General features: G+C 52.6%; 93 protein-coding genes, 3 tRNA genes and 2 pseudogenes (2 of these 98 only partly in view). 66 read left to right on the forward strand and 32 right to left on the reverse strand.

The genetic code is table 11. The features are described from left to right. Positions 1 to 3,431, reverse strand: partial view of a glycoside hydrolase family 2 TIM barrel-domain containing protein gene (locus P3B99_007785; GenBank protein ID WYJ07101.1) — the 5' portion only. 385 nt of this gene lie to the left of the window's left edge; the window shows 3,431 of its 3,816 coding nt (coding positions 1-3,431); the start codon lies at positions 3,429 to 3,431; the stop codon falls past the left edge of the window. 218 nt (positions 3,432 to 3,649) lie between these two features. Here P3B99_007785 and P3B99_007790 point away from each other — a divergent pair. Beyond that, a tRNA-Thr gene (locus tag P3B99_007790) sits at positions 3,650 to 3,722 on the forward strand. 107 nt (positions 3,723 to 3,829) lie between these two features. Here the strand turns inward: P3B99_007790 and P3B99_007795 are convergent. Beyond that, a complete protein-coding gene (locus P3B99_007795) occupies positions 3,830 to 5,137 on the reverse strand; it encodes a HipA domain-containing protein (GenBank protein ID WYJ07102.1) in 1,308 nt (435 codons plus the stop codon). Between the two features lie 195 nt (positions 5,138 to 5,332). On the opposite strand from P3B99_007795, the gene P3B99_007800 reads away from it, so the two are divergent. After that, on the forward strand, positions 5,333 to 7,504 hold the full coding sequence (locus P3B99_007800; GenBank protein WYJ07103.1) for a GH92 family glycosyl hydrolase: 2,172 nt from the start codon (positions 5,333 to 5,335) through the stop codon (positions 7,502 to 7,504). A 288-nt stretch (positions 7,505 to 7,792) separates the two neighbouring features. On the opposite strand, the gene P3B99_007805 is transcribed toward P3B99_007800, so the two are convergent. Then, positions 7,793 to 9,313 (reverse strand): glycosyl hydrolase family 28 protein, encoded by a 1,521-nt coding sequence (locus P3B99_007805; GenBank protein WYJ07104.1) that lies wholly within the window; start codon positions 9,311 to 9,313, stop codon positions 7,793 to 7,795. A gap of 226 nt (positions 9,314 to 9,539) precedes the next feature. Between P3B99_007805 and P3B99_007810 the strand changes: the two genes are divergently transcribed. The 3 genes from P3B99_007810 to P3B99_007820 all read left to right on the forward strand — a co-directional run bounded on the left by P3B99_007810 (position 9,540) and on the right by P3B99_007820 (position 14,011). Then, on the forward strand, positions 9,540 to 11,072 hold the full coding sequence (locus tag P3B99_007810; protein WYJ07105.1) for a beta-galactosidase: 1,533 nt from the start codon (positions 9,540 to 9,542) through the stop codon (positions 11,070 to 11,072). Between the two features lie 71 nt (positions 11,073 to 11,143). Further along, the gene (locus P3B99_007815) at positions 11,144 to 12,049 is read left to right on the forward strand and encodes a helix-turn-helix transcriptional regulator (protein WYJ07106.1); all 906 of its coding nucleotides are present in this window, start codon (positions 11,144 to 11,146) and stop codon (positions 12,047 to 12,049) included. A 222-nt stretch (positions 12,050 to 12,271) separates the two neighbouring features. Then, positions 12,272 to 14,011 (forward strand): alpha-L-fucosidase, encoded by a 1,740-nt coding sequence (locus P3B99_007820; GenBank protein ID WYJ07107.1) that lies wholly within the window; start codon positions 12,272 to 12,274, stop codon positions 14,009 to 14,011. 203 nt (positions 14,012 to 14,214) lie between these two features. Here the strand turns inward: P3B99_007820 and aspS are convergent, their stop codons facing one another. After that, a complete protein-coding gene (gene aspS, locus P3B99_007825) occupies positions 14,215 to 16,002 on the reverse strand; it encodes an aspartate--tRNA ligase (protein WYJ07108.1) in 1,788 nt (595 codons plus the stop codon). A 129-nt stretch (positions 16,003 to 16,131) separates the two neighbouring features. On the opposite strand from aspS, the gene P3B99_007830 reads away from it, so the two are divergent. After that, on the forward strand, positions 16,132 to 17,424 hold the full coding sequence (locus P3B99_007830) for a sialidase family protein (GenBank protein ID WYJ07109.1): 1,293 nt from the start codon (positions 16,132 to 16,134) through the stop codon (positions 17,422 to 17,424). A 115-nt stretch (positions 17,425 to 17,539) separates the two neighbouring features. Here P3B99_007830 and tadA read toward each other — a convergent pair whose 3' ends face one another. Then, a complete protein-coding gene (gene tadA, locus P3B99_007835) occupies positions 17,540 to 18,082 on the reverse strand; it encodes a tRNA adenosine(34) deaminase TadA (protein WYJ07110.1) in 543 nt (180 codons plus the stop codon). 78 nt (positions 18,083 to 18,160) lie between these two features. Between tadA and infA the strand changes: the two genes are divergently transcribed. From infA to dnaJ, 9 genes are all read left to right on the forward strand, one after another. After that, complete coding sequence (gene infA, locus P3B99_007840; protein WYJ07111.1) at positions 18,161 to 18,424, forward strand: translation initiation factor IF-1; 264 nt, start codon at positions 18,161 to 18,163, stop codon at positions 18,422 to 18,424. 18 nt (positions 18,425 to 18,442) lie between these two features. Beyond that, positions 18,443 to 19,432 (forward strand): iron ABC transporter permease, encoded by a 990-nt coding sequence (locus tag P3B99_007845; GenBank protein ID WYJ07112.1) that lies wholly within the window; start codon positions 18,443 to 18,445, stop codon positions 19,430 to 19,432. Further along, positions 19,419 to 20,183 carry an ATP-binding cassette domain-containing protein gene (locus P3B99_007850; protein ID WYJ07113.1) on the forward strand — a complete coding sequence of 255 codons (765 nt, stop codon included), beginning with the start codon at positions 19,419 to 19,421 and terminating at the stop codon, positions 20,181 to 20,183. The genes P3B99_007845 and P3B99_007850 overlap by 14 nt, the downstream gene beginning before the upstream one ends. 35 nt (positions 20,184 to 20,218) lie before the next feature. Beyond that, positions 20,219 to 20,722 (forward strand): flavin reductase, encoded by a 504-nt coding sequence (locus P3B99_007855; protein WYJ07114.1) that lies wholly within the window; start codon positions 20,219 to 20,221, stop codon positions 20,720 to 20,722. Positions 20,723 to 21,578: 856 nt separating this feature from the next. Then, positions 21,579 to 22,436: a RodZ domain-containing protein gene (locus P3B99_007860; GenBank protein WYJ07115.1), complete on the forward strand. Its 858-nt coding sequence runs from the start codon at positions 21,579 to 21,581 to the stop codon at positions 22,434 to 22,436. 86 nt (positions 22,437 to 22,522) lie between these two features. Beyond that, positions 22,523 to 22,822, forward strand: a complete 300-nt coding sequence (locus P3B99_007865; GenBank protein WYJ07116.1) for a Dabb family protein — start codon at positions 22,523 to 22,525, stop codon at positions 22,820 to 22,822. Next, the gene (locus P3B99_007870; protein ID WYJ07117.1) at positions 22,815 to 24,191 is read left to right on the forward strand and encodes a polynucleotide adenylyltransferase; all 1,377 of its coding nucleotides are present in this window, start codon (positions 22,815 to 22,817) and stop codon (positions 24,189 to 24,191) included. Before P3B99_007865 ends, P3B99_007870 begins: the two co-directional genes overlap by 8 nt. A gap of 60 nt (positions 24,192 to 24,251) precedes the next feature. After that, complete coding sequence (locus P3B99_007875; protein WYJ07118.1) at positions 24,252 to 24,836, forward strand: nucleotide exchange factor GrpE; 585 nt, start codon at positions 24,252 to 24,254, stop codon at positions 24,834 to 24,836. A gap of 6 nt (positions 24,837 to 24,842) precedes the next feature. Further along, complete coding sequence (gene dnaJ, locus P3B99_007880) at positions 24,843 to 25,997, forward strand: molecular chaperone DnaJ (GenBank protein ID WYJ07119.1); 1,155 nt, start codon at positions 24,843 to 24,845, stop codon at positions 25,995 to 25,997. A gap of 300 nt (positions 25,998 to 26,297) precedes the next feature. On the opposite strand, the gene P3B99_007885 is transcribed toward dnaJ, so the two are convergent. Both P3B99_007885 and P3B99_007890 read right to left on the reverse strand, forming a co-directional pair. Further along, entirely contained in the window at positions 26,298 to 27,863 is a 1,566-nt protein-coding gene (locus P3B99_007885) for a hypothetical protein (protein ID WYJ07120.1), read from the reverse strand. A 114-nt stretch (positions 27,864 to 27,977) separates the two neighbouring features. Further along, positions 27,978 to 28,139 carry a hypothetical protein gene (locus P3B99_007890; GenBank protein WYJ07121.1) on the reverse strand — a complete coding sequence of 54 codons (162 nt, stop codon included), beginning with the start codon at positions 28,137 to 28,139 and terminating at the stop codon, positions 27,978 to 27,980. 15 nt (positions 28,140 to 28,154) lie between these two features. Between P3B99_007890 and P3B99_007895 the strand changes: the two genes are divergently transcribed. From P3B99_007895 to P3B99_007980, 18 genes are all read left to right on the forward strand, one after another. Continuing rightward, the gene (locus P3B99_007895; GenBank protein WYJ07122.1) at positions 28,155 to 28,619 is read left to right on the forward strand and encodes a 3-hydroxyacyl-ACP dehydratase; all 465 of its coding nucleotides are present in this window, start codon (positions 28,155 to 28,157) and stop codon (positions 28,617 to 28,619) included. A 6-nt stretch (positions 28,620 to 28,625) separates the two neighbouring features. Next, positions 28,626 to 29,891, forward strand: coding sequence for a beta-ketoacyl-[acyl-carrier-protein] synthase family protein (locus P3B99_007900; GenBank protein WYJ07123.1), 1,266 nt, complete (start codon positions 28,626 to 28,628; stop codon positions 29,889 to 29,891). Beyond that, positions 29,891 to 31,165 carry a glycosyltransferase N-terminal domain-containing protein gene (locus tag P3B99_007905; protein WYJ07124.1) on the forward strand — a complete coding sequence of 425 codons (1,275 nt, stop codon included), beginning with the start codon at positions 29,891 to 29,893 and terminating at the stop codon, positions 31,163 to 31,165. The genes P3B99_007900 and P3B99_007905 overlap by 1 nt, the downstream gene beginning before the upstream one ends. Before the next feature lie 106 nt (positions 31,166 to 31,271). Then, the gene (locus P3B99_007910) at positions 31,272 to 32,258 is read left to right on the forward strand and encodes a diaminopimelate dehydrogenase (protein WYJ07125.1); all 987 of its coding nucleotides are present in this window, start codon (positions 31,272 to 31,274) and stop codon (positions 32,256 to 32,258) included. A gap of 194 nt (positions 32,259 to 32,452) precedes the next feature. Next, on the forward strand, positions 32,453 to 33,700 hold the full coding sequence (locus P3B99_007915; GenBank protein WYJ07126.1) for a DUF6786 family protein: 1,248 nt from the start codon (positions 32,453 to 32,455) through the stop codon (positions 33,698 to 33,700). A 31-nt stretch (positions 33,701 to 33,731) separates the two neighbouring features. Next, positions 33,732 to 34,799 carry a M42 family metallopeptidase gene (locus P3B99_007920; GenBank protein ID WYJ07127.1) on the forward strand — a complete coding sequence of 356 codons (1,068 nt, stop codon included), beginning with the start codon at positions 33,732 to 33,734 and terminating at the stop codon, positions 34,797 to 34,799. Between the two features lies 1 nt (position 34,800). After that, on the forward strand, positions 34,801 to 35,580 hold the full coding sequence (locus tag P3B99_007925) for a uroporphyrinogen-III synthase (GenBank protein WYJ07128.1): 780 nt from the start codon (positions 34,801 to 34,803) through the stop codon (positions 35,578 to 35,580). Further along, complete coding sequence (locus P3B99_007930) at positions 35,577 to 36,119, forward strand: DUF2147 domain-containing protein (protein ID WYJ07129.1); 543 nt, start codon at positions 35,577 to 35,579, stop codon at positions 36,117 to 36,119. Before P3B99_007925 ends, P3B99_007930 begins: the two co-directional genes overlap by 4 nt. A 252-nt stretch (positions 36,120 to 36,371) precedes the next feature. Then, positions 36,372 to 37,661 (forward strand): glucose-1-phosphate adenylyltransferase, encoded by a 1,290-nt coding sequence (locus tag P3B99_007935; GenBank protein ID WYJ07130.1) that lies wholly within the window; start codon positions 36,372 to 36,374, stop codon positions 37,659 to 37,661. Positions 37,662 to 38,452: 791 nt separating this feature from the next. Further along, positions 38,453 to 39,631 carry a tyrosine--tRNA ligase gene (tyrS, locus tag P3B99_007940; GenBank protein ID WYJ07131.1) on the forward strand — a complete coding sequence of 393 codons (1,179 nt, stop codon included), beginning with the start codon at positions 38,453 to 38,455 and terminating at the stop codon, positions 39,629 to 39,631. Between the two features lie 52 nt (positions 39,632 to 39,683). Further along, positions 39,684 to 41,054, forward strand: coding sequence for an MATE family efflux transporter (locus P3B99_007945; protein WYJ07132.1), 1,371 nt, complete (start codon positions 39,684 to 39,686; stop codon positions 41,052 to 41,054). A 33-nt stretch (positions 41,055 to 41,087) separates the two neighbouring features. After that, entirely contained in the window at positions 41,088 to 42,290 is a 1,203-nt protein-coding gene (locus P3B99_007950; protein WYJ07133.1) for a biopolymer transporter Tol, read from the forward strand. Positions 42,291 to 42,300: 10 nt separating this feature from the next. After that, the gene (gene thrH, locus P3B99_007955) at positions 42,301 to 42,906 is read left to right on the forward strand and encodes a bifunctional phosphoserine phosphatase/homoserine phosphotransferase ThrH (protein WYJ07134.1); all 606 of its coding nucleotides are present in this window, start codon (positions 42,301 to 42,303) and stop codon (positions 42,904 to 42,906) included. A 33-nt stretch (positions 42,907 to 42,939) separates the two neighbouring features. After that, positions 42,940 to 44,142, forward strand: a complete 1,203-nt coding sequence (locus tag P3B99_007960) for an AIR synthase-related protein (GenBank protein WYJ07135.1) — start codon at positions 42,940 to 42,942, stop codon at positions 44,140 to 44,142. A gap of 14 nt (positions 44,143 to 44,156) precedes the next feature. Continuing rightward, positions 44,157 to 45,260 (forward strand): redox-regulated ATPase YchF, encoded by a 1,104-nt coding sequence (gene ychF, locus P3B99_007965; protein WYJ07136.1) that lies wholly within the window; start codon positions 44,157 to 44,159, stop codon positions 45,258 to 45,260. Between the two features lie 3 nt (positions 45,261 to 45,263). Then, positions 45,264 to 45,926, forward strand: coding sequence for a hypothetical protein (locus P3B99_007970; protein WYJ07137.1), 663 nt, complete (start codon positions 45,264 to 45,266; stop codon positions 45,924 to 45,926). Continuing rightward, positions 45,913 to 46,968: a hypothetical protein gene (locus P3B99_007975; protein WYJ07138.1), complete on the forward strand. Its 1,056-nt coding sequence runs from the start codon at positions 45,913 to 45,915 to the stop codon at positions 46,966 to 46,968. Before P3B99_007970 ends, P3B99_007975 begins: the two co-directional genes overlap by 14 nt. Before the next feature lie 38 nt (positions 46,969 to 47,006). Beyond that, positions 47,007 to 47,083: transfer RNA gene (locus tag P3B99_007980), tRNA-Pro, on the forward strand. A 156-nt stretch (positions 47,084 to 47,239) separates the two neighbouring features. Here the strand turns inward: P3B99_007980 and hemA are convergent. Both hemA and P3B99_007990 read right to left on the reverse strand, forming a co-directional pair. Then, positions 47,240 to 48,256 (reverse strand): glutamyl-tRNA reductase, encoded by a 1,017-nt coding sequence (gene hemA, locus P3B99_007985; GenBank protein ID WYJ07139.1) that lies wholly within the window; start codon positions 48,254 to 48,256, stop codon positions 47,240 to 47,242. A 6-nt stretch (positions 48,257 to 48,262) separates the two neighbouring features. Further along, on the reverse strand, positions 48,263 to 49,222 hold the full coding sequence (locus tag P3B99_007990) for a polyprenyl synthetase family protein (protein WYJ07140.1): 960 nt from the start codon (positions 49,220 to 49,222) through the stop codon (positions 48,263 to 48,265). Between the two features lie 144 nt (positions 49,223 to 49,366). On the opposite strand from P3B99_007990, the gene purH reads away from it, so the two are divergent. Next, positions 49,367 to 50,896 carry a bifunctional phosphoribosylaminoimidazolecarboxamide formyltransferase/IMP cyclohydrolase gene (gene purH / locus P3B99_007995; GenBank protein WYJ07141.1) on the forward strand — a complete coding sequence of 510 codons (1,530 nt, stop codon included), beginning with the start codon at positions 49,367 to 49,369 and terminating at the stop codon, positions 50,894 to 50,896. A 6-nt stretch (positions 50,897 to 50,902) separates the two neighbouring features. Then, entirely contained in the window at positions 50,903 to 51,727 is an 825-nt protein-coding gene (locus P3B99_008000; protein WYJ07142.1) for a LysM peptidoglycan-binding domain-containing protein, read from the forward strand. Between the two features lie 518 nt (positions 51,728 to 52,245). Here the strand turns inward: P3B99_008000 and P3B99_008005 are convergent. Further along, entirely contained in the window at positions 52,246 to 53,355 is a 1,110-nt protein-coding gene (locus tag P3B99_008005; protein WYJ07143.1) for a LacI family DNA-binding transcriptional regulator, read from the reverse strand. A gap of 167 nt (positions 53,356 to 53,522) precedes the next feature. On the opposite strand from P3B99_008005, the gene P3B99_008010 reads away from it, so the two are divergent. The 4 genes from P3B99_008010 to P3B99_008025 all read left to right on the forward strand — a co-directional run bounded on the left by P3B99_008010 (position 53,523) and on the right by P3B99_008025 (position 58,389). Beyond that, positions 53,523 to 55,583 (forward strand): hypothetical protein, encoded by a 2,061-nt coding sequence (locus P3B99_008010; protein ID WYJ07144.1) that lies wholly within the window; start codon positions 53,523 to 53,525, stop codon positions 55,581 to 55,583. Between the two features lie 53 nt (positions 55,584 to 55,636). Continuing rightward, a complete protein-coding gene (locus tag P3B99_008015) occupies positions 55,637 to 56,857 on the forward strand; it encodes a hypothetical protein (GenBank protein WYJ07145.1) in 1,221 nt (406 codons plus the stop codon). Beyond that, positions 56,848 to 57,171: a PEP-CTERM sorting domain-containing protein gene (locus tag P3B99_008020; GenBank protein ID WYJ07146.1), complete on the forward strand. Its 324-nt coding sequence runs from the start codon at positions 56,848 to 56,850 to the stop codon at positions 57,169 to 57,171. Before P3B99_008015 ends, P3B99_008020 begins: the two co-directional genes overlap by 10 nt. A 69-nt stretch (positions 57,172 to 57,240) precedes the next feature. Next, positions 57,241 to 58,389 (forward strand): SGNH/GDSL hydrolase family protein, encoded by a 1,149-nt coding sequence (locus tag P3B99_008025; GenBank protein ID WYJ07147.1) that lies wholly within the window; start codon positions 57,241 to 57,243, stop codon positions 58,387 to 58,389. 131 nt (positions 58,390 to 58,520) lie between these two features. Here the strand turns inward: P3B99_008025 and P3B99_008030 are convergent, their stop codons facing one another. From P3B99_008030 to P3B99_008040, 3 genes are all read right to left on the reverse strand, one after another. Then, a complete protein-coding gene (locus tag P3B99_008030) occupies positions 58,521 to 58,853 on the reverse strand; it encodes a hypothetical protein (protein WYJ07148.1) in 333 nt (110 codons plus the stop codon). 621 nt (positions 58,854 to 59,474) lie between these two features. Next, positions 59,475 to 61,145 carry an ATP-dependent helicase gene (locus tag P3B99_008035; GenBank protein WYJ07149.1) on the reverse strand — a complete coding sequence of 557 codons (1,671 nt, stop codon included), beginning with the start codon at positions 61,143 to 61,145 and terminating at the stop codon, positions 59,475 to 59,477. Further along, positions 61,127 to 63,172, reverse strand: a complete 2,046-nt coding sequence (locus tag P3B99_008040) for an AAA family ATPase (protein ID WYJ07150.1) — start codon at positions 63,170 to 63,172, stop codon at positions 61,127 to 61,129. Before P3B99_008040 ends, P3B99_008035 begins: the two co-directional genes overlap by 19 nt. A 405-nt stretch (positions 63,173 to 63,577) precedes the next feature. Between P3B99_008040 and P3B99_008045 the strand changes: the two genes are divergently transcribed. Both P3B99_008045 and P3B99_008050 read left to right on the forward strand, forming a co-directional pair. Then, positions 63,578 to 64,852, forward strand: coding sequence for a DUF4143 domain-containing protein (locus P3B99_008045; GenBank protein WYJ07151.1), 1,275 nt, complete (start codon positions 63,578 to 63,580; stop codon positions 64,850 to 64,852). Between the two features lie 88 nt (positions 64,853 to 64,940). Continuing rightward, positions 64,941 to 65,351, forward strand: coding sequence for a very short patch repair endonuclease (locus P3B99_008050; GenBank protein WYJ07152.1), 411 nt, complete (start codon positions 64,941 to 64,943; stop codon positions 65,349 to 65,351). A 69-nt stretch (positions 65,352 to 65,420) separates the two neighbouring features. Here the strand turns inward: P3B99_008050 and P3B99_008055 are convergent. Next, positions 65,421 to 65,648 (reverse strand): annotated as a pseudogene (locus tag P3B99_008055) (DNA cytosine methyltransferase). Between the two features lie 292 nt (positions 65,649 to 65,940). Between P3B99_008055 and P3B99_008060 the strand changes: the two are divergent. Next, complete coding sequence (locus P3B99_008060; protein ID WYJ07153.1) at positions 65,941 to 66,663, forward strand: type IV toxin-antitoxin system AbiEi family antitoxin domain-containing protein; 723 nt, start codon at positions 65,941 to 65,943, stop codon at positions 66,661 to 66,663. Further along, positions 66,660 to 67,732: pseudogene (locus tag P3B99_008065) on the forward strand (nucleotidyl transferase AbiEii/AbiGii toxin family protein). Before P3B99_008060 ends, P3B99_008065 begins: the two are co-directional and overlap by 4 nt. A 1,578-nt stretch (positions 67,733 to 69,310) precedes the next feature. Here P3B99_008065 and P3B99_008070 read toward each other — a convergent pair. From P3B99_008070 to P3B99_008105, 8 genes are all read right to left on the reverse strand, one after another. Beyond that, positions 69,311 to 70,678, reverse strand: coding sequence for an O-antigen ligase family protein (locus P3B99_008070; GenBank protein WYJ07154.1), 1,368 nt, complete (start codon positions 70,676 to 70,678; stop codon positions 69,311 to 69,313). 7 nt (positions 70,679 to 70,685) lie between these two features. Next, on the reverse strand, positions 70,686 to 71,246 hold the full coding sequence (locus P3B99_008075) for a DUF1573 domain-containing protein (protein WYJ07155.1): 561 nt from the start codon (positions 71,244 to 71,246) through the stop codon (positions 70,686 to 70,688). Between the two features lie 83 nt (positions 71,247 to 71,329). Further along, positions 71,330 to 72,346: a DUF1573 domain-containing protein gene (locus tag P3B99_008080; protein ID WYJ07156.1), complete on the reverse strand. Its 1,017-nt coding sequence runs from the start codon at positions 72,344 to 72,346 to the stop codon at positions 71,330 to 71,332. Between the two features lies 1 nt (position 72,347). Beyond that, entirely contained in the window at positions 72,348 to 72,959 is a 612-nt protein-coding gene (locus P3B99_008085) for a cysteine peptidase family C39 domain-containing protein (protein WYJ07157.1), read from the reverse strand. Beyond that, on the reverse strand, positions 72,956 to 73,885 hold the full coding sequence (locus P3B99_008090) for a hypothetical protein (protein WYJ07158.1): 930 nt from the start codon (positions 73,883 to 73,885) through the stop codon (positions 72,956 to 72,958). Before P3B99_008090 ends, P3B99_008085 begins: the two co-directional genes overlap by 4 nt. 87 nt (positions 73,886 to 73,972) lie before the next feature. After that, positions 73,973 to 74,437 carry a hypothetical protein gene (locus P3B99_008095; protein WYJ07159.1) on the reverse strand — a complete coding sequence of 155 codons (465 nt, stop codon included), beginning with the start codon at positions 74,435 to 74,437 and terminating at the stop codon, positions 73,973 to 73,975. 10 nt (positions 74,438 to 74,447) lie between these two features. After that, entirely contained in the window at positions 74,448 to 75,806 is a 1,359-nt protein-coding gene (locus P3B99_008100; GenBank protein WYJ07160.1) for a hypothetical protein, read from the reverse strand. Next, positions 75,803 to 76,213 (reverse strand): rhodanese-like domain-containing protein, encoded by a 411-nt coding sequence (locus tag P3B99_008105; protein WYJ07161.1) that lies wholly within the window; start codon positions 76,211 to 76,213, stop codon positions 75,803 to 75,805. Before P3B99_008105 ends, P3B99_008100 begins: the two co-directional genes overlap by 4 nt. A 93-nt stretch (positions 76,214 to 76,306) precedes the next feature. On the opposite strand from P3B99_008105, the gene P3B99_008110 reads away from it, so the two are divergent. The 10 genes from P3B99_008110 to P3B99_008155 all read left to right on the forward strand — a co-directional run bounded on the left by P3B99_008110 (position 76,307) and on the right by P3B99_008155 (position 83,078). Then, entirely contained in the window at positions 76,307 to 77,125 is an 819-nt protein-coding gene (locus P3B99_008110) for a hypothetical protein (GenBank protein WYJ07162.1), read from the forward strand. Beyond that, on the forward strand, positions 77,101 to 78,174 hold the full coding sequence (locus P3B99_008115) for a hypothetical protein (GenBank protein WYJ07163.1): 1,074 nt from the start codon (positions 77,101 to 77,103) through the stop codon (positions 78,172 to 78,174). The genes P3B99_008110 and P3B99_008115 overlap by 25 nt, the downstream gene beginning before the upstream one ends. Positions 78,175 to 78,179: 5 nt before the next feature. Continuing rightward, entirely contained in the window at positions 78,180 to 78,590 is a 411-nt protein-coding gene (locus P3B99_008120) for a rhodanese-like domain-containing protein (GenBank protein ID WYJ07164.1), read from the forward strand. After that, positions 78,569 to 78,997 (forward strand): MauE/DoxX family redox-associated membrane protein, encoded by a 429-nt coding sequence (locus P3B99_008125; protein WYJ07165.1) that lies wholly within the window; start codon positions 78,569 to 78,571, stop codon positions 78,995 to 78,997. The genes P3B99_008120 and P3B99_008125 overlap by 22 nt, the downstream gene beginning before the upstream one ends. A gap of 9 nt (positions 78,998 to 79,006) precedes the next feature. Continuing rightward, positions 79,007 to 79,390, forward strand: a complete 384-nt coding sequence (locus tag P3B99_008130) for a hypothetical protein (protein WYJ07166.1) — start codon at positions 79,007 to 79,009, stop codon at positions 79,388 to 79,390. 2 nt (positions 79,391 to 79,392) lie between these two features. Continuing rightward, positions 79,393 to 81,309, forward strand: coding sequence for a hypothetical protein (locus tag P3B99_008135; GenBank protein ID WYJ07167.1), 1,917 nt, complete (start codon positions 79,393 to 79,395; stop codon positions 81,307 to 81,309). A 143-nt stretch (positions 81,310 to 81,452) separates the two neighbouring features. Next, the gene (locus P3B99_008140; protein WYJ07168.1) at positions 81,453 to 82,181 is read left to right on the forward strand and encodes a hypothetical protein; all 729 of its coding nucleotides are present in this window, start codon (positions 81,453 to 81,455) and stop codon (positions 82,179 to 82,181) included. Then, entirely contained in the window at positions 82,182 to 82,628 is a 447-nt protein-coding gene (locus P3B99_008145; protein ID WYJ07169.1) for a hypothetical protein, read from the forward strand. Continuing rightward, on the forward strand, positions 82,625 to 82,819 hold the full coding sequence (locus P3B99_008150; protein ID WYJ07170.1) for a hypothetical protein: 195 nt from the start codon (positions 82,625 to 82,627) through the stop codon (positions 82,817 to 82,819). Before P3B99_008145 ends, P3B99_008150 begins: the two co-directional genes overlap by 4 nt. Then, on the forward strand, positions 82,791 to 83,078 hold the full coding sequence (locus tag P3B99_008155; GenBank protein ID WYJ07171.1) for a hypothetical protein: 288 nt from the start codon (positions 82,791 to 82,793) through the stop codon (positions 83,076 to 83,078). Before P3B99_008150 ends, P3B99_008155 begins: the two co-directional genes overlap by 29 nt. 297 nt (positions 83,079 to 83,375) lie before the next feature. Here P3B99_008155 and P3B99_008160 read toward each other — a convergent pair. Next, positions 83,376 to 83,452: transfer RNA gene (locus P3B99_008160), tRNA-His, on the reverse strand. A gap of 172 nt (positions 83,453 to 83,624) precedes the next feature. On the opposite strand from P3B99_008160, the gene P3B99_008165 reads away from it, so the two are divergent. Both P3B99_008165 and P3B99_008170 read left to right on the forward strand, forming a co-directional pair. Beyond that, positions 83,625 to 86,990, forward strand: a complete 3,366-nt coding sequence (locus P3B99_008165; GenBank protein WYJ07172.1) for a beta-galactosidase — start codon at positions 83,625 to 83,627, stop codon at positions 86,988 to 86,990. A gap of 3 nt (positions 86,991 to 86,993) precedes the next feature. Then, on the forward strand, positions 86,994 to 90,350 hold the full coding sequence (locus P3B99_008170; GenBank protein WYJ07173.1) for a beta-galactosidase: 3,357 nt from the start codon (positions 86,994 to 86,996) through the stop codon (positions 90,348 to 90,350). 67 nt (positions 90,351 to 90,417) lie between these two features. Here P3B99_008170 and P3B99_008175 read toward each other — a convergent pair whose 3' ends face one another. From P3B99_008175 to P3B99_008200, 6 genes are all read right to left on the reverse strand, one after another. After that, entirely contained in the window at positions 90,418 to 92,250 is a 1,833-nt protein-coding gene (locus P3B99_008175) for a sugar-binding protein (protein ID WYJ07174.1), read from the reverse strand. Positions 92,251 to 92,518: 268 nt separating this feature from the next. Then, complete coding sequence (locus P3B99_008180) at positions 92,519 to 93,346, reverse strand: endonuclease/exonuclease/phosphatase family protein (protein ID WYJ07175.1); 828 nt, start codon at positions 93,344 to 93,346, stop codon at positions 92,519 to 92,521. A 485-nt stretch (positions 93,347 to 93,831) separates the two neighbouring features. Further along, complete coding sequence (gene rho, locus P3B99_008185; protein ID WYJ07176.1) at positions 93,832 to 96,552, reverse strand: transcription termination factor Rho; 2,721 nt, start codon at positions 96,550 to 96,552, stop codon at positions 93,832 to 93,834. Further along, on the reverse strand, positions 96,552 to 97,145 hold the full coding sequence (gene coaE / locus P3B99_008190; GenBank protein ID WYJ07177.1) for a dephospho-CoA kinase: 594 nt from the start codon (positions 97,143 to 97,145) through the stop codon (positions 96,552 to 96,554). The genes rho and coaE overlap by 1 nt, the downstream gene beginning before the upstream one ends. A gap of 144 nt (positions 97,146 to 97,289) precedes the next feature. Next, complete coding sequence (locus P3B99_008195) at positions 97,290 to 97,886, reverse strand: peptide deformylase (GenBank protein ID WYJ07178.1); 597 nt, start codon at positions 97,884 to 97,886, stop codon at positions 97,290 to 97,292. 2 nt (positions 97,887 to 97,888) lie between these two features. Beyond that, on the reverse strand, positions 97,889 to 98,350 hold the full coding sequence (locus P3B99_008200; protein ID WYJ07179.1) for a hypothetical protein: 462 nt from the start codon (positions 98,348 to 98,350) through the stop codon (positions 97,889 to 97,891). A gap of 200 nt (positions 98,351 to 98,550) precedes the next feature. Here P3B99_008200 and P3B99_008205 point away from each other — a divergent pair, with 200 nt between their 5' ends. From P3B99_008205 to P3B99_008215, 3 genes are all read left to right on the forward strand, one after another. Next, positions 98,551 to 100,206, forward strand: coding sequence for a putative transporter (locus tag P3B99_008205; protein ID WYJ07180.1), 1,656 nt, complete (start codon positions 98,551 to 98,553; stop codon positions 100,204 to 100,206). Between the two features lie 688 nt (positions 100,207 to 100,894). After that, positions 100,895 to 102,304, forward strand: a complete 1,410-nt coding sequence (locus tag P3B99_008210) for a hypothetical protein (GenBank protein ID WYJ07181.1) — start codon at positions 100,895 to 100,897, stop codon at positions 102,302 to 102,304. A gap of 6 nt (positions 102,305 to 102,310) precedes the next feature. After that, a complete protein-coding gene (locus P3B99_008215) occupies positions 102,311 to 103,237 on the forward strand; it encodes a tetratricopeptide repeat protein (protein WYJ07182.1) in 927 nt (308 codons plus the stop codon). Positions 103,238 to 103,529: 292 nt separating this feature from the next. Here the strand turns inward: P3B99_008215 and P3B99_008220 are convergent, their stop codons facing one another. Genes P3B99_008220 through P3B99_008230 form a run of 3 tightly spaced genes read right to left on the reverse strand, consistent with a single transcriptional unit; the run spans position 103,530 to position 106,354 of the window. After that, positions 103,530 to 104,942 carry an NAD(P)(+) transhydrogenase (Re/Si-specific) subunit beta gene (locus P3B99_008220; GenBank protein ID WYJ07183.1) on the reverse strand — a complete coding sequence of 471 codons (1,413 nt, stop codon included), beginning with the start codon at positions 104,940 to 104,942 and terminating at the stop codon, positions 103,530 to 103,532. Position 104,943: 1 nt separating this feature from the next. After that, positions 104,944 to 105,228, reverse strand: coding sequence for an NAD(P) transhydrogenase subunit alpha (locus tag P3B99_008225; protein ID WYJ07184.1), 285 nt, complete (start codon positions 105,226 to 105,228; stop codon positions 104,944 to 104,946). A 10-nt stretch (positions 105,229 to 105,238) separates the two neighbouring features. Next, entirely contained in the window at positions 105,239 to 106,354 is a 1,116-nt protein-coding gene (locus P3B99_008230; GenBank protein ID WYJ07185.1) for an NAD(P) transhydrogenase subunit alpha, read from the reverse strand. Between the two features lie 483 nt (positions 106,355 to 106,837). On the opposite strand from P3B99_008230, the gene P3B99_008235 reads away from it, so the two are divergent. The 8 genes from P3B99_008235 to P3B99_008270 all read left to right on the forward strand — a co-directional run. Further along, on the forward strand, positions 106,838 to 107,086 hold the full coding sequence (locus P3B99_008235) for a hypothetical protein (protein WYJ07186.1): 249 nt from the start codon (positions 106,838 to 106,840) through the stop codon (positions 107,084 to 107,086). A gap of 91 nt (positions 107,087 to 107,177) precedes the next feature. Further along, entirely contained in the window at positions 107,178 to 108,509 is a 1,332-nt protein-coding gene (locus P3B99_008240; GenBank protein ID WYJ07187.1) for a hypothetical protein, read from the forward strand. Between the two features lie 18 nt (positions 108,510 to 108,527). Then, positions 108,528 to 109,889 (forward strand): hypothetical protein, encoded by a 1,362-nt coding sequence (locus P3B99_008245; GenBank protein ID WYJ07188.1) that lies wholly within the window; start codon positions 108,528 to 108,530, stop codon positions 109,887 to 109,889. A 115-nt stretch (positions 109,890 to 110,004) separates the two neighbouring features. Then, positions 110,005 to 111,990: an FAD-dependent oxidoreductase gene (locus P3B99_008250; protein WYJ07189.1), complete on the forward strand. Its 1,986-nt coding sequence runs from the start codon at positions 110,005 to 110,007 to the stop codon at positions 111,988 to 111,990. 72 nt (positions 111,991 to 112,062) lie between these two features. Further along, positions 112,063 to 112,983 (forward strand): endonuclease/exonuclease/phosphatase family protein, encoded by a 921-nt coding sequence (locus tag P3B99_008255; protein WYJ07190.1) that lies wholly within the window; start codon positions 112,063 to 112,065, stop codon positions 112,981 to 112,983. Positions 112,984 to 113,061: 78 nt separating this feature from the next. Beyond that, positions 113,062 to 114,114, forward strand: coding sequence for a bifunctional UDP-4-keto-pentose/UDP-xylose synthase (locus P3B99_008260; GenBank protein ID WYJ07191.1), 1,053 nt, complete (start codon positions 113,062 to 113,064; stop codon positions 114,112 to 114,114). Between the two features lie 3 nt (positions 114,115 to 114,117). Further along, complete coding sequence (locus tag P3B99_008265; protein ID WYJ07192.1) at positions 114,118 to 115,005, forward strand: polysaccharide deacetylase family protein; 888 nt, start codon at positions 114,118 to 114,120, stop codon at positions 115,003 to 115,005. 81 nt (positions 115,006 to 115,086) lie between these two features. Next, a protein-coding gene (locus tag P3B99_008270) for a hypothetical protein (GenBank protein WYJ07193.1) crosses the window boundary here: on the forward strand, positions 115,087 to 115,343 show its 5' portion. It continues 4 nt past the right edge of the window; the window shows 257 of its 261 coding nt (coding positions 1-257); its start codon is at positions 115,087 to 115,089; its stop codon lies beyond the right edge, outside the window.

Consider the following 115,343-nt stretch of genomic DNA (forward strand, 5'->3'; position numbering starts at 1 on the left):
TCGCAGTAGTTTTCGATTGGTCCGAGCCCGTACCATTTGCGCTTGCCGAATTTTCCGTTGACGGCAAACTGCATGCCAACGCGCAGCAGGTCGGGCTGTTTTTCGGCGACTTTCACCGCGCCGCGGATTTCGATTTGTCCGTTGGGCGAAATTTTGTACGAAATTTCCGCCGTCGAGCCGCCCGCGGGCAGTTCGTAGCGGGCGTCGATTACCGCCGCGCCGCCGTCTATGCGCGCCGCAAAATGCGCAAGCTTTGCGCGTTCGGCGGCGGTGCGCCAGAGCGAGAATCTCTTGTTGAACCACGCGCCCCTGTCGTTGTTTGTGAGCGGACGCCAGAAATTCAGGCGCATTTGGTCTTCGACAAGCATTTTGCCCTCGAAAACGTAGTCGCAGAGCCAGCCCGTCTTTTTGTCGAACTTGACGGAGAAGTTGTCGCCGTCGATTGATATTGCGTTTTCTCCGTTGTCGAGCCGCACGAACTTGCCTACGGGGAGCTTTTCGGGCTCGAATTTTCCGCCGAGGTCGAACTGTTCCCACGCGGTTTCGTCGCCTTCCTTGAAGCCGAGAACGTCGTCGTTTGCGGTGTACGAGACTCTGAGCGCGTATTCGCCCGCTTCTTCGAAGTCGTCGGGGGCAAGCTCAATCACGGCTTTCGACGAGCGTTGCGGGCGCGTTTCGGGAATGTCGAAGCTTCCGCGGTCGACCCTCTTGCCGTTGCGCGTGAGTGCCCACTTTCCCTTTGCATACGAGAGGTCTTTGAAGAAGTTGTCGTTGAAGATTTCGATTTCCGCGCTCTTGCCGTCGAACTTCGCGAGCTTTGTGAGTATGTTCTGTTGAAGTTTTTTAACCTCCGCGAGCTGCGGGCTGGGCGTGTTGTCGGGCAGGGCGAGACCGTTGCAGTTGAACGAGTAGTCGGTGGGCCTGTCGCCGAAGTCGCCGCCGTATGCGAAGAACGTTTTGTCCGACGCCGTTTGGGTGAAGTCGGCAAAATTGATGTCGCAGACCGCCCTGCCTTTGCCGAAGAAGTCGGCGCTTAGAACGGAGTCGACAACGCGCATGCGTTCGACAGCGCCGTCGAAGAGCGAGTGGTCCTGCTTTTCCTTGGGGGCAATCATGAGCGGCTGGCGGTCGAAAGTTTCGAACTTGCCGATTTCCCTCGACGCAACTTTTATGTTGTTTATATATACCGCCATTTCGCCGTTGCCGGCTGTCGCCGCGATTTCGACGGGCAGCTTGATTTCCGCGCCGCGCTTGGTTTCGAGCACGTCCCAAGCCTTGCCGTTCCACACCGCGAACGAAACCACTTTGCGGCTTTCTACGAATTTAAGCGAGAACGCCGCGGGCTGCTCAACTATCGTTTCCGTCGGGAAACGCTGCGCGGGAACGCGCTTCGAAACACGCTTGTCTTCGTACGCCACGCGCGGCTCGAAGCCCTTTTCGGAGAGTTTTACCGCGACCGTGAACGCCTCCGCGCCGTTCGCGAAAAGTCCGGGGGTTGCCACCGCCGACGCCCTGTACATGGGGCGGTTGAACATTGGGTTGTCGAACACGGCGATTGAGCGCGCGGGGTTTGCGGCGTCGGAGACCGAAATTACGGGCAGCGATTTGCGGGTAATACCCTGGTCTTTCCAGTCCCAAATGAAGCCGCCCTGGAAGCGGGGTTCTTTTCGGAGCAGGTCCCAATAGCGGTGGAGCGAGCCGCCGCTGTTGCCCATTGCGTGCGCGTATTCGCACAAAATAACGGGGTGCTGTTTCGAAGGCTCGATGTTGTCTTCCGAGCGCAGGAATTTTTCTATGTTCTCGGGAGTGCTGTACATCTTTGCGAAGAGGTCCACGTATTCGAGTTTCCCGTCGCGGTCGAAGTTTATCGGGCGCGAGTTGTCGCGCTGGCGAACCCACTTGGCTGCGTTTTCAAAGCTTGCGCCGCTGCGCGATTCATTGCCGAGCGACCAGAACACAATCGACGCATGGTTTTTGTCGCGCTCGACCATGTTCATGACGCGGTCGAGAATCGCCGCTCCCCAGCCGAGGGCGGGGTTGTTGAGCGGATTGTAGCGTATGTCGTTAGAATCCTTCGGGTTTAGCAGCGCAAGCTTGTCGAGCTGGTGCGCCTCGTTGTTTGCCTCGTCCATGACGTACATGCCGAGTTCGTCGCAGATGTCGTAAAATTCGGGCGCGTTGGGGTAGTGGCATGTGCGGACGGAGTTGATGTTGAATTTCTTCATCGTCTCGATGTCTTTGCGCATGACCTCCGGCGTGATTGCCTGCGCGGTGTCGGGCGAGTGTTCGTGGCGGTTTGCTCCCTTGAACAGCACGGGCTGTCCGTTCACGAGTATCTGCCCGCCCTTGCGCTCGACTCTCTTGAAGCCGACTTTGAACGCCGTGTAGCTTTTTTTGTCGAAGCCGTAGTCGGTCTCGATAAGCAGCGTGTAGAGCGTGGGGGTTTCCGCGCTCCACGCCGAAACGTCGCGCACGTTCGGGAACTTCCATTTGCAGACCGCCGACCCGCCCGCGCCGAGCGAAACTTCCGATTCCGCCGTCGAAATCGTTTTGCCTTTGGGCGAGAGCAGCTTGCCCGAAATCTTCATCGACTGCGCCGTTTTCGCCGAGTTTTTCACGAGAATTTCGGAAGTCAGCGTGCCGTCGCGGTAGTCGTCGGTAAGCCCCGCGCGGTTGAAGACGTCGGCAATGCGCATTTGCGGGCGAGTGAAAAGCGACACGTTGCGGAATATGCCCGAAAGCCGCCAGAAGTCCTGGTCTTCGAGGTACGAGCCGTCGGAGTACTGGTAGACTTCGAGCGCGACGCTGTTGCGCCCCGCCTTGACGAAATCTGTGATGTCGAACGTCGCGGGCGTGCGGCTGTCCTGCGAATAGCCTACCTTTTTGCCGTTGACCCAAATGTAGAACGCGCTGCTTACGCCGTCGAATTTAATGTAGACGCGCTGCGCCGCCCATTCGACGGGCACTTCGAAGAAACGCTTGTACGAGCCCACGGGGTTGCGCGCGTCTTCGGGGTAGTTCGAGTAGGCCTTGTCGGGTGTGTCCATGACGCGCGGAGGGTTCATCTTGAACGGGTAAATCACGTTCGTGTAGAGCGGCGAGCCGAAGCCGTGCATCTGCCAGTTTGCGGGCACGGGAATGTCGGCCCAGTTCGAGACGTCGTAGCCGTCCTCGAAAAAGTCGAGCGGGCGGTCTTTGGGGTTGCCGACATAGTGGAACTTCCACGTTCCGTTGAGCGAAATTTCCGAATCGGGAGCGCGTTTTTTGAGCGCGTCCGATTCGTCGGAATAGAACGACATCGTAGCCGACGCCGGCTCTTTGTTTATACGGAAGACGGCTTCGTTCTGCCAGTCATCGCGGACTTCCTTTGCGACCGACACGGCGTGCGCGGCTAAAACCGCGCACATTGTTCTGAATAATATCCCTTTCATAATTGCCCGAATAATGCCCTATGGAATCGGTCAATTCAAGCTTTAAAAGGCTTCCGCCAATTCTGCGATGAGCGCCAACATGAAAAACGCGGCAACAGGAGCGATGAACGTTGCGTGAGTATTGGAAAAATCGGCAAGGTTTTATGCCCGCAAAAAAATTGAAAAAATAAATTGACTTGAACGAAAAATCGGGCAAATTAAAAAGCTTTGTAAAACACGCCGAAATAGCTCAGTTGGTAGAGCAACGCTTTCGTAAAGCGTGGGTCGTCGGTTCAAGTCCGACTTTCGGCTCTGTTTTAAGACCAAGTCCGCCTTTTTACAGGGTGTTTCTGGCGTTTTTAGCGTTTGAGCCTTTTGGCTCGTTTCCCAAGCCTGCAAGTTTTAGTTTGCGGGCTTTTTTATTGCAACAAGTCCGCGTTGCCCTCGGCGATTCGCTTGAAATTTTTGCCGACATTTCCGCTTTCCGCAAGAGTCTGCCAAAAATCCCCCGCCATCTCGCGCGATTCCGCAGTCGGCGGAATTGACGGCAGAGGCTCGTTGCGCAGAGTGCCGTCGCTTAGCGGCGCGTAATACATCGGCAACATGTCGTAGGCGGGCGCGAGTTTAAACGGCAGGTCGCGCCCGACGAAAAAGCTGATGTTTCCGAAGTGCATATCAGTATTGCCGATTGCAAGCCCGAAATTGTAGAGCCGCTCGACGGTTTCGATGTCGCCTTTTGCGAAGTATTCCGCCGCGTTGCGCATTGCTTCCGCCCACGGGCCGCCGCCCGCGCCGATAAACGCGGCGTCGATTCCCGCAAGAGAGCTTGTTCCGCGCCTTCCGTACCGTCCGGCTCTGTCGATTCGCGAATATTCCAAAAACACGCGTTTTTTTGCCGTCAGCAGTTCGGCGTCGGCGGCAGGGAATCCATATTTTTTCAGGATTTTCAGGGCGGTGTACTCGGCTGTCAGCAAGTCGGCCCAGCGTCGGTTAATGTCGTTGTCGGTTTTTCCCGAAAATTTCACGATTGCGTTTCGGAAGCTTCCGTCTTCGCCTTTTACCGTAGCGCAAAATTTCGGCTGTTCGCCCGCGGCGGACGAGCGCGGAACGCCGTTCGAAACCGCTTGTTCCGCAAGTTCGGGATAGCGTTCTTTTCGGCTCGATTCGTCGATGAAAGGCTTTCCGCCCGCCAAAAAAGCCGATTTTGCAGTTTCGCCTACAATTAAAGAACCCGCCAAGTCGCTCCCGAATCGGACGGCGTATTCCAGAATGTCGGAATCGCTCCAAGAGTTTAGCTCTTTCGAAATTCCGAAGCTTTTGTTCAGGTTGTAGACTATGTTTCTGCCGATAAAGCCCTGCGGGCGGTGTTCGTGCAAAAACCACGGCAAAGAGGGGAACAGTTTGCTTTTAAATTCTTTGCCGAAAAGCGCGGGGTAAGCGCCGTCGAGGTAGTAGCCTGCGTTGGTCGAGGCAAGCTTGCCGACGGTTTCGACGTTTGCCGACTCGTCTACGCGGTACAGATTCCAGCTCGCGCCCAATTCGCCGACTGGGCGGGGGAGGGCGTACGTTCGTCCGACCGAATTCCCCATGGCGACGCAGCCGATTTTGCCGAGAAGCTTTATTGCCGTGGGTTTTGAAACGCCGAATGCATTGGCAATGTCGGCGGAGGAAACCGTTCCGTTTGCAAGAATCGTATTTTTTAAAGCCTGTTCGCTTGGTTGTTTCATTTACGCTTTTATATATCGAATATTTATGTGTATAAATAAAATGAAAAAATAAAGTCAATTAAATTTTACGCTTTTGTTTACGATTTTGCGGCGGTTTTTGTTTTTCTTGCCGAATTTTTCTTGACGCTGTGGACGGGGAAGCTTATTGATTCAATTTATTAACTTAATCGTTTAACCAATATAATGGGAGTGCAAATGAAATTAGGGCTTATTTTGGGGGCGGTTTCGCTTTTTGCCGCATCGCTTTTCGGCGCGGAAGACTGTGCGAAATTTGTGGACGTTAAAATCGGCACGGCGGGCACGGGGCACACTTACCCCGGGGTTGTCGCGCCGTTCGGCATGGTTCAGCCAAGCCCCGAAACGGGCTATTCCACATGGCGCTATTGTTCGGGCTACCACAATGACGACAAGCGCATTCTCTCTTTCGGTCAGACCCACCTTTCGGGCACGGGCTGCCCCGACAGCGGCGATGCGGCGTTCATTCCATTCACGGGCAACCCCGTCAAAACGGACTATTCGAGCGCGTTCAAAAAGGAGAACGAAATTGCGGAGGTCGGCAAATATTCCATTGTTTTGGACGACGCGAAAGCGAAAGTCGAAATCACTGCAAGCGACAGGGTTGCCCTCTACCGCATAAAGTTTTTCGCCGACGGCGGCGGGCTGTTTTTCGACTTCCAGACTGGCATGGTCGGCAGGCTGCCCAACCGCGTTCTCGAAAGCGACGTCAGGCTTGTGGACGACTATACTATCGCGGGCACGCAGAAAGTCCGCTCGTTCACGCGCCGCGACATCAGCTTTGTCGTCAAGTTCGACAAGCCCGTGAAAAAGCTTATAGAAATCGACCGCCCCAAGAACCACAAAGCCCCGCGCTGGGCTTTGGACTTCGGCTTGACGGCTGGCGAAACGCTCTCGGTGAAATGCGCGGTTTCGACGGTCTCGACCGACGGCGCGCTCGCGAACCTGAACACCCTGCCGAATTGGGACTTCGACGCCGTCGCCGCCAAGACCCGCGCCGACTGGAACGCTCTGCTTTCGAAGTTCGACGTTTCCGCAACGCCCGAACAAAAGAAAATATTTTATACCGCAGTCTACCACTCGTTCATTTCGCCCAACAACATCGCCGACATCGACGGACGCTACCGCGGCGCGGACGGGAAAGTCGCAACGGCGTCGAATGCGTCGAAACATTATTACACCAATCTTTCGCTGTGGGACACATACCGCGCGGTGATTCCGCTTGCGGCAATCGTACGCCCGCAGATTCTGCCCGAATTTGTGAACTCCATGCTCGACCACTTCGACGCGGCGGGCGTGCTTCCCACAAACACCTATTGGGGCAAGGAAACATGGTGCATGATAGGCAACCACGCGATTTCGGTAATCGCAGGCTGCATTCAGCGCGGGCAGGGCGGCTTCGACAAACGCCGCGCCCTCAACGCGATGATTGTTTCGTCCGAAAAAGACCACCGAAAGAGCGACTTCTCGATACTCGACAAATTCGGCTACTATCCGTTCGACTTGTGCAATCCCGAATCGGTTTCAAAGACGCTCGAAAACTGTCAGGGCGACTACGCGCTGTCGAAGGCCGCCGAAATTATGGGCGAAACCGCCGTCGCCGAAAAGTTCGCCCGCCGCGCACAAAACTATAAAAACCTCTTCGACAAGAGCACGAATTTCATGCGCGGCAAAGACTCGAAAGGCAAATGGCGCGAGCCGTTCAACCCCTTCGAATTTTCGCACGCCGAAAGCTTCGGGGGCGACTATACCGAAGGCAACGCGTGGCAGTATACTTTCCACGTCCAGCACGACCCATACGGACTCATCGCGCTCTTCGGCTCGCCAGAAAAGTTTGTCGCCGCCGCCGATTCCATGTTTGCCGCCGCCGACACCCGCAAAGAGGGTACTTATAAAAAGAGCGCGGACATCAGCGGCATGATTGGGCAGTACGTGCACGGCAACGAGCCAAGCCACCACATTCCGTACCTCTTCGCGCTCGCCGACCGCCCCGACAGAACGGCGGAAATCGTGCGCGAAATCTGCTCTACGCTCTATACCACCGCTCCCGACGGACTCTGCGGCAACGACGACTGCGGACAAATGAGCGCGTGGTATATCTTCTCGTCAATGGGCTTCTACCCGCTCGACCCCAACTCGATGGAGTACGTTCTGGGCGCGCCGCAAGTGGAACGCGTAGCCGTTGCGCTTCCCGACGGAAAGAAGTTCGAAGTCGTAGCGCACGGACTTTCCGCGGAAAACAAGTACGTGAAGTCGGTAAAACTCAACGGCAAGCCCTATAATAAAAAGACCCTCCCGCACGCCGACATACTCGCGGGCGGCAAGCTCGAATTCTACATGGGCGCGAAGTAGAACGCGCCCCCGCGAAAACTTCGATACATAAAAAAAAACAAACGTCGGCGAGGAATTCCCCCTCGCCGACGTTTGTTTGTGTGCGCTTAAACCGGAAATGCTGTCCGCATTCGGCGTATGCGCAATCGCTTTTCGTAAACAGGCAATAATCGCTTTCCGTTGCGCGTCGTTTGCCATGATTTTACGCTCCGCCGTTTGCGTGTTTTTTTTCTACGCGTTGCGCGCGTTTGGCGGGCGTAAAAAAAGCGCGGCACGGAGGGTGTCGCGCTTTGTGTGTTTTGATGTTCCCTATTTGAAAACTACGCCTTCGGCGTTTTTCGTTTTAAGGTTTGCGGACGCCGCGTCTTTTGCGTCTTTGCCGCAGATTTTAAAGTTGCTTATCGAGACGTTCTTTACGGGGCATTCCGCTTCCTTGCTGCGGATATACGACGGCGCGTCGCGTCTGCCGAGCACGTTCACGTTCTCGAAGCCGATGTTTTCAATCTGCGATTTTTTGCCGTAGGCGTCTATGCAAATCATGTTGGGAACGTAGTTGTCGTTGGGGTCGGGGACATACTGTTCGTCCCTGTTTTCCTTTTTCTGCAAAATCTGTCTTGCGCACCATGCGTCGCATTCGACGTTGATGTTTTCGAACTTCACGTTCCTCACCGCCGATCCCGATTTATTCGAAATGTGCATTGCCTGTCCCGACGTGCGGATAATGTCGACGTTCTTGAACACGATGTCCTCGAACGATTTTCCCTCTATTTCCTTAGCCCATGCCCAGATTGCGAGGGTCAAGCCCCAGTCGTTCCACATTGCGCAGTTTTCCACGCGGATATTTTTCGCGAGCACGTCGGCGCGGATAATGAAGCTGTCGTCGAACGCGCGGATAAACGAGTCTTTAAACGAGACGTTTTCCGAATTCCAGACGTCGATGCCGTCGGAGTTGTACCTCCAAAGCCCTATCATTTTAATGTTGGAAATATCGACGTTCGAGCTGTTCCTTACGTTGACGCACCACGAGTTCGGGTCGCGCAGAATGATGCCCTCGACCGACACGTTTTTGCATTTTCTGAAATGCAGGCAGCCGAATCCGCCGCGCGCCCACTTGTCGGCGCGTTCGATTTTCGAGCCGTCGAGAATGCCGCGTCCGGTTATCTTGATGTTTTCGGCGTCGTCGGCGACGAAGCTGCCGTAGACGACCGCGCCCGCTTCGATGTGCACTCTGTCGTTGCTTTTGAGAAGCAGCGTGCCGATGTCGTGCCGACCCGCTTTGAAGTAGTAGTAGTTGGGGTCGCGGTTTCGGGGGATTTCGTTGCGGTAGGTTGAGCAGTAGCTGCACTGCGGGGCGCAAAGCTCCGTCTTTTTCAGCGCGGAGTAGTCCTGCATGGGGCTGGGGAAGAGGTGGATTGCGTTGTGGTAGCCGTTGATTTCCACGACCGCGGGCTTAACCTTGTCCATCTTGAACGTGATTTTGTTCTTGCTGAACTTCGGCTTGATGCCCAGCGACAGCGGGCGCACGACCACGCTTCGGCAGTCGATGTTTTTTGTCGTGATTTCGACGGTCGCGCCGTCCTTGTCCATGTCCCAGTATGCGAAGCCCGCCTTTTCGGTCTGTTCAATCGGGCGCTGGTATCCCGGCCAGACTTGGTTTATGGGATATTTCGAGACGTTGCATTCGTAGACGTCGACGTTTTTGCCGTCGATTTTGAGAGCGCAGTTTTCGAATTTGTTTTCCCCCTGCGGCGCGGGATAGAGTTTCACGCCCGCGACGGCGGTCAGCTGTATTGCCGTGAGAAGCACGGCGGCATATAGTAGTTTGGACATTTTTTTTGTGCGTTATGATTGTGGATATTGTTGCGGCGCGAAACGCCGCTTTCGTAAAGCTACTTTCTTTTAAAATTTTAGAATATTGTCAATATTTTTGGATTTTCGGGAGGAATATGTTTTCCGCCCCGCATTCGGCGGCGTGGATAGGCTGTGATATAATTTTTCCGTAAAGGGTATATTTTTTCCTGTTGTGGGAGGGCGCGGTTTTTGCTATTATCGCGTTATGATGAAGAGAATATTTATGTCGGCGTTTGCCGCGGCCGCCGCCATGTCGGCGTTCGCCGCATACGAGAAAGTGGAGGAAATCGAACCGTCCCTGCCCCTGCCCAACAAGCAGTGGGAGGAAATCGGAAGAATAAAGCACAAGTCGGCGGCGGAGATAGCCGACTCGCGCCTGTCCGTCGGCTTCGAATGTCTCGACCGCGACATGTTCGAGCCAGAAAAAGTCTACGACAAGCTTGCGGCAATCGGCATAAAGTGGGCGCGCTGCCAGACGGGTTGGAGCAAGACCGAAAAGCAAAAAGGCGTCTACGACTTCGCGTGGCTCGACTCCGTTGTGGACAACCTCATAAAGCGCGGTATCAAGCCGTGGTTCAACGTCGGCTTCGGCAATCCGATTTATATGGGCGAAATGAAAAATCCCACGGGGGTCGGCTACGTTCCGCTCTATTTCGGCGACGAGTGCTTGCAGGCGTGGAAAAACTATATCGACGCGCTTTCAAAGCATTTCAAGGGGCGCGTGCAGTATTTCGAAATCTGGAACGAGCCGGATATAAACCACTTCTGGCAGCCGAAGAAAGCCGACGCGGGCGGGTATGCAAAGCTTGTGGAAACTACGGGCTCGATAATAAGAAAAAATATTCCTGATGCTAAAATCGGCGCGGTTGTTTCGGGCACGTTCGTAGAATATGCTTCCGAATATTTCAGGATAGGGGGAGGGAAATACATCGACTTTTTTTCAATACACCCGTATTGCATAATTCCCGAGGAACGCCACAATATCGATACGCGGGCGCTGTTGAGGCTCTTCAAACAGCACAATCCCGACCGCAAAATTTCGCTGTGGCAGGGCGAGTCGGGCTTCGGGTCGTCGTATCCCGAGGGGCACTACATGCGTCCCGCGACAGCGGGCGGCGAGTACATGCAGGCGAAGTGGACGCTCCGCCGCTTCACGCTCGACCTCTCGTCGGGCTATGGTTTAAGCTCCATTTACCAGTGCGTCGATTTGAAGGCGGGCTATCAGATGGCGACGGGAGGCAAGCCTCTTTTTGCAAAATACGGACTCTTCGAAAATATTACGTACCGCCCGAAAAAATCGGTCGAAATACTGAAAAACTACACGCCGATTTTCGACTGCGACACAAAGCCGTACGCGCTCTCCGCGTATATTTACACCCGAAAAGCGGTGCCTGAGGGCGCGGGGGTTTCGCGCCTTGTCGATTCGGCGAAGCGCATGGAGACGTTCGAGCGCAAGGGGTATCCGCTCTATGCGTTTTGGCTTGCCGAGGACATGCAGCTCCAGATGAAGCCGATTCCGCGCGCGTCGCTGCACTATGTGGCGGAATTGCCTCTGAAAAATCCCGTCTTGATAGATCCCGTTTCGGGGCGCGTGTTCGCCTACGCCTCGCCCAGCGCAAGAAAATACGGCGACCCTGTCAGGAACTATGTGTTGACCGGCGTGCCGCTTGCAGACTATCCGCTGGTGATAACAGACTACGCGGCGGTGGAGGATTTGGTTGTGCCGAAATCCGAGTAGCAAAATCATATCGATACGGAAAAATTATAACATTTGACTTCCCCGCGCGGGAAGTCTTATTTTTTGCGCCGATGAAACCGAACCGCGAACCCGCTTGGAAAATCGCCAACGAAAACAGACTGCAAATATTTCCGAAGGGCAGCCGCCAGACCTACCTGACGCGCCCGACGAAAATCCTCCCGCGCGAGGCTTTGGAGTCGGCGGGTGTGTTCGTGCCGCCGCGCCGCTGCGCCGACGTGCTTTCGAAGTTCGGAATCGCAGCCGCCGCCCGCGCTTCGTACAGCAAGTACTACTACATTTCGCGCGGCGCAAAGACCGCCTTCAACACGGTCTGCTTTTTCCTTTCGGCGTCCGATTACAGGGCGAAGTTCGACGGCGCGGCCTTCCGCGTGTCGGCGGGCGACGTTCTACTCATACCGGCAAAAACTCCGTGCGACACTTCGGCATCGCGCGCCGAGACGCTTTGGTTCGAAATGCCCGACACTCCGTTTTGGCGCGGGGTTTTCGGCAGTTCGCCCGTGTGCAAAAAGGCGGCAAATTTGGAGCGCATGCTGCTGCTTGCCGACATGTATTCGGAGGAGCTGTACGGGGAGCGTCCGAACGTCTCGCGGCTGGTTTTGCTGGGCGGGCTGATTGCGGGGCTTTTGCGCTCGGAGTTCGGAGGCGCGGGGAGCGGCGGCGCGATGGCGCGGCTTGTCGAAAAAATAGATTCCGACATTTCGGCTAACTGGACTCTCGAAAAGGCGTGCGCGTTTGCGCGCATGGGCAAGTTCAAGCTCAACAGTGCATTCGTGGAAAGGTTCGGCGGCACGTTTTCAAAATACCTGCTTTCCCAGCGAATGGAGAGGGCGGCGGCGTTGCTCGAAAGCCGCGCGACGCTCGGCGAAATCGCCCGCGAAGTCGGATTTTCCTGCGGGCACGCGCTCTCCTATGCCTTCAAAAAATACTACGGATTCCCGCCGAGCGAGTGCGTTTAACGCTTGCCCGCATTCCGAAAACGCGACTGCCGCCGCGTTTAGGCTGTCGGGCTGTCCAGTTCAAAGCGGAGGCAAAAGCGCGGGAAGGCGGGACGCGTTGCGCGGTTTTTGAAAAGCGCAAGGTCTGTTTCATTGCTTGGCGCTTTAATGCCTTGACAATGGCGGTTAAAAAAAATATCAACATTTTTGATATATATTCCATATTGTAAACTTGCTTAATGTATGAGAAAAACGGCATCTAAAATTTTCGCAGCCGCCGCATGCGTCTGCGCTTTTCAAACGCTCGCCGCCGCGACGGCTTCCGACGCGGCGTCCTCAATGAAATCCCCAGGCGAGACGGCGACGCGCTCGTCCGCGAAAGTCTCTGCGGAACTGCCCGACCACCCGCTTGCGCCCGCCGAGTTCCGCCGTCCAGACGGCTATCAGCCGCGCCTTTACGAACTCAATCTGCGCCAGATTTCCGAGAAGTACGGGGCGAAGACAATCGAGCGCGGCCGCGCGGAATACGCCAGAGTTTCGGCGGTCAACGAAAGCGGAAAATGGAAGGCGGACGGAAAGTCGATAGACGCGCACAAGTGCCCCGAATGGTTTGTGGACGCAAAGCTCGGCATTTTCATCGACTGGGGTTTGTGGTCGATTGCATCGTGGGCGCCCAAGCGCGAAAACGGCGCGATGTATCCCGACTGGTACGAACTGCGCATGTACTCCGATTTCACCCCCGATTCGCACTTCTACGGATACAGAAGCTACCACGTCAAAAACTGGGGCGCGGACTTCGAGCGCGACCATTTCATTCCGCTTTTCAAAGCCGAGAAATTCGACGCGAAAGAGCTTATGGAAGTCTTCGCAAAAGCGGGCGCAAAGTACATTGTGCCGTTCAACAAGCACCATTCGGGCTTCTGCCTTTGGGACTGCTCGTACACGCTGCGCGACACCGTCGACATGGGCCCGCGCCGCGACATCGTGCGCGAAATCGTCGACGCCTGCGCCGCGCAAAATCTCAAATTCGGCTTCTACATGAGCCTTACCGAATGGGACTACCCCGTAGTCGGCAAAGACGGCAAAATGCGCAACTTTTCCTGGGGCAAGACCCTCGACTACTCGCCTGACATGGAGTACAAGGCTTCGGGGAAAATCGCGGTTGAAGACTATGTGAAGGAATACCTCGTGCCGCAGTCGGTGGAATTCATCGACAAGTATTCGCCCGACATTCTTTGGTTCGACGGCGAGTGGCAGGTGCCCGCAACCGAACTCGGCGGCTACGACATCGCCGCGTATTTCTACAACGTCAACGAGGGCAAAAAGCAGGTCGCCGTCAACGACAGATACGGCGAGGGCACTCCGCGGGAAGTCGCGCACAAGGGCGGCAAAAGGCTCAAAAAACTTCTCCGCGCAATCCGCGGCGACTTCTATACCGACGAATTCGGCGACACCGCCGACTGCATCGACCCCGCAAAATACCACCCGTGGGAGGCGTGCAGGGGCATAAGCCAGTCGTACGGCAACAACTGGCAGGACAACGAATCTAACGTCCTGACTTCCTCCGAATTCATTTCGATGTTCGCCGACACCGTGGCGCGCGGCGGCAATCTGCTGCTGCTCGTAAACCTCGACGGGCAGGGCGCGATTCCCGAAATCCAGAAAAAACGCCTGCTCGACATAGGCAAGTGGCTCTCGAAATACGGTCGGGCGATTTATTCTACGCGAATCATAGAGCCGTTTGCGACCGAGGAAATCGCCTACACTCGCTCGAAAGACGGTAGGACGGCGTACGCAATCGTCAAAAAGCCGAAGTCCGAAATGAAGCTTGCAATCGCGCCCAAAAAAGGCTCGGAAATCGTCGAAATCGCCACGGGCGAAAAAATCGGCTGGACGGAATCGGACGGCGGAGCGGTAATAAAACTGCCCGAAAATCTGGCGGAATCGGAACTGCCGTTTGCGCTTGAAATCGCGCTAAAATAGTCGGCGTCAATCCGCGGTTCGACGGCGGAAATGTCCCAACTCTAACCGCGTAGCGGGGGCTGGCGCGTCCGCCACAATTTGCTTGCTTAAATTCCGCGCCGACGGCGCATGTCCGCCGCGTTTTGAGGCGCGGATTGCAGCCGCCGCGTTCGGGCACAAAAAAACCGCAGCCGTTAAGCTGCGGTTTTTTGCGGAATGCCCGTTTATTTTTCGGGCATGTCGAGCGCGATGTGCAGGTCTTTGAGCTGCTTTTCCGTCACCTGCGAGGGCGACTGCGCCATCAGGTCCTGACCCTTTTGCGTCTTGGGGAACGCGATGATGTCGCGGATACTCGGACGGTTTGTGAGGATTGTCACAAGCCTGTCGAAGCCCAGCGCGATGCCGCCGTGCGGGGGCGCGCCGAATTTGAACGCTTTGAGCATGTAGCCGAAGCGCGATTCCACGATGTCGGCGGGGATTTTCAGAACGTCCTTGAACACTTTTTCCTGAACGTCGGGCTGGTGGATTCTTATCGAGCCGCCGCCGAGTTCCGTGCCGTTGAGTACGATGTCGTAGTGCTGCCCGCGCACGCGGAGCGGGTCGGTGTCGAGGTACTTGACGTCTTCGGGCACGGGCGACGTGAACGGGTGGTGCGCCGAAACGTATCTGCCCTGTTCTTCGTCCCAAAGCATGAGCGGGAATTCGATAACCCAGAGGAAGTTGAACTGCTTGGGGTCGATTTTGATTTTTCCGCGGGCTTGCAGAAGCTTGCCGCAGTCGAGGCGGACGCGTCCGAGAATGGAGCACGCCTGTTCCCACTTCGACGCCGCGAAGAACACGATGTCGCCGTCCTGAATGTCGAGCTTTTCTTTGAGCGCCTTCTGTTCGTCTTCCGAGAGGAATTTGAGAATGGGGCTTTTCCACGCGCCGTTTTCGGCCTTGATGAACGCAAGACCCTTTGCGCCGAGCGTCTTTGCCACGTCTTCGAGTCCCTTCAATTCGCCCTGCGTGATGTCGGAAAGACCCTTTGCGTTAATCGCCTTGATTACGCCGCCGTCCTTGACGACGTTTGCGAACACCTTGAACTGGCTGTCCTTGAAAACGTCGGTGAGGTCTTGCAGTTCGATTCCGAAGCGCGTGTCGGGCTTGTCCACGCCGTAGCGGTTCATGGCGTCGCTGTACTGCATGCGGGGGAAGGGCGTGGGAATGTCCATTCCGAGGGTGTCCTTCCAGATTTTTTTGAGCATGTTTTCGATAAGCGCGTACATGTCTTCGCGGTCGACGAAGCTAAGCTCGATATCGACCTGCGTAAATTCGGGCTGGCGGTCTGCGCGGAGGTCTTCGTCGCGGAAGCATTTAGCCATTTGGTAGTAGCGTTCGATGCCCGATACCATCAGCATCTGCTTGTACTGCTGGGGCGACTGGTTGAGCGCGTAGAACATGCCGGGATTTGTGCGGCTGGGCACGAGGAATTCGCGCGCGCCTTCGGGCGTGCTCTTGAAAAGAATGGGGGTTTCGACTTCGATGAAATCCTGCGAGTTGAGGTAGTCGCGGATAGCCTGTGCCGCCTTGTGGCGCATGCGCAGAAGGTTGAGGTTGCGCGGTCTGCGGAGGTCGAGATAGCGGTATTGGAGGCGGAGGTCTTCGTTGACCCTGTCGGCGTGTTCGTCGTCGAGGGGGAAGGGGAGCACGTCGCAGATGTTGTGTATTACCATGTCGGACGCGACGACTTCGATTTCGCCCGTTTTGAGGTTCGGGTTTTTAGTGCCGTCCTCCCTGAGTTCGACTTTGCCGAAAATCTGGATTACGCTTTCGTCTTTGAGTTTCTGCGCCTTTTCGTAGACGTTCGCCGCTTCGGGGTGGAAGACGACTTGCGTTATGCCGTCGCGGTCGCGAAGGTCGATGAATAGAATGCCGCCGTGGTCGCGGACCGATTGCACCCAGCCGATGAGGGACACTTCTTTGCCCTTGTCGGCGGCGGTGAGTTCGTTGCAGGTATTTGTGCGTTTCATAGTAAAAAAATAAGTCTTCAAATGTCTGTTTTTTAGCCTTTTAGTCAAGGTTTTTTTGGCCGTTCGGGCGATTTTTTGAAGCTCCGTTTTTGTCTTGACCGCAGGCTTCGCCGTGTTATGGTATTGCGTATGAAGTTATTATCCGCAATAGTTGCATTGCCACTGCTGGTTTGCGGAGTCGCTCTTTGCGCCGCCGATTTCGATTCGAAAACAATCGGAAAATATCCGAAATGGTCCGAAAAAAAGGCGCAATGGCGGGCGCAGTCTCAGTCGATAAAGACGGTAGATTTCGTCGGCAAGACCGAAAAAATCGTGGTGTCGGCGGGGAAGTCGGGCGCGGAATTCAGGGACGAACGCGAAGGTTTTTACAACGCGCATCCCACTGCTCTAAAACTCGAAGACGGCGGCATTTTGTGCGTCTGGAACGTCGGACACGGCGGCAATGCAGGTCCGGTTGCCCGAAGCGACGACGGCGGAAAGACTTGGACGCGCATCGACAAAATCATGCCGGACTGCTACCGCGTCATGCGCAACTGTCCGAGCATCTATTCCGTGCGCGATCTAAACGGCAAACGCTTCATACAGATTCTCTCGGGGAAGACGCGCCACTTGAAGGGCAAGTTCGCGCCCTCGGAAGAGTTTTACAAGGGATATATGCCGCGCGTATACAGCGAGGACAACGGAAAAACTTGGCGCAAACTGCCGCCGCTTTCGCCGAGCAATCCCGACGAGCTGTTTGCCTGCCTTATGGCGTTTACTTCGATGGTCGAGCTCAAGGACGGTTCGACGATGGCGTTTTTCCACAAGGGCGACGCGAAGAACGCCGACAGGGAATTGCGCGTGTTCACGTCGATTACAAAAGACGGCGGCTTTACTTGGTCCAATCCCGTAAAGCTTGTCGCGCCCGAGGATATCGGCGGGCTTTGGGCGTGCGAGCCCTACGCTTTCCGTTCGCCCGACGGCTCCGAAATCTGCTGCATTATGCGCGAAAACACGCGCCAAAACGGCAACAGTTTGGTGTCGTTCAGCCGCGACGAGGGCAAAACTTGGAGCAAGCCAATCGACACTCCGTGGGCGCTTTCGGGCGACAGGCATCATGGCGTTGTTTTGCCAGACGGCCGCCTTTTCATAGCCTTCCGCGACAAAGTTCCGTGCGACCAAAAGGGCTTGCGGCTCGGCGCGTGGATAGGCTCTTACGACGACATTAAAAACGGGCGCGCGGGGCAATACCGCATACTGCTTTCCAAGAGCGAAAGCTTTTCCGAAACGGCAATCCGTTGCGACGGCTACTACCCGTCGGTTTTGCTGCTCGACGACGGCACGGTTGCCGTTCTGACCTACGAGAGCGTCGAGCGCGGCAAAGGCTGCTCGATTGTCTGCCACCGTTTCAAAATATCCGATATAGAGGCTGCGGCAAAATAGCGGTATGAGCGCGCAAATCGGGCGCGAAAAATCGTCCGCGCGGTTTTTGCGCAGGGGAGAGGGAGATTGTTTTTTGCGCGGAATCTGGGCGGCGGTGTGGTTTCTATTCCGCCTTTTAGGCGTTCTTTCCTTCGCGCTTTAGGTTGAAGAATGTTCTTATCATCAGCATGCACTCGTCCTGCAAAACTCCCGATTGCACGGTGAGCCTGTGGTTTAGGGTTGGCACTTCGTGGATTTTCAGCGCACCGCCCAAAAAGCCCATTTTCTGGTCTCCGACGGCGTAGACCACGCGCGAGAGCCTCGACATAACGCACGCGCCCGAGCACATCGGGCACGGCTCTTTTGTGGCATAGAGCGTCGCGCCGTTTAGCCGCCAATCGCCGATTTTTGCAGCTGCCTGGTTTATCGCGAGAATTTCGGCGTGCGCGGTCGGGTCCTGCGACTGCTCAACCGAATTGTGCGCCTGCGCCACGACCTCTCCGCAATACTCGACCACCGCGCCGACCGGCACTTCGCCGAGCTTCCACGCCTTCAATGCCTGATTGTACGCAAGCTTCATGAAAAACTCGTCGTCGCGGTTCAGGTACGACGGAAACATAGGCTGGAAGGGGCATGGGGGGGCGGATTTTTCTGGATACTCTCTGTTTTCGGAAGCCATCGGTCTTATTTTATTGTTGACTATCACGCAAAGAGAAACAGAAATATTCTTTTTTTACAGAAAAAAATAAATTAAATAATGTCAGACTGCGTAGAAGTAGAAGGTAAAGTAGTTGCGGTTCTCCCCGGAACGATGTTCAGGGTGGAAATCTCAAACGGACATCAGGTGCTCGCCCACATATCGGGCAAGCTCCGCAAAAATTTCATCAAACTGACTGTCGGCGACAGGGTCAAAATGGAAATGACTCCGCAGGACTTGGAAAAGGCCCGCATCGTTTACAGGCTCAAAAACGCCGACGCTCCGCGTTCAGTTCCGCGCCGCAGCTTCGGCCCGCGCCGCTAAAACGGCGTTCCGCTTTTCATGAAAGCGGGGGCATTTGCGGTTTTGACGCTCGCATTCGCCGCGTTGGCGGCGGCGTCGCTCTGTTCGGGGTCGGGTGGGCTTTCGTGCGCCGACGTCCTCTCCGCGCTGTTTTTGCAGTCTTCCGACGAAACCGCAAATCTCGTAGTGTGGCAAATAAGGCTTCCGCGCCTTGCGGCGGCGCTGCTTTCGGGCGCAAGCCTTGCGCTCGCGGGGGCGGGCATGCAGAGCCTTTTCAGAAATCCGCTCGCCGACCCCTCAATTACGGGCGTGTCGTCGGGCGCGGCGTTGGGGGCGGTCTTGGCGGTTTCGTTTTTCCCGTCGGCGTTCGGCGTCGAAATCGGCGCGTTGGCTGTGGGGCTTGCGGCGGCCGTCGCGGTCTGCGCTGTCGGACATTCAGGCTCGAAAATGTCGGCGGTCTCGACCCTCTTGGCGGGCATTGCGGTAAACGCGTTTTGCGGCGCGCTCGTCGGATTTTTCATGTACTCCGTTCGCGACGCGGGCATGAGGGGCTTCGTGTTCTGGTCGCTCGGCTCGCTCGAACGCTGCGGCTGGGAGGAGCTTGGGGTGTCGTTCGCCCTCTGCGTTCCCGCGTGGATTGCAATGCTGTGCGCGGCGCGTCCGCTAAACGTAATGCTGCTCGGCGAGGAAAACGCGTTCGACTGCGGCGTTGACGTCTCCCGCGCCCGCTTTGCGGTAATCGCCGCCGCCGCCGTGATGACTGCCGCGAGCGTTTCCATTTGCGGAATAATCGGCTTTGTGGGTCTTGTAGTTCCGCACGTTTTGCGAATGGTTGTAGGCACCGACAACCGCTTTCTCATGCCGCTTTCGGCGTTGGGTGGCGCAACGCTGCTCGTGCTCGCCGACGTCGTTTCCCGCGCGTTTTCGCAGACCGACCCCGTTCCAATCGGCGTAATCACCGCCCTTATGGGCGCGCCGTTTTTCGCCGCGCTTTTGAGGTCGAAAGGAGTTTCGAATGCTCGCTATTGAAAACGTGTCTTTTGCGTACGGACGCGGGCGCAGGGTGCTCGACGGCGTGTCGCTGCGCGTGGGCGCGGGCGAGTTTGCGGCGGTGCTCGGCGCGAACGGCGCGGGGAAAAGCTCGCTGCTGAAAATCGCAAGCGGATATGCGCGGCCCGACGTCGGGCGCGTAATGCTCGGCGGCGCGGACATCGCTGGGCTGTCGGCGCGGGAGCTTGCTCGAATGCGGGCGGTGCTCGAACAGGAGTGCCCGCTGACTTTCGAATACACGGTTGGGGAGGTCGTGGCTCTCGGCGGATACTCGCGCGGCGGGCTGTCGGGGCTTTCGGCGGACGTGTCCGAATCGCTCGAATCGGTGGGGCTTGCGGGTTTCGAAAAACGGAAATATTCGGAGCTTTCGGGCGGCGAAAAACGGCGCGTGCAGCTCGCCCGCGCGCTGTGCCAACTGGGCGAAAATCCCAAACTGCTGCTGCTCGACGAGCCTTCGGCGGGGCTTGACCCCGCGCACGCGCACGCGGCGATGTCGGCGGCGCGGGAAGTCGCGGAGCGCGGGGCGGCGGTCGTGGCGGTTCTCCACGACCCGAACCTTGCGGCGGCGTATGCCGACAAAATCGCGCTTCTTAAAGACGGCAAAATTTCGTCGTTCGGCTCGGCGGAGTCCGCCATGCGGGCGGAGCTTCTGGGCGGAGTCTACGGCGCGGACTGCGAAATAGTTTCCGACGGCATTCGGAACGTCGCGTATTTTCCGCCGAAAAAATGATTGCCGATTCCGCGCGATTGTCCGATATAAAGGGCATGTTCAGGGAAAAAGACATTCGCGATTTGACTCTAAACCCGTTCACGCAAATAGGCAGACAGTGGATGCTTGTCAGCGCGGGCGACAAAAACGGCTTCAATACCATGACCGCAAGCTGGGGCGGACTCGGCTTCATGTGGAACAAGCCGGCGGCGTTCGTGTTCGTGCGTCCGTCGCGCTACACCTACGAATTTATCGAAAGGAACGACATGCTCACGCTCTCGTTCTTCGACGAAAAATACCGCGACGCGCTGAAAATCTGCGGCTCGAAATCTGGCAGAGATTGCGACAAAATCGCGGAGGCGAAATTGACGCCGCATTTTACGGAGCTTGGAAACCCGACTTTCGAAGAGGCGGGCGAAGTGTTTGAGTGCCGCAAAATGTACGCGCAAATGCTGACGGAGGATTCGTTTATAGACAAGTCGGCGGTGAAAACATGGTATCCCGACCACTCCTATCACAAGATGTACGTACTGGAAATCCTCCACGTTTACGGCATGTGAAAGCACTTCCCTAAGGGCGTTTCCCTGTACGCCCAGACCGCTCGCGTACATAAGTACGCCACGCGCCCTGTGCGCACAGGAAAGCCACCCTTATGAAAGCACTTTGACATGCCTAAAAAGTGAGCGCACGGCGCGTAAGATTTTTAGAATGCGCTGGGAGAAAAGTTGGGTAGAGTGTTTCGCGTAGCCGACTTGTGTTTGCGGAAATCCGCGTACGCCACGCGCCCTGTGCCGTGCGCAAAGCCGCCCTTATACTGGCACTCTAACGCCCCTAAAATGAGCGCACGCACGAAGACGGGGCGTGAAAACGCCCCTCTAAGAGCGTTTCGCGAATGTCTCAGACTGCTCGCGTACGTTAGTACGCCACGCACCCTGAGCCACTTGCAAAGCCACTCTTATAGGGGCATTTTGACGCCCCTAAATAGTGAGCGCACGGCGCAGAAGATTTTTAAAGTGCGTTGGGATAAAAGTTTAGTTTATTGGTAAGCGGAAATTCCACGTTTTTGGATTTCCGCTTTTGCTTTTTTTATCCGCGCAAAGCGCGTCTATTTTTATTTGTTTTTTGCCGATAAGAAAATTTTCCCAGCGTAAGTAATTGGCGAAGCCAATACGAACTTATCCAGAAAAGGCGCGGTTATAGCCGCGCCGAGTTATCACAGAAAGGAACGAAGTTCCGACGACCGGCGCGGCTCGCGCCCGTGCAGGCTGTTAGCCTGCCCGAGCGGGGGGACAGGCGGGAGTTTTCGTGGTAGCGAAAACCGCCTTTTGGGGGCGGCAGCCCCCTCTGTTGGCGTTAAGGCTCCAGCCTTATTTGGGGCTTGCAATGTGGGGGAGAATGTAGTTTGATTGGGGTACGATGAAGAATTTAGGAGATAAATTGTTGCAGGCGAGGACAGCGATGGGGATATCGGTGCGTGACGCGGCCGACGCCACGAAACTCCGCGCGGACATCATAGAGAACATGGAGTCGGGCGAGTTCAACTATAAGCTTCCTGAGATATACAAACGCGGATTTTTGCGGATATACGCGGCGTTTTTGAAGCTCGACGCGGACGCGATTTTGGACGAATACGCAATGGCGTCGCGGGCGGCTGGCGGCGACGACAGGCGGCGCGTCAATATTTTGTCGCGCATGGCGACGGTGGCGTCAAACGTGTCGACATCGGCGCAGAAAGAGTTTGCGCCGCCGCCGTCGGAAACGGAGTCGCGCTTCGAATCTTTCGACAACGCGGAGGAGGAGAGGGAGTCCGACACGCCCGACAATTCGCAGAAGTTCGTCAAAATGGCGGTCGTTTTCGGCGCAGTCATTCTGGCGGCAGTCGTGATAATTCTGGCAGTCTCGACGTTCGCAAAACGCGCCCCAGAGGAAAACCCCGACATTTCGATAAACGGGAATATCGCAACACAGCCAGTGTCGTCGGCGGCGAATGCGGCAATGAACGAAGTTTCCGCACCCGAACTCAAACTTGCCCTGACCGCTCTTGCCGACACATACGTTCTGGTCTACCAAGACATTAAGACGAACGACGGCAAACACCCCGAACCGCTATATACGGGCGCAATGCAGGCGGGCGAACGGCGCGAATTTACGTCGGGCGTGCCGCTGATGGTGAAACTCACCGACGCCGAAAGAATCAAGATGGAGCGCAACGGCGCGACGCTCGATTTGAAGGGCGCAAAGGGTCTTAGACTGTTCAGGATAGTCTCCAAATAGAGGGGAAAATCATTTCCGCGCGCGGGCCGAAAATTTTGATTCGGCTCGTTTTGCGTACAAAAAGGCAATCTTAAATAGAAAATGCTATGCTAACACATGTTGTAATATTCCGCACGCGCGACGCGTCGAAAGCACCGCTCATACTCGAAGGGCTTGAAACGCTCAAACAAATCGACGGCGTAAAGTTCATGCACATCGGCGCGCCCGTTCCGAGCGCGCGCCCAGTTGTGGACGACTTTTTCGACTACGCGCTGGTTATGTCGTTCGAGGACGGCGCGGCGGGGCTTAAACGCTACGCCGAACACCCCATACACGTAAATTTCGTGGAAAACTATCTGAAACCCGCAGGCGGAAAACTGCTGGTCTACGATATCGGAAATGCTTAAACTTTCTCCGAAATACGCCGACGCTTGCGCGTTCATATTCGAATCGGCGAGGGAACTCGGCGGTCGGGCGTATTTTGTCGGCGGCTGCGTGCGCGACGCCCTTTTGGGGGCGACGCCCAAAGACTTCGACATAGAAGTCTACGGATTGCCGCCGCGGATTTTGGAGGAAATGCTCGCGCGGAAATTCCGCGTAGAGAAAGTCGGCAAGAGCTTCGGCGTCTGGATTCTGAAAGGCTACGACATCGACGTAAGCATTCCGCGCCGCGAGCGCAAAACGGGAGAGGGGCACAGGGCGTTCGACATCGAGTGCGACCCGAACCTGTCGGCGGAGGAGGCTTGCGCACGGCGCGACTTCACAATAAACGCCGTTTTGTACGACCCGCTCGACGGAAAAATAGTAGACCCCTACGGGGGTGAGTCCGACCTGCGGCGGGGGGTGCTTCGGCACACCTCCGACAGGTTTTCGGAAGACCCGCTGAGAGTGCTTAGGGCGATGCAGTTTTCGGCGCGGTTTTCGATGGAGGTCGCGCCCGAGACGGTCGAACTTTGCTCGAAAATCCCCTTCGAAAACCTGCCGATTGAGCGCGTTTTCGGGGAGTGGAAAAAACTGATTTTGAAGGGGCGCAAAATTTCGCGCGGGCTGAATTTTCTGCGCGACTGCGGCTGGCTGAAATATTTTCCCGAACTCGCCGCAACGAGCGGCTGCCCGCAGGACTCGCACTGGCACCCCGAGGGCGACGTCTACACGCACACGGGCTTTGCGCTCGACGCGTACGCTTCGGCTCGAACGGGCGACGAGCGGGAGGACTTGGTCGTGGGGCTTGCCGTGCTCTGCCACGACTTTGGCAAACCGCTTTGCACGACATTCGGCGACGACGGGAAAATCCACTCGCACGGGCACGACATTTTGGGCGTGAAGCCCACGCGCAAATTTCTGGCGCGGCTCACGCGGGAAAAATCGCTCGTTGAGGAGGTCGTGCCGCTCGTAGAACGGCACATGGCGATTCTCGACCTGTGGCGCGTTAAGGCGGGAGACTCCGCCATTCGCCGCCTTGCGCGGAAAGTGGGGCGGATAGACAGGCTCGTGCGCGTGGACTTCGCCGACCGCAACGGGCGCGGGGAGGGAGAATATAAAGACGACTCCCCGCAGGGCAAGTGGATTTCCGCCCGCGCGGCCGAGCTTGAAGTGCGCGACTCCGTCCCGAAGCCGATAGTCATGGGACGCCACTTGCAGGGGCTTGGCATGAAGCCTTCGCGCGAGTTCGGCAAAATACTCTCCGCCCTGTACGAGGCGCAGCTCGACGGCGAATTTTCGGATTTGGCGGGCGGCATGGAAAGGCTGCGAGGCATGCTCGAAAAAAAACTTTGAAAAAGGCGAAAACGCGTTAAGTTTGAACGGAAAATTACGATAAACGCCATTTGAATTTTTATGAAAAAGGAAAAAAACACTTCAACCGAAAATACGGAAACGAAAGAGCCAGCACAGACGACACCCGAATCCTGCGCCGCGGAGGACATGGCCGCGGAGGAGCAGTCGATGAACATGGCCGACATTGTGGGCGAGCTTGACAAGGCGCAGGCGGACGCCGCAAAAAACAGGGACTTGTACCTTCGCGCCGTAGCCGACTTGGACACATACCGCCGCAAAGTCCAGCGCGAAAAGCAGGAGCTTGCAAAATTCGCCCTCCAACCCCTCATCGAGGAGCTGCTGCCGTCAATCGACCACCTCGACATGGCAATCGATGCGGCGAAAAACTCGGACGATTCCAAAAACATACTCACGGGCGTCGAAATGGTCAGCGCGCAGATTAAAAAAGTCTTCGCGAACTTCGGCGTGGAGGAAATCGCGGCGGCGGGCAAGCCGTTCGACCCGAATACGTCGGAATGCGTCTCGCACGAGCCGTCGGCGGACGTTCCCGAAAACGGCGTAATAAAGGTTGTCCGCAAGGGCTACACGTTCAACGGCAGGCTGCTCCGCGCCGCGAGCGTCGTCGTTTCGAGCGGCAGGGAGTAATTTTTTATGGCGGAAGAAGATTATTACAAAGTTTTGGGCGTGGAAAAAACCGCGTCCGAGCAGGAAATTAAAAAGGCATACCGCAAGCTCGCGCTCAAATACCACCCCGACCACAATCCGGGCGACAAGGCGGCGGAGGAAAAATTCAAACAGGTTTCCGAAGCCTACGAAATTTTGTCGAACCCCGAAAAGCGCGCAAAGTACGACCAGTTCGGACACGCGGCGTTCGCGCAGGGCGGCGGGGCGGCGTACTCGCAGGCGGGCGGCTTCGGCGGCTTTCAGGACCCCTTCGACGTCTTCCGCGAAGTCTTCGGCGGCGGTGGCGGCGGCGGAGCTGCTTTCTACGACTTCTTCGGAGGCGGCGGGGCGTCGCATCAAGACTACGACGAACCCGAACGCGGTTCGGACATCCGCGCGGAAATCGAAATTTCGCTCGAAGAGGCGGCAAAGGGCGCAAGCCGCACAATCCGCTACAACCGCATGGTCGTGTGCCCCGACTGCGGAGGCAGCGGGTCGAAAAACGGCGCGAGCGGCAGAAAAGTCTGCCCCAAATGCAAAGGTTCGGGACAGGTCAGAATGGCGCAGGGGCCGATTCGCTTTTCGCAGCCGTGCCCCGAATGCGGCGGCACGGGAACGGTAATTGAAAATCCGTGCCCGAAATGCGGCGGGTCGGGGCGCGTGAAAGAGCGCAACGAAGTTAAAATCGACATTCCCGCAGGCGTGTACACGGGGTCGAGACTCCGCAAAACGGGCGCGGGCAACGCGGGCTACAACGGCGGCGGCTACGGCGACCTGTACGTCGTAATCTACGTCTCGCCGAACCCGCGCTTCGAGCGCGACGGCAACGACCTCTACACCGACATCAAAATCAAGTTCACCCTCGCCGCGCTCGGCGGGCAGGTCGAGATTGAAACGCTAACGGGCAAGGCGGTTTTGAAGATTCCCGCGGGAACGCAACCCAACGCGGCGTTGCGCATGAAAGGCTTGGGCATGCCCGACCTCCGCGGCGGCGTCAGGGGCGACTTGTACGTGAGAATCCACGTCGAAGTTCCGACCAAACTAACCGACGCCCAACGCGCAAAGCTTGAAGAGTTCGCAAAACTCTGCGGCGACGACAATCCGAAACAGTCGTCCGAGCCGTTCTATAAAAAATTCTTCTAAGCGGACTGCTTGCCGCAAAACGGGCGCATGCGCAAAGCACGCGCCCGTTTTTTTGCGCCCATTGCGGCGCAACCTAACGGTTTGCGGCGTAATCTTGCGGGGAGTGTGAAAATAAAAGACTGTCTTGCGGCTGAATTGCGTCGGGGGGGTGCGCTTTTGTCCGAACGTTTCCATCGGAGCGCACATGCGGATTGTCCGATTTGAAGTGTATGAGTCGGGATTTTTCGCGCGGGCGCATCGGACGCAAAAAAAAGGGCTTCGCGTTGCCGCGAAGCCCCGAACCTGTTAATAAAACAAAGTCTATTTGCGCCTGCGGATTACCGCAACCGCCAGCGCGGCCGCTCCGAAAATTGCCGCCCATTCCGCGGGTTCGGGAATTGCCGCCGTGAGCCAGCCCGCGCCGTTGACTGCGATGTTTACGAGGTTGTTGTCGGAGTCGTATGCCTTGATTCTCGAAAGCTGCGCCTTTGTTGCGGCGTCGGTGCCCACGTAGATTCTGTTGTCGGCAAAGTTGTAGATTTCTACGATTTTTCCCGCAAAGCCCGATATTGTGGTATCGCCCGTTTTCGTGAGTTCAAGGGTCGCGGCGTTGTCGTCCAGAAAAATCTTAAAGTCTTGTCCGAGCCAGATTTCGGAGAACTGCTGGCTTGCCGCAATGTGCAGTTCGGGAACGTAGGCTTCAAACCCTTCGCCCCTGTCCGCAGTGATGAGGGATATGTTGCCTTCGCCGTTTTCGTCGACAATGGCGTTCGCCTTGTTGAGGTACGCTTTCGAAATGTTCCACATTACGAACTTCTTTTCGCCGCCCGAAATCGTGATTTGAGAGTCGTCGTTAACGGTAAGTTTTGCCGTGGTGAGGTTGATATCCGCATTGTAGTCGCCGTTTAGGTCGAGGCGCGAATCAATGTACCAAGTTGCGCTCTTGCCCGTTGCCGTATTCGCGTTCAGCGTTGCGGTGCGCTTGATTTCAAGCCCGCGGTTGCCGACGGCAACGTCGCTGTTTGCCGTATCCTGCGCGAAAGTGCCGCCCGACGAGTTCATAGAGTACACCGCGAATCTCTTGGTCGGGTTTTGGTTCGCGACATTGAGCGTGCCGCCGACGTTGAGCGTGCTGCCGCCCTGCATTACAAGCTGTCCGTTGACTGTGAGCGAACCGTTTGCGAAGATGTTGATTGTGTTGTCGGAAGTTCTGAGCACGCCGTTCGAGCCGATTGTGAGCTTTGTGCCGTCGTACAGGTCGATTTGGCTCTTGTTGCCGTTGTATCTTTGGAGGTTGAACTCGCCGTTTACATTGAGGTTTGCGTTGTTGGTTTGTCCGTAGTATTCGCCGAGTCTGATAGAGCCGCTCCAATCAACCTTTGCGCCTTCGGCAATGGTGATGTCGGAAGTGCCCTGCCGCTCCTGCAGGAAAGTGTTTTTTGCGAGCACCTTCGCGTAGACGTCCTTGAAGTTGAGATACTGCGACTGCTTATTATAGTTCGCGTTAAGAGTGAGGCTTTGTCCGAAATCGACCGTGATTGCCGCGGTGCTCGACGCCGAATTCGTGATGGTCGTTATGGCGTAGTTTTGTTTCCACGACGCAACTTTGAGGGCGGTTTTTGCGTCGGTCGAATTTGCGTCGACTGTCAGCCCGGTGTCTTGACCCCATGCGGCGATGTTGACGCCGCCCGTCGAGCCGTCGATTTCGGTGAGCGAGCCGACTGTAACGCCCGAGGCTGCGGTGTATCTGTTGCCGCCGGTAGAGTCGATTTCGATTGCGTCGCCGGCGGTGATTACCGTGCGTTCCGACGACCCGCCTTTAATGGGTTCGGCGTACGCGGTAGCCGCAGCCAGCGCGATTAGCATAGGTATCGTTAGTTTCTTCATAATAATAGCCTGTTTGAGGTTGAGCAAATTTTCCTTTTTGCTATAATAATAATCTATTCAAAGTGCGAAGAATGTACAGTCAATTATCGCGTTTTTTTTGTAAACGGTTTAATTTTATAAGCGATTGTTGCTCTTGTTGTTGGGGGTTTTTGCTCTCTCCGAAAAATGCGTCCGCGCCCCTGAAATTTGAAATTTTTGCTTGGCAACGCCTTTTGAGGCGTTCTTATTGCCTTGCTCCTGCAAAATATTGTTGTCTTGCGGGCATTTTTGTGCCATAGGGAAAGTTTGAAAATGAACGAATCGCCAATACATTTTTCGTACTCCGACATACTTGCGGCAATGCCCCAACAGCCGCCTTTTCTCTTCGTCGAAGAGGCAGACTATGCCGACGGAGTCATTGCGGGGCGCTACACCCTCAAACCCGACGAATTCTTCTTCAAAGGGCATTTCAAAGACAATCCCGTCTTCCCCGGAACGCTGATGTTGGAGGCAATGGGGCAGCTCTGCGTGTTCGGGCTTATCAAGGGCGTTTTTGCCGACATGCCCAAGCCCGCCGACCCCGAAAAAATATTTTTCACTTCCGGCGACGGCGCGCGCTGCATGCGCATCTGCCGCCCGAACGAAGTCATCGAACTCCGCGCAAAGCCCACACGCATACGCCGCCCGATTGCGAATTTCGAGGCGTCGATGTCGGTAGGCGGTCAGAAGGCGTCGTTCTGCGAAAAACTCACGCTCACTTTCGATTTCATTTCCTAATATTCCATGAAGAAAAACAACGTTGTAATAACAGGTCTCGGATTCATCACAAGCATCGGCAACGACATCGAATCGGTTTGCGACAGCCTTGTGAACCTCAAAAACGGCATAGAGCTTTACCCGCAGTTTGCCGACGACAAAATTCCCGTCAAATGCGTCGGAACGGTAAAGCATTTCGATACCGACAGCACCGACCCCGAAGACTGGACGTATCCGCCCGAATACCGCGTGCGCCGCGACGTTCTGCGCTCGCTTCCCCCGCACGGGCTTTACGCTTACTGCGCAATGAAGCAGGCTATTGCGGATTCGGGCTTGGACGAATCGCAAATTTCCGACCCCTCGACGGGGCTTTACACCGCCTCCGCTGGCTCTACGGGCATGCTCTACCACAACATGCAGATGCTCGACAAAAAGGGCGTGTTGCGTTCGAATCCGCTGGGAATCGTGGCGTCAATCGTGGGCACGCTTTCGTTCAACCTCGTGTCGGCGTTCAAGATTAAGGGCGCAAGCTGCGGCTTTGCGTCGGCATGCGCAAGCAGCTCGCACGCGACGGGCTTTGCCTACGACGAAATCGCAAACGGCCGTCAGGACAGAATGTTCGTTGTAGGCGGCGAAGACGGCGACTACCGCACGCTTCTCCCCTTTGCGGGCATGCGCGCTTTGAGCACCAACCGCGACCCCGAAACGGCGTCGAGACCCTTCGACAAAAACCGCGACGGATTCGTGGGTTGCGGCGGCGGCGTGGTGATGCTTCTCGAAAACGAGGAGGTCGCAAAAGCCCGCGGCGCGAAGATTTACGCGAGAATCCGCGGCTGGGGACAGGCGAGCGACGGCTACAATGTCGCCGTTCCGCACCCAGAAGGCACGGGCGTTATAAACGCCGCAAACCGCGCCCTCGCCGACGCGGGAATTTCGGCGGACGATGTCGATTACATAAACGCCCACGCAACCTCGACGCCCATGGGCGACGTCGCCGAACTCAAAGCGGTCAAGTCGGTTTTCGGGCAAAACAAAAAGCTTAGAATCAGCAGCACAAAGGCGATTACGGGGCACGGGCTTTCGCTCGCGGGCGTGATGGAGGCGGCGTTTTGCGCGCTCGCGCTCAAACGCGGCTTCACCCCGGGCTCCGCGCACATCGAAAACCTCGACGAAGCCGCGGAGGGTCTCAACATTCCGCGCAAGACGGAATTCGATTCGCCGAAAATCGCGCTTTCGCTCAGCAGCGGTTTCGGCGGCGCGAACACGGCAATCGTCATGGAGGCAGCCGAATAATGATTTGGCTTTACAGGCTTTTGTTTGTCCCCGCGTTCCTGCTGGCGTTCCCGTACTACGCGGTCAGAATGCTGCGCCGCGGCGGATATTCAAAAGACTTCTCGCACAGGCTCGGCGGGCAGAAAAAGCTTCCGCCGAAGTCGGGCAAAAAGCGCGTGTGGCTGCAGGCGGTAAGCGTGGGCGAGATTGAGGCTCTGGCGTCGCTTATAGACATGCTCTCCTCCGAATTCGAGCTTGTGGTGACCACGACCACAAGTACAGCCTACAAAATTCTGCGCGAAAAATACGCGGCGAAATGCCTGTATGTCGGGGTGTTTCCGATAGACTTCTGGCTGTTTTCGGCTCGCGCGTGGGAGAAAATAAACCCCGACGTGTGCCTGCTCATGGAGGGCGAGCTTTGGCCGGAGCACATGCATCAGGCGAAGTCGCGCGGGGCAAAAATAATGCTGCTCAACGCGCGAATGTCGGACAAGTCTTTCGGACGCTACGCAAAGTTCCCGTACGTCGCGCGGAGACTGCTCGACAAGTTCGACGCAATTTGCGCGTCGAGCGAATTCGACGCCGCGCGTTTCATAAGGCTGGGCGCGTCGCCGCTGAAAGTATTTACGACGGGCAACATGAAGTTCGACTCGAAGCCCGCAACGGTGCTCGACGAAAACGGAAAGGCGCAGCTCCGCGCCGAAATGGGCTTTGCGCCCGACTCCCTCGTTCTGCTCGGCTCGTCCACATGGGACGGCGAGGAGGAAATGCTTTTGAAGGCCCTCGACAAAATCCGCGCTGATAAAATAGACTGCCGCCTGCTTCTCGTTCCGCGCCACGCCGAACGCCGCAACGCAGTAAAACGCCTGATTGCGGGCTATCCGCACGGCGTCCGCAGCGAATCGAAAACCGCGCCCGAAGGAACGCTCGTCTACCTTGCCGACACTACGGGCGAACTGCGCAATTTGACGCAGATTGCGGATTTTGCGTTTGTGGGAAAAAGCCTTCCGCCCAACGTCGGCGGACAGACACCGATTGACTGCGCAGCCCTCGGAGTGCCGATTGTCTACGGACCGAACATGACGAATTTCCGCCGCGCGTGCGAAACGCTCGAACGCGACGGCGCGGTGGTGAAAGTCCCCAACGCGGAATGCGCGGTAGTGGAGCTTGCGCGGCTTGCAAAGAATCCGCATGCGCGCGAAACGCTCGCGCAGTCGGCAAAGAAGTGGCACTCTTCGAACGTCGGCGCAAGCGCGCGCACGTTTGCAATCATAGAGGACAGGTGCGGAAAATAGGGCGTAGGGCGCGGGCGGCGCGATTTTTTCGCAAAGCCGCGCAAAAAAAACTTGAAAGCGGACGGCGGCAAACCCATTTTTTTTAGCCTGTAAAAACGCAAAACATATGGCTATAAAACTTGGCATCATAGGCTACGGAAATTTAGGCAGGGGCGTTGAAGCCGCCGTGCGCCAAAATCCCGACATGGAACTCGAAGTCGTCTTCACGCGCAGGAATCCCGAAAGCGTGAAGATTGCGACAAAATCGGCGAAAGTCGCAAACGTTGCGGACGCCGCGGAATGGAAGGACAGGCTCGACGTCGTGATTCTCTGCGGCGGAAGCGCGACCGACCTTCCCGTGCAGACTCCCGAATACGCAAAACTTTTCAACGTGGTCGACAGCTTCGACACCCACGCGAAAATTCCCGAACACTTCGCGAAAGTGGACGCGTCAGCCCGCGCGGCGGGGAAAGTCGCCGCAATTTCGCTCGGCTGGGACCCCGGGCTTTTCTCGCTCAACCGCATGTACGCGGGCGCGATTCTCCCCGAAGGCAAAGACTACACATTCTGGGGCAGGGGCGTAAGCCAGGGGCACTCCGACGCCGTCCGCAGAATTGCTGGCGTTAAAAACGCAAAGCAGTACACAATCCCCGTGGACAGCGCGCTCGACGCCGTCCGCAGGGGCGAAACTCCCGAACTTTCCACGCGCCAAAAACACGTCCGCGAATGCTTCGTCGTTCTCGAAGACGGCGCGGACGCCGAACGCGTCGAACGCGAAATCAAGACGATGCCCAACTACTTCGCCGACTACGACACAACCGTGCACTTCATCGACGAAGCCGAATTCAACGCAAACCACTCGAAAATTCCGCACGGCGGCATGGTTTTCAGAATCGGCAAAACGGGCTTCGAAAAGGAAAACACGCACATCATAGAGTACAAGTTGAAGCTCGACTCGAACCCCGAATTTACGTCGAGCGCACTCGTTGCGTTTGCCCGCGCGGTCTGCCGCATGAACAAAGAGGGCATGTCGGGCTGCAAAACGATTTTCGACATTCCGCCCGCGTACCTCAGCCCGAAATCGGGCGAAGAACTGCGCTCCACGCTCCTGTAAAATCGGCGGCGGACGCTCCGCGCGTTCAGCCAGCCGTTGGGCTGTGCCGACGCGCTTTTGCGCCGCGCCGAATGCTCGGAATTTTTCCGCAAAGCCGCCCGCCGCGACGAGTCGGGCGTTTTTTTTGCGCGCCAATTGCGCGGCGGCGGGAAAAAAGAGTTGAAGAAACGGCGGCAATGTGGCATTTGTGGGACATGAAAATTTTTCAAACACTGGGTTTTGTCGGAATTGCGTCGCTTTTGGGCGCGTGCGGGCTGATTAAGGAGTCCGCATTGGATACGTCGGGGCCCGACCTTCCCGCGTTCGGACAGGAGCTTTCGTTCTTCTCCAAATACAATGCGGGCATCGTGCTTTTGGGCGAGGGAAACTCGCTCGTGGCGGTCTCTCCCAAATATCAGGGCAGGGTCATGACCTCCACGTTCGGCGGCGCGGAGGGCGCGTCGCTGGGCTGGATTAACCACAGGCTTGTCGCCGACGAAAAGGCGGCGATTCAGTCCGACGAAGTTGGCGGCGAAGACTCTTTCGGAATCGGCCCCGAAGGCGGCGACTTCTCCGTATTCTTCCCCGCCGGCGCAACGTATTCGTCGGAAAATTGGCGCGCGCCCGAAAGCTTTTCCTCCGAACCGTGGAAGCTCACCGCGCGTTCGAAGACGCAGGCGCGTTTCGAAAAATTCGCCGATTTCGAAAACGCGAAAGGCAAGCGGTTCAAGGTAAAAGCCGAGCGCGAAATCACGGTGCTCAACCGCCCGCAGGTTTCCGAAATTCTCGGTATTGAAATTCCGGAAGCCGTAAAGCTTGTTGCGTTCCAGTCTTTCAACAAGCTAACAAACGCCGGCGACGCCGCGTGGACGCCCGAAAGCGGGCTGCTCAACATGAACGTGCAGTCGTGCTTCAACGCAAACAGGAAAGTGCGCGTGTTCATTCCGTACAGGGCGGGCGACGCCGCAAAACTCGGCGACATTGTGCGCGACAACTATTTCGAGGCGTCGTCGGGCGACGGCTCGCTGCTTGTCGACCCGTCGTATGTGGAATTCAAGGTGGACGGGCGCAACATGTCGGGAATCGGCATTTCGGGCAGGCGCAGCGAGGGCATCGCGGTTTCGTTCGACGCCTACAATAAAATTCTCACCGTCATTCTCTACATAAAGCCGTCGGGCAACTGCGCGTACCTCCAAAACGCGTGGCGCAGAAGCGGCGGCGACAGGTTCGACGGCGACGCAATTTCGGTCTACAACAACGGTCCGCTCGCCCGCACATCGGCGGCGGCGGACAGGTTCTACGAAATCACAACTTACTCTCCCGCGCTCGAATTGGCGGCAGGCAAAAGCCAGTTCCACCTGCAACGCACCTTCCACTTCGGAGGCTCTGAGTACGACTTGGGGCTGATTTCCTACAAGCTCACGGGCATCGCCATCGGGCAGTTGCGCGGCGAAAAACAGTAATCCAAACAGAATTTATTTCGATAATACCGACATGAACAACCATTTTGAAATGGACGAATTTCTTCTCGAACTGCTCCGTTCGCGCTCTCCTACGGGCGTCGAACGCGAGGCGGCGGACATCGTAGAAAAATACGTTTCGTCCTATGCGGACTCGGTGAGTCGCGACGTTCTCGGAAACAGAATCGCGACCCTCGGCGCGGGCGCAAAAACGCTTATGCTCGCAGGACACATGGACGAAATCGGATTCATCGTTTCGTACATAGACGAAAACGGCTTCGTATTTTTCGAAACGCTCGGCGGGCACGACAACGTAATGCTCCCAGGCAGGCGCGTTACAATCATGACCCGCAACGGCTACGTCTACGGCGTAACGGGCAAGCGGGCGGTACACCTCATGGACGCCAAGGAGCGCAAGGAAGTTCCCGAAATCTACGGCGTGTGGATTGACATCGGCGCGAAGTCCAAAAAGGAGGCGCAAAGCCTCGTCGAAATAGGGGATTCCGTCGTGTACGACACAATCGTCCACAAGCTCTCGCGCACGCGCTGCGCCGCGCGGGCGTTCGACGACAGGGCGGGCTGCTACTGCGCGTTCGAGGCTCTCCGCAGGCTCGCAAAGCTCGAAAAAAAGCCCGAATTCAAGGTTGTGAGCGTGGCGACCACTCAGGAGGAAATCGGCACGCGCGGCGCGTTGACCTCGGCGTACGCCGTCAAACCCGACGTCGCAATCGCAATCGACGTAGACCATGCGACCGACTTCCCCAGCTGCGACAAACGCCGTTTCGGGTATATCGAACTCGGCGCGGGCCCCGTAATTTCGCGCGGGCCGAACATCAACCCGAAAGTTTTTGAAAGGCTTGTCGAGTGCGCAAAACTCGCGGGCATTCCCTATCAGGTGAGCGCGGAAAGCAGACCAACGGGGACGGACGCGCGCGTTATCCAGATGACGCGCGGGGGCGTCGCCACGGGGCTTGTCGGCATACCGCTGCGCTACATGCACACGCCCGCGGAAGTCGCCGACCTCGACGACATCTCGAACTGCGTAAAGCTCTTGGAGGCATTCGCAATCTCGCTCAAAGAATCGGACGACTTCACTTTCTAAAATGGCGAAATCAAAAAAAGTTCTGCTCACCCGCGAGGACAATTCGGCGGTCGCCGAAATCCTGAAATCAAAGGGCGTGGGCGCAATAGAGCTTCCTCTCGTGAAAATCAACCTGCAAGCGGAGGAGGACGAACTGCGCGACGTCTTCGCCGAAATGGGACGCTACGACTGGCTGACGTTTTCTAGCGTCAACGGCGTGCGCGGCTTCTTCGGCGAGTTTTTGAAGTCGTTCGACGACATACGCGCGCTGGGAATCGCCCGCATCGCGTGCGTGGGCGAGGCCACCGCGCGGGAGCTTAAAAAATACTTTCTCCGCGCCGACGTCGTTCCCGAAATCTCCACCGCCGAAAACATGGCGCAGGCGATGGCGGACTACGAGACGCTCGAAAACCTGAAAATTCTCTGCATAATAGGCAACCTTGCCGGCAACGAGCTTTTCGACGCGCTCGAAAAAAACCGCGCCATCGTGGACGCTCTCGAAGTCTATAAAACCGAAATCGCGCGGGTCGAAAAGGACTGCGCGGCGGCGGCGGAATTCCGCAAAACGGGCGCGGACGCTGTCGTTTTCGCAAGCCCGTCGGCGGTGGAGGGCTTCGCTAAAAACGCCGAAAACCTCGCGCTGTCGGCAAAGGCGGTTCGCCCGAAAATCGTGGCGATTGGCGCGAAGACTGCGGCGGCGGTCGAAAAATTCGGCATGAAAGTCGCCGCGCAGGCTAAAAATCCATCTCCCGAAGCCGTCGCCGAGGCGGTTCTTTCGGCAGTCGGAATTTCCGAAAAATGACGCGCGTTTTTATCTCGGCAGTCTTGGCGTCGCTTGCGTGCATGCTCGCGGCGTCGTGCTCGAAAAGCGACGGGTCGGCGTTCCCGCCCGTTCCCGTCGTCGAAAAGGCGGACATCGACGGCCTGTGGCTCATGTACGACGGCGACGAGCCCGAAACCGTGGTCGCGGTCTATCCGCGCGGCGGCAAACGCTACGCGAAAATGGTCGCAATCTACCACGACTCCAAAATGGACGACACAATCGAAAAGCCGATTGAGCGCGCCAAGGGTCTCGACGGAAAGCCGCCGCTCTGCGGTCTCGATTTTGTGTGGGATTTGATTCCCTCGTCGGACGGAAAATTCGTCGGCAAGGTCGTGAATCCCGACGACGGCGGCGTCTACCGCTGCAAACTCTGGTTCGACGCCGACTCAAAAAAACTCGTCCTGCGCGGCGAGCTTTTTGTGTTCGGTGCGAACGAGTACCTCGTTCCGTTCGAGCAGTCGAAACTTCCGTTCAAACTCGACATCGCCAAGCTTTCGCCCAATCCGCCGTGCTTGTAGAAATGTTTGCGCTTTGTTCGGGTTTTGCCCGAATTTCGCAAGCGCAAAAAAAAGCTGGATTTTTCCCGAAATAAAGTCGATAATGCACGCATCAAAGGGGCTGTTGATTCATTCGCGGTTTCCGTTTGCGCGAACGCGGATTCGCTTTTGAGGCGTCCGCGGCGGCGGCGCGGACGGAACGGAATTTCAACCGCTCCACGGCGACCGCCCGCAAAACGGCGAACTCCGCAATTTATCAAAAATTGACACGACATGACAAAAAACGTAATCAGCATAATCATGGGCGGCGGGCGCGGCACGCGTTTGTATCCGCTTACGAAATACCGTTGCAAGCCCGCAGTTCCGCTCGCGGGCAAGTACAGGCTTGTGGACATTCCCATTAGCAACTGCATAAATTCGGGTTTCGACAGCATTTACCTGCTCTCCCAATTCAACACGGCGTCGCTGCACAAGCACATTCAGCAGACATACAAGTTCGACTCGTTCGGAAACGGCTTCGTCGATATTCTCGCGGCCGAGCAGACAGATTCAGGCGGAGACTGGTATCAGGGCACGGCGGACGCCGTCCGCAAAAACATGCACCACTTCGAACGCCACGGCGAAGTCTGCCACTACCTGATTCTATCGGGAGACCAGCTCTACCAGATGAATTTCAAGGAAATGCTCAACAGGCATATCGCAAACAATGCCGACATCACAATCGCCGCAAAGCCCATGCCAAAAAGCGAAGCGCCGAGCCTCGGCGTAATGCGCGTAAACGACAACCTCGAAATCGTCGAATTCGCCGAAAAGCCGAAAGACGAAAAAGTCATCAACTCCTTCCTCGTAGGCGACAACCTCAAACACAACCTCAAAGACCCAAATGCCGACTACTGCTTGGCGTCGATGGGCATTTACATCTTCTCGCAGCACGTCTTGGAAGAGGCGATGTCGGGCAGCGAAATGGACTTCGGCAAGGAAATTATCCCCGGACTGCTCGGCAAGAAAAAACTCTGCGCCTACATCTTCGACGGCTATTGGGAAGACATCGGCACGGTAGGCGCGTTCTTCGAGGCGAACCTCGCCCTCACCGAACCCAACCCCGAATTCGACTTCCACAAGCAGGACAAACCCATCTACACGCACTGCCGCTTCCTCCCCGGTGCGAAAATCTTCGGCACGAAAATCGACAGGGCGAACGTCGCGGACGGGTCGGTCATTCGCGCGGACTCGCTCGAACGTTGCGTAATCGGGATTCGCTCGATTATCGAGGGCGGAACGTCGCTCAAAAACGTGATAATGATGGGCGCGGACTACTACGAATCGCAGGAGGAGCGCGAGTACAACGTTTCGAGGGGCGTGCCGCCAATCGGAATAGGGCGGAACTGCAAAATCGAAAACGCGATTATCGACAAAAACGCGCGTATCGGCGACAACTGCGTGCTAAGCCCGAAAGGCAAGCCCGACAAATGGGAGGCGGAAGGCCTCTATGTAAGGGACGGCGTTCTGATTGTAACGAAGCAGGCTGTAATCAACTCTGGAACAATCGTAGACGGGGCGTGAAAGCACCGCCCTACGGCGTTTCTTGACGGGGCGTGAAAGCACCGTTGATGCGGCGTTTCGCGAGTGTCTCAGACTGCTCGCGTACGTCAGTACGCCACGCACCCTGAGCCACTCGCAAAGCCACCGCCTGAACGGCACTTTGACGCCCCTAAAAAGTGAGCGCACGGCGCACGAAGATTTTAGAATGCGCTGGGATAAAAGTTGGGTAGGGCGTTTCGTCAGCTACCGTAGCGTTGGGAAATCCGAGTACGTCCCTAAAATTACAGAAAGCCACCGCCTGAACGGCACTCTAACGCGCCTAAAATTACAGCGCACGGCGCGAAGATTTTAGAGTGCTTTGGGATAAAAGTATAGCATATTGCATAGCGGAGAATCCTTGTTTGCGGATTCCCGCTTTTTCTTTTTTATCCGCGCAAAGCGCGTCTATTTTTTACCTGTTTCTCTCTAATGTTCGGCAATTTTAATCCTAGTAATTGGCGAAGCCAATACGGACTGATACAGAAAAGGCGCGGTTATAGCTGCGCCGCATAACAATTAAAAGGAGCGAAGCTCCGAAGAAAGGCGCGGCTCGCGCTCGAAGCTCCGACGGCTGGCGCACCTTGCGTCCGCGGCTCGCGCCCGTGTAGGCTGTTAGTCTGCCCAGCGGGGGGACAGGCGGGAGTTTTCGTGGTAGCGAAAACCGCCTTTTGGGGGCGGCAAGCCCCCTCTGTTGACCGGCGCGGCTCGCGCCCAAAAAAGGGTTGCGTTTGGTTTTGGGGGGTGGATAATGGGGAGAAAATAATTGAACAGGTATGAATCAGATTGATATATTCGGGCAGAACGCCGAGGTTTTTATCGGCGCGGAGGATTTGAAGGAGAAGCTTGCGGCTGGCAAGCGGTTGCGCGTCAAGTTGGGGGTAGACCCGACGCGCCCCGACCTCACGTTCGGGCACATGGTCGTTTTCAACAAACTGCGCCAGTTTCAGGATTTGGGGCATCAGGCGGTTTTGATTATCGGCGACTACACCGCATGTATCGGAGATCCCAGCGGTAGGAGCGCATTGCGCCCCGTCTTGACGCGCGAAGAGGTCATGGAAAACGCAAAGACCTACCTTGCGCAGGCGTTCAAGATTCTGGACGAATCGCGCACGGAGGTGCACTATAACAGCGAGTGGTTCGGGGGAATGTCGTTCGGCGACCTGCTGAACCTCGCCCGCAAAATGACGGTCGCGAGAATGCTCGAACGCGACGACTTCGCAAAACGCTACGCGTCGAAGACGCCGATTTCGATAGTCGAATTTTTGTACCCGCTCGTGCAGGGCTACGACTCTGTTATGATAGAGTCCGACGTGGAGCTTGGCGGAACCGACCAGCTTTTCAACAACCTTGTCGGGCGCGACTTGCAGCGCGACGCAGGGCAGTCGGGGCAGGCGGTAATCACAATGCCGCTTCTCGTGGGCTTGGACGGCGAAAAGAAGATGTCGAAAAGCTACGGCAACTACATTGCGTTCAACGACTCCCCGCGCGACATGTTCGGGAAAATCATGTCCGTCGGCGACGACACGATGTGGAAATACTACCAGTACCTTTTGCTCGAAACGCCCGAACAGATTGAGCGCATGAAGTCGGAACACCCGATGAAATGCAAGAAGAATCTGGCGTGTCTTATGGTCTCGCGCTTCTTCGGCGCGGACGTCGGCAGGGCTGAGCTTGAAAACTTCGAAAAGGTCTTTTCGAAAAACGAAATTCCCGACGAAATGCCCGAATTTGCGTGGGATTCCGTCGCGCAGTCCGACAGCGCGCCGATTGTCAACGTCATGGCGGAGACAAAGCTTTTCCCGAGCAAGAAGGAGGTCCGCAGACTCATCGAACAGGGCGCGGTAAAGCTCGATTCCGAGCGCGTTTCCGACCCGTTCCTTGCGCTGTCGCGCCCCGTAAATCCGCTGGTGTTGCAGGCGGGAAAGCGCGTGTTTTTCAGAATAATCCCGTAATCTTGGGCAACCCGATTTTGCGCGGCTAACCGTTTGGAAAGCCGCTTTTTTTATGAAAGACGAGGAAGTAAAGGCATTGGGCGAAGCCCGAATCGGGAGCTTGCTTGTCCGCTACTCGACACCCTCTATTGTGGCGACCGTCGTCAGCGCGACATACAATGTCATCGACCGCATATTCGTGGGGCGCGTGTGCGGCGCGGACGCGCTTGCGGCTATAACCGTGTGCTTTTCGCCCGCGCTGTTTCTGCTCGCCCTCGCGATGACGATAGGTCAGGGGAGCGCGACGCTCGTTTCGATAAAACTCGGCGAGGGCGACAGGCGCGGGGCGGAGCGCGTGCTGGGGCTGGCGGTGTTCATGTTCTTCGCCTTCTACGCAATTACCGCGACGCTCGTGCTGTGCAACATGGATTCCGTCCTCAGGTTTTTCGGCGCGACGGAGCGGATTCTCCCCGACGCAAAGGCTTATTATTCCATAATAATAGGAGGGCTGATTTTTGAAAAAATATCATTTGGCGTAAACAATCTGATACGCGCGGAGGGTCGCCCGACATATTCGATGGCTACAATAATAATCGGGGGAGTTGCGAACGTAATTTTGGATTGGCTGTTCATGTGCAAATTCGGCTGGGGGATACGCGGGGCGGCGTTGGCGACAATCTCGGCGCAGGCATGCGGAACGGTCTGGGTTTGCGCGTTCTATTTCTGCGGGCGGAGCTATTTGAAAATCAGGCTGAAAAACCTGCGGGCGCACTTCGACCTCATGGCGTCGATGCTGTACGCAGGCTCGCCGAGCCTGATTATTCAGGGGCTGTCGAGCGCGGCTACGATGATGTTCGTAAGGCAGGCGCGGGTGTACGGGTCGGAGTCGGCAATAGCGGTGGTTGGCATTTGTATGACGGCGACAATGTTCATATTTCTGCCCGTCGTGGGGCTGTCGATGGGCGCTCAGCCGATAATAGGCTACAACCGCGGGGCGCGGAATCCCGAACGCGTGCGCTCGGCGTTGCGGCTTTCGCTGGCGGCGGGTTCTGCGATATGCTGCGCGGGATTCGTCGCCACGCAGGCGTTTCCCGACGCGATTTTTTCGATATTCCTTCCGTCGGATTCTCCGCTGATTCCCACGGGCGAACGCGCAATGCGCCTGCTCACGCTCTGCTGTCCGCTAATCGGGGTGAATATTGTGGCCTCTGGATATTTTCAGGCGGTGAAACGCCCGATATTTTCCATTTTGATAACGGTCGTGCGTCAGGTTTTGTTCCTCGTGCCGTTCCTGTACCTGCTGCCGAAATTCATGTCGCTCGACGGAATTTGGGCGAGTTTTGCGGCTTCCGACTTCATGGCGTTCCTGTTTTCGGCGGCGGTTGTCGCTCGGGAAATGCGGAACTTGCGCGGAAGGTCGGTTTATTCGGCGGAAAAGTGTTGAAATGCGCGGCAATTTGTAAATTATGGAGACGATATGATAAGAAGGGCATTTTTAGGTATTTTGTTCGCGACACTCGGCTGCGCCGGCGCGTTCGCGCAACGCGACATCGACATTCAAATCGAGGGCAGGGGACAGCGTCTGAACGTCCCCGTTTACAGGGTTGCGATTACTTCGGACGACCAGTCGCTGCTCGCCGACGCAAAACGCGCGTTCGGACTGCACGGCAGCTACATTGTCTCGACCCCCGCAAATGCGCAGTTTACGTTCTCGTTCACAAAGGCGGGCGCGACGGCGGTCAAGGTGGCAATCCGCGGCGGAACGTTGTTCGAGCAAATCTGCACGGGCGAAAGCATGACGGCCGCTCTCATGAAAGCGTGCGACGTTGCGGTCAACCGCACGCTCGGAAAACCGGGGTTCTTCGCGGGGAAAATCGTGTTCTCGTACTCCCGCAACGGCGGAAAAAACACGGACATCTGCATGTCGGACATGGTCTTCAAGCGCGTCAGAATGCTCACAAACGACAAGTCCGACTCTCTCCTGCCGCACTTCTCGCCCGACGGCCGCAAGGTGATGTACACGGGCTACTATCGCTCCGGCTTCATGGACCTTTTCCAAATCGACCTTGCGGCAAACTCGCGCAAGCCGTTCGCGTCGTACAAGGGCAGCAACACGGGCGGAGACTTCTCGCCCGACGGCAAAAAAGTCGCGATGATTCTCACAGCAACGGGCAACGCGGAAATCTGGACGGCGAACGCAAACGGCACGGGCTTCCGCCGCCTCACGAAAACCTCCGCGACGGAATCGACGGCGAGCTTTTCGCCCGACGGCTCGAAAATCCTCTTCGCCGCCGACAACCGCGGCTCGCCGCAAATCTACACAATGCCCGCAAACGGGGGGCGTCCGAGCGTGGTGCGCACAAACATCAGCCGCTACTGTTCCGAACCCGCGTGGAATCCGAAAGACCCCAATAAAATCGTGTTCACGCTGGCGCAGGGGCGCGGATTTCAGGTGGCGGTCTACGATTTCTCCAAGCGCGTTTCGGAGGTCGTAAGCGCGGGCGAAAGCACGTCTACGCCGCGCTGGCTCAACGACGGCCGCCACATAATCTGCGCAAAGGCGCGCGGCAAAAACCGCCAGCTCTACATTATCGACACCGAAACAAAGAGGCAGGCGCCGCTCCACACGGCGTCGTTCGGCTCGGCGAAAGAGCCAGATTTCGTGTACAACCCCCGCTAATTTTCCAGTCATGACAATCGCCACACTCGACCTCGAAGGGGTTTTGATTCCCGAAATCTGGATTGCGTTTGCGGAGGCGTCGGGCATTTCCGAACTCCGCCTCACCACGCGCGACGAGCCCGACTACGACAAACTCATGAAGTACCGTCTGGACATTCTCGCAAAACGCGGAATAAAACTCGGCGACATCTCCAAAATAATCGCGACCCTCGAACCCCTCGACGGCGCGCGCGAATTCATGCAGTGGCTGCGCTCGCGCACAAGGGTGGTAATTCTCTCCGACACTTTCGAGCAGTTCGCCGCGCCCCTCATGGCAAAGCTCGACTACCCGTCGCTGTTCTGCCACGAGCTTGTTATCGCCCCCGACGGCACTGTCGCAGACTACAAACTCAGAATGGCGGACCAGAAGCGCAGGGCGGTCGAGGCGTTCAAATCGCTCAACTTCAAGGTGGTCTCGACGGGCGATTCGTACAACGATCTTTCGATGCTCCGCGCCGCCGACCGCGCGGTTCTCTACCGCCCGACCGAAAAGTTTGCGGCGGAAAATTCCGACCTGCCCGTCGCGCGCGACTACGACTCGCTCAAAGCGGCGTTCGCAAAATTCTTGGACGAATAAACACGGATAATTTTTAATAGAAAAGGCTACATTATGGCAACAAAGAAAAATATCGGCCGCTACGCCGCGCGCGGAGTTTCGGCGGGCAAGGAGGAAGTCCACGCGGCAGTGGACAAGCTCGACCAGGGCGTTTTCAAGGGCGCGTTCTGCAAAATCACGGAGGACTTTCTGACGGGTTCGAAAGCCAAGTGCAACGTCATACACTCCGACGGCAGCGGCACGAAGTCAATCATAGCGTACCTCCAATACAGGGAAACGGGCGACGCATCGGTATTCAGGGGAATCTCGCAGGATTCCATCGTGATGAACATAGACGACCTTCTCTGCATCGGCGCGGTCGAGCGCATTCTGCTTTCCAACACCGTAAACCGCAACGCCAGGAATTTTTCGGGCAAGGCTCTTGCGGAGCTTATTTTGGGCTCGGAGGACTTCCTCGCAAAACTCAGAAAACTCGGCGTTAAAATCTATTCCGGCGGCGGCGAAACGGCGGACGTGGGCGACCTCACGGGTGCGGTCGTCGTGGACAGCTGCGCGGTCGCCGTGATGAAGCGCGACAACGTGATTACGGGCGCGGACATCAAGCCGAACCTCGCGATTGTCGGGCTTTCGTCGGCGGGGCGCGCAACGTACGAAGACTTCGAAAACAGCGGCATAGGCTCGAACGGGCTTACGAGCGCGCGCCACGATATGCTCTGCCCCTACTACCGCGAAAAATACCCCGAAACCTACGATTCCAATACCGACAAAAACCTCGTCTACTGCGGGCCGCACAAGCTCGAAGACAAGCTTGAAGGCTCGGACATGACCGTCGGTCAGGCTCTGCTTTCCCCCACGCGCACCTATGCGCCCGTCGTGATGAAAATCATGAAAAAGTATCCGAATTTGATAAAAGGGCTTGTCCATTGCTCTGGCGGCGGACAGACGAAATGCCTGCGCTTCGGAAAGGGCGTCCACTTTGTGAAAGACAACCTTCTGCCCGTCCCGCCGATTTTCAGGGCAATCCAAAAGGCGAGCGGCACGACCGACCGCGAAATGTTCGAAGTGTACAACATGGGACACCGCATGGAGGTATACTGCAAAAAGTCGGACGCAAAGAAGGTCGTGGAAATTGCGGAGTCTTTCGGAATCGCCGCGCAGGTAGTGGGCTACACCGAAAAATCCGCGCGCGCCGACGGCAAAAACCATGCAAGCATTAAATACGGTTCGAAGAAAATAGAGTACGGACCGAGAGATTAAACGGAGTTTTCGAAATGTTGAAGGCAGGTATTGTGGGTTTGCCGAACGTCGGCAAAAGTACGCTGTTTAACGCGCTCACGCGCTCGCGCAAGGCGGAGGCTGCAAACTATCCGTTCTGCACGATTGAGCCGAACGTGGGAGTCGTGGAAGTTCCCGACGACAGGCTCGCGCCGCTTGCGGTCATCGCAAAGACGAACGTGATAATCCCCGCGGCGGTCGAGTTTGTGGACATCGCCGGTCTCGTCGCGGGGGCAAGCAAGGGCGAGGGGCTCGGCAACAAGTTCCTTGCGAACATACGCGAGGTAGACGCAATCGTGCAGGTCGTGCGCTGTTTCGACGACGACGACATTCTCCACAGCATGGGAAGCGTCGACCCGATTCGCGACATCGAGGTTATCTCCACCGAACTCATTTTAAGCGACCTCCAAAGCTGCGAAAAACAGCTCGACTCCAACGCCCGCAAGGCTAAGGGCATGGACAAAGAGGCAATCAAGAACGTCGAAATGCTCAAACGGCTCATCGAGCACCTAAACGCGGGAAAGCCCGCGTTCACCCTGCCCGACGTTTCGGAGGAGGACTCCGCGCGGATAAAATCGTTCTTCCTGCTGACGTCGAAGCCCGTAATCTACGCGTGCAACGTCGGCGAGGGAGACCTCGGCGGAGACTCGAACGAGTACGTCAAACGGGTTCGCGAATTCGCAAAAAACGAGCACAACGCGGGAACATGCGTGATTTGCGCGCGCCTCGAAGAGGAGCTTTCGTCGCTTTCGCCGGAGGAGTCGGCGGAATACCTGAAAGAGCTCGGCGTGGACGGCAGCGGCGTTTCCGAGCTTATCCGCGCCACATACGATTTGCTCGGCTTGGCGAGCTATTTCACCGCGGGCGAAAAGGAGGTTCGCGCGTGGACGTTCGTCAAGGGCATGACCGCCCCGCAGTGCGCGGGCGTAATCCACACCGATTTCGAGAAAGGTTTTATTAAAGCGGAGGTCGTTTCTTACGAAGATTTGATTGCCGCCGGAAGCGTCGCCCACGCGCGCGAAGCGGGCAAATACCGCTTGGAGGGCCGCGACTACGTTTTTCAGGACGGCGACGTCGCGCTCTTCCGCTTCAACGTTTAGCGAATGAGACATAAAGTCTTCGACAAATTATACCGCTTTTTTTCGTCGCCGGAACTGACGGTCGCCGTCATGCTCTACGGCGTCGCGCTGTCGCTTGCGGCGGTTTGCTTCGGGGCGGGCAACGGCGGCGGATTCTTCGAATGCTTTTTCTTTACGCTCGACTTCGGCGGGCTGAAAATTCCGCTCGCGGGCGGCTCCACGCTTGGGCTTGTCGCGCTTGCGAACATATTTCTCGGCGGACTGCGCTTTTTCAAATTCGGCGTGGCGGGTTTGGGCGCGTCGATTCTCCACATGGCGTTCGCGCTGCTGATTGTGTCGGCGGCGCTGCGGCATTTCGTCCGCGAGGAGGGCGCGATGACGCTTTCGGAAGTGCCGACGGCTTCGGTCACGCTGTCTTCGGGTGTCGAAAAAAAACTTCCGTTCGAGGTCTGGCTTGAAAATTCCGAAATGAAATTCCGCCGCGGCGGGGACGTGAAAACTGCGCCGTTCGGAGCGGGCAGACCCGCGTCGTTCGCGGGGTGGACTTTCTATAAAACGGCTTCGGGCGCGACCGCCGTGAAAAACCCCGCGCGGCTTCTGCCGTGGCTCGCAACGGGGGCTTCGTTTTTCGGAATGGCGGCGGTGCTGCTGCCGAAATTCGGAAGGAGGGGCGATGGCGGGCGTTAAATCGGCACTGTGCTCGGCGGCGGCAGTGGTTCTCGGCGCGTGCGCTCCGTACGCGGCGTCGCGCTTGGGATTTTCGGGCTTGCCGTTTGCCGCGCCGCGCGATTTTCTTGGCGGAAACTCGGGGTGGCTCTCCGAATTTTTCGCGGCGGCAAACCCGCTTTTTGCGGCGGTTCTTTTGTACGGATTTTCGCTCGCGGCGTTTCTCGTTTCGGGCGCGCGCGGACGAACTCCGACTGTGGCGGCGCGGATTTTGGCGGCGGCGGTCGCAGCTCACGCGGCGGGCGCGGGTGTTGCGGCGTTTTTGTGCGGCGGAATGCCGCCGCTCGACGCGCCGGAAATTGCGGTGTTCATGGGCATTGCGGCGGCAGTCTTGGGGCTTTTGCTGTACGCTAAAAACCGCGGCGCGGAATGCGTGGTGTCGGGGGCGTCGGCGGGGCTTCTTTCGCTGCTTGTGGCAAACGCCGACGGGGCAGTCGGATCGGTCGCGGCGTCGTTCGATTCGAACCTTCTGTTTTGGACTTACTACGCGGCGGTTGTCGCGGGCTTCGGCGGAAGCTTCCTTTGCGGCTTTGCGGCGACATTCCGCATAGCGGCAAACCCGCTTTCGCGCGGAAACTTCGGAATCTCCACGGGCGATACGGCAAAAACGGCATACGGCTTGCAGTGCTTCTCGCTCTTTTTTCTGCTGGTGGGAACAATGCTCGGCGGAATCTGGTCGGACTGCGTTTGGGGCAGGTTCTGGTCGTGGGATTCGCGCGAAATCGGGGTGTTTGCGGTTATCCTGTGGACGGCGGCGGCAACCCACGCAAAACGCTTCAAACTTCTTTCCGACAGGGGCTATCTCGGCATGGCGGTCTTGGGGAACGCCCTATGCGCATGGGCGGTGTTCGGCATAGGCTCGGCCGCTTCCCATTCGGTCGGGGAAGGGCGAATAGGGCTGTATCTGTGGGCATTCGCGGGGCTTGAATTTGCCGCATGGCTTCTTACTTTCTATAAATACGCGGAAAAAAGTGGGACGGGCGACAAAAAAAGCTTGAATTAAAAAAATAGGAGTCCATAACAAAAGACTTTCAAATACGGCGAGGTGTAGCTTAGCCTGGTAGAGCGCTACGTTCGGGACGTAGAGGCCGGTGGTTCGAATCCACTCACCTCGACCATTTTAAAGCCCGCAATTCTTCAAGAGTTGCGGGCTTTTTTGTAGGTGTTTATCGGGAATTGCGGTTGCTTTGAATGCGCATAAACGGCGCGTCTTGCGCTTGAAAATTCCGCCCGCGAGCCGCCCGACTTCGAAATTCCGATTTCGGGAATGCGGGTTAAATACCGAGTTTTTTTGCAACCGCCGCGGCTTTTGCCTCTATGTATTTGCGGGCGGTTTCGATTTCCGACTTCCTTGCCGCCATGTTCTCGTTTGCGATATGCGAGAGGTCGTCCAAATTATACAGGTACAGGTCGTCGAGTTCGCCGCACGAAATTTCGATATTCGGGGGCACGGAGAGGTCGATTAGGAACACCGGTTTGCCCCTGCGGGCGGACACCGCCGCCGCCGCGCGTTCCCTCGTTATCAGCGGGGTGGGCGAATAGCTTGCGGTTATTGCGATGTCGAACAGCGGCAGGTTTGCGAGCGCGGTTTCGAGCGGCGATGCCTTTGCCCCGATTTGTTCCGCAAGGCGCAGGGCGTTTTCGAATTTTCTGCTGGCGACAGTCATGTTTGTCGCGCCCCTCACGAACAGCGCGTCCGCCACGAGTTTCCCCGCCTCGCCCGAACCCGCAAGCAGGATTTTCGCCTTTGAAACGTCGTCGAAAATTCTGCCCGCCAGTTCCGACGCCACCGAGCCGAGGCTGATTTTTCCGTGTCCGATGTCGGTGTTTGTCCTGACCCATTTTGCGCATTGGCACGTCTTTTGGAAGACCGTGTTCAGCACCGCGCCGCAGTGCCGCGCGGCGGACGCCTGCGCGTATGCCGCCTTGACTTGCCCGAAAATTTCGGTCTCTCCCGTCATCTGCGATTGCAGTCCCGACGCCACTTCGAAGATGTGCCCGATCGCCTCGTCGCCGCATTTTGTGTACGAAAGTTTTTGGAATTTGCCGAAGTCGCGCCCCCTCGACGGCGTTTTTTCGAACGCTTTGAGCGCGTTTTCCGCGCCGCGTTCCGAGACGAAGTACAATTCGACCCTGTTGCATGTGCTTAGAATCAGCGCTTCGGAAACTCCGTCGGCGTCCAGCAGCGTTTGTTCCGCCTCCGCCGCGCATTCTTTGGGCACGCCGCAAGAGCCGACGGTTTCGGCGTCCGCGCACATATGCGAAATTCCCACGACGTACAGTTTGCCCATGGCGGTTTAGCCGAATTTCAAATTGCGCATCGCAGAGCAAAATTCGAGAAGCCCCGCGTTGACCGCGGGAAATTTCCCAAGCGACTCCTCCGCGGCGGCGACGCGTCTTGAAAATTCCGCCGCGCAGATTTCGGGAATACCGAAGCTGCGCATAAGTTTTGCGATTTTTTCGGGCTGTTCGTTCGGCAGGTTTTTAGCCAAGCTTGCCGACTGCTCTGCGGGCAGTTTTTCCAAAAGCGCGATGAGCGGGAAAGTCTGCTTGCCAGAAATCAAGTCTGTGCCGAGCGTTTTGCCCGCGTCGCGTTCCGACATGAACCAGTCGCAAATGTCGTCGTAAATCTGGTAGGCGATGCCGAGCTGTTTGCCCGCGTTTTCCGCGGCCTCGCGCCAGCCGTCGGGCGGCGTTCCCGCGGTCGCGCCGAGGTTGCACGCAAGCTCGAAGAGCGCGGCGGTCTTCCCGTAGGCGACTTCGTAGTATTTTTCGCGCGAGACAATCTCGGCCCTGTCGGCGAGCGTCTGCTTGATTTCGCCCTCGCAGACCGTGCGCACGCAGTCCGCCGTTTTTTTGAGAACCGCCATGCTGTTTTCCTCGAACGCAAGCGACATCATGTGCGAGAATATTGCGTCGCCGAGCAAAATCGCGGTTTTCGCCCCGTATTTTTTGTAGGCGGTTTCGCTGTTGCGGCGCATGTCCGCCCTGTCGATGACGTCGTCGTGGATTAGCGTCGATAGGTGCACGAGTTCCGCGATTGTCGCGCGGCGCACGAGCGACTTTTCGTCGGCGTCGGCGGGGGCTGAGGCGAACACGAGCATCGGGCGGATATATTTGCCGTTCGGCGAGATTGCCGCTCGCGCGGCGGCCCTCACCCCGTTTTCGAAAGTTTCGGCCTGATTCAACAGAAAGACCTTGAAGTCCTCCATTTTGGGCTTCAAGGTTTCGGCGATACCCCCGAAGGGGCTTTTCACACTGTCATGAAAATTATTCAACGTCTTTCGATTCTTTCAAAAACATATTTTTTCGCAATTAAAAAATGAGGGGCGAAAAATTTTTTGGTCGGGCGCAAAAATATACTTGTCAGGGCGGCGGCAAAAGAGTTGATTTTTCGGTATATGGAAAAGCTCGCATTGATATCCGTAAGCGATAAAACAGGCATAGTCGAATTTGCGAAAGAATTGACGCGCCATCACGGCTATAAAATTCTTTCCACGGGCGGTACGGCGAAATTGCTCGCCGAAAAGGGAATCCCCGTAACGGAAGTAAGCGATTACACCGGTTTTCCCGAAATGATGGACGGCAGGGTCAAAACCCTCCACCCCAAAATCCACGGCGGTCTCCTCTGCCTGCGCTCGTCGGAAGAGCACATGAAGCAGGCGGCGGAACACGGAATTTCCATGATAGACTTGGTCGTCGTAAACCTCTACCCCTTTGAGGCGACCGTCGCAAAGCCCGGCTGCACCATCGCCGACGCAATCGAAAATATCGACATCGGCGGGCCCTCCATGCTCCGCTCGGCGGCGAAAAACCACGCAAGCGTGACCGTCGTCTGCGACAACCGCGACTATCCCTCGGTAATCGAGGCAATGCGCAAGGGCGGCGAGGAATTGCAGAGCCTGCGCAGAAAGCTCGCCCTCAAAGTCTACCAGCGCACGAGCGCGTACGACGCCGCAATTTCGAACTACCTCAACAAAAAGTTCAACGGCGAAGACGCCCTTCCCGAAACGCTCAATGTGGGTCTGCCGCTCGTCCAGAAAATGCGCTACGGCGAAAATCCGCACCAGCAGGCGGCTCTTTACGGCGACTTCGGCAAGTTTTTCCGCCAGCTCCACGGCAAGGAACTTTCCTACAACAACATCATCGACATCAGCGCGGCGGCGACGCTCATCGCAGAGTTCGACAAGCCGACCCTCGCGATACTCAAACACACCAATCCCTGCGGCGTGGCTTCGTGCGACAACTTGGTCGACGCGTGGAATCAGGCTTTCGAAACCGACAAACAGGCTCCGTTCGGCGGCATAATCGTCGTGAACAGGAAGATGGAGGCGGACTTGGCGCAAATCATTTCGGGCATTTTCTCGGAAGTGATTATCGCCCCCGACTTCTCCGACGAGGCTCTCGAAATTCTCACAAAGAAAAAGAACCTCCGCGTGATGATTTCCACTTTCAAAAAGGCGGAAGGCCTGCAACTCAAAAGCGTCGTGGGCGGAGTTCTCGCGCAGGACGCCGACGCAATCGAAGAGCTTAAAGAAAACATGCAGGTTGTCTCCAAACGCCAGCCCACCGACGAGGAATGGCGCGCAATGCTCTTCGGCTGGAAGGTCGTAAAGCACGTCAAGAGCAATGCAATCGTCTACGCGGGCTGCGAGCGCACGCTCGGAATCGGCGCGGGGCAGATGTCGCGCGTTGACAGCTCGCAAATCGCGGTCTGGAAAGCGGAACAGGCTAAGCTTTCGCTCAAAGGCAGCGTTGTAGCTTCCGACGCGTTCTTCCCCTTCGCCGACGGTCTCGTTGCCGCCGCAAACGCGGGCGCGACCGCGGCAATACAGCCGGGCGGTTCCGTTCGCGACGCCGAAGTTATCGCCGCCGCAGACGAAAACAACATGGCGATGGTCTTTACAAAAGTCCGCCATTTCCGACACTAATATACGATGGGTTTCGATATCTTCACGCTCAAAGGCAAAACGGCGCTCGCTTTTATCGCGGCGGCGTTCGCCGTGCTGTACATTCTTGCGGCGGGCGGCTGCGACTTCGGCAAAAGCGAAGTCGTAAAGGAGACCTCCGAAACCCATTTCGTTCGCGGTCAGGACGAACTCCGCAGGGGGAACGTCAAGGAGGCGATGAGCGCGTTCCTGAAAGTCGTTGAAAAACGCAAGGACGCGCCCGAATCGCATTTTGAATTGGGGCGTATATATCTCGACAATATGAACGACCCGATTCAGGCGATTTACCATTTCAGAAAATTTCTCGAACTCAAACCGAACTCGCAGGTGTCGCCCATGGTGCGGCAGATGATTGAAACCGCGCAGAAAAAATTCGCGGCGTCCCTGCCAGAAAGCCCGTTCGAGAACAACGTGCGGCGGCTCGAATTGGAGGAGCTTCTCCAAAAAGTCCAGAAAGAGAACCTCGAACTCAAACAGCGTCTCGACGCCGCTGCAACCACGATAGAGTCGCTGAAAGCTTCGCAAAAGGTAAGCGTGGCGTCGGCGAGAGGCTCGCGCGAGGCGGCTTCGTCGGAGCGCAGACAGCAGCAGACCCAACGCGCTGGCACGGCGCAAGCCCAACAGCAGACGGTCGAGGTAAGGCGCGACACGCCGTCGACGTACACGGTAATGCCTGGTGATACGCTTTCAAACGTAAGCAGAAAAGTCTACGGAACAAAAAACAGGTGGCGCGAGATTTTCAACGCCAACCGCGACAGAATGGCGACGCCCGAATCCCTAAAACCGGGGCAGGTGTTGCGAATCCCGAGGTAGGCGCGTGAAAGCACTTCCCTAAGGGCGTTTCTAACGGGGCGTCATAGCACCAGTCTAAGGGCGTTTCACGCGCGACCCAGACCGCTTACATACGCCAAGTATGCTACGCGCCCTGTTTCGCGCGTAAAGCCGACCTTATACTGGCACTTTGACGCCCCTAAAAACGGCGCGTTATAGCACCGTTAATGCGGCGTTTCCCCGCATGCGCAGACCGCTCGCGTACAAAAGTACGCCACGCGTCCTGCGCATGCGTGAAAGCCACCGCCTGAACGGCACTCTAACGCGCCTAACAAATGAGTGCTAACGCACAAAGTTTTTTAGAATGCGTCGGGATAAAAGTTGAGTTGATTGGTAAGCAGAGAATCCAAGTTTGCGGATTTCCGTTTTTTCTTTCTCCGCGCAAAGCGCGTCTGTTTAAATTAGTTTCTTTTCAGTGTTAAGCATTTCCCGATGTTAGTAATTGCCAGTGGCAATACGGACTAAACGGGGATAGGCGCGGTTATAGCCGCGCCGCATAATCACAGAAAGGAGCGAAGCTCCGACGCCGTGCAGGCTGTAGCCTGCCGAAGTTCCGACGACCGGCGCGGCTCGCGCCCGTGCAGGCTGCCAGCCTGTTGTAATTTGGGCAGTGTGTAGGCGTTTACCCAATGGGGGCGGATAATGGTTGATTTTGCGGGTGAATTTTTTCTTGTAAGAATATTTCGGTGTAGAATGTCGGAGAGGTTTTGCATGGCGATTATTCCGACGTCCCTGTTTTTTTGCTTCATGCCCGCGAATCGGCGTTCGTCTACTTCAAGCGTTGCAAGCCCGATGTCTCTTGGAACTTTCAGCCCCGCTTCTTCGAGCCATTCTTTTATATAGGATTCAAGGCAGAGTATGGCGTCGGGCTTGTATTTTTTCAGCCAGTGGAAAAATTTTTTCTTCCGCTCTTTGTCCTTTTCGACGTAGAGAAAGGGCGGTATTCTCGATTTTTCGTCCAAGTTTATCTGCCCGCGCAAAAAGCCGCCCGTGAACCTGCCGTCTATGAGAAAGTCGATGTTGCCAGTAGTGGCAAGGCCGGGGCGTTTGTATCCGTATTCGATAATTTTAAGTGTTGAATAGTATGAAATAAGGAATTGGTCTGTAATTACGAAGTCTATTTCGGGATTTTTTGTCCGCAGTCCCGCCGAAATGAAATTGTATTTTTTTGCCAGCCGCGCGTACTGCTTTGGAAACATGTTTTTGTCGAGCAGCCCGGTCATTATCGCGCCCCTGATGTTTCTCGACTTGAAAATGGAGTCGAGCTTTTGCGGCGACATTGCGCGCGCGTCCAGATAAAATTCCTCCACGCAATAGCCGAGCCTGTCCGCCTCGCTCTTTATTCCCGATACGATTTCGGGGAAAGTCGGCTTGATTTCGAGCGTGTCGGACTTCGTGTAGAGTAGGGCAACGGTTTCCTGCTGCCAGTCCGTCTTTTTCGATTTCATCGCGCTCATCGCCGCGCTGATGAAGCCGTTTTTTTTGTATCCTAGCTTTCTCGCCGCCTCCCTTACCCGTTTTTTCGTCTCGTTCCTGATTTTGTCGGAGCCGTTCAATGCCATCGAGACCGTAAATTTCGAAACGCCCGCATATTCGGCGATGTCTTTCATTGTTGTTCGGTTTTGTGAGCTGTTCATGCTTATATTTCAGTTGTTTGCGGATATAACTGTTATATAAAAAACGCAATCGGCGGAATTGCAATAATAAATTTTTTGTTCAATATTTGAAAACATCGCGGGGGCGATTGGAAATTCAAAAGCACAAAAACAAATTCACGATGCCGAAAAAATATCTATTCACGATGCCGAAAAAATATCTATATGCCGTTTTGCTGACGCTTGCCGCCGCTGCGGCGTCCGCCAAACCGTTTATGTCGCTGCGCCACGGCAGCCCGACCGACAGGGAGATGATGGACATTATTTTGCAGTGCTCCGACAAGTCGGGCACTCCGTGGGACGAAATGTGGTTTTACATAAACCCGTTTCTGAAAACGGCGAACATCGTCGAAAAATGCAATATGATAAACGCCTACCGCGACGAATGCCAAAAGCGCGGAATAGATTTTTCGTTTCAGGTTATCGCGCTCGGGCACCCGTCGGGCGGCGGCGCGGCGGGCAGCGCAATTAGCGGAATGCTCTCCGACGCCGAATACGGCGAGACCCTCGCTTCGACCGGCGAAATCAATTTCGAAAAGGGCGACTTGATTATAGACGAAAACGGCAACTGCCAGTACCGCCTTTGCCCGAATTCGGAGCGCGCGCGGCAGTTCAACCGCGGGCGCACAAAATTGTTCGTAGAACAGCTGCGCCCGAAGTCGTATTGGGTTGACGACGACCTCCGCTTTTCGGGCGGCGACTCGGAGCTGTTTACCTGCTTTTGCGAGACTTGCCTTAAAAAGTTTTCCGAATTTGCGGGGCAAAAATATACGCGGGAGGAAATCGTCGGGCGCATTTCAAAGTCGGTCGGCACGTGGGAGCCGCTTAGGGAGAAGTGGGTGGAATTTTGCGGAAAGTCGCTTGGAGAATTTTGCCGCGAGGCGTACCGCAAGCCCGTCGACGAGCTTATGCCCGAATGTTTCCTCGGCTTTCAGAATATCCATTCGCGCTACAAGCACAACGGGCTTACGAGCGGGGGGATTTTGAAAGGGCTCGCAGGCTCGAAAAGCGTCGGAATCCGACCGGGGGCGGGGTACTACGAAGAGGGGAATTCGCGGCTTTTGGTCTCCAAAATATTCGACGTCGCGCGCGAGGCCGAGGACTGCCGCAAAATGAAGTTCGTATCGCGCATAACGTACGAGGCGGAGAACTATCCGCGCATATCCATTCTCAAATCTCCCGAAGCGATGATGGCGGAATGCGCCCTCGCGCTTGCGGCTGGTTGCGACTCCCTTTCGCTCTACTGGTATTTCGGAAAGAATTTCGATTCTATTGAAAGCTACGAGCAGTTTGCGCAGACATGCGCGGAGTGGAAACCGTATCTGAAAAAAGTCGCCAAGGCGTCGAAAAATACGCGTCTTGGCGGAATCGCGAGGCCGCTTGGCGCGCACGCGGTGGCGTCGCCGAAACTATCGCCGAGCGACGTATTCCCCGCCGACTGGTGGACGGAGGACTCCATGTACAACATGATGCTCACGGGTTTTCCCGTGTGCCCCGAAAACGCCAAGCCCGACATTGTGTTCCTTACGGGCAGGGCGGTCGAAACTTTCGACGATTCGGAGCTTGAAGCTCTGTTGAAGAAAAACCTCATAATAAACCACGACGCCCTTGCGCCGCTTGCCAAGCGCGGGATAAATCTGGGCGTGAGGGCGCTGCCGAAAGCCGGCGGAACGGAGTTTGTGGACGGAAGAACCTACTGGTTTTTCGGCGGCGTCCCGCTCGAAGTCGAGTCTGCCGACGCGGAAATTCTTGCGGGCTTCCAGTCGGGCGGGAAGATGCGCGCGGGCCTGTGCGTTGTGAAAACGCCGCAGGGGGCGTCCGCGCTTGTCGTGGGCGGCTACGGGTTTGCGAGAAATCCGACGCATTTCAAGCGCAAGGCAATGCTCGACGGCATAGACAAAATCGCGCCGCTTTCGGTGCGGCTCGACACCACATGGCGCGCCGCGGTTTATCCTCGCGTAGACAAAAAGGGCAGGGTGTGCGCGGCGACGATTATGAACCTTTCGGAGGGCAAGTCGCTTCCGCTGAAACTGCGGATTCGCAATCCAAAATCGCGGACGCCCAAATGGGAAACCCCGCGCGGCGCGTTCGAACCGGAATGCGAGTACAACGCCGATTCACGCGAGCTTAAAATAACCGTCCCGCCTCTCGAAGCGTGGAAAGTCGGGACTTTAATTTTCTAAACTGCGGGATTTTTTTAGGGAAGAAATTGCAACATCAACAAACCATATAAAACATGAATAATATACTGAAAATATCATTGTGCTTGCTGTCGGCTACCGCCGCCGCAAACGCCGACGAATTTGTCGGCAAGCCGGAAAGCGTAGGCAGGACTTGGCTCTCAAACCTAAACAACACAAAGGAAGCCGTTTTGGTTTCCACGCCTTCCGAGACTACGGGAGCTTTTTATGCGGGAAACGGGCAAACCATGAAAAAAATGACGGTTGTCGACAGGTCGTCGGGCAGCGACGAAGTCGGCGACGCCAACATCGCGTTCGATTTCACGTTGGACGCAAATTCCGTCGACGCCGCGCAAGTACTCTCGGTAAAGAACTTGACTCTCAAATCTTCGAATGCAGTCGTAACAAACACGGCGTCTTCGTCCGTGCTTGTGTCTCTCGACATCAACAAGCTTGTTCTCGACGGCGAAAATTGGGGGAGCGGCGGCTACCAGACTCAGAAGCTTACCTTCAAAAACGTCAATGCAAAAGTGAACACCGCCGACACCACGCAAATCGGAATTACCGCTGGCACGTCTTCCTCTATTACGATTGATTCTGGCGCGAATGTCGAGTGGAATGGCAATATCCATGCGGGAAAGCGGAATACCGAGTTCGTGTCAAACTCAGGTTTGTTCGTCAACGGCACGCTTTCCATGAACGGCAGCATTGCCGTCTACGGATACGCGTCGGTCGGCGAGGGCGGAGTGTTGAACATGAACGGAAACAATTTGTCGATTACGGGCACTGTCGACATTTGGGGAACTGTAAACTTCGGCTCGCCGAAAAATTCCGACAGCAGAATCTACAATTACGGCGCGCTTAACATCAACAGTGCAAATCCCGCGTCGCAGCTCGTTTTTTACAATATAGATTCGCAGTACGGCGGCTCGGTGAATCAGGCGGTAGCAACGGGCGCGAATACCGGCATAAGGATCAAGGGGGTAGCCCAAATCTACAACGGCTCGAATTGGACGGTTAACGAAAAGCTGGAGCTTCAAGGCAGCGACGCCTCGAACATCGCGCAACTGAACCTTCGCGAAAACGGCGCGGCGGTAAGGTTTGTCGTTGGCGACGGGCAGACTGCGCGCTTTGCTCTTTTGGGAAATTCGCGCGCAACAATAAATGCGGTAGACTCTATTTCGACGAAAGACGGCGGCGCGGTCAAGCTTCTCGTTGAAGGCGACAACAACAGTCTGGTTTTGGGGCGGCGCAGTCGTTCTCCGAAATGGAATTGAACGGAAATCTCGAACTAACCCTTTCCGCCGGCGCGCAACTCTTCCTCACGGGCGAAACCGCGCCGACGCTTTCCATAGCCGACGGGAAATTGTTTACCATATATAATTTTATGGAAGAAACCATTTATGTCGGCGAAAATTTTGACTACGCCGTTCTCCTCAAAATAAAGGCATACAATTCGTCGATGGAGCTTTTGCAAATCGGCGTAAAGGACGGTTTTCTGACTTCGTCGATACCCGAACCCGCCGAATGGGCGGCGGTTTTCGGGGCGTTCGCGCTCGGCTTTGCCGCGTACCGCAGACGCAGGCAGTAGGCAATTTCAGCCGCGACGGCAAGCGGGTCTGCCGCTTGCCGTCTTGTTTTCAATGCCTTGCTTTGTGTGATGTATAAATATTTTATAAAAACCGCTATTTTAGCCGTCGCGGGAGTTTCGGCGGCATTTGCTTCGACGTCCGACGCGGCGGACATTTCAAAACTCGACAAAAATTTCGTTTCGGAAAAAGTCGAAGGTCTTGACGTTGTCTATCGCAACGCGCTCGAATCCCCGTTTGTCTTGGAGGGCTTCCCGTGGCGTTCGAAAGACGCGTCGGGCGGCGCTTTGTACAGGCTGCCGCGCGCGCTTGCGGCGGGAGACGTCGGAAGCGGAGTCTTGGAGCTTGCAAAGCACACGGCGGGGGGCGTCGTGCGCTTCCGCACCGATTCGCGGCATATCGTGCTTCGCGCCGAAATACAAAGGCTCAATCCCAACCTCGGGCACATGCCCGCCGCCGGCTCGTCGGGCTTCGACGTTTTCCGCAACCGCACTGTCCACATCAAAACAATCAACCCCGCAAATTGGGAAAGCAGGATTCCGTCGTCTCTCGTAGCCGTTGTGTGCAAGTCTGCCCCAGCCGAAATGTGCGACTACACAATTTACCTGCCGCTTTACAACGGACTGCGCTCGCTCGAAATAGGGCTTGTCCCGAACGCGAAAATCGAAACGCCTACTCCGCACAAAATCGGGAAACCCATTCTCTTCTACGGTTCGTCGATAACGCAGGGCGGGTGCGCTTCCAGAACTTCAAACGCATACGCCGCAATGCTCTGCCGCGAACTCGACGCTCCCATGATAAACCTCGGATTTTCGGGGAACGCAAAGGGCGAACCGAAAATCGCCGAGCTTATCGCCTCCCTCGACCTTTCCGCGTTCGTCTACGATTACGACTACAACGCCCCCAGCGTCGGACATCTGAAAAACACCCATGAACCGTTCTTCAAACTAATCAGAAAAGCCCGCCCGAACCTGCCTATTGTCATACTCGGCAGAATCACAAACGCCGAACCCGAACGCGAAAAAATTGTGCGGAAGACCTATGAGAACGCGCTGGAATCGGGCGACAAAAAAGTTTGGTATGTGGACGGCCAAAAACTTTTAAGCGGCGCGGACATTTCCTACCTTACCGTTGACAACTGCCACCCTAACGACTTGGGCTTCTTTCTTATGTTTAAAAACAGCCTGCCCGTTTTGAAACGCGCGCTGAACGCGCGGTAGACGCCCGCCCGCGGCGGCGCGGCATTGAGCAACCTCTGCCGGTTCGGGCGCATTGCGGTCTATTTGAGAAAGTCGGCGGTTGCGTCTACAATTTTTTCCCCGATGTGTTTCGCGTTTTCGGGCGTTGCTTTTCATTTGCCCGAAATGTTTGTGTAGGGAATTTCGAGCGACGCCACAAACCCGACCGACGGCAGCCTTTTCGCCCAAAACTTGAAGTTTGCGTGGTCTTTCAGCCTGTTCCGCATAGTGCCGTATTTTACGATGTCGTCAGGGTTCAGCTGCGGGCGGTCGGGGCTTTTAGCAAGCTCGTTCGAGAGCGACGCCATGAATTTTTCGAGATTTCTGTTCGCCTTTTCGGATTGCGGCGCGGTGAAAAACAGCCTGTCGTTTATGTCTTTCGGGTTGCGCTTCGAAATGTACGGGCAGTGTATGTCGAGCGCGTAGCGTAGCTTGCCGCGCCCCATTCGGGCAGCGTCTGCTTTATCGCGCGGACGTGTTCCCTGCGTAGTGTCGGAAACGCGATAAAATTCAGTAATGGAGTGGCATAGATTAGAGGCAAATTTTACGTATCTGCTCTTTCAATGTAGTGTAATTGAACGCAGGCAAATAAAAACGCGGGGTCATACTAAAATGATTCCGCGCTTTTTTTCAAAATGGGGTGGTATTTTGTGCTCAAATTCCAAAATTCTCTATCTTATGTAATTTTTTTATATGTAATCTGATCCTCTTTATTTAACATCCGTGATGTAGAAAATGTAGAAATTATGAGATGTATTTGAATCAAGCGATAAAAGAAATTGTTTTTGCCATGAGAGTTTGGCGACCACGTAAATATAACACAATTCAGAGTAGTTCGTGATAAAGTTTATTTGTATGGTAGTGCAAACAGAGTCAAAACTCAAGAACCCAATTGATAAATCAACATCCTAGTTCAGATTACTAAATATTGGAAATGGATTTCTGATCGTGCGATATGGATTATTCGACCTTTCTTGCAGTTATACATGCAAAAACATTTTATATTATATTGATTTTCTAGGTTGAAAAGTCACACAACGCTGACGCGCCAATTAGTTGTTATTTTGTTATGATTTTCTAATGATTGTTATTGGCATATTGGACAAAAGTGTTTCATTTTCATGAGATAATGTTGGGATGTATATTGCTAAATTGTTTTTGGCTCGACTAATTGCAACATAATAGACTCTTTGTTCATCTTTGTTTTCATCCAAATTTGGTGCAGTCAAAAATTTTATATCTTTTTCCTCCCCCAAAACAACCATAACGTTTTTGAACTCATCGCCTTTTGCTCTATGAATTGTTTTATCTCGTATCATCGATATATCAGGAGGCATTATGCACAACGCAAACTCTGAATAAGTATGATTTGAATAAAATGTTTTAGCCGCGCCATTTCGAAGACCTGTAACACTTATCCCCAAATCATTTTTCAAGTATAAGATAAAATAATCTAAACTTTGAGTCTTATATGTGGGATAATCTTTAATGAGTTTGCGTATTAGCTCAATTTGTATGCGAGAATCATCGGCTATCTTTTTTATGGATTTCAACGAATCGTTAATTGCACACATCAAGCCATATTCTATTGCACAAACGCAATTATGTAATATCTGTACGCGATTCCAGTTGCTATCAGGAATCGAATTAAGTAGATTTTCATTCTTCGGTATTTCTCCTAACTGTTTTCTCAGTGCATTGGATGTAAGTTTTGCATAAGATAATGTTATGATGTCGCCATTACAACGTTTCTTGAATTCATTGTAACACAAAACAACATCACCAATATATAGAATTGGCTTGTCTGAATGGTGCCTGTCTATGGAATATTGTTTCAAATCGGGACGGATAATATTCAAAAGAGAAATTATTTCTTCACTACACCGCCTATTCCCTTTGATCTCATACAGTTGCATTCCCACAAGTGAAAATTTATCAAACAAATTTGGATCTGTCCCTGCAAACCCGTAGATTGCTTGTGCTTTATCGCCAATAACTCCAATAACAGAATGGGATGCAGATGCTATCTTATTTAATATTTCAACTTGGATTGGGGTAGAGTCTTGAAATTCATCTACGAATATATATGGATACTTTACACTAATGATATGTACAATAAATGGATAATTTTCCATCAATCTGTATGCAAAATACAAAACGTCATCATAGTGCATAACGCCATGTTCCCAAGTATATTTCTTATATTCATCGTAAAATGATTGGGATATTGTATAGTCTGAAAGTTTTATAGGATATTGGGGTTTGAATTTTAAGTTTCCATCTACAAATTTCCAAGAGGAGGAGAATAATGCTTTTTTTAATGCATTATCATCTTTATAGAATTTTTTGTTGATTCTTTCCTTTATTTTATACAGTGTACCTCCGTCTGTCATCATTGTGTCGTCAACGACCTTGAGCTTTTCTATTGCGAAGCCCTCTGCCTCTGCAATGAAATGGAAATATGGCTTGATTATATTATCATACAGGAAACTATGAATTGTACAGACATCAACTCTTTCTGCGCAATCCGGTAAGCGATGACGTATGGTTTCTACACCGACATTGGTATAGGTGATACAGGCTATTTTCTTAATCTTGCCAAGACGTTTAGACTTTGCCAGCACATTTTTTATATGTTGGATTAACCAATAAGTTTTTCCTGCACCAGGTCCCGCTTTTACCAAAAAATTTTGTTCTGTATCTATCAGTGTATCTGATTTTATTGCTGAAACAGCCATGTCATTGCTTCTTTAATATAATTAGGTATGTTGAATATCTTACGTTCTTTCTCCTGTTTTTCCAAGTTTTCTTTCAATACAATTGACAAATCCAATGCGTTTTCTCCTTTCCCGACAGAGTTAAGATAACGTGATGCCAATAATGCTTTCTTTTTATCGGAATCAGCCCAAGTGCAACATTTCAAAGATTCTTTGATTCGTTCGTTTTCTTTTGATTCTCGTAAAAAATCCATACATGCTGGATAGTCTTCTTTTTGAATTTTTTTTAATTCGCTTATATTTGATAATCCTTCAACAAACAATAAATCTGATGTAGAGTTGAACAACATCAAATCGTATTCCAACGTCTTTCCTTTGTCTACATCCTGACTATATACCCTGATATTGGGATGATTACGATATTTATCAATCAATTCACTTGAATGTTCTTTGTACTCATAACCATCTTTTCCTTTTTCAAAGGGGTAGCAGCATTCAAAGGGTTCATTATTTTTTGCTCTCCATGCAGGATCTCTGTCTGTAAGACATACAACTTTTTTTGATATAGCCAAAGGATTACGGATTGTATCAAATAGTTTCAAGAAATGCGAGAAATAGCGACCGCCGCAGCTTATTATTGCAACATGACTGTCCTCAATATTTTTCCCCATATAATTCACAAAGACTGGAATTAACAACTCTTCTGCTTTCCCTTCGACAAGGCATACTCTATCTGCAAATAACATATCTGATTTTATCGCATCCATAAATCTCTGGACATATTGTTTTGAGATTTTATCATTGTAATTGCTTTCGAATAATTTACCCGGATAAGCAATAGAAACTTGCTTGGTTATGTCATTATAAAGACAAATCAATTCATCCAATGAGACCGCAGACGTTATTTCTGTGGAATGTGTAGTAACAAACAGTTGCCGTACTTTCTTTTCTTTTATTTGTTCATCCTTTAGATATTTTAGAAATTTGTATTGGAGTGACAAATGCAGGTGTGCTTCTGGTTCTTCGATAGCCAGTACAGAAAATACTTTTGCGTTCTGCCTGTAATATCCTTCATCTGTATTGGCTTGCATCTTTGCTAAAAGTAACGACATATAAATAAGATTGTTGTATCCCAATCCATTATGGGTGGCGGCAATATCTATTCCCGTCCTATGTCTTATTATCAATTGGAGAACTGCCAAGAAATCGGATTCGGAAAGTGTTCCACTGAAATCAGGTTCCGCGCCCTGAAAATCAGATGCACCAGTTTGTTTTGCGTAATCAAGGATTTTATTTTTTCCGTGTGTTAATCGCTCTTTAACTTTATCAAGAGATACTTGAATGTTGTCTGTGAATTCAGAATGTCTATTGCTTATTTCTGTATTTTGGGTTTCTCTTGATTTTATCTTGTCACACTTTATTTCGTAATCCATAAAGAAGTTTAAGACTTCACGAAGCAGCGGAGACCGTCCGGAAAATAAATCTCGTTCGACATCGCGTATTGGACCAAGAAATTCAAAATCTATTTTGTCAACAGTTTCCCCGTCTAATCTTGCTTGATTGGATGGGTTTCCTGCCCACATACGGGCTATATATTTTCGAAGATACTCATCTCTTATAATATCCCAAATATTGGCAGAAGTACTCATTCCCGATACTACATTTTTATATTCTGCTTCATCTTCTTGGGGTAAGTAATACTCGTATGTAATTTGAGCTTCGTATGGATGTAACAAGTTGATCAGACAAGGAGCTACCATTACTAAATCTTCAGAATCAGCATCTTCTCCTTGGCTTTCCTTAAAATAAACTTCTATGCGAACCTTTGGAGCAGCAGATTTTAAGTCGTCAATACTACAATTTCTACAAAAATCATACAAAGTGAGTCTTTTGGCGGTATCAGTATTTAGCACCAAGTCTAAGGCACGTAATAAGTTGCTTTTCCCTGCATTATTAGGACCAATGATAACGTTTATTCCATCGTGGAACTCTATTACCTTATCTTTGAAATTTCTGTACCCCTTAATATGAATCTTTGATATATACATTTTTATCCTAAGTATTTTTTGTCGTCGATGCACAAACCTTATTCTAATTTTCGTATACCTTCACAAACTATAAAGCAATCACAAAATTCATAGAATTCTTTAATATGGCTTACAATGCTTTTGTTGTTTTTGCGACTTTTTAACTCCTTAGTCCGAGTTTATTCAATTTACAAAGTTTCTCATTTTTTACTTTGTTGCTACAAACTCTCTCTTTAAGCGTTGGATTCCTTTTGTCCATATTCGTTTTAGCCGTTTTTGTTTTAAACATATCAAATATAATATTTTTAGTTTTTCATCTAATCGCCGAATTTTATAACAGCAATTTGCCAAACTATAAAATAAAAACTTGCCAAACACCACAATGCAATGTAGCTTTTTGGCATAATAGAAACGGAAAGGGCTTTTATGAAGAGGTATAGAAATCGAATTGCAGACGGGATTCTCGGCAAGAAATTAAGGGCGAAGGGTGCCGTATTGATTGAAGGCGCAAAATGGTGCGGAAAGACAACCACTGCAAGTCAAATTGCAAAAAGTATACTTTATATGCAGGATCCCGCACGAAGAAGCCAATATCTCGAATTGTCCGAAATCGACCCCGCACGTTTGTTGTCGGGCGAAACTCCGCGCCTGATAGACGAGTGGCAACTTGCTCCGAAATTGTGGGATGCCATACGTTTCGAAGTCGACAAGCGCGACGAATTCGGACAGTTCATTTTGACGGGTTCCGCCGTTCCACCCGAAACATCGGAAATATCCCACTCCGGAATCGGAAGAATCACGAAGATGCTTATGCGTCCAATGAGCCTCTATGAATCGGGAGATTCAAGCGGGCAAGTTTCGCTTTCGGGGTTGTTTGCGGGGAATGAAGATATCTGCGGCGAATCGACAATGAATATAGACAAGCTTTCGTTTTTGATATGTCGCGGAGGTTGGCCGAAAGCCATTGACGAAGAAGAAGATGTCGCCCTCCAACAGGCAATCGACTACTTCGACGCGATTGTCGATGCCGATATTTCAAGAGTGGACAATGTGGAGCGCAACAAGGAACGGACAAAAAGAATCCTCCGTTCGTACGCGCGTTCCGTAGGCACGCAGGCAAAAATATCCTCCATAGCTGCGGATATTTCCGCGAACGAAGCGGTTTCCATTTCGGATATGACAATAACTTCGTACATAAATGCGTTGAAAAAGATATTTGTTCTGGAGGATTCCTCCTCTTGGAATCCGAACTTGCGTTCGAAAACGGCGATACGTACATCCGATACCAGATATTTTACCGACCCGTCCGTTTGTACCGCCGCTTTGGAATTGGGGCCGAACGATCTTGTAAACGACCTAAATACGATGGGCTTCCTGTTCGAAAATATGTGCATACGCGATTTGCGTATCTACGCGGAGGCGCTTGACGGGAACGTTTACCACTACCGCGACAAAAGCGGATTGGAATGCGATGCCGTTGTCCATTTAAGGAACGGCGTTTACGGACTGGTAGAAATTAAACTAGGCGGCGATCGCTTGATTTCCGAGGGAGTCGAAACGTTGAAAAAACTTTCCTCAAACATTGATACGACAAAGATGAAAGCTCCGGCATTTAAAATGGTTCTTATCGGTGTCGGAGAAATGGCCTACAGGCGAAGCGACGGAATTTACATTGTTCCCTTATCCTGCTTAAAACACTAAGCATGGGGATTTATGCCGATTTTTCAGTAACAGTCGAACTCGCGATTGTTTGCGGCGAATTGTTGGTTTTCATATGATATTGTAAAAAATGGATACCGTGTCGAAGAAGAAACGCTCGGAAATGATGTTCAAGATCCGTTCGAAGGGAAACAAAAGTACGGAACTTAGGCTTGTTGCGTTGTTTCGGGAATACGGAATCACCGGATGGCGCCGCAACTCCAAGTTGGTGGGGCATCCTGATTTCGTCTTCCCGAAATACAGGGTTGCCGTATTCGTGGACGGATGTTTTTGGCACGGATGTCGGATTTGCAACAAAAGCCATTTACCGAAAACCCACAAGACGTTTTGGCGCAATAAAATCGAAGCAAATGTAAAGCGCGACAGAAAAGTCACGCGCGAACTCGGAATTTTGGGGTACAAGGTAGTCCGCATACGGGAGTGTTCGCTTAAAAAATCGCCCAAAGCCCAAATAGGACGTATATTGAAAAGACTCGGATGAAACTCGTACCCGCTCGGGTTACGGCAATATTTCCGTCCGTTTGAATAGCATTTGAAATCAGGGTATTGGCTATTTCGAAATTTCGAGCGTTTTCAGCGTATCAAAAATGCGTCTTGCCACGGCTCTTACAACGGGGACTGCTACGGAATTTCCGAACTGCTTGTAGGTCTGCGTGTCGGATACGGGAATTATGAAGGTCTCGGGAAATCCCTGAAGTCTGGCGCATTCCCTCGGGGTCAACTTTCTCGGATTTTTCGATTTGCCCTGATCGACGAGAATTTCGCTTCCGTCCTTATAGTTTTGCAGTATTCCGAAGTCTGTAATTCTCCGAATTGCATAATCTGCCGTGTATAGTAACGGGAATCGGAGGCAGGGAATTGGAGATATCAATCCCGAGTATGCGTATTTTAATATTATAGTAGACGATGCTCTTCGTGAAAATCCGACTGAAAGAGTAAAAATTGCAACAAAATTTAACGAACGATTGAAATGTTTCAAAATATTGGCAATTTTGGTTGATATTGCCGATATTTTGCAAAAGATAGGCAATAAATAAAAAAAATGCCGATATTTTGAATTATTATTTTAGATGACGAAGGAAATCGCATCACAAATTCTTGAATATGCCAAAAACAATAATAATTTTTGTATTGATGCCTTGTTGCCTCATCTCAAATGTAAATCCGACATAAGAAAATCGACAATTTCTTGGATTTTATATCGATTAGTTAGAAGTGGAAAGCTTGCTAGGGTTGCTCGGGGTATTTACACGTTGCAAAACAAACAGATTTTTATTCCTCAAATAAGTGATGTTGTAAAATCTTTGTATGCGAAGATTGAGGTTAGGTTTCCCTTTAGTAAGTTTTGTTTCTATGATGGGAATTGTATCGCTTCCCTACAACATCACCTTGCCTCAAATCAACTCACATATATTGAAGTAGAGCGCGATTCTATTGAGACTGTCTTTAATTTCTTAAAAACAGAGGAGTATAATGTTTTTTTGAAACCAGATAAAGATTTCTTTTATCGATACATCGATATGAATAAAACGGCTGTTATTGTGAAAACATTGATTTCAGAAGCTCCGATTCAAGAAATTTCAGGAATTGCTACAACTACAATAGAAAAATTATTAGTGGATATTCAAAAGGATTCAGATTTCTTTTATTTGCAAGGATATGAAACTATGAATATGATAAAGAATGCTTTTAGTTTATATTCTATAAACGTAGATAAAATGCTTCGTTATGCTTCAAGAAGAGGACTTCGCTTAGAAATGCTTAGCATCTTAAAAGAATTGGATATACAATGATTCAGAAGAAATGTTTTTCAAAAGAATGGATTGATGAAATTTCAACCAAATTAGGTTATGGAGACAAGCCCTAATTGAAAAATCAATTCGTGCATTGTCTTTGTTGGAAATGTTGGTAAGTTCGGGTTGTCCTTTTATATTTAAAGGTGGTACAGCCTTGATGTTAACATTAAATTCAGCAACGCATAGATTGTCTATCGATATTGATATTATTTGCCCACCTGGAACAAATATAGAAGATTTCTTGAAAAATTCATCTAAATATGGATTTTCGAGATTAGAATTTGTTGAAAGAAAGCAACGAGAAGGCGTTGATATCCCTAAAACACATTCAAAATTCTTTTACCAACTCGCCTACAATAGTGGAAATAATACTGAAAGCTATATCTTGTTAGATGTTTTATATGAAGATTCGCATTACTCTGAAATAAAAGAAATTCCAATTGAAATGCCTTTTCTGCTTTTAGATGGGGCGGCATTGAAGGTTAAAACTCCATCGGCATCAGACATTCTTGGCGATAAATTGACTGCATTTGCCCCCAATACGACAGGAATTCCATATTTAAAAAAAGGGAAGTCTCGCTCAATGGAAATAATAAAGCAATTGTATGACGTAGGTCGCTTGTTTGATGTAATTACTGATGCAAAAATTACAAGCAATGCCTTTAAAAAAATTGCAAAAATAGAACTATCGTATAGAAAATCACCTAGCAAAATAGCCCAAGTAATCAGTGATATTAGGAATACTGCAATATGTATATCTACACGAGGGAAAGAAGGGATTGGTGATTTTAATTCATTACAAGATGGGATTAAAAGAATAGGTGCATTTATGTACAAACAGCACTATTTTATTGAAGATGCCATTGCGGATTCTGCAAAAGCTGCATATCTTGCTACTTTAATCGAAAAAAATGTATTTACTATAGAAAAATATTCTAATGATCCAAAAACTGTCGCTAGTCTGAATATAGAAGATTCCCTTCCAAGCAAACTCAATAAATTAAAGAAAAGTTCTTTTGAAGCATATTTTTATTGGGCCAAGGTAAGTAAACTTTTAAAACAATGATATTGTACGAATATATATCTCCAGAAAGGACAGGTTTCTTTTCTAACAACTCTCCAAATACGCTTAAGAGTAAAGACTCAAAGAATTAAATGATGAAGCATATCTGAGTGGATTTTTCCCAAATTTTGAATTAGTAGCTATATCCATCTGAATTAAATGACCCTTTTGAGTGTATGGTTAATGTTCAAGTTAACAAAGGGAAATATTTTGATTCGTTGTTAAAAGATCCAACTTCTTCAATTGAATATATATCAAAATCTTTTGGTGAAATAATTCTCAACTGATTGAAATTCATAATAGAGCTGTTTACAAATCGAATAATAAACTTTTAGCGATTATTTCTTTTTCTAAAAACTATGCAAATATATTAATGCGGTTTCATTATTGTAAAAGTCATAAGGGAATTGCATTGGAGTTTGGTATTGACGACAATTCTACGGATTATTCTTTGCAAGAAATTATTTATACAAAAAAACCTCAAAATAGAAAATTAGAAGACTTTAAAGATAGCTTATTCCCTAGGAGTTGCTTTATTCAAAGAGTGACATATGGTCTTACGAAGAAGAAGTACGGATGTTACAAATGCGACCAAAGAATTTATCTCCAAAGAAATTATTTAAATATAGTTTTGATCCCAACTTCTTGAAATCTATAAAGTTCGGGATAATGAAAGATGAATGTCTCAGGAAAAGGATTGTAACTTATTGCAAAACAAGTTGTTCTCATGTAGCATGTTACCAGATGGGAATATCGGATTCAGAATATGTGCTTAAAGAACATAGCGTATAGTCTGAAAATTTGACATCCCCTTCATTATTTCAGAATTCCGTTTCCGACAAAAGAACAATCTGACAGATTTAACATTTTCAAATAGCCAAACATTTTTATAATAAGTTTTGTATCTTTGACTTCGGTTTTGGCAATTTAAACAAAACTGCTGTTCTGTTAGGGGAATTAGTTTTTATTTTTTAATATGATAGATTGGTTGGATGTTCTCAATTCTTTCTTCTCTATTTCCCCTGTATGTCTTTTTATGATATAGTCTATACTACGGGGTTAATTTGAGGATGATTGTATATTCTTTTCAATAGATTTACAACCTGGTGACAATTATGTGTTGTCATATCTTCATAATTTTTCTGGCATAAATATGTTTATAACAAAGAACGGTAGGGCTTGTATATAAAAATTTTAGTCCGTCGGTATCTTAAAACACTCGAATATGTTGTCGTCAGGATAGTTGTGTTCCGAATTCCGCAATTTGGCTTGGAATAATTCCCCGATTTGGCAAGGATTTTGTTTTTTGAGGGGGAGGGGGCATTTGCCTGGGCTACCTATTGGAAAATGTCGTCTTGGGGATTTGATTTGGGGAAGTTTGATGAAATGATATTTAAGCTCGTCTTTGGTGCGTCATGTAAAAGCTAAATTATGAGGAGTTGTTAATTCGATTATTCTCTATGCTATGTGTCGGATCTCAAACGTAGAGTATATGTGAGGGTTGTTGCTGTAATTTAATATACATCTGATATAACGACAATTTTGCTTCCTAGTTTCTGGGGTATTTTTTGCTGTAATGTGTTATTCGTTTCTTATATAGATTCCCCAATTTGGTATATAATTTCCTGCTCCACTTAAAATGGTAAAGTTTTCATATTTAATCTCGTTGAAAAAATTCTTCCATCGGCAGATGTTTGCAAAATCCGTTATCTCGCCTAAAACGACATGCACCTTGTTTGATCTGAAAAAGCTCTCTATATCGCTTGTGTCAGGATATATAGGATTTAGAAATACAAAGTCTTTCGACTTCGCATTAAAGATATTTTTAATATTAATTTCGCCGGAAGCGATAATGGTTTTATAGCAAATTGCCGGATTTGGCGATTCTCCGATTGATATTGCTAAGCTGTCATTCGTGTTTATGGCATCAATAAGCTCGATCCCGTACTTTCTTCCAAAAACTTTTTCATCTGGAGTGCAAATGAAAATATGGTAATCGTTCCCTTTCCCAATCTTAATCCCATCGTTATCAAATCTTAATCGCGTATCTCTTTGCAGTGAATATGAAAGTATAAATAATCCAAGGGAAGAAAAGACGAATGACGCAAACATTATTATATAAAATTCTACATGTAAGAATCTAAGCTTATTTATCCATATTGAAATTGCGAAGAGGAGTAGCGGAAATATCCATAGCAACCAGAAGGTTGCGACGTTGCTAAATATTGAATTTGCGAAAAATGCCAACCAAAGCGAAAACGTAACTGCGCAAAGAATACTCTTCTTGTATGAAAACGTAATGCAAAATACAAAACACCAAAATAAGATGTATAATAATTTTATTGCAACCCCATGGCGATTTAAAAATTCGAGGTGGGAATTTACCAATGTATTATATTCTTCATTTTCATACATACGTTGATACCATCTCATATAAATCTTTGCTGGCGTATCCGGGGGGTGAATGCCACTTGGCGCGTCTGTCAGCATTTTTAATCCTGCCGTATATAGGTCGTAGCGTACATTGGCTGAGGAACTTTCGAGGCGGAACATGCTGTCTATACGATTCGTAAAGTTTACTGAATTTGAATAGATTGCTCCAGTTAGTATTGCTATGCAACTGGCTGTAACTTTTAATGTTGAAAATTTTATTGGCGCAATGATTAGGAAAGTTGCAATGGCAATGGTAATGGATATCAACGACCCACGTGAATATGTTTGGATCAAGAAATAGCCCAAAATACAATTAGATAAAAGTACAATCCAAAAAGAAAATTTGTTTCTTATCGAACATATCGCCCACGAAACAACCATGAGCAAAACAATGAATGCCGCAGTTTTGCTTATGCTGCCGGCTCCCAATCCGAACCAATCAAGCCTGTTGAGCGTTGCAGATGAAAGCATTCTGCCGGCCGACAATGGTTCAATGATATAACCGTAATAATTCATCTGATAATTACTTCACAATTAGGTAAACATTGGTTGTATATTCGAGGTTGGTTTCATTTTGTAGAAAAAATAATTTCAAAACATGCTTGCCTCTAGGACAATGAGTTAAAGGTGTGATTTCTATCGAATCGGCTGTAGATATGCGATTTTTAACATCAAACAATTTGCTTCCTAAGTCAATTTTTGAAAGTTTGTAATTTTTTGATGTTTTTATTGAAAGTTCTTTTGTAGACGATTCTCCGAAATTCCAGATTAACACCTTTGGATATATGTTTGCTGGTGCTTCTATCACAAGATGCAAACTCAACTCGTATTTTGAATTTTTCTTTTCATCGGTAGTAAGAATAAAACTCTTTTCCTGCGCACCTTTTCTCTCTCCGATTGTAAATATACCGTTAATCTTGCCGTTTTCATTTGGTTGGTATTGCTTTTTATCTGAATGTAATTTCGTACAATCGCACGAAGAGGCAATATCGAGAATTTTAATAGCTGAGGTCGAGTTATTTGAGAAACAAAAAGTGAATGGATATTCTTTGGCTTCACTTCTTATTTTGTCATTTATTTCCATGTTATCAAAGACCAACTCGGCAAATAGAAATTGCAATGTAGAAGCGGCGCTTATAATGATAAAAAAACGACGAAACATTTTGCTTATTTTAATATGTAGTTTAAAGTAGTTGTTGCGGTGCTTTTGCTATCCTCGAAAGTAATGGTAAGGCTGGAACTCGAATTCTGGTTCGGATTCCCGTTGTACTTAACAAATAGTTCAAGTCCGTTGTCGAAATTCTTTCTGTCAAGAATCTTGAAATCATTATTTGAAATGGAAATATTTTTTATTTTCTTCGATGAGCTGTCGTAATTTAGAATGATTGCGACACTATCTTGTTTTTGCGAGAAATAATACGAATCAAGCATAAATGAAGAATCCGGAAGTATTTCCCACGAGACGGGAATTGTCATTTCGTAATCTTTTTCGCCGTGTATTAACAGGTTTAAATTCTCGCTAAAATTGCCCTTATCGGAACTGTTTTTTGCTTCTATATCGACAGAAAAAGTCGTAAATCTGCTAACAGAATTGTCTGTGAATCTTACAAAACGTTTGTTTGTCTCGCGAATTTTGTATTTCAGATTTTCTGGATTATTAACAAGCTCAACGCTTGGAATTTGCTTTTCGGAAGTAGAGACATTTACAATTATTTGCGAATTCTTTTTTTGTGATTTGTAGAATCTTCCGAGATTTATAGCGCTAGGTGAACACGAATAATAATTTCCGACCTCGGATATTAACTTTAATGCCAATGGCGAATTTTTTGCGGAACTTTCGATAATTATATCGACCGATTTCCCCTTGAGGATTGATGCAGGATATTCAACATCGGCGACTAACTTTACGCTTGAAAACGGTTTGATTTCTTTTGGGCAATTAACTTTTGTACAACCGCATGATGCAGTTATCATATTAAATTTTATAGTATTAAATCCGTAGTTTGAAAGTTTGAATTCTTTGGTGAACTTAATGTTTCCGTTATTATTTCTTGGCAGCAATCGTTCTGTGCTTTTTATCGAGCTATCGATATAGAGTTTATTGTGAAGATAGAAAAAATATACAAAGGCCAAAACAGTTGCCGTAAAGAAAATTCCGAGAGCGAGCTTTATGTGAATTTTCATTTTATTTAGAAATTTTATAAGTTGAACACTTCTTATATACAAGTAGCGATATTCCGCCCAAAATCATTATTACGGCGATAATATTTAACGGGGTTAACTTTGAGGGCGGTTTGAAGTTATCGCCGACCGCGATAAATATGATTTTATCGTTCGATGTCCAATCTGATTTCTTTAAGATTTTTGGGGGGAGAGGCGCATCTATGATTTGCACTCTGTTTTCGTCAATAACACGCGCAACGCTAAAGTGTCCAATATCGGAATTCTTGGGAGGCAGCGTGTACATTATAAACAGACAATATGGGTTGTCGTATAATTGCGATGGACGCAGTTTTAGCGTATGATTTTTTATTTTGTGTTCATTTAATACCCTCTCTATATCTGCTATACTCACTTTTGAAGTATATGTAGGCATCAATGCTCTATATATGTCAGAATATTTTAATCCAATATTATAGATTTTCTGTACGATATATACACAGTTTACACCGCAGAGGTTTGTTATCTCTCTGACTTCAATATATCTCGTATGTTCTCCCTCATTAATATTGTTAGCATATGAGAAATATGCAATACATATCCCGAATATAAATATGAAAAGTTCCAGTGACTTCATTTTTTGTGTTCTTTGATTTGTTCGCTGGCGTTAGTCATGTTATCATCTAGTATTTCACTTATTATGTCTTCTTTCCGTTTTATTGACATCAAATCAGTTACAATGTAATTTTTTGAGTTTATTTCGTCTGTCAGATGGCAACCGTTCGGAAATACAACATTGAGCGTTTTATCAATGACTTTGTTAAAAATTATACTACTTTTATTTATTATAAATACCGATTTTTGGTTGAGCTTTTCGTTTTCATCAAAAAACTCTACAACTATTCTCAAGGGAAAAAACATTGCGCCAATTCTTTCGTAATCGTAGAAGCTGATTCTCCTATCCAGTTTCATTTTCCCAAATTCTGTGTATGCACCATATCTTTCTATATGATCCAGCCTAAGGGTTTGTAAGTTGAAATAATATCCTAAATCTGGAAAATATAGATAACTTATTCCATCTTCGATTTTTACTTCATGTTTCAAATTTCTACATTCTTCAATTACATTTTTATAAAGCGCACTACATCCAGTGGCGTAATTGTAATCCATCCAAGCTAGAGTCACTTCCGGCAACTTATGCAGACTATTTCTGATGTACCCCTGCGAAATATCTGCAAACTTAATATCTTTTAAGGCACCATACTCTACTTCTTTTTTTGAATTCTCCGGAATTTCTTGTCCGGATCCATATATAGTTAACGAACGATATATACCATTATTGAACGATGTTTCTGTTTTCTCGTTAAAGATATATGTATTGCCGTTTTTCGCATATAAATACTTTGAACTGAAAAAAGAACTATTATTCATGATGTATTTAATTTCACCATAGGCTCTATAATTATATTCCTCGGCGGAATCCGCATAATTAGTTTCTTCTAAGTATTGTAATGATACAGAATTAAATGCTGGAACATTTTGCAATATTTTAAAAACCATCATGTTGCTTTCCGCAAAAATTCGTGATGACAGGAATATTAAAAATATTGTACTACATATGATTCTATTCATAATGAAAGCCCTATGCATTTATTCTTGTTGTTCGGGTTTATCTTCGGGGCAATCGGCAGTACCACTGCCTTTGCTGTATTTTATATAAGATTTTGAAACATTTGTTGTTGCCCAATATGGTGGTTTGTTTACCCCATTAGATTTCTTACAGGTATATTTTACACAATCACAACTTCCATTCGATACCTTATTTGCCGTTCTTCTTTTTGTAATTGGAGTTGTTTTCATATTGCTATAAGTTGCACATTCCGTATAATTATTACCAGCGTGACTATTTATTATGCATGGAGGTTTTGGGAGGTTGTTATTGTTAAAACTACTACAATGTGCATCACCAGTTGATGCCGGATCTGTTCCGCAATTTGTTAAGGCACCTCCGAAAAGATTTTCTCTGTCTATATTAGTGGAATGGATTCCATAACATAGTAATACACAACCAACAAACATCATTCCTGTTAGAATTGACAATGGTATTTTTTTCATATTTAGCCTTTCATTTTATTATAGTTAGATTTTCATTGAATATTCTTGTTGTCGATTTTCCGTTTTTTACTAAAGTGGCTTCAATTTCGCCGTTTTTTAAATATTTGAAAGTAGTCTTACTGCCGTCGGATTTTTCGTAGGAAGTTACCCTGTTTTGTTCGTCAAAAACTCTCTTCCAGATGGGGTTCCAGTCACCGTCGTAATAGGTAATACTGTGTTCATTGTCGTTGCGTTTTACATTGAAAAGAATTTTGCCGTCCTTTATTTGGCGAATGATTCTACCTTTGTCATCGTACAAAAATAATTGTTCCTCTATCCTTCCGTCAGGATATTTTGTCTCTATTTTGCGCGGCTTGCCGTAGCAATTTGCGCTCATATTCTCGTAAATTTTTACAATATCTCCACCGTTTCTTTGGTTTACGGAAACGCCTTTGTCATTCCTATAAAAAATGTCTTCTTTCTTGTTGAAACTCGATTTTCGTTTTAGATATTTATACTTATCAATATTGGTTTTATTCGGAATTGTATATTCGTATGAGTCCGCAAGACGATTGTTTTTATAGGATTCTTCTTTTTTGATTAATCCGTTATTAGCTTCCCAAAAATATTTCTTCGTCTCGTCGTTTTGCGTTATCGATATCTCATTCACTCCGTTATTGGAGAATTTATAAGAATATTCTTTAATGCGCTTGGCATTGGGAAAATCTACTTGTTCGGCAAGCAGTTTCCCGTATCCGGATACTTCCGATACTTTAAATCTTATCGTTCGCTTTTCTTTGGCGAAATCCATATATATTGTCCCGCGCTTGTCATATCTAAACAATACTATGGGTGTTCCCTTTGCATTTATCTGCTTGAGGTTTCCGCCTTCGTACTTAAAAAACAATGTCGTGCCGTTTGAATATTTTACCTGATCCAAAAAGTTCCTTTTGAAAATAAATATCACGCCACAGCTTCCGGTTACCGAAAATCCGTTCGGAATTTCCTCTAATATCCAATTCTTACTCTTTGTTTCAAAGAGTTTCTTGTTTTTGTAGCTTCTCTTTAAAATAATATTGTCGTTATCCGGCATTACAAATTTATACGAATCCCGGGTATCTTTCACGATATATGAATCGGTGAGCCCAAACCACCAACCGTAACCGAATATTTTAGAGGCGGTTTTTCTATTGCTGTTAAAATTTAGCGATAAATCTATCTGATTTTCTCCGTCGATGTCAATATATCCAAGCCTCTCGGTAATATCGACTTCGCCCATTGCGTTTATCCCGTCAAAGGCTATCACATTGGAAGGCGACCAAGAAACACCGCATGCGATAACCCACAAGTGTGAAAAGATGAAAAATGTTGCAAAGTATAATGCTTTCATTTTTGCCGCTCCTTCCACTCTTTCCAGCCGCCTTTGTAAATCATGATATTGGCTAATCCAATAATTGACAATTTTCGCCCAAGGTTGGTTGAGTCGTCGCAATCATAGTCCGTGCAATACACGACTATGCGCTTATATTTTTTCAGATCGCATTCATTATTTATTTTTTTTAATGAAACTTCAAAATCTATTAGCGGAAGGTTTTTTGCATTTGGGATATGTCCCAATTCGTAAAAAACCGAAGGTCTGGCGTCTATTATTATGGTATCAGATAGAACAATATATTCTTTTAACTCGTCAAAATCGATTTGACAGAATCCAATACTTAGATTTTCAGAATATGCGTAAGGCGCGCAAGCCAAAAGTATTTGGCTTACAAACGATGAAATTTTCAAATAGCTTCTCATTTATCGTTTGATATTTTCTTAAAAAAATTTACTTATTTAAAAAAGTCAAGATTTTTCTTGAAATAAAATAATAGATATTTATGGATATAAACTATGCTAAAGGAAATGGTGCATTTAATTGTCGCAATCTTTCTTGCGCAAGTTGTTGTATTTGGCGAAAATACATACAATATTTCCAGCTTGCCGGTTCGCGGATATGAGACTGCGGTTCTTGTACTTGCTCCGGGTATAAATGCGGAAGGAAATTTCTTTTTGGAGGAACAATGCTGGACGGATTTCGCAAAAAAAAATAATTTGGGCATGATCGCGCTAAGCTACAAAACCCTCGTAAATGAAACAGATTCCGGGCAGAATGAGTGGTATTATTATCCGAATTCAGGTTCGGGGCAAGCCCTTTTGGATTCGATACGCAAAGTTTACGGAAAAGATTTGCCGATTATATTATACGGATTTTCTGGTGGGGCGCAATTTGTTAGTCGATTTGTTGATTGGTGTCCGGACAGAATTATCGCGTGGTGCGCTTATTCGGCGCAATTTTGGGATTATCCCCAAGACGGCAGAAAACTAACAAAAGCTCGTGGAATAGTCGCCTGCGGCGATCAGGACGGGCTTCGTTGGCAACCTAGTTTCTCTTTTTATTATAAGGGTAGGATGGAAAATCGTCCATGGATTTGGATTTCGGTTCCAAACACTGGGCATGTTAGAAATCCAAAATTGGAAGAATTTGTGCGTAGTTTCTTCATTGAAGAGCTGGGAATATGGCACAATAGAATAAATCCTCAGGATGATATTTTAGCTGATATATCAACAAAAAATATTATATATGACGCTCGGGATTCTAATATAGCGTTAAAATGCCAATTCCGTAATTTTAAGCTTTTAGAGCAATGGAAGGAGATCCAAAGGCCGTGAAAATATTAAAATTGTTCATCTTGGGGATTTTCATGATAGTAAATTCATACGGGCAGATATCTCTTCAAGAAAAAGACAGAATATTTTTGTATTCGTTTTCTACGGATAAAAATACCCAACAAGCAAAAGCTGATCCGTCCAAAAGGAATAAACTCGATGAAATCGTGTACGTTCTAAGAATGCCTAAGACTTGGACGCGAGAGAATGAAATGCTCTCGCGTAAAAGCAAAATACCGAGTGTTCGAGGAGTTATTTGTATTTGTACATGGATGAAAACTGCCGCCGATTTAAAAGATAAAATCGCAACATATGAAAGTAGTTCCTTTAAGCATATTATACAGTTTGCCGACGAAAATAATCTGGCGCTTCTGACTTGGTCTAATTTTGGAGGGTACGAAATTTCAAGTAGTGTTGACGAAATGAACAAGACTCAAGTTCAGCGTTATAATGCGATTTTTGAAAATCGATTGCTTGAATGGGAACGAGGCTATAAACGGGTGTTGTTCAAATACAATCTGCCAAAAGATTCGGCGCTTATTTACGGGTTTAGTGGAGGGGGACAAATCGCGCACCGAATAGCTCTGCGGCGGCCCCAGTATTTCTCGGGGATACATATCCATGTAAACTCGAGTTACGATGTTCCAACTTCAAACGCAAAAAATATGGTTTGGTTGGTAACTACGGGCGAGCTTGAATACGGATATAAGGCTGCGACTCGTTTTTATAAAAATATGATTGATATGGGTTATTCTGTGATTTTTAAAGCTGGAGAAAATTTAGGGCACGCAACAAATGCCCAAATTAACGCTCTATCTTTGGAGTTTTTCAAATATATGATAACATTTATACCAGATCCCACAAACCCGAATTGGAAAACTCCGCCTGTGGATAAATTTTATTTAATGCGTCATCCGATATATGTAGGGGATTATTTGAATAATGTTGCATATCCGATTGAGAATGCAGTTAAACACGTTTCAGCCCGTAAATATATGGTCGCTCTTCCTACAAAGTCTATAGCCACTGCTTGGGGAAATATTATAGAATAGAAATTGTGAATATAAAACATATCATATTTGTCCTATCTGCAAGTGGATTACTTGCTATCGCAAACTTTTGGCTAAATCCGAACGCGCCGGATTTGTCGCTAAACTCGGACGAGATTACGCTTTCGCAAATAAACCGTCTGCCTAAAAATCTCGTCATCGTCGATGCGCGCAAGTCGCAGGATTTCAAGAAGGGGCATGTCGAAAACGCGGTAAATCTTTCCGAAGAAAAGTTTGATGCCCAACTCGGAAAATTTCTGGATATTTGGACCCCCGATGCGACGGTTCGCGTATATTGCGATTTCGGACGGTGTAATTCCAGCAGGGCAATTGCCGACAAACTGCGGCACGAATGCCAAATAGAAAATGTGTTTGTGCTCAAAGACGATTGGACAAAATGGAAAAATACAAACAAATAGTATTGTGTAGTGCACGCGTGATTTTGGCCGGAGTTTTTGCCTACGCCGCCGTTTCGAAAATTCTGCGTCCGGACGAATTCTATATCGCGGTAATGAACTATCAAATTTTGCCGAAATATTTGGCGTATGCGGTCGCATATTTCCTGCCGGCGCTGGAGCTTATTTGCGCCGTTGCGCTTTTGTCGAAAGCCGTATTTAAGGCTTCCGCATACATAATTTGCCTTATGCTTTCGGCCTTTATAGCTGCGCTACTTTTGTCATGGCTTCGCGGCTTGAACATATCGTGCGGTTGTTTCGGCGGGGAGGATTCGACCGGCGGATATCTCGGAATAATCGTACGCGATATTGTTTTGCTCGGATTATGCGGCATTATATTCTTGATAAATCCCAATAGAAATTTAAATTAACCGATGTTTATGAAAGACAGGCGTCCGATTGTAGTTGCGGTATTGATCCCCCTTGTTTCGGTGTTCATTGCCGGCGGGTTAATATACTCGGTAAAATCAAAATCTTCAAAAAACGGCGACAGGACAAGTCTGCCCATTGAGGCATACACCGGGTATCCGAAATCGTTTTCCGGAAATGAATATGCGCTTACGGCTTCGGTAGACAGCCAGCTTGCCTATTCCGAAGGCAGGGGCAGGATAATTTTATTAAAGACATTTTCGAATAATAGCATGCCCCTGTTTGTTCCCGCCGAAGTAAAGGGGTTCAATCCGAACGTCGGGCAACGATACGATTTCCGGGTACGCATAGACGGAGACGGAAAATTGGTGATGACAAATTTTAGAAAGCTTTAATCATGGATAAAATCACGGTGTATCTTCTGCTTTTCTCGGCTTCTGTGTCGCTTGCGCAGGAACTTCCAAAGGTTTCGCCTCAAACACCGCCGATAAATTCCGCATCGAACGAAGTTCAATCTCCGAGCTCCTCTCCCGCCTCTTCCGGAGCGACTCCGCACAATGCGCATTCGCAGGAGACGCAAAGTCCGGGGGCATTGCCGCTGAACCTCGGCGGACTGACGCAAGTCGACAACAATGCATTGTTGTCCGTTCTCGGCAATCAAAACAACCTTGTCGATATGTCCGGAAAGAAAATCGACGATGTCCAACAGAAACTTGTTCGTGCACGGTTCGAAAAATATCTCAATTCCCCTCCGTCAACGTCAAGGGAGGACCTGTCCTACAACCAGCTTCTCGTCGACATAAGCCAACGGTTGGCGGGGAAGGGCGGAGGCAGCGATTCCGAAAGAACGCTCGACGCGTGGCGCTTGCTTTTCAAAGCAGAAGATTATCCGATGGACGACCAGCTTTGTAGAACGATAGCGGACAAGGTGGTGAATTTCTGGCAGACAACCCGCAAAATCGAGAAATTGGCGATTCAAAACGAGGCGTTGGAAAAGGACAGAGCCAGGAAGGAGTCGGGAATGCGCAATATTGCAAGCATGGATCGTCAGGAATTCATACAAATGATGCGCGGCAAGGACGCCACGCCGCCGCCGACACGCGACTACGAACTTGACCCGATCAAAAAGCGTCTGCAGGAAACCGAGGCGAAACTTCGGGAGAATAAATCCTACGAGGCCGCTTCGCGCGTAAATCAAAAACTGGATTTTCAAAGTCTGATTGTGCAGTTTTTCCTCCAGCGCAGATATTACCACGCAATGATAGCAAACGATTTTTACCGTTATTTGTTTGCGGCCGAAGACGGGAAAATAGAAGGCATAGACTCCTTGAAGGGGCAGGTTTTCGGAGGTGTCGACATAAAACTTACGACCTCGACGATAGATGCGCTTTGCAAAGAGGCGATAAACGATACGGACAATGCCGTGAAAGCCGCCGAATACCTGATATCGAGGGGCGAAATACATTCCGCGACGCAACGAATGCTCGAGGCGTTTTTTCTGGGCGAAAATCTCGCGTCCGTAAAGACATTCCCGATGGATTCAAAACGCGAAATTATGCGCTACCTTCGCGATACCGACAAGCTCATAAACGCCGTAAAAGTGAAACACGTCGAGCGCGCGGAGGAGATATTGAAAGAAATACAAAGTTATGTGAAGGACTTTGATTCGGGGCAAATAGAGGCGTTTATCCAGACGTCGAGGCAACTCAGCGATTTGGCGTTGCAAAAAGCGCTTGTCGCCGCGCAGACGCGAAACCAGCCTGCGGTCGAAACCGCGCTGCAGGACGCCGTCAATTTTTGGCCTACGAATCCCAAGATTCAGGAATTTCTGAAAACGATGATAGGAAAGGTCGATTTAAAGGATGTCGCCGTGACCGATTTTGACAGGCTTTATGCCCAAAAGGATTTCCGCGGAATTTTCAACGACAGATTCCGTTTTGCGGCCGCCTTGGCTACGGATTCCAGTAGAAACAAAACATTTCTCGAAATAATGAAACGCATGGAAATTATTGAAACTTCGATCGGGCAGGCGAAGGAACTTTCCCGACTCAAGAACAATTTTGCGGCGTGGGAAATCGTAGAAAAGGCGCATAGACAATTTCCCGAAGACAGCGAACTAAACCGCATACGCGCCGACCTTACAATAAGGGTTTCGGCATTCGCGGCCGCGATGGCAAAGGCGGAGGAAGCGCTTGAGTCCGGCGATAAATGGACCGCTTTACTCGCATATCTGAAGGCGAAAGACATTTATCCTATGTCCTCGATCGCCGATTCCGAAATTCCCAAATTGGCCAATCAAATTCTCGACAAATAATTTTCCTTAGACGAAATCAATACGGCATTGAAAGGTTGCCGAATATAAATCAAGTCGCCGTATGATGTCTAAAATGTTTAAAAAAGTGGGGATCCCAATACGCTGTAAATATCAACTGATAATTTGACAAGCTCGCTTCTTGTATGACTCTTTTTATTGACGTTGAGAACAAGAAGCTTGTCCAGAGTTTGACTTCCGACAGGAGCGTGTCCGCGCCCGTATTTATGCAGGGCGACAACGAGCCGCTCGAAATCTTCCTTTTGCAAAAGGGCGGAGAATCGCTCTACGAAGTAAAGCCGCTTGTTGTCGGCACGGACTTCCTTCGGGTTGCGATTGCGCGTTTCAAAGGCTATCCGAAATCCCTCACCTACGCGGCAGGCTACGCGTTGAATCCGAACGGCGGTGCGGAAGTATTGTTGCCTCTAAACACAACGGCAATCGAAAACGCCGTTCAGGAGAGCGAATATATCACCGCATTCTTGGAGGTGGAATATTCCGACACGGCGGGCAGAATCGTTACGATTTTGCAGACCGCCTGCCGCGTAAAAAACGACCTCATCGAAAACGCGCCCGCCGTCGAACTTCAGGAGCAGTTCTACGACAAAGTTTACACCGACACCGTGTTCTCGAAAAAATCCGCCAATCTTTCGGATTTGGCGGACAAGTCGGCTTCATGGAAGAACCTCGATGTCTATGCAAAAGGCGAAGTTTACAACAAATCGCAAATCGACGCGCAGGAGGCAAAGAACCTCAAAAAGGCTTCCAATCTTGCAGACGTTGCCGACAAGTCCGTAGCCCGCGCAAATCTCGACGTTCCGCAGAAGCGCGACCTGTTCAAATATATGAAGTGCGGAATCTGGTCTGACACCTGATTGTCAGTTCCCTCGGAATACGGCGCAACGCTCGGCGACGACTTCGTGGCTGGAAATTGCTCGACATTCCTTACAATCTACCTGCCCGAACCTACCGCCTATTACACGCAACTCTACGCCGTTTCATACGCAGATAGCGGAATGTTCACGCCCGAAATTTCCGCAGACGGCAGGACGCTAAAACTCGGCTACATCTATCAGGAAAGCGAAAGCGGCGGAATTGAAACTGTCGAGAAAACGGCGGCGATTTCAAAGGCGATAGAATACGGCGACAGAATCGCGCTAACCGTCGACGGCAGGAATTTCAAGCTATACAAGGGCATTGAACTTGTTTCCTCTGGTACGATTTACGGAGGGAGGAAATCCGGCATTCTGAGGCATTGGAAATCTGCCGGAAACGAACCGAAATGCTCGGGAAAAAATGTTCGAAGTCGGAAGCGGAGTTGAAGCGAATATTCGGGAATTTCGACGGAATATGGGCGAATCTGAACTTCAAGGATAAGTACGAACTTTTGGGGCTGCTTGTCGAAAAAGTCGTGTATTTCGGTGAAAAGGGCGAAATATCGGTTTTTTACAGGAAAAACGGAATAGACATCGAAACGGCGAAAAATGGAAATCAGAAGCAAAATATACATTAAATCGGGGCGGCACGGGCGGAACGAAATCGTCCGCGGCGAAAGACCCGAACCACTTCCGAAAAAACCCAGACCGACCCGAAAGGCCGAGCTTATGGCGTTTGCCATCGTTTTCGACGACTGGCTTGCCAAAGGGGAGGTCGAGGACTATTCGCATATTTCCCGCATTACCGGAATTTCGCGTTTCAGGGTTTCCAAGATTATGAATCTTATGCAATTGCCTCCGTCCGAACAGTCGGAATTGCTTTTCTCCGAAATATGAAAAAAGGAATTCGGATTTTGTGGATATACCGTTTGGGGGTTGCATTTAAGACAAGAACTGTTGCCCGATGTAAGATTCTATTGAGACTTTTCGAGAATTTTACGGATTTTGCAACTTTTGTGTGTCCTAAATGCGGGCGGTTTCTACGAATTGAACTCCGACTTGAGAATCGGCAATTTGAGGGGATCGGGCGTGGGAGCTTTGTAAATGCGGGGTTGTGGCGGGGGTGAAGTGGGCACAAAAAAAAGCGCGGGAATGTTGTCTTAATCGACGCCGTTTCCGCGCTTCTTTTCAAAATGGGGTGGCAAACGCGACTTGAACGCGCGACCCTCGGAACCACAATCCGATGCTCTAACCAACTGAGCTACTGCCACCGTAATTTTTAAAGTTCTACATAGAATGCTTTTCTATTTATTTGTCAATTCCTTTTTGCGGTTTTGTTTTTAGGCGTTTTTATCTCCGGGGGGGCTTCTTATCCTATTGACTATTTCGCGTCTGTTTTCAATTATAGGGCAACTAATTCAACCGCATTTATTTAATCTATATATGAAATTCATGTCGTTTGCTATCCTCTTTGCGTTCCTCTCGGCGGGCAAGCTCGGCGGCGCGCAAAATTCGGCGTATGCCGTCCTCGGCGGAGACGTTCCGATTGAAATTATCGAAGCCCCGAAAGACGTCCGCGTGCTTCACCGCACTTGGGGCGCGGAGGCGGCGCGCAAAAACTCCGTGCGCATTTACGCCCCCGTGTCCGACGGCGAATGGCGCAGGGTTGCGGTCAAGCTGAAAGTTCCCGCCGACTGCAAGTCTGTGCTGTCGTTCGGCGGCGACGGCGAAAAATCGCCGTCGGGGCGTCCCAGAAACGCCGCCTTTTTTGACAACGTTTCGATAGATTCGGTCCCGCTTTACAACGGCGATTTCGAAAAGGGAAACGACTCGTGGAGCGTTGAGTCGGGCGGGAATTTCCCGGCGAAGATCGGCGCGTATCCGCGGGCTGCGGGCGCGGCGCATGGCGTGTTTGCGGCGCGGGCGAGTTCGTTCGGCGCGGTTCGGCGGACTGTTTCGCTCGAAGGCGGCAAGGTATTCGAGCTTGCGTTCGACGTTCTCGGCGCGAAGCCGTCGGATTTGGAGACCGACTTCCCCCTCGACCTCAAAAAATCCGCCAACGCTTCGCCTTCCGACTTCGCGCAAATGCGCAAGCTGCCGAAGGGCGCGATGCTCGGCGCGTTTCTTGAAAAGCTTTCCGGCAGTGCGGGCGTTTCGGAAGTTTGCGGCATAAAATTCGACATTGCAAATTCCGCGGCGAACTCCGGCAAGCTCGTCGTTGCGTTGAAGTCGTCGGCTGCTCCCTTCGCGCCGGCATCGGTCAAGACAGGCGGAATTTCGCGGTCGGGGCGGTATATTTACGTTGTGCACGCGCTGGCGAATCCCGACAGAATGCAGAAAGGCTGGTCTTTCGGCGCGCTTAACATCGAGTATGCCGACGGCGTGAAAAAAGGCTTCAGAATGCGCTACGGAATAGATGCGGACGCGTACCGCGCGGCGAATCGGACTCTCCGCAACGGAAGAATCGCGTTTCCTTCCGACGGCGGCGCGCTTTACATGAGCCGCTTTCCGCTCGACGCCAACAGGCGCGTCGAGAAAGTGTCTTTTTCGGCGTACGGAAACGCGCCGTGGATTGTCGTTGCGGCGACAATTTCGGACAAAAAAGTTGACCCCTGCGAGACGACCACACCGAAGGGAAATCCCGACTGGGTGCTTGCCGACATTCCCGAAGACCACCCCGTCAGGGCGGGCAGTGCTCTCGACCTCTCGTCGTTCCTCCCCGACGCCGAGGCGGGGGTTTTCGGCAGGGTCATTATTTCGCCGCGCGGCACGATGGCGTTCGAAAAACATCCCGACGCCGACGTCAGGTTCAAGGGCTACACGTTTTATCCGCATTCTCTCGTTTTGAAGTACGACTTTGAGACCGCCCGCGACAATATGCGCAAGTACGCCGCGCAAATCAGAAAAAACGGCTACAATCTTCTGCGCATAAACTTCGACTATCTGAAATCGGACACAAAGCGAGCCGAACGCGCCTACCGCTACGACGAAATCGACTATCTTATCCGCGAGCTGAAACGCAACGGGGTCTACATACACCTGCCGCTCGCGTGGTACGACATCGGCACGAAAAACTACTCGTTCCCGCAGCGCAACGACGTTAAAATCCGCGCTATTTTCGGCGAGCCCGAAGCCCGCGCAATGTGGCGCGAGACCGCCGAAGAGCAGCTCAACCACGTCAATCCGTACACGAATCTCGCGTGGAAGGACGACCCCGTTTTCCAGCTTTTCGAGTACTACAACGAGCTTTCGATTTGCCACAACAAGTTCGACGAATTTTCGCCCGCGACGCAAAAGCTATTGACCGACCGCTGGCGCGTGTGGCTTGAAAAACGCTACGGCACGGTCGGCAAGCTCAACGACGCGTGGCGCGGGAAGGCGTGGGCGAAGCGCGGCGGCTATCCGTTGAAGTCGTTTGCCGACGCGCAGTGCCTGACGGCGGGCGCGGACTGGGGGCGTTTCTGCCGCGAGGCGGAGTCGGAGTTCGCCGACTTCTGCAAAATGGTCGTGCGCGGCACGGGCTACAAGGGCATAGTTTCGCAGCGCAACTTGGGCCGCGCCGTGTACGACTCTTGGGCGCGCGGCGGGTTTTCCGAAAACGTCATAGTGAACTCGTACTACGAGCACCCCGGCGGACTGTACACGCCAGACGCCGACCACACCTGCAATCAGGAGTCGTCGATAGCGCGTTCCGCGGGCTACTGGCGGGCGATTGCGCTTTCCAAGCACGCCGACCGCCCGCTTTCGGTTACCGAGTACAACCACTGTTATTGGAACAAGCACCGCTTCGAGATGATGTCGGTCTTCGCGCCGTATTCGGCGTTCCAGAATTTTTCGACGCTTATAATCCACGCGAACGCGGTTCCGTGGCGCGGTGGCTGGAAGTCGAGGCTGTCGCCGTTCAACGTCGCCGATTCGCCCGCGATTCGCGCGGCGGAGCTGTTCAACCAGTGCTTCTTCATGCGAGGCGACGTGAAGCCCTCCGAGCACAGGGTGGACATGCTGATTGGCAAAAACTTTGTCGAAAAGGAGGATCGCGCGTTGAGTTCGGTCGGCGGCGGGCAGGGGCACATACCGCTGATTGTGGGCTTTGCTGTGAAGTCAGACGCGCCCGTTCCCGCGAATCTAAAAAGCTCTAACCCCAAACCCGCCGACATGCAGATTCTTCCCGAAGGCGCGGCGGAAATCGTAACCGAGGGCTGGGCGCAGCGCGTTGTGGAGTCGGGCGACGGAAGCTTCGACCTCTCCAAATTCGTCGCCGAGGCGAAACGCCGCGGCATGCTTTCGCCCGACAACGAGAGCGACCCCGCCGCGGGCGTCTACCAGACCGACACGCGGCAAATCACAATGGACGCCAAGCGCGGAAGCATGAAAGTTGCAACCGACAAGTCTTGCGCGATAACCGTTCACGGAAACACGGCGGCGACTGCGGGCGCGTTGCGGCTGCTATCGACGACAGTTCCCGCGAGCGTCGGGCTTGCGTCGCTCGACGGAGCGGAAATCGGCAAAAGCTCGCGCCTTGTGTTTGTGTACGCCACTCAGGAAAACAACATCGACGCAATCACGAGCCTCGACGGCATTCTTTCGCTGAACGAGGGGCGCGGGCCCGTGGCGGTGCGCCGCGGCAGGGTTTGCGCCGAGCTGAAGCTCGACCCCTCCAAAAAGTTTTCCGTCTACGCGCTCGCGCTCAACGGCGAACGCCGCGGCAAAGTGTCCGCCGAATTTTCGGGCGGCGCTCTCAAGCTCGACATCGACAACGGAGCGTTTGCAAACGGCGCGCCGACTTTCTTTGAAATCGTTTCGGAATAAAATATGTTCAAAAATAGCGTTTTGTGTCCGAAAATAATTTCGGCGTTCGCGGTTTTTTGCGCCTTAGCGCATTGCGGCGCGGCGTTTGCGGCGGAGCGCGACTCGCTGCGAGACTGCGGCGCGAGAATTGCCGTCGCCGCCGATTTCCCGCTTTTGCGCGGCGATGCGGAATCGGCAACCGTCAGGGAGTACAAGTCGAAAGGCGCGGGCGGCAAGACAAGCCATGTGCTGTTTGCCATGCACTTCAACTCCGACCCGTCCGCATGGGAGGAGATGAAGTTTTCGTTCGTGCCGTCGGAGTCGGGCGTCGTGCGCCTTTCGCTTTCGGGCGTCGAAAAGCGGCGCGGAGCTTCCGTCCGCAAGCTTGCCTCGTACTACGACGACCTGAAAATCGACGGTGCCCCGCACCCCAACGGCGGCTTCGAAAATGGCTTTGCGGGCTTTTCGTTCGCGAACTCCGCGCCGAAAATCGTGTTCGGCTCGAACCGCGCGGCGTCGGGCGGGGCGTGCCTGCGGGCGTGGTCGCGCACCTATACATGCGCGACGCTGAAAGTGGAAAGGGGAAGGCCCTGCGAAATTTCCGTCATGACGCGCCCCGCGGGAGAGCTTCCCGAAATCGAGGACGCTTTTATCGACATTTCCGCAGCCGCAAATTCCTCCGAGAACTCCTTTCCTAAGGCGGGCGCAGTCGCTTTCGACGGAATCAATTTCTGGCTCGCTGGTTCGGACGGCGCGGTGAAAACCCTGCGCTTTCCGCCGAAAAACGGCAAGCCCGCCAAGATTTCGGTGGGCGGCGAAAACAGGGCGGGGCGGTATCTCTACCTCCTCCACCGCATGGACAATTCGGCGTCGAAGCCCGACGCCTACATTGCGTCGGTCATTGTGAAGACCACGGGGAACAAGCCCGTCAAGCGCTTCGTGAAAATCGACAGGGACTGCGGGCGCAAAAACGCCTACGCGCCCGCGCACAACGCAAAGGCGGTGTTCTTCGGCGACGCCGAAAACAAAAGGGACGTTTGGTATTTGTCGCGCTTCGAGACGGGCGGGCTTACCGACGTCGAGGAGATAACTTTCAACACTTGGGCGGACGGCGACTGGTCGATAGCAGCCGCCACGCTTTCCGACACCGACGTTCCGACTTTTGAAGTCTGGAAGCCCGCGCCCGACAAGTGGGCGGCGGCGGACATTCCCGCGAAAATGTCGGTGCTCGAAAACTCCGCGCTCGACCTCTCGCGGTTTTTCCCCGACGCCGAGGCGGGGGCGTTCGGCAGGGTTATCGTCTCGCCGCGCGGCACGATGGCGTTCGAAAAAACGCCCGAACGCGACGCGCGTTTCAAGAGCTTCACGATGTCGCTTGCGCCGTTTTTCAGAATAGCCGACATCGACGCCCGCAAGCGTTCGCTCAAAAGCTACGCCGCGCAAATCAGGCGGGCGGGCTACAACTGCGTGCGCATGGAGTTCGAACAGTTCAAGAGCCACTCGGAGCGCAAAAATTTCAAAACCGCGATGGACTGCCTCGACTGCTTTTTTTCGGAGCTGAAAAAAAACGGCGTGTATGTCCACCTTGTAATCACTTGGCAGGAGTTGGGCGAGAGGGGCTTCAAAATGGGCGAAATGCGCGACGATTCCAAGCTGCGCTGTCTCTTCGGCGACAAGACCGCGTGGCGGGCGTGGCGGAATGTCGCCGAGCTTCAGCTCAACCACTTCAACCCGTACACGAATCTCGCGTGGAAGGACGACCCGATGTTCTTGCAGGTTGAGCATTTCAACGAGCTTTCCATCGTGCTTTCGCGCCTGAAACGCGGCACGCCGCGCACGCAAAAACTCGTGCTTTCGAAGTGGCGCAAGTGGCTCGAAAAAAAATACGGCACGGTCGAAAAGCTCAACGAATCGTGGAACAGAAAGGGCTTTGTGTACAACAGCGGCACGTTCGACTACGCCGATTTTTCCGAAGTCGGCGAGCCGTTCGTGAAAAATCCCGACTGGCAGGAGTTCGCGCTCGACCGCAAAACGCGCTTCCTCAAATTCTGCAACAAAACCGTCCGCGAAACCGGCTACAAGGGGATAATCGCGAGCGAGAACGTGGCGTCGTCGCCCGCGCAGAATGTCCCGCGCGGCGAAATGTTCGAGTCCATAATTTCCAACACATACTTCGCGCACCCCACGGGGCTTAACACAAAGGACGCCGCGACGCGCCAGAACAGCTGCATAGGCGACGCCTTCCCGAACCTCGGCTCCGTGCTCTCGCGCCGCTTCGCCGACAGGCCGATAGGCATTACCGAATTCAACCACTGCTGGTGGAACATGCGAAGATACGAGGTTTTGGGCACGTTCGCGCCGTACGCCGCGTTCCAGAACATGTCGATGCTTACAATCCACGAGGACATTGTTCCGTCCGACGTGAACGGGCTGCTGCCGCCGCATTTGAAGCTCAACCCGTTCAGAATCTGCCGCTCGCCGATTGTGAGGGCGTCGGAACTGCTCTCTGCGTGCTTCTTCGTGCGCGGCGACGTCGCGCGGGCTAAGTCGCGCGTGGACATGGTTATGGCGGGCGAGTATTTCGAAAAGAATCCGATAGAGTCGCAAAAGGCGGTCAACAGCGAGCAGATGAAAGTTGCGCTGCTCACGGGTTTTGCCGTTGACTGCGGCGGGGCGCGTCCCGACTCGTTGAAGAGCCTTGCGCCCAAGCCCGCCGACATGCGCATGCCGCCGATTGGCAGCTCCGACACAATCATGGAGGCGTGGTTTCAGGACGTAGTGCCGAACGCCGACGGCGGCGGCTTCGACCTGCGCGGATTCGTCGCAAAAATGCGCGAAAATAAAATCCTGCCCGATGGCAATTCCACCGACATTTCGCGCGGAATTTTCCAGACCGACACGGGCGAAATCACGATGAACGTTCCCGAAAAAAGCCTGAAAATTTCGACGCCGAAATCGCAGCTGCTCGTTTCCGAAAGCGGCGTCGGCGCGGACTTGGGAAATTTGAAAGTGCTGTCGTCGTCCGTTCCCGCGGCGGTCGCGGCGGCGTCGCTCGACGGTCTCGATTTGGGCAAAAGCCGCCGCATTGTCCTAATCTACGCGACCGCCGAGGCGAACACGGACATGAAAACCTCGTTCGATTTTCTGCGCATGCTCGACTCCGGCAAAGCCCCGATTCTCCTGAAAACGGGAACGCTCAAAGCCGAGCTGAAACTCGACCCGACCGCGAAATACGCCGTCTATCCGCTTTCGCTCGACGGCGCAAGGCGCGCGCCGATTCCCGCGAAATCCGCAAACGGAGTCTTGAAGCTCGAAATAGACACTTCAGGGCTTCCGCACGGCGCGACTACGCTTTTCGAAATAGCGGCCGTAGGAAACTAAGTCCGCCGACGTCCGAAAAAAACGCGCCGCAAATTTAAAAATACGGCGCGTTTTTTTTGCGGCAAATTTATTCGAAAACCGCGAGCGGAAATTCCGACGGCGTGGATTCTATTTTCGCTTTCGCCGCGGAATTTGTAAGCCGCGCGTCGGCTTCGGGAGAGTCGGGGTTGTCGAAGTCGTCCACGATTACGCCTATTCCCATTACGGCGTTGGCGGCGAGCTTTTGCGGAAGCATTGCGGTGGCTTCGAATTCGAGTTCGAGCATGTATCCGCCGTCCGTCTTCCTGAACGCGCCCCTGACGTCGTCGGCGAACGTGTGCACTTTCGCGCCGAGAATGCCGAGCGTAAGCTGCACGTCGGGCACGGACAGCCTGTAAACTTTCGCTTCGTCCGAGCCTTTCGTCTTCCAGATTTTGAAGTGCCAGTCGTCCGCGCCGAGCCGCCGCTCTTCGGGCGTGTCGGCGGCGTCGGCAAGGGTATCGAAAATAATCTCGACGGCGTCGGCGCGCGCTCCCGCGTCGGCGGAGTCGCCGTCTGCTTCGAGGAATTTGTCGTCGCGCACAAAGACTGCAATCCGCAGTTTGTCGGCGTCGCGCAGAATTTTGTAGCGCGCTGAAAACTGCTCCGCCGTCGGGTTGATTCCCCTGCTCCACAGCTTTTCCGAGCGTCTTATGTTGTCGAGGCTTATCGGCGGAACGCCCTCCCATTTGTCCCAGTTTTTGCCGATTTCGCCGAAGTCTTCGCGCGTGTTTTTTACGAGGAGCGCGCGGAAGCTTTTTGGGTAGGTGAAGTCGCGCTTTACGGGCGAGGCGAGCGAGAGCGAAATTTTTTCGGCGAACTTTTTTATCGCGGTATCGGTTATTTTTGCGGGCGCGGAAAAGACGAATTTCCGCGAGTCGTTTTCGGCAATCGCAAAGTTTTGGGAATCGCCGCGAAGCCCGATTTTCCCGCGCATTTCGGCGGTGTAGGGGTTGCCCGCCGAGACCGAAAATTTGCCCGCCGAAACCGGCGCAAACTTTACCTTCGGCAAAATCGGCGCGTTCGATTTCCACTTTGCCGACTTCAACGCCGCCGCCAGTTCGCCCGCGCTTGCCGCCCGCAGGAATACGGGGAAAATCGAGAGCCGCAGCCGGTCGGAGCCGTCGGCGTTTTTGTCGAAGCTTCTTTCATGCCCCATGATGTCGAAAAGCTCCGTTCCGCGCGGCGCGGCAAACGACATTTCGGGCGGGCGCATTGTTCCCCTGTCGAACTCCTTTTTGCACGCCCAGATTGCGGCAACCGCCTTGCCCGCGCCGTCGTCGAATACAAAACAGCGCGTGTCGGCAAAGACCTTCAATTCGAAGAGAAAATCCGACTCTCCCAGAAGATTGCCGAGCGTGTTCGGCACAATGTGGTACGCGTAGGGCGAAAGCGTCGCGTCCATCTGCGACACCCCGTAGTTGGAGGCGTTCATCGATTTTATGTTCGCGTACTTCAAGCCCACAAGCCAAGTCCGCGCGCGCAGGGCGGTCGCAAGCCTTTCGCCGTGCCCGATGTCGTAGGTGTACGGAAGCACGCCGCGCAGGGGTTTTGCCCGCCGCTCCAAATCGGTTATAAACGGCACGTCGTAGCAGTGTACGGGCAGCCAGTGCATGCCCTCCGGCGAGTAGACGTCGATGTTTTCGTAGCCGTGTTTTTTGAAGACGGCAAAGAGGCTTTCGTAGTTTTCGTCAAGGGTGGGGCGCGGATATTCTGGCGCACCGCGGTAGATGTGCGCTCCCGCGCAGTCGTATTTTATCCCGCGTTTGCGGGTTTCTTCGAGGAGTCTGTCGAAGAACGTTATTCTGTCGTCGCGGGCGAGGGTGGACGTAATGCTTGTGGAGAGCCGCGCCGACTGCGGAGAAATTCTTTGCGCAGACAAAATCGAGCGTGCGCTTTTCCCTGAAGTCTGCCTGCGATTCGAAAAGCGGGGCATCGTAAATCGGGGGCGGCGTCTCCTTTGAGCACGCGCAGAAAATTTGCGCGGCGGCGAAAAGAATTGCGGGCAGTTTCAGGGCTTTCGATATGATCATAAAGGCAAGCAAACCCGAAAAATTCCATTATGTCAATCGAATGAGGCGCGGCGGGCGGGCGCAAAAAAACTTCGCGCCGAATATACCGCGCGAAGTTTTTCCCCGAAACCGAAAGCGTTAGTTGCCTATTTTCGCTTTTATCAACAAAGGAAAGTGATCCGAAAGCCATACGCCGTTCTGGTTGTCGGCAAGAACTCCAAACTTCAATACATTTACATCTCCCGAAACGAAAATCCAATCTATCCAATTCGTCCAATCCGTTCCCTTCCCTGTGTACCAATAATTGTCGGTAAATTTTGGTCCGTAAAACGGAGTCTTGGAAATTTTACGAGCATCGTGCATATATCCCGAAGCCTGTATCACGCCAATGGCTTGCGTCGTCGGATTGGAGTTTAAATCTCCCATCGCAAAGAACGTGCCGTCTCCCGCTATTTCCCTTATCTTTTTTACAAGCAATTTCGCCGACTCCAAGCGGATATTCTCTCCTATGTGGTGGAAGTGCATATTGAAAAAGTGGAAAGTTTTTCCCGTCTTTTTGTCCAAGAATTTCCCCCAGTTGCAGTTGCGGGGATACGCCGCACCCCAACCGCGGGATTCCTTCTCGGGCGTGTCCGAAAACCAAAATACTCCGCTTTCGAGAAGGTCGAATCTGTCCTTCCTATAAATGATTACGTTGTTGTGGTTGACTTTTCCCTTCGCCTCGGCGGACGGTGTAGTGGGCACGCCGAATATCGCGTATTCCTCCATCTTCCTCATATCGTCCACCTGATTCTTGTAAAGCTCCTGCGTGCCGCAAATGTCGACTTCGTTGTAGCGCAAAAAGTCCTTTATTAGCGGGCAGCGTTTTTCCCAAGTACAGGAACCGTCTCTGACTTCGCATTCCCTTCCCTTATCGTCCTTGTAGGTCTTGGTTATCCTGCCGTCGTTCTTGCAGTCAAACCTCATATTGAACTGGCATATATTGATATCCGCATTCCTGCCTTCCCCTTCAGGCGTCGCACAACCTAAAAAAGAAATCGACACCACGCCTGCCATCAGTCCGAAAAATAATTTTCTCAAAGTTATTCTCATAATTTTAAACTCCATTTCAGTAGTAGAACAAATGAATTGTAGAACAAATGAATTGGTCTTTTTCAAGTTAAAAACGATGTTTCGTTGAAAAAAGGACGGATTCGAAAGGGATAATTGATTTACCAAAGAGAAAGGCAAATCAAACAGGTAAGATTCTTCATATTACCGTTTGAAAGCGAAATACGGCGAATGGAATCCGAGAATGTTGGGAGTTCGCGAGTCCGAACGTTGGAAACGCATAACAACCAAGCAGATGTCCGACATAACAATGCCGACAACACCAACTCGAAGAGCCACGGAGAACGGGCAAACATAAAGCTTCAACATTACCGAAATATTGCGCGGCAGCGACAGCCTAACTATCTGTTCAGCCCCAGCAAAAATTCCACGTTCGTCCGCACCTTTTTGAGCCGCTGGACGAGCATTTCCATGGCGTCGGTTGCGGGCACGCCTTTCATTGCGCGGCGAAGGGCGTAGATTTTCGACATTTCGTCGGGGTGGTAGAGCAGTTCCTCCTTGCGCGTTCCGCTCTTTTCGATGTTGATTGCGGGGAAAATGCGCTTGTCGGAAAGGGCGCGGTCGAGGTGCAGTTCCAAGTTGCCAGTTCCCTTGAATTCCTCGAAGATGACTTCGTCCATTTTGCTTCCCGTTTCGACGAGCGCCGTTCCTATGATTGTCAGCGACCCGCCGCCTTCGATGTTCCTTGCCGAGCCGAAGAATTTTTTCGGCTTTTGCAGGGCGTTCGCCTCTACGCCGCCCGACATCGTGCGCCCTCCGTTGGGCATGAGAGCGTTGTACGCTCTCGCGAGCCTTGTGATGGAGTCGAGCAGAATCACGACGTCAAGACCGCGTTCGACCATTCGGCGCGCGCGGCTTACGACCATCTCCGCCGCGTGGACGTGGCTCGACGCCTCTTCGTCGAAAGTGGACGCCACAACTTCCGCGTCCACGTTTCGCTTGAAGTCCGTCACTTCTTCGGGGCGTTCGTCAACGAGCAGTATTATGAGGTGCGCGTCGGGCGCGTTGCGGCGTATCGACTTCGCCATTCCCTGCATGAGCACGGTTTTGCCCGTGCGCGGCGGCGCGACGATTAGCGCGCGCTGTCCGAAGCCGATTGGCGTCAGCAAATCGACCGCGCGCATCGAGAGGTTTTCCGGCTCGCCCGTCGATTCCAAAATGATTCTGCGCGTGGGGTAGTAGGGCGTGAGGTCTGTGAACGGAACAATGTTTTTCGCCTTTTCGGGGTCGCCGTCCATTACGGAAGTGATTGCCACGGCAATCGGGCAGTTTTCGCGCCCGAATTCGCGCGGCGGCATTGCGAGCGCGCCGACGGTGTGCCCGCGTTTCAGCCCGTATTTGTCCACGAACATTTGCGGAACGTACACCGAGTTCCTGCCGAGCCTGTAATTTTCCGAAGCGAACGTTATCGCGCCGCCGAAGCCGTCCTCGAACACGTCGAGAGTGCCGCGCACGCGCACGAGCTTTTTGAGCGCGAACGCGTATTTGAAGTAATCCGCAAGAAGCTCCGCCTTGCCGATTCCCGCGCGGCAGGGAACCCCGAGTTCCGCGAATTTTTCGCGGATTTCGCGAATCCCCAATTTCAATATTTCGCCGAAGTCTCCGAGCGACTCTATCGCGCCGCAGCCGTCGATTTCGAGCGTCGTGCCCTCCGAAAATTCCGCCGCTTCCTCTCCGCTTTGCGCCGCGGAGTCCGCGCCGTTTTCGGCGGCGGTTTGCGGTTTTTCCGCGTCGCCCACCGCTTTTTCGAGGCCGTATTTTTTCACGGCGGAGTCGTTGGCGTTTACCATCAGCTCCCAATAATTCATGTCGGCAACGCTCTTTTTTGCGGGTTCTTCCGTGGCGGGCGTCGCGTCTGATTCGGGCGAAGCGGCTTGCGATGAGTTCGCGTCTCCGTTCTCTGGTTGCGTTTCCGATTGCGCTTCGGTTTGCGCCGCGTTTGCGTCAACCGCGGCTTCCGTTTCCGTTGCGGATTCCGCCTGTTCCTGCGCTTGATGTTCGGCGTCGGGCGTTTCGGACGGGTTTACGGGAATCGCCGTTTCGAAAGATTCGGGGAAGGGCGGCATTCCGAAAAACACCTGCGCGAGCCAGTTTTTAAGCGCGGCTTCGTTTCTGAGCGCGAACCATTCGGGGAGGTCGGCGGGGTTTATGAAATCGGACTCGCCGTTTTGCGACCAGCGCGGCTTTTTCTGCTTTTGCTGTTTCTGCTGCTGGCGGTTGTCGTTGCGGTTGTCGCGCCGCTGTTGCTGGTTTTGCCCGCGTTCCGCGCCCTGCTGGCGGTTGTTGTTTTGCTGGCGGTTTTGCCTGTCGTTGCGGTTGTCGTTGGCGCGCCTGTTGTTTTGGTTGCGGTCGTTGTTGCGGTTGTCGCGCCGCTGTTGCTGCTGGTTTTGGCGGTTGTTGAAGCGGTTAAAATTTTTGTCGCGCGGGTTGCGGCGGTTTTGGGCGTCGCGCGGTTCGTCGTCGTCTGCGGCGTTTTCGTACTCGCGGGCTTCGGCTATTCTGCGCTCGGCGTCGGAGTCGTTGCGGTAGGCGTCGGGGTCGAGGTCTTCGTCTGTCGTGGAAAACGACGTCGGAATTTCGTCGTCGCCGCCGTCCGCGCTGTTTTCGGATTCCGTCGAATCCGCGCCGCTTGCCGTGTAGGCGAAGTCGTCCGACCTGTCGGAGTGCACGAAAATTTCGGACTCGTCGTTGCCGCCGTCCTCCGCGCGTTCGGGTTCTTCCGATTGCGTAGGGGCGGGGGTGTCGCGCCAAGTAGGCCCGTCGGCGCGGGGGATTTTTGCGCCGCGACCCGCGCCAGACTTTCTCTTCCGCACTTCGCTGTCGAGCGTTTCGTCGAGCGATTTCGACTGCTGGTTTTGCGCGTCCGCCGCGTTTTGTTCGCCGCCGTGAAATTCGGAAAGCTCCGCCTGCGTTGCGGATTCCGCCGTTTCGCCGTCGCGGATTTTCCTCGGCCTGCCGCGTTTTTTTGCGGGCTTTTCGGCGTCGGCGATTTCGGGATTCTTGGGTTTTCTGCCGCGTTTCTTTGCGGGTTCAACGGGTAAATTTTGTTCTTCTTCGTCCATTATGGATTTTTATTTAAACGTGATAGGACAAGCTCTGCCTGCCGTTTTAAAAATGCGGTGTCGCTTTCGTTGAAAAGCACGATGTCGGCGAGTTTTGACTTTTGTTCGGGCGGCATTTGGAATGCGTCGCGCCGCGCTATTTGTTCGTCCGACATTCCCCTGTTCGACAGGCGGAATTTCCGCAGTGGTTCGCTACAAAAAACAGTAATGCAGAAATCGAATTTCTTTTCAAGTTTTTTCTCGAAAAGTAGCGGCACTTCCACCACCGCGATTTTCCCGTCGGGTAGTTTTTCCGCCGCCGCCCGCCATTCCCTTTCGATTGCGGGGTGTATTGCGCGTTCGATTTTCGCGAGCTTTGCGGCGTCGGAAAAAACCGCCTTTGCAATTTCCGCGCGGTTCGGTTTGCCGTCGGCTCCGTATGCGCGTTCGCCGACCGCGCGTTTGACCGCCGCGACCACTTCGGGGTTGTTTTCGAGAGCGGCGTGCGCGAGTTTGTCGGCGTCGAGCACTTTCGCCCCGAGTTCGGCGAAAGCCTGCGCCGCCGCCGATTTCCCGCAGCCCATTCCGCCCGTCAATGCTATTGTAGTTGCCATTGTTTTTGTTTCGGAAAGCGTTTTTATTCGGATTGCGCCCATGCGGACTGCGCGTTTTCTGCGTCCGTTTTTTCTCCGCGCATGCTGTCCGCGCGGTTCGCCCGTTGCCTGCATTTTTGCGGTAGCGCGGGCGCGGAGTTGAGGCTACTGCTTGTGCGCCGCCTTTTGGGCTTTGAGAAAGTCGCGCGTTTCGCGGCGGAGCTTTTTGAGCTTCGGCTCTATCTTGAAAAGCTGGCGCGGTTTGAGCCTGTCGATAAAGCAGATTCCGTTGAGGTGGTCGAATTCGTGCTGGACGCACCGCGCAAAAAGCCCTTCGCACACGAGTTCGTGGGGAATTCCCTTCGTGTCGAAATATTTCATCTTAACGATTTCGCTGCGCTCCACTTCCGCGAAAATTCCGGGGAACGACAGGCAGCCCTCTTCGGCGATTTCCACATACTCGCCTATTTCCTCGACTTCGGGGTTGACCGCAACGAGCGGCATTGCAAGGTCGAGCGGCAGTTCCTTGCCGTCGAGCTTGAAGCGGCAGGGGGCGTCGGGGTCTGCGCGGCGGCGCATGTCTATTGCGAACGCGCGTTTGCCGACGTCTATTTGCGGCGCGGCAAGCCCCAGACCGTTTTCTTCGTAGAGGGTTTCGACCAAGTCGCGCCCAAGCTCCTCGACCGATTCGTCGAAGTTTTCGATTTTCGCCGCCTTAGCTTTGAGGACGGGTTCGCCGAATTTTGTGAGGCGTCTCAGCATTGCTATTCCTTGTCCTGCCGCTCCTCGCGCGGGACTTTTCCGTTTGTGCGCAGCACGAGCACCGGCTCTTTTGTCTTCACCCAGATTTTGTGCTCTTTGTAGAGTTTTGCCGAGCCGAATTCGCACGCTTCCGCGATTGTCTTAATGGGCATGCGCCTGCCTTTCGGGGTCAGGTTGAAGTCGTAGACGCCCTTGTGGAGTTTTTCGAGAGCCTCCATCGGGGCGGCGTCTTCGGGAATCTGGACTACCCAGCCCTGATATTCGAAGCCCGTTTCGCCGATTTTTCCGTAGGGGTCGTTCACAACGATTACAAATTGTTTTTTTACGGCGGGCTCTTTTTCGCCGTCATTGTCCTTCTGTTTGGATTCGAATTTCAAATCCTCCATAATTTGCGATATTTTGCGGGCGTCCAAATCCGCCCGTTGGAGAATCATCTGCACCAGTTCAATGTCTACTTTTGCCATGGTTGCAAAGGTAAGTCTATCGGCGCGGGTTTGTCAACATTTTCGGGCGGGCATGCGCCGATTGCCGCCCGCGTGCGCAAATATGGCTTGCTTTTCGTTGAAAGAAGTCTAAGCCCTAATATCCGAATATTATTGCGCGGTCGGAAAGTCGGGCGTTTTCAGGCTTTGATTCAGCCGCGGCACGGAAATTCGGATTTATTATGAATTGGCTATCGACTCTGTTTTTCGGAACGGGAATCGCGCACAGCGTTCTCGTTCTTGCTATCGTCATTGCGCTCGGCGTGGTTTTTGGCAAGGTGAAAGTGGCGGGCATTTCGCTCGGCATCACTTGGATTTTGTTCGTGGGAATCGCGTTCGGACACTTCAAAATGGGTATCGAACCCAATACCCTCCACTTTATCAAGGAGTTCGGGCTGATTTTGTTCATTTATTCGATAGGCTTGCAGGTCGGCCCCGGTTTCTTTTCGTCGTTTAAAAAGACGGGTCTGCGGCTCAACTCCATTGCCATGGGCGTCGTCTTCATGGGCGTGATTACAACGTGCGTGGTCTCGTTCGTCTTCGACATGCCGATGTCCACGATGGTCGGCATTCTGTCGGGCGCGGTGACCAACACCCCCGGCCTCGGCGCGGCGTCGCAAACTTACTTCGACATCTTCGGAAAGGACGACCCCACAATCTCCCTCGGCTACGCCGTCGCCTACCCGCTCGGCGTAATCGGCGTAATTTCCTCCATGATTATCATCAAGGCGGTTTTCAGGATTTCATTCGAGCGCGAAATGAAGGAAATCGAAGCCCGCAGCGGCGCAAAAGAGGGCGCGATGAGGATTTCCATTGTCATGGCGAACCCCTCGCTCTTCGGCAAAAAGGTTGACGACGTAGTGCGCCTTGCCGCAAAGCGTTTCGTGATTTCGCGCGTTTGCGACCGCGACGGACACATCGAAGTTGCGTGCGCCGAAACCGTCCTGCGCGAGGGCGACAAAATCCTCGTGGTTTGCGACCACAAAGACGCCGACTTCCTCGGCGCGTTCCTCGGCGAGAGAATCGACATGGAGTGGCAGAAGCTCGATTCGGGGCTTGAAGCGCGCCGCATAATGATTACAAACCACGACGTCAACGGCAAGACGCTCGGCAAGCTTGGGCTTTTCGGCGGATTCTCGTTCAACATCACGCGCGTGAACCGCGCGGGTATCGACCTCGTAGCCCACCCCGACTTGCAGTTGCAGGTTGGCGACCGCGTGACGGTCGTAGGCTCGTCGGCGGCGATTGCAAACGTCGAAAAGGTGCTCGGCAACTCCCTCCTGAAACTCAGACAGCCCAACCTTTTCCCGATTTTTCTCGGAATTTTCCTCGGTGTGTTCCTGGGCTCGATTCCGTTTTCGTTCCCCGGGATTCCGCAACCCGTGAAGCTCGGCTTGGCGGGCGGCCCGCTTGTGGTCTCCATTCTTTTGAGCCGCTTCGGTTCGCGCTTCAAAATGGTGACGTTTACAACGGTCAGCGCAAGCTTGATGTTGCGCGAAGTCGGCATTGCGCTCTTCTTGGCGGGGGTCGGCATAGGCGCGGGCGACCAGTTTGTTTCGACCATTCTCAACGGCGGCTACAAGTGGATTGGCTACGGCTTCATAATCACGATGGTGCCGATGTTGACGATGGGCGTCTTGGGGCGCATTTTGTTGAAGGTTGACTACTTTACGCTTATCGGCGTTTTGTCGGGCAGCACAACGAACCCGCCCGCGCTGGCGTACTCGAACGCGACAAGCGGCAACGACATGCCCGCGGTAGGCTACGCAACGGTCTATCCGCTGACAATGTTCATGAGAGTATTAACAGCGCAACTACTGATTATATTCGCCAGCTAAGAACGGCGCGTTATAGCACCGTTGATGCGGCGTTTCCCCGCACTTGCGGACTGCTCGCGTACAATAGTACGCCACGCACCCCGCAATCGCGTGAAAGCCACCGCCTGAACGGCACTTTGACGCCCCTAAAAATCAGCGCTAACGCACGAAGACGGCGCGTGAAAGCACTTCCCTAAGGGCGTTTCCCTGTACGCGTAGACCGCTCGCGTACGATAAGTACGCCACGCGCCCTCCGCGCACAGGAAAGCTACCCTTATGAAAGCATTTTGACGCGCCTATCAAGTGAGTGCTAACGCACAAAGTTTTTTAGGTCGTTTGGGGATAAAAGTTGGGGTGATTGGTTTGCGGAGAATCTGCGTTTGCGGATTCCCGTTTTTTTCGCGCAAAGCGCGTCTATTTTTATTTGTTTTTTGCCGATAAAAATTTTCTCCAATGTAAGTAATTGCCAAGGGCAATACGGACTTAACGGGAAAAGGCGCGGTTATAGCCGCGCCGAATTATCACAGAAAGGAACGAAGTTTCGACCGGCGCGGCTCGCCTGTGGGGGTGGAGGCGGAGAAATTTTGCAAAGCAAAATCCGCCTCATGGGGGCAAAGCCCCCATCTGCGCCGTACAGGCTGCAGCCTGTGAACTTGACTACTTATTTTGGTGTCTTATAATGGATTGAGATTTTAAAGAAAGGATAGAAATGAAAGAGAGAGCCATGTTTGTAGCGGCGGCGTTTTTTGCGTCGTGCCCGTTTGTTTTTGCCGATTTTGTTTCGGACGTCGAGGACGTCCGTGCGCGGAATTGGAGCGCGTCCGTTTCGTTCAACGAGGCGGTAAATTCGGCGTCGTCGTATTTTTCGCTGATGAACAAAATGCGCGACAGCTCGCAACAGATACTCGACGACGCCAATTCGGTTTCGCAAAAGTCGGCGTCCGCGCTCGCGAACTTGGAGTCTTTGGAGGGCGGCTTTTCGGCGTTCAAGACGTCGTTCGAGGCAAACGTGCGCAACTGCGACGTTTCGGCAAAGTCGCTCGCTGCCGCGCTCAAAGACTTGCCGCTGGGGCGTGAGCGCATCGACCGAATCCGCAAACTCGTCGGCGAAACGCGCAAGAGCGTCTCGCAAAACGCGGGGGACAATTTTCAGGACAAACGCTATTTCGACTCCGTCGCCTCGCGCTTCGATTCGGCGGTGAACGCGCTGGCATCGGCGCAGGCTTGGGCGTCGCGCGTGTCGGTCATGGCGTCGGTAAACGCGCCGCGCGTTGAGGGAATAAAATCGACCCTTTCGGCGGCGAAAGACTACATCTCGAAGACCTCGGAGGCGGAGTCCAAAAACGCAAAATCCGCAAAGGAAGTTTCCGAGACCGTGTCGAAGTTCGCGGAGGAGTTCGGCGCGGCTCTTTCGCGCTACGAAGACTTGGGCGAAATCTGCCAAGACGCGCGTTCGCTCGCGCTTTCGGCGGCGTTCAAAACAAACGCGTTCGTGCTCAACACTCTTTCGAAGTCGGAAAAGTACGGGAGGGAGATTTTCGCGCAGGCGGAAGCCGTAAACCTTTCGTCAATGCCGTCGTACTACCGACCGAGCCTTTCTAAAAAGCAAGAATCCGCCGTAATTTCGGCGAGGAAGGCGAAGTCGGCGCAACCTTTGTACGCCGAATGCGCGTTGGCAGACGGCGGGGCGGGCGTAGCGTCGCGCGCGAACTTCGCGGTCGGCGGAGCTTCCGCTCCCGACAAGAGCAAAGTCCGCGCTGAAATAGTCTCCGCCTGCGCCGAAATCGAATTCGTTTCCGCGGAGCTTCGCGCTGCGGCGGAAACGCTCAACCAGATTGCCTCCTCCGCGGAGGCTTCGCTTTCGGCAATCTCGAACTTGGAGGGCGGGGCGTCGAAAATTTTGCGCTCGTCGATAGACGCGTACGCGCGGTCTCAGACTCTATCGACCGACATTCTTCTGCTCGGCATAAACATCAAGACGTTTACCGCGCAGAACAAAATTTCGTCCGCAAAAATGGGCGAACTTTTCGCCGCGTCGAAGTCGGAATTCGAAAAGGCGAAGCGCGGCGCGGAGGCAATCGAGTCGAAACTCGCCGAGCTCTCAAAAGAGGTTAAATAGCCCGATATGCGCCAGCTCTTTCGGCTATTCGCCGCCGCCGCGGCTCTTTCCGCGTCCGTTTTTGCCTTCGCCGAAACGGGCGATTCGCGCATAGCGGACGCGGGCGCGAAAATACTTTTGACCCGCGCCGAACGCGGCGATACCGACTCGAAAATGTCGGTCGCCCTCAGCTACGCGCAGGGCGAAAAGGGATTCCCCAAAGACGCCGCGTCCGCCGCGAAATGGTTTTTGTCGGCGGCGGACGACGGCAACGCCTACGCGCAGAATTTTGCGGCGTCGGCGTACGCAAAAGGCGAGGGCGTGCCGAAAGACGAACGCCTCGCCGCGGAGTGGTGGAAAAAGGCGGCGGACGCGGGCTATCCCGAGGCGATGTTCAACTTGGCGGCATGCCACTCAAAGGGCTTCGGTGTGCCGAAAGACTACAAGGCGGCTGTCGAGTGGTGGGTCAAGGCGGCAGAGGCGGGGCACGCCGCCGCGCAGTTCAACGTGGCCGCGCTTTGCATAAACGGGAGCTATCTCGAAAAATCGCTTCCGCGCGGAATCGGCTGGCTGAAAAAGTCGGCTGAGGGCGGCAACAGGGACGCCCAAACCGCGCTTGCGGGATACTACTATCACGGCGTCGGCGTGAACGCCTCGAAGACCGAGGCGGCGCGGCTGTGGAAGTCGGCGGCGGACGCGGGCGACTTGTTCGCGCAGAAAAATCTCGCCCTGATGTACCTGCGCGGCGACGGCATTCCCGCCGACAAAAAGGCGTTTGTTAAATACACGCTTCTTGCCGCCGAAAACGGGGACGTCGATTCCCTCTACAACATGGGCGTTGTTTTCGAGACGGGCGACGGAGTGGAGATGGACACCGAACGCGCGTCGGAGTATTACCGCCGCGCCGCCGCAAAGGGGCACGCCGAGGCGGTGAAGCGTCTTGAACGCAAATAGCGGGCGGCGTCAATCCAGCGGCGTCCGCATTCCGTATCCGCCTTTGCGCAAGCTTTGAATTGCGCGTTCCGCCGGGTCTTTGCGCCGACATTCCCGACCCGTCCGAGCGTTCGATAGCGCGCCCTCCCCGAAGAACGCGTTATAGTCCGCCCGCCATGCGTGCGCGCATGGCGCGGACACAATTACCGCAGTGCACATTTGCAAGAATCATGCATTTTTGCAGGTTGAAAGTTTTGGCTAAAAAAACGGCGCGGATTAAAAACCCGCGCCGAAATATCATATTTTCGGAATTTTATTTGTCCTTGAATTTCGCCACAAGCTCGTTGATTGTGGCTTTCGCGTCGCCGTAAATCATGCGGGTGTTGGGGCGGAAGAACAGGCTGTTTTCGAGTCCGGAGAAGCCCGCGCCCTTGCCGCGTTTGAGCGCGAAGACGGTCTTCGCCTTGTACGCCTCGATAATCGGCATTCCGTAAATCGGGCTGCCCTTGTCCTCGGCGGCGGCGGGGTTTACGACGTCGTTCGCGCCGATGACGATTGCCACGTCGGCGGTTTCGAGAATCCTGTTTGCCTCGTCCATTTCTTTGAGCTGTTCGTAGGGAACGTCGGCTTCGGCGAGGAGCACGTTCATGTGCCCCGGCATGCGCCCCGCGACAGGGTGGATTGCGAACGCAACCTCCGCGCCGTTGTTTTCGAGAATTTCGGCAAGCTCCTTGACTGCGTGCTGCGCCTGCGCGACCGCCATTCCGTATCCGGGAATGAACACCACGTTCTGCGCGGCTTCGAGCACAAAGTACGCGTCGTCAACCGAAATGGGCTTCATTTCGCCCTCCACTTTTTGCGACTTCGAGCCGCCCGATCCGAAGCCCGAGAACAGCACGTTTCCGAGCGTCCTGTTCATCGACTTGCACATTATCACCGTGAGAATGATTCCGCTTGCGCCCACAAGGCAGCCCGCGACGATGAGCACGTTGTTGCTGATGACAAAGCCCGCCGCCGACGCCGCCAAGCCCGAGAGCGAATTGAGTAGCGAAATCACAACGGGCATGTCGCCGCCGCCAATCGGCATTACCGCCGCAAAGCCGAGCAGCAGCGAGAGCAGAACCGCCGCGAGCATTGCCGCGAAGCCGAGCTGGAAGTCTCCCGAAACCGTGAGAACCGCCGCCGCCGCGAGCGTGAGAACCGCAAGAGCTGCGTTGAGCGCCTTCTGCCCCGCGAAGGTTTTTGCCTTGCCCGATATTTTGCCCGAAAGCTTGCCCCACGCGTAGACCGAGCCGGTGAACGTTATGCCGCCGATTGCGATTGTCGCGGCGATTGCGAATTTCGAGAACGTGTCGGGCATGTGCGCGTCGCCCTGAACCATGTCGAAGTAGTATTCCGCGGCGGCTACAAGCAGGCTTGCGAGGCCTCCGAAGCCGTTGAGAAGCGCGACCATTTCTGGCATGGAGGTCATCTTGACGCGCTTTGCCATCACCGCGCCGACGAGCCCGCCGAACAGCAGTCCGCCAGCGAGCAGACCCCACGAGAGCGGGTCGTTGCAGTCGAGAATTTTTTTGTCGAAAAGCGTGATTACGACCGCCACCAGCATGCCGACCGCAGAAACAAGGTTGCCCCTGCGCGCCGTTTCCGCCTTGCCGAGCATTTTAATGCCGATAATGAACAGAATCGACGCAAGAATATAAACAAAATTTACGATAGCAGGATTCATCTTATTTGCCCTTCTTTTTGAACATCGCAAGCATTCTGTCGGTGACCATGTAGCCGCCGACCACGTTGATTGCCGCAAGCACCAGCGCGAAGAGACCGAGGATAGTAGCCGCGAGACTTCCCTCCGTTCCCGCCGTGGAAATCATCGCGCCCACGATTGTGATGCCGCTGATTGCGTTCGAGCCGCTCATGAGCGGCGTGTGGAGCTGGCTGGGCACTTTCGAGATTAGTTCGAATCCCAAAAACGCCGCGAGCGTAAATATGAACAGAAGCAGAATTATTTCCATTGTATTCCTTTTATTTGAAGCGTTCGTCGGCGATTTGTCCGTCGCGCGCCACGACCGACGCCTTCATAATCGGGTCGTCGAAATTCGGCGCGAAAGAGCCTTCTGGCGAGAAGTGCGAAATGTAGTTGACGACGTTTGCGCTGTACATTTGGCTTGCGGTTGCGGGCACGGAGGCTTCGAGGCAGGTGTCGCCTATGATGCTCACTCCGTTGGGGGTGATTACTATTTCGTCGGGCTTCGAGCCTTCGACATTGCCGCCGCTTTCGACCGCCATGTCCACGATTACGCTGCCGGCTTTCATTCCCATCACCATTTCCGCGGTGATGATGCGCGGTGCCTTTCTGCCGAAAAGTTTTGCGGTTGTAATTATCACGTCCGACTGCGCGCAGACTTTCGCCATGCCCTTGCGTTGAAGCTCGATTTGCTCCGGCGTAAGCTCCTTAGCGTAGCCTTGCGCGGTCTGCCCCGTTTCGCCGAGGTCGATTTTCACGAACTTTGCGCCGAGGCTCTTTACCTGCTCTTCGACGACGGGGCGCGTGTCGAAAGCGTCAACCCTCGCGCCGAGACGCTTTGCGGTTGCGATTGCCTGCAAGCCCGCGACGCCCACGCCGACTATGAAGAATTTGAGCGGGGAAATCGTGCCCGCGGGAGTCATCATCATCGGGAGGATTTTTTTGAGCGCGTTAGCCGCCTTGATTACCGAGACGTAGCCCGCGAGGTTCGACTGCGAGCTGAGAACGTCCATTTTCTGGGCGATTGTGCTGCGGGGAATCATTTCGAAACTCGCCGCGGTAATGCCCGCGTCGGCGAAAGTTTTAATAAGCTCCTTTTCGTTGAACGGGTCGAGTAGGCTGAGGTAGAACGCGCCGCGCTTGAAATCGGCAATTCTTTCCTTTTCGGGTTTTCTGACTGCGGCGATGAAGTCGGCATTTTTTGCGAAGTCGGCGTCAACGATGTTTGCGCCGGCAGACTTGTATTCTTCGTCGGGGAAGCCCGCTTTTGCGCCCGCGCCCGATTCAACGTTGACCGTCCAGCCGATGTTCGCGAGTTTCCGAACGTCGGGCGGAATTACCGCGACCCTTGTTTCGCGCGGGTCGCGCTCAGAGGTGATAAATAGGTTTTTCATGCAAATTCGATTCAAGCACCCGAATTTATTAAAACAAGGAAATTTTTGCGAAACTTGGAATTTTCTTTATTTGTATTGCAAATTTTGCGTTAACGCGATTTTCCCAAAAACCTCCCAACGCCCGCAATCCGTCCTTTCGAGTTGGTTATATATAAGCTAAAATTGGTGCACAGTATTTGAAATACTGATGTCAAATAAAAAATCACAATACATGTTTAACGCTTTGTATGTGCGATTTACGGAATTTATTTGAGCTTTACGTTTTCATGCGCGAAAAATAACTTTCGAGCTTCTTTTATCTAATATATTGGTATAATGTTGTTGTGTTTTTTAGAAAAACATCAGTATTTCAAATACTGTATCCGTTATTCGCAGTAAATTTTTACTCTGCAAAAATCGGACAGTAAAAGTTGTTCCTAACAACTTCTGGCTAAATTATGTGTGCTGTCGTTTTATTGATGAATCTATACAAAAAGGCAAAATATGAAAAAACAAAGTGATAATTTAAACAATTATACATGTGCATTATGCAAACGCGGATTTCCAAAACCAAAAGTAAAATATATGGGTTCATTCTTGCTTGAAATTGCATTATGGATTGTGGCGATTGCTTTTTTGGGGTATTACGGTTTAATTATAGGCGTGATTTTTTCGTTAATGAGGCTTTTTTCTCGTAAAAAAGTCTGTCCGCATTGCGGAAGCGAAAATTTTTATAAAACTGAAGATTTTTAATTTTTTTCTTTCTTCTATTTCTCTATTCGTAAACGTATATGTTTTTCGATAATGTTTGACTTTGTTGCGAAAACGGCTCATACGTTTGAGTATGAAGAGGTTTATTGCATCTATTGCTTGTTTGGGGGCTTGGGCTGCGGTTTTCTCGGCTTCGGCTTTTGCCGAAAAATACATCACGCGCGACCAGCCCGTCGCCGACACTTTCATTAAAAAATACGGAAAGTCGTTTTACGTTGTCTCGCAAATCGGAGACTCGAAAGTGCCCGACGTTCTCGAACGTCTCGACCGCAAGGGCAGGGTGGCAAATGCCCTCGAATGGTCGCGCGAGGCGCGGGGGCAGATTCTCGAATTTTTTGACTCGCAAGTTTACGGCGCGATTCCCCCGCGCCCCGATTCCCAGAAATTCGAGCTTATAGAATCGTCCGACGACGCCCTCGGCGGCATTGCCCTGCGCAGGCAGTACAGAATTACCGTTTCGGGAGCGGGCGGCTCGCTCTCGTTTGTGGCTCTTGTGTATCTGCCTAAAAACGGCGGCGCGAAAACGCCCGCGTTCATCTGCCCCAACTTCGACGGCAACTTTGTCGTTTCGCCCGAAGACGGAATCGCGACGGAAAACTATGCGGCGACTCTTTCAGAAAAGAAACGCGCCCAGCTCCGCGCGGAAAAATCGACGCGCATTCCCGTTGCCGACATCGTTTCGCGCGGCTACGCAATCGCAACGTTCTGCTACATGGACGTCTATCCCGACCGCAAGGGCGCGGCGGCGGCGGACGAAAGCGTCTACAAGATTTTCGGCAAAAAATTCGACTCGCGCCCCGCGATTGTCGCTTGGGCGTGGGGGAACATGCGCGTAGCCGACCTGCTTGAAACGCTGCCCGAAATCGACATGTCGAAGCTTGCGGTCGTCGGGCACTCGCGCCTCGGCAAGACCGCTCTGATTGCGGGCGCGCACGACCTCCGCTTTGCCTATGTCTGCTCGAACAACGCCGGCTGCATGGGCGAGGCTCTTACGCGCCGCAACTACGGGGAATCGGCGGCGTCGATGGTAGACTTTAACTTTCCTTACTGGTTTTCCGCAAACTTCAAGAAGCACGCGCACGACGTTTCGTCGATGCCCGTCGACCAGCACCACCTTGTGTCGCTGATTGCCCCGCGCATGCTCTACACCACGAGTTCCTCCGAAGACTTCTGGGCCGACCCCGAAGGCCAGCTGCTCGGTCTGATAAACGCCGCGCCCGCGTTCGCGCTTTTCGGGGCGAAGAATTTTCCGACCCTCGACGCGCTCGAAATAGACTCGCCCTTCCACGGCGACATCGCCTACCACATCAAGAGCGGCAGGCACAGCATAACGCCCTACGACTGGAAGAATTTTATGGACTACGCCGAAAAGCGCGGCTGGAAGCCCGTCCCCCCGAAAAAATAAGGCAGGAGAAAAAATATTATGAAAAAACTTTCTATGTTTCTGATGTCGCTCTCCGCGTCCGCCCTGTTTGCGGCGGAGGCTGGCGAGCTTTACAACCCCGACATGCCCGAAAAATCGTGCATGAAATTCAACAGGGTCGAAAAGGTCGCGATAAACTATGCGGAGGCGAAAGCCGACATCTACAAGAAGCTCGACATTCTCGACAAAATAGGCGGGGGAGGGCGCGTCGAAACAGCCAAGCAGTGGCTCGACGGGGAGCGTCCGAAAGTCGTGAAATTTTTGGAGGAGGAGTATTTCGGCAAAATGCCTCCGCGCCCCGAAAAGCTCGAATTCAAGCTTGTCGAGTCGTCCGAAGACGCGCTCGGCGGAATCGCAAAGCGCAGGCAGTACAAGATAATTTCCACCGACAAAAACGGAACGCACATTTTCAACGTTCTCATGTACTATCCGAAGTCGGCTTCGCGCGAAAATCCCGTGCCCGCGTTCATCTACACCAACTACAACGGCAACCACATGACGGTTTCCGAGCCGGAAGTTCTGCTGCCCGAAGAGGGCACTTGGCTTTCGAACAGCAAAAGGGGGAAAATTACAGACAACCGCGCCCACGATTACCAGCGCGGAACGGGCGCGCCGCGCAATCCGTTCAAGGACATCGTCTCGCGCGGCTACGCTGTCGCCACGTTCTGCTACTGCGAAATCTACCCCGACAAGGAGCACATTCTCTCCGAAAACGAATCCGTGTTCCGCATCTTCGACAAGTCGGCGGTGGACAAGGATCCGCGCTGCATAGCCGCGTGGGCGTGGGGCGACTGCCGCGTCCTCGACTTGCTCGAAACCCTGCCGTTTATCGACCGCTCGAAAATCGGCGTCGCGGGGCACTCGCGGCTCGGCAAGACCGCGCTGCTTGCGGGCGCGTACGACACGCGTTTTGCGCTCGCGGTCTCGAACAGCTCGTGCTGCGGCGGGGCGTCGATGAACAGGCGCAACTACGGCGAGAACCTGAAATTTGCGGCGACGTATTTCCCGTGCTGGTACAAGCCCAAAATGAAAGAGTATGCCGAAAACATAGAGAGCATGCCTATTGACGCCCAGCATATGCTTGCGGCGATGGCTCCGCGCATGGTCTACGTTTTGAGCGGAACCAAGGACATTTGGGCCGACCCGAAAGGCGAGTTCATGTCGCTTGCCGAGGCCGGCAAAATCTACGCGCTTTTCGGCGCGAAAAAAATGGCGACTCCCGACGACTTGCGCGTAAAAAAGCCGTTTGTCGGCGACGGCTTCGGATATGTGCTGTACGACGGACCGCACCAAATCGACGCGTACAACTGGAAGTGCATAATGGACTTCACCGACGCCCACGGCTGGACGAAGCGCAAATAGTCCGCTTTTTTTAACCGCAGTTTTTTCAAAATCCGCAGCGTACGTTGTTGCGGATTTTTTTTGACACGCCCGCGCCGTTCCGAAATAATAAAATTCAGCTTATTCTGTAATAGACATGGAAAATAGGGATTTCGACAAAATGGGAAGAAGAAAGTTTCTGAGCGCGTCGACAATGTCGCTTCTCGGATACTCCTTCATGGTAAGTCTGCCCGCCAAGGCGGAAGACGCCGCGGGCGGCGAAAAGGCGGGAATTACGCCGCTCGGCAAAAAGATAGAAAGCTCGCTTGCGGGCAGGGCGTTCGACGCTTCGGGAGAGCCGAACATGGAGAAAATCGGCCTCGACTGCGACGTGCTCGTTGCGGGCGGCGGCCTTGCGGGCGTGTGCGCGGCGATAGCATCGGCGCGGGCTGGGGCGAAAACGATTTTGGTTCAGGACAGGTCGAGGCTCGGCGGCAATTCAAGCTCCGAGGTGCGCATGCACCCGCTCGGAATTTGGAGCCACAAGGTCGGCTGGCGCGAGGCGGGAATTTTGGAGGAAATCAAGCTTGAACACTCCGTCAAGAACCCCCAGATGTCGTGGGAAATGTGGGACTTGGTTTTGTACGACAAATGCGTGTCGGAAAAGAACCTCACCCTTCTGCTCGACACTTCCGTATACCTCGCCGAAACGGCGGACGGGCGGATAAAATCAGTCATGGCGCGCAGCGACCACTCGCTCAAAATCTACAAAATTTCCGCCAAGCAGTTTGTGGACTGCACGGGCGACGCGCGAATCGCCATGGAAGCGGGCGCAACGCTGATGTCTGGGCGAGAAGGCTCCAAAAAATACGGCGAGGAGCTTGCCGACATCTACGAGCTCGGCAAGCACCTGTGCGCGTCGGTAATCTACACTTCGAAAGACTGCGGCAAACCCACGCCGTTTACGCCGCCCTCGTGGGCGAAGAAAATTACGGCGGAGGACTTGAAGTTCCGCGACCCCCGCGCGAGCGGCTTCGGCATGGGCTACGCGTTCATTTCGCACGGCGGCATGGCGGACACTTTGCGCGACACCGAAGTGCTGCGCTTCGAGCTGCTGTCGATAATTTTGGGCGTGTGGGACTACATCAAAAACAGCGGAAAATTCCCCGAAACCGCAAACCTCGCCCTCGACTCCGTCGGAATGATTCCCGCAAAGCGCGACACTTACAGGGTGCTCGGCGAGCACATTTTCACCGTCCACGACATCAAGGGCAAGTGGCGCGAAATGCCCGACCAAATCGCCGCCGCGGGCTGGGCTTTGGAGGACCAAACCTCAAAGGGCTTCTACGCCGAACGCCACAAAAAGCCCGCGATTTTCGCCGGGAAGATAGACTACTACAACATACCGTTCGGCTCTCTTGTGGCAAAGGATTTTCCGAACCTGCTCATGGCGGGGCGCGACATCAGTTGCAGCCACATGGCGTTTTCCTCGACGCGCATAATGAACACCTGCGCGACGACGGGGCAGGTGTCGGGCACGGCGGCGGCGTTGTGCGCGGCGGAGGGAATTTCGCCGAAAGACATTTTGAAGTCTCCCGAAAAATTTTCGGCGTTCCAGCAGCGCATGCTCCGCGACGGCGTGATTATCGCGGGCGTCAAAAATTCCGATCCGCTCGACTTGGCGCGGTCTGCGAAGATTTCGGCGAGCTCCTGCGCGGCGTCCGCCAAGCCCGAAAACGTTGTTTCGGGAATGTTCTACGACGCCCTCGGCAGCTGCGAAAACCGCTGGATTGCACCGATTATAGACAAGCCCGCGCTCAAGCTCGAATGGGATTCGCCGAAGGAGATTTCCAAAATAATACTCAACCTCGACACGGGTTGCCGCATGCTCACAATTACGCGCCAGCCCAACTTTTTCAAAAGGCTCGCGCTCGGCGCGCAGCCCGAATGCCTGCGCGACTACCGCATTGTAGCAACCCTCGCCGACGGCTCTAAAAAGACGCTTGCGGAAGTTAAGGGCAACTACCAGAAGCGCGCGGAGCACGATTTCGAAAAAGTCGCCGCAAAGTCGGTCGAGCTTGAATGCCTTGCCACAAACGGCTCCGACACCGCCTCTGTCTTCGAGGTGCGCGTCTATGCGTAGGCGAACGCGGAATTTTGCTTGCAAAATTTTGTGTTTGTGTGGGATGATATCGAAAACAAATTTCCGGATTCAATGAAAAGTATAATCGCAGGCATTATGGCGTCGTTTGCGGCGCAGTTTTTGCTATGCTCGTGCTTCGTCGAAAAAACCGTGCCTCCACGCGAAAATGCGGAGTGCCGCGCGACGGCAAACGTAGCGTCGTTCAACATGCTCTATTTCGCCGACAAGCCCTATTGGGAAAAACGGCGCGCGCAAATTCCCGCGCTCATGAAATACCACGAGTTCGACATATGCGGCTCGCAGGAGCTGTCGATAGAGCAGGCGGAGTGGATTTTATCGCAGCTCGGCTCTGCCTGGGCGGCGGAATTCAACAACCCGAAAATCGAGCCGAACGGCAAAAGCTGGGCGATGAACGTCGTCATTTTCTACAAGGCGTCGCGCTTCGAACGTCTCGACGGCGGCACGTTCTGGTTCGGTCCGAACCCGTATCCGCCCGAAAAGCGGACGGTCGGCTGGGGCGTCGGCGGCGAAAAGCAGAACCGCTTTTGCGCGTGGATAAAACTGCGCGACAAACTTTCGGGGCGCGAGTTTGTGTTCTTCGACCTCCACCTGAACAGCCGCAACAAGCCCGACAGGGAAAAGTCCTTCGATTTGCTCGTTTCGGAAGTGCCGAAAATCGCAGGCAAAACGCCTTTCGTAATCGTGGGCGATTTCAACACGCGCGAAAAGGAAATGATAGACAAGTTCGAGTCGTCGGGGCTTCTGCGCAACTCGCGCGACATCTCGCAAACGCCGCACTACGGCCCCGAACCCACTTACATAGGCGTCAAGCCCGACCCCAAGCGCTGGCTGTCGCGCCCGATAGACTTCGTGTTCGTCTCGAACGGAATGGAGGTGCTCAAACACGCGCACATTTCCGACACTTTCGAGGACGTGCGGCTGTCCGACCACATGCCCGTTCTCGCGAAAATCGTCCTTCCCGCGACGCGCTGAAACCGCGCGGGGGCACGGCGTTAAATGGCAATTTATTGGCTTGATTGCCATGGCGTTTGTGTTTTGATTGAAAACAATATGGCATCTAAGAAAATCTTTATCATGGGCGTCAACGGGTTTATCGGCTCGTCGCTCGCGTGGAAAATCCTCCAAAAGACCGAATGGGAAATCGTCGGCATGGACTTGGGCACAAATAAAATCGGGCACTGCCTCGGCAACCCGCGCTTCGCGTTCTTCGAAAAAAATATCTTCACCGACAAAGACTGGATTGAAGAACAAATAAAAGAGTGCGACGTCGTTGTGCCGCTCGTGGCAATCGCGACACCCACGCTCTACGTCAAAGACCCCCTGCGCGTATACGAGCTGGACTACGAGTCGAACATCGACATCGTGAAAAAATGCGCAAAGTACGGCAAACGCATCGTCTTTCCCTCGACTTCGGAAGTCTACGGCATGTGCCCCGACCGGAATTTCGACGAGTACAATTCGCCGCTCGTCCTCGGTCCCGTCCCGAAAGAACGCTGGATTTACTCGTGCATCAAGCAGATGCTCGACCGCGTAATCTGGGCGTACGGCAACCACGCGGGGCTGAAATTCACGCTCTTCCGCCCCTTCAATTTCATCGGCCCGAAACTCGACGACATCACCGCCCCGAAGGAAGGCTCGTCGCGCGTGCTCACGCAGTTCGCGCACAACATCATCAACGGCAAGCCGATTAAGCTCGTAGACGGCGGAGCGCAAAAGCGCAGCTTCACGTTCATCGACGACGGCATAGAGTGCCTGCTCAAAATTTTGGAAAACAAGGACGGCTGCGCCGACGGAAAGATTTTCAACATCGGCAACCCCTACATGGAATTTTCAATCAAAGAGCTTGCCGACATGCTCGTGGAGCTTTTCGGCGAATATCCCGAATACGCCGAACGCGCGAAGAACGCGAAAATCGAAAGCGTTTCGAGCGAGGAATACTACGGCAAGGGCTATCAGGACGTGTCGCGGCGCATGCCGTCGATTGCCGAGGCCGAGAAAGTTCTCGGCTGGAAACCGACCACCGACCTGCGCACCGCGCTAAAACTTACGCTCGACTACCACCTGCTCAAAAAGGACTACGAGCTTGGCGAAACTTCGAAATAACGTATGAAGCTTGCCGTAAAAGTCGACATCGACACATACCGCGGGACGCGCGAGGGCGTTCCAAACCTCTGCAAACTTTTTAGGAAACACGGCGTTCCCGCGACGCTGCTGTTTTCGATGGGCCCCGACAATACGGGCAAGGCGCTCCGCAGGATTTTCAGGAAAGGGTTTCTGAAAAAGTGCCTGCGTTCGAATGTCGCGGGCAACTACGGGCTGAAAACCCTGCTCTACGGCACGCTGCTCAAAGCCCCGCGCATAGGCAAGCTTTGCGCCGACCAGATGCGGGCGGCTCGCGACGACGGCTTCGAATGCGGAATCCACTGCTGGGACCACTTCAAATGGCAGGACTATCTTCCGACAATGCGCCCGACGGAAATCGAGGCGGAGTTCACAAAGGCGCGCGTCGAGTTCGAAAAAATCTTCGGCTACGAACCCAAGTTTTGCGGCGCACCCGGCTGGCAGATTACGCCCGACGCGCTCGAAGTGGAGGACGGCGCAAACCTCCTCTACGCTTCCGACGTGCGGGGCGGCTTGCCGTTTGTGCCCACAATGGGCGGCAGAAAATTCAAAACGCTTCAAATTCCCTCGACACTGCTGACGCTCGACGAAGTCTTGGGGCTTACGCCGCTCGAAAAAGTCGCCGACACGCACATTGCGGAGATGCGGAAAATCGGGCACTCGGTAATGACCGCGCACGCCGAGCTTGAAGGCATGGCGTATTTGGAGTGGTTCGACGCATTCCTTTCGAAAGTAAAATCGGAGGGCGCGAAATTTTACTCCCTTGCCGACTACGCCAAGGAGATTCTGGCGAATCCGCAAACCGTGCGCACAGCCGAAATCAAAATGTCGCCGTTCACGGGGCGTTCGGGGACGCTCGCGGTTCAGTCCTGATTTTTTTTTGAAAAATTTTTCTTTATTTCGAACAAAACCGTCCGATTACTGTCAGCAAATTTAGAAAGGAATAAATTTCGTATGAAATCATTGGTATTGGCAACTATGTTGGGCGTTGCCGCGCTGTTTGTTGCGGCGTGCAACTGTCCGTCGAAATGCGCTCAGGCAAATCCCTCGTGCGCAACTGTTTGCAAGTGCAATCCCTGCACGTGCAATCCCTGCGTTTGCAAGGATAAATGCGTTTGCAATCCCTGCCCCGCCGCCGCAAAATGCCCCGCGAAAGCTCAGGCATGCGCGAACGCCAAGGCGGAGTGCGCAAAAAGCACATGTCCCGCAAA

The sequence above is a fragment of the Opitutia bacterium KCR 482 genome (assembly GCA_029269845.2).
Classification (GTDB): domain Bacteria; phylum Verrucomicrobiota; class Verrucomicrobiia; order Opitutales; family Intestinicryptomonadaceae; genus Merdousia.

Coding starts and splice junctions, on each gene's coding strand:
- P3B99_007795 (WYJ07102.1), bottom strand. CDS start 5,137: ATGAAACAACCAAGCGAACAGGCTTTAAAAAATACGATTCTTGCAAAC.
- P3B99_007800 (WYJ07103.1), top strand. CDS start 5,333: ATGAAATTAGGGCTTATTTTGGGGGCGGTTTCGCTTTTTGCCGCATCG.
- P3B99_007805 (WYJ07104.1), bottom strand. CDS start 9,313: ATGTCCAAACTACTATATGCCGCCGTGCTTCTCACGGCAATACAGCTG.
- P3B99_007810 (WYJ07105.1), top strand. CDS start 9,540: ATGATGAAGAGAATATTTATGTCGGCGTTTGCCGCGGCCGCCGCCATG.
- P3B99_007815 (WYJ07106.1), top strand. CDS start 11,144: ATGAAACCGAACCGCGAACCCGCTTGGAAAATCGCCAACGAAAACAGA.
- P3B99_007820 (WYJ07107.1), top strand. CDS start 12,272: ATGAGAAAAACGGCATCTAAAATTTTCGCAGCCGCCGCATGCGTCTGC.
- aspS (WYJ07108.1), bottom strand. CDS start 16,002: ATGAAACGCACAAATACCTGCAACGAACTCACCGCCGCCGACAAGGGC.
- P3B99_007830 (WYJ07109.1), top strand. CDS start 16,132: ATGAAGTTATTATCCGCAATAGTTGCATTGCCACTGCTGGTTTGCGGA.
- tadA (WYJ07110.1), bottom strand. CDS start 18,082: ATGGCTTCCGAAAACAGAGAGTATCCAGAAAAATCCGCCCCCCCATGC.
- infA (WYJ07111.1), top strand. CDS start 18,161: ATGTCAGACTGCGTAGAAGTAGAAGGTAAAGTAGTTGCGGTTCTCCCC.
- P3B99_007845 (WYJ07112.1), top strand. CDS start 18,443: ATGAAAGCGGGGGCATTTGCGGTTTTGACGCTCGCATTCGCCGCGTTG.
- P3B99_007850 (WYJ07113.1), top strand. CDS start 19,419: ATGCTCGCTATTGAAAACGTGTCTTTTGCGTACGGACGCGGGCGCAGG.
- P3B99_007855 (WYJ07114.1), top strand. CDS start 20,219: ATGTTCAGGGAAAAAGACATTCGCGATTTGACTCTAAACCCGTTCACG.
- P3B99_007860 (WYJ07115.1), top strand. CDS start 21,579: ATGAAGAATTTAGGAGATAAATTGTTGCAGGCGAGGACAGCGATGGGG.
- P3B99_007865 (WYJ07116.1), top strand. CDS start 22,523: ATGCTAACACATGTTGTAATATTCCGCACGCGCGACGCGTCGAAAGCA.
- P3B99_007870 (WYJ07117.1), top strand. CDS start 22,815: ATGCTTAAACTTTCTCCGAAATACGCCGACGCTTGCGCGTTCATATTC.
- P3B99_007875 (WYJ07118.1), top strand. CDS start 24,252: ATGAAAAAGGAAAAAAACACTTCAACCGAAAATACGGAAACGAAAGAG.
- dnaJ (WYJ07119.1), top strand. CDS start 24,843: ATGGCGGAAGAAGATTATTACAAAGTTTTGGGCGTGGAAAAAACCGCG.
- P3B99_007885 (WYJ07120.1), bottom strand. CDS start 27,863: ATGAAGAAACTAACGATACCTATGCTAATCGCGCTGGCTGCGGCTACC.
- P3B99_007890 (WYJ07121.1), bottom strand. CDS start 28,139: ATGGCACAAAAATGCCCGCAAGACAACAATATTTTGCAGGAGCAAGGC.
- P3B99_007895 (WYJ07122.1), top strand. CDS start 28,155: ATGAACGAATCGCCAATACATTTTTCGTACTCCGACATACTTGCGGCA.
- P3B99_007900 (WYJ07123.1), top strand. CDS start 28,626: ATGAAGAAAAACAACGTTGTAATAACAGGTCTCGGATTCATCACAAGC.
- P3B99_007905 (WYJ07124.1), top strand. CDS start 29,891: ATGATTTGGCTTTACAGGCTTTTGTTTGTCCCCGCGTTCCTGCTGGCG.
- P3B99_007910 (WYJ07125.1), top strand. CDS start 31,272: ATGGCTATAAAACTTGGCATCATAGGCTACGGAAATTTAGGCAGGGGC.
- P3B99_007915 (WYJ07126.1), top strand. CDS start 32,453: ATGAAAATTTTTCAAACACTGGGTTTTGTCGGAATTGCGTCGCTTTTG.
- P3B99_007920 (WYJ07127.1), top strand. CDS start 33,732: ATGAACAACCATTTTGAAATGGACGAATTTCTTCTCGAACTGCTCCGT.
- P3B99_007925 (WYJ07128.1), top strand. CDS start 34,801: ATGGCGAAATCAAAAAAAGTTCTGCTCACCCGCGAGGACAATTCGGCG.
- P3B99_007930 (WYJ07129.1), top strand. CDS start 35,577: ATGACGCGCGTTTTTATCTCGGCAGTCTTGGCGTCGCTTGCGTGCATG.
- P3B99_007935 (WYJ07130.1), top strand. CDS start 36,372: ATGACAAAAAACGTAATCAGCATAATCATGGGCGGCGGGCGCGGCACG.
- tyrS (WYJ07131.1), top strand. CDS start 38,453: ATGAATCAGATTGATATATTCGGGCAGAACGCCGAGGTTTTTATCGGC.
- P3B99_007945 (WYJ07132.1), top strand. CDS start 39,684: ATGAAAGACGAGGAAGTAAAGGCATTGGGCGAAGCCCGAATCGGGAGC.
- P3B99_007950 (WYJ07133.1), top strand. CDS start 41,088: ATGATAAGAAGGGCATTTTTAGGTATTTTGTTCGCGACACTCGGCTGC.
- thrH (WYJ07134.1), top strand. CDS start 42,301: ATGACAATCGCCACACTCGACCTCGAAGGGGTTTTGATTCCCGAAATC.
- P3B99_007960 (WYJ07135.1), top strand. CDS start 42,940: ATGGCAACAAAGAAAAATATCGGCCGCTACGCCGCGCGCGGAGTTTCG.
- ychF (WYJ07136.1), top strand. CDS start 44,157: ATGTTGAAGGCAGGTATTGTGGGTTTGCCGAACGTCGGCAAAAGTACG.
- P3B99_007970 (WYJ07137.1), top strand. CDS start 45,264: ATGAGACATAAAGTCTTCGACAAATTATACCGCTTTTTTTCGTCGCCG.
- P3B99_007975 (WYJ07138.1), top strand. CDS start 45,913: ATGGCGGGCGTTAAATCGGCACTGTGCTCGGCGGCGGCAGTGGTTCTC.
- hemA (WYJ07139.1), bottom strand. CDS start 48,256: ATGGGCAAACTGTACGTCGTGGGAATTTCGCATATGTGCGCGGACGCC.
- purH (WYJ07141.1), top strand. CDS start 49,367: ATGGAAAAGCTCGCATTGATATCCGTAAGCGATAAAACAGGCATAGTC.
- P3B99_008000 (WYJ07142.1), top strand. CDS start 50,903: ATGGGTTTCGATATCTTCACGCTCAAAGGCAAAACGGCGCTCGCTTTT.
- P3B99_008005 (WYJ07143.1), bottom strand. CDS start 53,355: ATGAAAGACATCGCCGAATATGCGGGCGTTTCGAAATTTACGGTCTCG.
- P3B99_008010 (WYJ07144.1), top strand. CDS start 53,523: ATGCCGAAAAAATATCTATTCACGATGCCGAAAAAATATCTATATGCC.
- P3B99_008015 (WYJ07145.1), top strand. CDS start 55,637: ATGAATAATATACTGAAAATATCATTGTGCTTGCTGTCGGCTACCGCC.
- P3B99_008020 (WYJ07146.1), top strand. CDS start 56,848: ATGGAATTGAACGGAAATCTCGAACTAACCCTTTCCGCCGGCGCGCAA.
- P3B99_008025 (WYJ07147.1), top strand. CDS start 57,241: ATGTATAAATATTTTATAAAAACCGCTATTTTAGCCGTCGCGGGAGTT.
- P3B99_008030 (WYJ07148.1), bottom strand. CDS start 58,853: ATGGGGCGCGGCAAGCTACGCTACGCGCTCGACATACACTGCCCGTAC.
- P3B99_008035 (WYJ07149.1), bottom strand. CDS start 61,145: ATGGCTGTTTCAGCAATAAAATCAGATACACTGATAGATACAGAACAA.
- P3B99_008040 (WYJ07150.1), bottom strand. CDS start 63,172: ATGTATATATCAAAGATTCATATTAAGGGGTACAGAAATTTCAAAGAT.
- P3B99_008045 (WYJ07151.1), top strand. CDS start 63,578: ATGAAGAGGTATAGAAATCGAATTGCAGACGGGATTCTCGGCAAGAAA.
- P3B99_008050 (WYJ07152.1), top strand. CDS start 64,941: ATGGATACCGTGTCGAAGAAGAAACGCTCGGAAATGATGTTCAAGATC.
- P3B99_008060 (WYJ07153.1), top strand. CDS start 65,941: ATGACGAAGGAAATCGCATCACAAATTCTTGAATATGCCAAAAACAAT.
- P3B99_008070 (WYJ07154.1), bottom strand. CDS start 70,678: ATGAATTATTACGGTTATATCATTGAACCATTGTCGGCCGGCAGAATG.
- P3B99_008075 (WYJ07155.1), bottom strand. CDS start 71,246: ATGGAAATAAATGACAAAATAAGAAGTGAAGCCAAAGAATATCCATTC.
- P3B99_008080 (WYJ07156.1), bottom strand. CDS start 72,346: ATGAAAATTCACATAAAGCTCGCTCTCGGAATTTTCTTTACGGCAACT.
- P3B99_008085 (WYJ07157.1), bottom strand. CDS start 72,959: ATGAAGTCACTGGAACTTTTCATATTTATATTCGGGATATGTATTGCA.
- P3B99_008090 (WYJ07158.1), bottom strand. CDS start 73,885: ATGATGGTTTTTAAAATATTGCAAAATGTTCCAGCATTTAATTCTGTA.
- P3B99_008095 (WYJ07159.1), bottom strand. CDS start 74,437: ATGAAAAAAATACCATTGTCAATTCTAACAGGAATGATGTTTGTTGGT.
- P3B99_008100 (WYJ07160.1), bottom strand. CDS start 75,806: ATGAAAGCATTATACTTTGCAACATTTTTCATCTTTTCACACTTGTGG.
- P3B99_008105 (WYJ07161.1), bottom strand. CDS start 76,213: ATGAGAAGCTATTTGAAAATTTCATCGTTTGTAAGCCAAATACTTTTG.
- P3B99_008110 (WYJ07162.1), top strand. CDS start 76,307: ATGCTAAAGGAAATGGTGCATTTAATTGTCGCAATCTTTCTTGCGCAA.
- P3B99_008115 (WYJ07163.1), top strand. CDS start 77,101: ATGGAAGGAGATCCAAAGGCCGTGAAAATATTAAAATTGTTCATCTTG.
- P3B99_008125 (WYJ07165.1), top strand. CDS start 78,569: ATGGAAAAATACAAACAAATAGTATTGTGTAGTGCACGCGTGATTTTG.
- P3B99_008130 (WYJ07166.1), top strand. CDS start 79,007: ATGAAAGACAGGCGTCCGATTGTAGTTGCGGTATTGATCCCCCTTGTT.
- P3B99_008135 (WYJ07167.1), top strand. CDS start 79,393: ATGGATAAAATCACGGTGTATCTTCTGCTTTTCTCGGCTTCTGTGTCG.
- P3B99_008140 (WYJ07168.1), top strand. CDS start 81,453: ATGACTCTTTTTATTGACGTTGAGAACAAGAAGCTTGTCCAGAGTTTG.
- P3B99_008155 (WYJ07171.1), top strand. CDS start 82,791: ATGGAAATCAGAAGCAAAATATACATTAAATCGGGGCGGCACGGGCGG.
- P3B99_008165 (WYJ07172.1), top strand. CDS start 83,625: ATGAAATTCATGTCGTTTGCTATCCTCTTTGCGTTCCTCTCGGCGGGC.
- P3B99_008170 (WYJ07173.1), top strand. CDS start 86,994: ATGTTCAAAAATAGCGTTTTGTGTCCGAAAATAATTTCGGCGTTCGCG.
- P3B99_008180 (WYJ07175.1), bottom strand. CDS start 93,346: ATGAGGTTTGACTGCAAGAACGACGGCAGGATAACCAAGACCTACAAG.
- rho (WYJ07176.1), bottom strand. CDS start 96,552: ATGGACGAAGAAGAACAAAATTTACCCGTTGAACCCGCAAAGAAACGC.
- coaE (WYJ07177.1), bottom strand. CDS start 97,145: ATGGCAACTACAATAGCATTGACGGGCGGAATGGGCTGCGGGAAATCG.
- P3B99_008195 (WYJ07178.1), bottom strand. CDS start 97,886: ATGCTGAGACGCCTCACAAAATTCGGCGAACCCGTCCTCAAAGCTAAG.
- P3B99_008200 (WYJ07179.1), bottom strand. CDS start 98,350: ATGGCAAAAGTAGACATTGAACTGGTGCAGATGATTCTCCAACGGGCG.
- P3B99_008205 (WYJ07180.1), top strand. CDS start 98,551: ATGAATTGGCTATCGACTCTGTTTTTCGGAACGGGAATCGCGCACAGC.
- P3B99_008210 (WYJ07181.1), top strand. CDS start 100,895: ATGAAAGAGAGAGCCATGTTTGTAGCGGCGGCGTTTTTTGCGTCGTGC.
- P3B99_008215 (WYJ07182.1), top strand. CDS start 102,311: ATGCGCCAGCTCTTTCGGCTATTCGCCGCCGCCGCGGCTCTTTCCGCG.
- P3B99_008220 (WYJ07183.1), bottom strand. CDS start 104,942: ATGAATCCTGCTATCGTAAATTTTGTTTATATTCTTGCGTCGATTCTG.
- P3B99_008225 (WYJ07184.1), bottom strand. CDS start 105,228: ATGGAAATAATTCTGCTTCTGTTCATATTTACGCTCGCGGCGTTTTTG.
- P3B99_008230 (WYJ07185.1), bottom strand. CDS start 106,354: ATGAAAAACCTATTTATCACCTCTGAGCGCGACCCGCGCGAAACAAGG.
- P3B99_008235 (WYJ07186.1), top strand. CDS start 106,838: ATGAAAAAACAAAGTGATAATTTAAACAATTATACATGTGCATTATGC.
- P3B99_008240 (WYJ07187.1), top strand. CDS start 107,178: ATGAAGAGGTTTATTGCATCTATTGCTTGTTTGGGGGCTTGGGCTGCG.
- P3B99_008245 (WYJ07188.1), top strand. CDS start 108,528: ATGAAAAAACTTTCTATGTTTCTGATGTCGCTCTCCGCGTCCGCCCTG.
- P3B99_008250 (WYJ07189.1), top strand. CDS start 110,005: ATGGAAAATAGGGATTTCGACAAAATGGGAAGAAGAAAGTTTCTGAGC.
- P3B99_008255 (WYJ07190.1), top strand. CDS start 112,063: ATGAAAAGTATAATCGCAGGCATTATGGCGTCGTTTGCGGCGCAGTTT.
- P3B99_008260 (WYJ07191.1), top strand. CDS start 113,062: ATGGCATCTAAGAAAATCTTTATCATGGGCGTCAACGGGTTTATCGGC.
- P3B99_008265 (WYJ07192.1), top strand. CDS start 114,118: ATGAAGCTTGCCGTAAAAGTCGACATCGACACATACCGCGGGACGCGC.